The organism is Cupriavidus sp. L7L, assembly GCF_004353535.1.
GTDB classification, from domain to species: domain Bacteria; phylum Pseudomonadota; class Gammaproteobacteria; order Burkholderiales; family Burkholderiaceae; genus Cupriavidus; species Cupriavidus oxalaticus_A.
Map to the genome: position 1 here is coordinate 1 of NZ_SMNY01000017.1, position 111,258 is coordinate 111,258.

Annotated in this window: 106 protein-coding genes and 3 pseudogenes (1 of these 109 only partly in view); 61 read left to right on the plus strand and 48 right to left on the minus strand. The window is 66.7% G+C overall.

The window, feature by feature from the left end; genetic code table 11:
• Together E1J61_RS16535 and E1J61_RS16540 are read right to left on the minus strand one after the other, a co-directional pair.
• On the minus strand, positions 1-243 hold a 243-nt coding region (locus tag E1J61_RS16535; RefSeq protein ID WP_207951221.1), incomplete at its 3' end, for an acyl-CoA dehydrogenase family protein.
• Between the two features lie 46 nt (positions 244-289).
• Positions 290-2,014, minus strand: a complete 1,725-nt coding sequence (locus E1J61_RS16540; RefSeq protein WP_133095132.1) for an AMP-binding protein — start codon at positions 2,012-2,014, stop codon at positions 290-292.
• 288 nt (positions 2,015-2,302) lie between these two features.
• Here E1J61_RS16540 and E1J61_RS16545 point away from each other — a divergent pair, with 288 nt between their 5' ends.
• Positions 2,303-2,998, plus strand: coding sequence for a TetR/AcrR family transcriptional regulator (locus E1J61_RS16545; protein ID WP_133095133.1), 696 nt, complete (start codon positions 2,303-2,305; stop codon positions 2,996-2,998).
• A gap of 60 nt (positions 2,999-3,058) precedes the next feature.
• Here E1J61_RS16545 and E1J61_RS16550 read toward each other — a convergent pair whose 3' ends face one another.
• Positions 3,059-3,799, minus strand: a complete 741-nt coding sequence (locus tag E1J61_RS16550) for an SDR family oxidoreductase (protein WP_133095134.1) — start codon at positions 3,797-3,799, stop codon at positions 3,059-3,061.
• Between the two features lie 111 nt (positions 3,800-3,910).
• On the opposite strand from E1J61_RS16550, the gene E1J61_RS16555 reads away from it, so the two are divergent.
• From E1J61_RS16555 to E1J61_RS16585, 7 genes are all read left to right on the plus strand, one after another.
• Positions 3,911-4,849, plus strand: a complete 939-nt coding sequence (locus E1J61_RS16555; protein ID WP_133095135.1) for a LysR family transcriptional regulator — start codon at positions 3,911-3,913, stop codon at positions 4,847-4,849.
• 246 nt (positions 4,850-5,095) lie between these two features.
• Positions 5,096-6,502, plus strand: a complete 1,407-nt coding sequence (locus E1J61_RS16560) for a selenium-binding protein SBP56-related protein (RefSeq protein WP_133095136.1) — start codon at positions 5,096-5,098, stop codon at positions 6,500-6,502.
• The gene (locus E1J61_RS16565) at positions 6,499-7,179 is read left to right on the plus strand and encodes a hypothetical protein (protein WP_133095137.1); all 681 of its coding nucleotides are present in this window, start codon (positions 6,499-6,501) and stop codon (positions 7,177-7,179) included. The genes E1J61_RS16560 and E1J61_RS16565 overlap by 4 nt, the downstream gene beginning before the upstream one ends.
• Positions 7,180-7,772: 593 nt before the next feature.
• On the plus strand, positions 7,773-8,099 hold the full coding sequence (locus E1J61_RS37830; protein WP_195431629.1) for a hypothetical protein: 327 nt from the start codon (positions 7,773-7,775) through the stop codon (positions 8,097-8,099).
• 241 nt (positions 8,100-8,340) lie between these two features.
• Positions 8,341-8,796: a universal stress protein gene (locus E1J61_RS16575; RefSeq protein WP_133095138.1), complete on the plus strand. Its 456-nt coding sequence runs from the start codon at positions 8,341-8,343 to the stop codon at positions 8,794-8,796.
• A 34-nt stretch (positions 8,797-8,830) separates the two neighbouring features.
• Entirely contained in the window at positions 8,831-9,841 is a 1,011-nt protein-coding gene (locus E1J61_RS16580) for a zinc-dependent alcohol dehydrogenase family protein (RefSeq protein ID WP_133095139.1), read from the plus strand.
• 18 nt (positions 9,842-9,859) lie between these two features.
• Positions 9,860-11,182, plus strand: a complete 1,323-nt coding sequence (locus tag E1J61_RS16585) for a phosphoribosyltransferase family protein (RefSeq protein ID WP_133095140.1) — start codon at positions 9,860-9,862, stop codon at positions 11,180-11,182.
• A gap of 69 nt (positions 11,183-11,251) precedes the next feature.
• Here the strand turns inward: E1J61_RS16585 and garD are convergent, their stop codons facing one another.
• Complete coding sequence (gene garD, locus E1J61_RS16590; RefSeq protein ID WP_133095141.1) at positions 11,252-12,811, minus strand: galactarate dehydratase; 1,560 nt, start codon at positions 12,809-12,811, stop codon at positions 11,252-11,254.
• Between the two features lie 344 nt (positions 12,812-13,155).
• On the opposite strand from garD, the gene E1J61_RS16595 reads away from it, so the two are divergent.
• The 7 genes and pseudogenes from E1J61_RS16595 to E1J61_RS16625 all read left to right on the plus strand — a co-directional run bounded on the left by E1J61_RS16595 (position 13,156) and on the right by E1J61_RS16625 (position 20,420).
• Positions 13,156-13,980 (plus strand): IclR family transcriptional regulator, encoded by an 825-nt coding sequence (locus tag E1J61_RS16595; protein ID WP_133095142.1) that lies wholly within the window; start codon positions 13,156-13,158, stop codon positions 13,978-13,980.
• 1 nt (position 13,981) lies between these two features.
• Positions 13,982-15,037: a cyclase family protein gene (locus E1J61_RS16600; RefSeq protein ID WP_133095143.1), complete on the plus strand. Its 1,056-nt coding sequence runs from the start codon at positions 13,982-13,984 to the stop codon at positions 15,035-15,037.
• A gap of 36 nt (positions 15,038-15,073) precedes the next feature.
• Positions 15,074-16,315: an ABC transporter substrate-binding protein gene (locus tag E1J61_RS16605; RefSeq protein WP_133095144.1), complete on the plus strand. Its 1,242-nt coding sequence runs from the start codon at positions 15,074-15,076 to the stop codon at positions 16,313-16,315.
• Position 16,316: 1 nt separating this feature from the next.
• Entirely contained in the window at positions 16,317-17,459 is a 1,143-nt protein-coding gene (locus E1J61_RS16610; RefSeq protein ID WP_133095145.1) for a thiolase family protein, read from the plus strand.
• Complete coding sequence (locus E1J61_RS16615; protein WP_133095146.1) at positions 17,456-17,809, plus strand: Zn-ribbon domain-containing OB-fold protein; 354 nt, start codon at positions 17,456-17,458, stop codon at positions 17,807-17,809. The genes E1J61_RS16610 and E1J61_RS16615 overlap by 4 nt, the downstream gene beginning before the upstream one ends.
• Positions 17,810-17,877: 68 nt before the next feature.
• Positions 17,878-18,192: pseudogene (locus E1J61_RS16620) on the plus strand (Bug family tripartite tricarboxylate transporter substrate binding protein); the annotation flags it as partial.
• Positions 18,193-18,320: 128 nt separating this feature from the next.
• Positions 18,321-20,420, plus strand: coding sequence for an acetate--CoA ligase family protein (locus E1J61_RS16625; RefSeq protein WP_133095147.1), 2,100 nt, complete (start codon positions 18,321-18,323; stop codon positions 20,418-20,420).
• Between the two features lie 375 nt (positions 20,421-20,795).
• On the opposite strand, the gene E1J61_RS16630 is transcribed toward E1J61_RS16625, so the two are convergent.
• The gene (locus E1J61_RS16630; RefSeq protein WP_133095148.1) at positions 20,796-21,698 is read right to left on the minus strand and encodes a LysR family transcriptional regulator; all 903 of its coding nucleotides are present in this window, start codon (positions 21,696-21,698) and stop codon (positions 20,796-20,798) included.
• A gap of 247 nt (positions 21,699-21,945) precedes the next feature.
• Here E1J61_RS16630 and E1J61_RS16635 point away from each other — a divergent pair, with 247 nt between their 5' ends.
• Genes E1J61_RS16635 through E1J61_RS16655 form a run of 5 tightly spaced genes read left to right on the plus strand, consistent with a single transcriptional unit; the run spans position 21,946 to position 26,702 of the window.
• The gene (locus tag E1J61_RS16635; RefSeq protein WP_133095149.1) at positions 21,946-23,199 is read left to right on the plus strand and encodes an aromatic ring-hydroxylating dioxygenase subunit alpha; all 1,254 of its coding nucleotides are present in this window, start codon (positions 21,946-21,948) and stop codon (positions 23,197-23,199) included.
• Between the two features lie 4 nt (positions 23,200-23,203).
• Positions 23,204-23,674, plus strand: coding sequence for an aromatic-ring-hydroxylating dioxygenase subunit beta (locus tag E1J61_RS16640; protein ID WP_133095150.1), 471 nt, complete (start codon positions 23,204-23,206; stop codon positions 23,672-23,674).
• 12 nt (positions 23,675-23,686) lie between these two features.
• Positions 23,687-24,001, plus strand: coding sequence for a non-heme iron oxygenase ferredoxin subunit (locus tag E1J61_RS16645; RefSeq protein ID WP_133095151.1), 315 nt, complete (start codon positions 23,687-23,689; stop codon positions 23,999-24,001).
• 32 nt (positions 24,002-24,033) lie between these two features.
• Positions 24,034-25,299 carry an NAD(P)/FAD-dependent oxidoreductase gene (locus tag E1J61_RS16650; protein WP_133095152.1) on the plus strand — a complete coding sequence of 422 codons (1,266 nt, stop codon included), beginning with the start codon at positions 24,034-24,036 and terminating at the stop codon, positions 25,297-25,299.
• A 35-nt stretch (positions 25,300-25,334) separates the two neighbouring features.
• Positions 25,335-26,702 (plus strand): MFS transporter, encoded by a 1,368-nt coding sequence (locus E1J61_RS16655; RefSeq protein WP_133095153.1) that lies wholly within the window; start codon positions 25,335-25,337, stop codon positions 26,700-26,702.
• Here the strand turns inward: E1J61_RS16655 and E1J61_RS16660 are convergent.
• From E1J61_RS16660 to E1J61_RS16675, 4 genes are all read right to left on the minus strand, one after another.
• The gene (locus E1J61_RS16660) at positions 26,649-28,016 is read right to left on the minus strand and encodes a TolC family protein (protein WP_371704274.1); all 1,368 of its coding nucleotides are present in this window, start codon (positions 28,014-28,016) and stop codon (positions 26,649-26,651) included. The genes E1J61_RS16655 and E1J61_RS16660 overlap by 54 nt on opposite strands.
• A 75-nt stretch (positions 28,017-28,091) precedes the next feature.
• Entirely contained in the window at positions 28,092-29,270 is a 1,179-nt protein-coding gene (locus E1J61_RS16665) for an HlyD family secretion protein (RefSeq protein ID WP_133095155.1), read from the minus strand.
• A complete protein-coding gene (locus E1J61_RS16670) occupies positions 29,271-29,705 on the minus strand; it encodes a DUF3302 domain-containing protein (RefSeq protein ID WP_133095156.1) in 435 nt (144 codons plus the stop codon). It lies immediately after the preceding gene.
• Between the two features lie 53 nt (positions 29,706-29,758).
• Positions 29,759-30,088, minus strand: a complete 330-nt coding sequence (locus E1J61_RS16675; protein WP_133095157.1) for a hypothetical protein — start codon at positions 30,086-30,088, stop codon at positions 29,759-29,761.
• Positions 30,089-30,334: 246 nt separating this feature from the next.
• Between E1J61_RS16675 and E1J61_RS16680 the strand changes: the two genes are divergently transcribed.
• Positions 30,335-30,802 carry a hypothetical protein gene (locus E1J61_RS16680; protein WP_371704276.1) on the plus strand — a complete coding sequence of 156 codons (468 nt, stop codon included), beginning with the start codon at positions 30,335-30,337 and terminating at the stop codon, positions 30,800-30,802.
• A gap of 20 nt (positions 30,803-30,822) precedes the next feature.
• Here the strand turns inward: E1J61_RS16680 and E1J61_RS16685 are convergent, their stop codons facing one another.
• The 3 genes from E1J61_RS16685 to E1J61_RS16695 form a co-directional block, all read right to left on the minus strand.
• Positions 30,823-33,738, minus strand: coding sequence for an ATP-binding protein (locus E1J61_RS16685; RefSeq protein ID WP_133095158.1), 2,916 nt, complete (start codon positions 33,736-33,738; stop codon positions 30,823-30,825).
• Entirely contained in the window at positions 33,738-34,388 is a 651-nt protein-coding gene (locus E1J61_RS16690) for a response regulator transcription factor (RefSeq protein WP_133095159.1), read from the minus strand. Before E1J61_RS16690 ends, E1J61_RS16685 begins: the two co-directional genes overlap by 1 nt.
• Before the next feature lie 132 nt (positions 34,389-34,520).
• On the minus strand, positions 34,521-35,447 hold the full coding sequence (locus tag E1J61_RS16695; protein WP_133095160.1) for a LysR substrate-binding domain-containing protein: 927 nt from the start codon (positions 35,445-35,447) through the stop codon (positions 34,521-34,523).
• A 99-nt stretch (positions 35,448-35,546) separates the two neighbouring features.
• Here E1J61_RS16695 and E1J61_RS16700 point away from each other — a divergent pair, with 99 nt between their 5' ends.
• Together E1J61_RS16700 and E1J61_RS16705 are read left to right on the plus strand one after the other, a co-directional pair.
• Entirely contained in the window at positions 35,547-36,533 is a 987-nt protein-coding gene (locus E1J61_RS16700; RefSeq protein ID WP_133095161.1) for a tripartite tricarboxylate transporter substrate binding protein, read from the plus strand.
• A 2-nt stretch (positions 36,534-36,535) separates the two neighbouring features.
• Entirely contained in the window at positions 36,536-37,726 is a 1,191-nt protein-coding gene (locus E1J61_RS16705) for a M20 aminoacylase family protein (RefSeq protein ID WP_133095162.1), read from the plus strand.
• Positions 37,727-38,601: 875 nt separating this feature from the next.
• Here the strand turns inward: E1J61_RS16705 and E1J61_RS38300 are convergent.
• From E1J61_RS38300 to E1J61_RS16720, 3 genes and pseudogenes are all read right to left on the minus strand, one after another.
• A pseudogene (locus tag E1J61_RS38300) lies at positions 38,602-38,715 on the minus strand (cysteine hydrolase); the annotation flags it as partial.
• 20 nt (positions 38,716-38,735) lie between these two features.
• Positions 38,736-39,233, minus strand: coding sequence for a hypothetical protein (locus E1J61_RS16715; protein WP_133095163.1), 498 nt, complete (start codon positions 39,231-39,233; stop codon positions 38,736-38,738).
• 117 nt (positions 39,234-39,350) lie between these two features.
• Positions 39,351-40,313: an AraC family transcriptional regulator gene (locus E1J61_RS16720; protein ID WP_133095386.1), complete on the minus strand. Its 963-nt coding sequence runs from the start codon at positions 40,311-40,313 to the stop codon at positions 39,351-39,353.
• Between the two features lie 311 nt (positions 40,314-40,624).
• Between E1J61_RS16720 and E1J61_RS16725 the strand changes: the two genes are divergently transcribed.
• From E1J61_RS16725 to E1J61_RS16745, 5 genes are all read left to right on the plus strand, one after another.
• Positions 40,625-40,969: a hypothetical protein gene (locus E1J61_RS16725; RefSeq protein WP_133095387.1), complete on the plus strand. Its 345-nt coding sequence runs from the start codon at positions 40,625-40,627 to the stop codon at positions 40,967-40,969.
• On the plus strand, positions 40,959-41,618 hold the full coding sequence (locus tag E1J61_RS16730; protein WP_133095164.1) for a Dabb family protein: 660 nt from the start codon (positions 40,959-40,961) through the stop codon (positions 41,616-41,618). The genes E1J61_RS16725 and E1J61_RS16730 overlap by 11 nt, the downstream gene beginning before the upstream one ends.
• On the plus strand, positions 41,615-42,493 hold the full coding sequence (locus E1J61_RS16735) for an SDR family NAD(P)-dependent oxidoreductase (protein ID WP_133095165.1): 879 nt from the start codon (positions 41,615-41,617) through the stop codon (positions 42,491-42,493). Before E1J61_RS16730 ends, E1J61_RS16735 begins: the two co-directional genes overlap by 4 nt.
• A 15-nt stretch (positions 42,494-42,508) precedes the next feature.
• The gene (locus E1J61_RS16740; RefSeq protein WP_133095166.1) at positions 42,509-43,492 is read left to right on the plus strand and encodes an NADP-dependent oxidoreductase; all 984 of its coding nucleotides are present in this window, start codon (positions 42,509-42,511) and stop codon (positions 43,490-43,492) included.
• A gap of 78 nt (positions 43,493-43,570) precedes the next feature.
• The gene (locus E1J61_RS16745; RefSeq protein WP_133095388.1) at positions 43,571-44,953 is read left to right on the plus strand and encodes a DUF1329 domain-containing protein; all 1,383 of its coding nucleotides are present in this window, start codon (positions 43,571-43,573) and stop codon (positions 44,951-44,953) included.
• A 31-nt stretch (positions 44,954-44,984) separates the two neighbouring features.
• Here the strand turns inward: E1J61_RS16745 and E1J61_RS16750 are convergent, their stop codons facing one another.
• Complete coding sequence (locus E1J61_RS16750; protein ID WP_133095389.1) at positions 44,985-46,271, minus strand: MFS transporter; 1,287 nt, start codon at positions 46,269-46,271, stop codon at positions 44,985-44,987.
• A 481-nt stretch (positions 46,272-46,752) separates the two neighbouring features.
• Here E1J61_RS16750 and E1J61_RS16755 point away from each other — a divergent pair, with 481 nt between their 5' ends.
• Positions 46,753-47,193, plus strand: coding sequence for a GNAT family N-acetyltransferase (locus tag E1J61_RS16755; RefSeq protein WP_133095167.1), 441 nt, complete (start codon positions 46,753-46,755; stop codon positions 47,191-47,193).
• A gap of 301 nt (positions 47,194-47,494) precedes the next feature.
• Here the strand turns inward: E1J61_RS16755 and E1J61_RS16760 are convergent, their stop codons facing one another.
• Both E1J61_RS16760 and E1J61_RS16765 read right to left on the minus strand, forming a co-directional pair.
• Positions 47,495-48,688: an acyl-CoA dehydrogenase family protein gene (locus E1J61_RS16760; protein WP_133095168.1), complete on the minus strand. Its 1,194-nt coding sequence runs from the start codon at positions 48,686-48,688 to the stop codon at positions 47,495-47,497.
• Positions 48,689-48,701: 13 nt separating this feature from the next.
• On the minus strand, positions 48,702-49,454 hold the full coding sequence (locus E1J61_RS16765) for an SDR family NAD(P)-dependent oxidoreductase (RefSeq protein ID WP_133095169.1): 753 nt from the start codon (positions 49,452-49,454) through the stop codon (positions 48,702-48,704).
• Between the two features lie 92 nt (positions 49,455-49,546).
• Here E1J61_RS16765 and E1J61_RS16770 point away from each other — a divergent pair, with 92 nt between their 5' ends.
• Together E1J61_RS16770 and E1J61_RS16775 are read left to right on the plus strand one after the other, a co-directional pair.
• A complete protein-coding gene (locus E1J61_RS16770) occupies positions 49,547-50,233 on the plus strand; it encodes a GntR family transcriptional regulator (RefSeq protein ID WP_133095170.1) in 687 nt (228 codons plus the stop codon).
• A gap of 181 nt (positions 50,234-50,414) precedes the next feature.
• On the plus strand, positions 50,415-51,263 hold the full coding sequence (locus E1J61_RS16775) for a CHAD domain-containing protein (protein WP_133095171.1): 849 nt from the start codon (positions 50,415-50,417) through the stop codon (positions 51,261-51,263).
• A gap of 23 nt (positions 51,264-51,286) precedes the next feature.
• Here the strand turns inward: E1J61_RS16775 and E1J61_RS16780 are convergent, their stop codons facing one another.
• Together E1J61_RS16780 and E1J61_RS16785 are read right to left on the minus strand one after the other, a co-directional pair.
• Positions 51,287-51,517, minus strand: a complete 231-nt coding sequence (locus tag E1J61_RS16780; protein ID WP_133095172.1) for a hypothetical protein — start codon at positions 51,515-51,517, stop codon at positions 51,287-51,289.
• Positions 51,518-51,682: 165 nt separating this feature from the next.
• Complete coding sequence (locus E1J61_RS16785) at positions 51,683-51,940, minus strand: hypothetical protein (RefSeq protein WP_133095173.1); 258 nt, start codon at positions 51,938-51,940, stop codon at positions 51,683-51,685.
• A 506-nt stretch (positions 51,941-52,446) separates the two neighbouring features.
• On the opposite strand from E1J61_RS16785, the pseudogene E1J61_RS38840 reads away from it, so the two are divergent.
• A pseudogene (locus E1J61_RS38840) lies at positions 52,447-52,608 on the plus strand (DUF3562 domain-containing protein); the annotation flags it as partial.
• Positions 52,609-52,734: 126 nt separating this feature from the next.
• On the opposite strand, the gene E1J61_RS16795 reads toward E1J61_RS38840, so the two are convergent.
• The 5 genes from E1J61_RS16795 to E1J61_RS16815 form a co-directional block, all read right to left on the minus strand.
• On the minus strand, positions 52,735-53,499 hold the full coding sequence (locus E1J61_RS16795; protein ID WP_133095390.1) for a fumarylacetoacetate hydrolase family protein: 765 nt from the start codon (positions 53,497-53,499) through the stop codon (positions 52,735-52,737).
• Between the two features lie 94 nt (positions 53,500-53,593).
• Entirely contained in the window at positions 53,594-55,042 is a 1,449-nt protein-coding gene (locus tag E1J61_RS16800; RefSeq protein WP_133095175.1) for an MFS transporter, read from the minus strand.
• A gap of 114 nt (positions 55,043-55,156) precedes the next feature.
• Positions 55,157-56,683, minus strand: a complete 1,527-nt coding sequence (locus E1J61_RS16805; protein WP_133095176.1) for an amidase family protein — start codon at positions 56,681-56,683, stop codon at positions 55,157-55,159.
• Positions 56,684-56,776: 93 nt separating this feature from the next.
• Entirely contained in the window at positions 56,777-58,081 is a 1,305-nt protein-coding gene (locus tag E1J61_RS16810) for an MFS transporter (RefSeq protein WP_133095177.1), read from the minus strand.
• 121 nt (positions 58,082-58,202) lie between these two features.
• Positions 58,203-59,423 carry an alanine--glyoxylate aminotransferase family protein gene (locus tag E1J61_RS16815; protein ID WP_133095178.1) on the minus strand — a complete coding sequence of 407 codons (1,221 nt, stop codon included), beginning with the start codon at positions 59,421-59,423 and terminating at the stop codon, positions 58,203-58,205.
• A gap of 192 nt (positions 59,424-59,615) precedes the next feature.
• Between E1J61_RS16815 and E1J61_RS16820 the strand changes: the two genes are divergently transcribed.
• Complete coding sequence (locus tag E1J61_RS16820) at positions 59,616-60,335, plus strand: GntR family transcriptional regulator (RefSeq protein ID WP_133095179.1); 720 nt, start codon at positions 59,616-59,618, stop codon at positions 60,333-60,335.
• A gap of 110 nt (positions 60,336-60,445) precedes the next feature.
• Entirely contained in the window at positions 60,446-61,138 is a 693-nt protein-coding gene (locus E1J61_RS16825; protein ID WP_133095180.1) for an aspartate/glutamate racemase family protein, read from the plus strand.
• 6 nt (positions 61,139-61,144) lie between these two features.
• On the opposite strand, the gene E1J61_RS16830 is transcribed toward E1J61_RS16825, so the two are convergent.
• Positions 61,145-61,426, minus strand: a complete 282-nt coding sequence (locus tag E1J61_RS16830) for a hypothetical protein (protein WP_133095181.1) — start codon at positions 61,424-61,426, stop codon at positions 61,145-61,147.
• 290 nt (positions 61,427-61,716) lie between these two features.
• Between E1J61_RS16830 and E1J61_RS16835 the strand changes: the two genes are divergently transcribed.
• The 3 genes from E1J61_RS16835 to E1J61_RS16845 all read left to right on the plus strand — a co-directional run bounded on the left by E1J61_RS16835 (position 61,717) and on the right by E1J61_RS16845 (position 64,010).
• Positions 61,717-62,010, plus strand: a complete 294-nt coding sequence (locus E1J61_RS16835) for a hypothetical protein (RefSeq protein ID WP_133095182.1) — start codon at positions 61,717-61,719, stop codon at positions 62,008-62,010.
• A gap of 163 nt (positions 62,011-62,173) precedes the next feature.
• Positions 62,174-63,082, plus strand: coding sequence for a 2-hydroxy-3-oxopropionate reductase (locus E1J61_RS16840; RefSeq protein WP_133095183.1), 909 nt, complete (start codon positions 62,174-62,176; stop codon positions 63,080-63,082).
• A 43-nt stretch (positions 63,083-63,125) separates the two neighbouring features.
• Positions 63,126-64,010, plus strand: a complete 885-nt coding sequence (locus tag E1J61_RS16845) for a DMT family transporter (RefSeq protein WP_133095184.1) — start codon at positions 63,126-63,128, stop codon at positions 64,008-64,010.
• 6 nt (positions 64,011-64,016) lie between these two features.
• On the opposite strand, the gene E1J61_RS16850 is transcribed toward E1J61_RS16845, so the two are convergent.
• Positions 64,017-64,610, minus strand: coding sequence for a flavin reductase family protein (locus E1J61_RS16850; protein ID WP_133095185.1), 594 nt, complete (start codon positions 64,608-64,610; stop codon positions 64,017-64,019).
• Positions 64,607-65,785: an acyl-CoA dehydrogenase family protein gene (locus tag E1J61_RS16855; protein ID WP_133095186.1), complete on the minus strand. Its 1,179-nt coding sequence runs from the start codon at positions 65,783-65,785 to the stop codon at positions 64,607-64,609. Before E1J61_RS16855 ends, E1J61_RS16850 begins: the two co-directional genes overlap by 4 nt.
• Before the next feature lie 147 nt (positions 65,786-65,932).
• On the opposite strand from E1J61_RS16855, the gene E1J61_RS16860 reads away from it, so the two are divergent.
• Positions 65,933-66,937, plus strand: coding sequence for an AraC family transcriptional regulator (locus E1J61_RS16860; RefSeq protein WP_133095187.1), 1,005 nt, complete (start codon positions 65,933-65,935; stop codon positions 66,935-66,937).
• Positions 66,938-67,023: 86 nt separating this feature from the next.
• Here E1J61_RS16860 and E1J61_RS16865 read toward each other — a convergent pair whose 3' ends face one another.
• Complete coding sequence (locus E1J61_RS16865) at positions 67,024-67,167, minus strand: entericidin A/B family lipoprotein (protein WP_010809655.1); 144 nt, start codon at positions 67,165-67,167, stop codon at positions 67,024-67,026.
• Between the two features lie 262 nt (positions 67,168-67,429).
• Between E1J61_RS16865 and E1J61_RS16870 the strand changes: the two genes are divergently transcribed.
• From E1J61_RS16870 to E1J61_RS16885, 4 genes are all read left to right on the plus strand, one after another.
• Positions 67,430-67,720: a DUF2188 domain-containing protein gene (locus tag E1J61_RS16870; protein WP_133095188.1), complete on the plus strand. Its 291-nt coding sequence runs from the start codon at positions 67,430-67,432 to the stop codon at positions 67,718-67,720.
• Between the two features lie 185 nt (positions 67,721-67,905).
• Positions 67,906-68,103, plus strand: a complete 198-nt coding sequence (locus E1J61_RS16875; RefSeq protein WP_133095189.1) for a hypothetical protein — start codon at positions 67,906-67,908, stop codon at positions 68,101-68,103.
• 160 nt (positions 68,104-68,263) lie between these two features.
• Complete coding sequence (locus E1J61_RS16880) at positions 68,264-68,593, plus strand: hypothetical protein (RefSeq protein WP_371704286.1); 330 nt, start codon at positions 68,264-68,266, stop codon at positions 68,591-68,593.
• 387 nt (positions 68,594-68,980) lie between these two features.
• Entirely contained in the window at positions 68,981-71,212 is a 2,232-nt protein-coding gene (locus E1J61_RS16885; RefSeq protein ID WP_243736902.1) for a VTT domain-containing protein, read from the plus strand.
• A gap of 21 nt (positions 71,213-71,233) precedes the next feature.
• On the opposite strand, the gene E1J61_RS16890 is transcribed toward E1J61_RS16885, so the two are convergent.
• Positions 71,234-71,716, minus strand: a complete 483-nt coding sequence (locus E1J61_RS16890; RefSeq protein WP_133095191.1) for a DUF1579 domain-containing protein — start codon at positions 71,714-71,716, stop codon at positions 71,234-71,236.
• Positions 71,717-71,863: 147 nt separating this feature from the next.
• Complete coding sequence (locus E1J61_RS16895) at positions 71,864-72,238, minus strand: DUF2880 domain-containing protein (RefSeq protein WP_133095192.1); 375 nt, start codon at positions 72,236-72,238, stop codon at positions 71,864-71,866.
• Between the two features lie 160 nt (positions 72,239-72,398).
• Here E1J61_RS16895 and E1J61_RS16900 point away from each other — a divergent pair, with 160 nt between their 5' ends.
• The 3 genes from E1J61_RS16900 to E1J61_RS16910 all read left to right on the plus strand — a co-directional run bounded on the left by E1J61_RS16900 (position 72,399) and on the right by E1J61_RS16910 (position 74,219).
• Positions 72,399-72,890 (plus strand): flavodoxin family protein, encoded by a 492-nt coding sequence (locus E1J61_RS16900; protein ID WP_133095193.1) that lies wholly within the window; start codon positions 72,399-72,401, stop codon positions 72,888-72,890.
• Positions 72,891-72,984: 94 nt separating this feature from the next.
• Complete coding sequence (locus tag E1J61_RS16905; protein ID WP_063240779.1) at positions 72,985-73,257, plus strand: hypothetical protein; 273 nt, start codon at positions 72,985-72,987, stop codon at positions 73,255-73,257.
• An 86-nt stretch (positions 73,258-73,343) separates the two neighbouring features.
• A complete protein-coding gene (locus tag E1J61_RS16910) occupies positions 73,344-74,219 on the plus strand; it encodes an SDR family oxidoreductase (RefSeq protein WP_243736903.1) in 876 nt (291 codons plus the stop codon).
• A 69-nt stretch (positions 74,220-74,288) separates the two neighbouring features.
• Here the strand turns inward: E1J61_RS16910 and E1J61_RS16915 are convergent, their stop codons facing one another.
• Both E1J61_RS16915 and E1J61_RS16920 read right to left on the minus strand, forming a co-directional pair.
• Complete coding sequence (locus tag E1J61_RS16915) at positions 74,289-75,182, minus strand: BON domain-containing protein (RefSeq protein WP_133095194.1); 894 nt, start codon at positions 75,180-75,182, stop codon at positions 74,289-74,291.
• Positions 75,183-75,454: 272 nt separating this feature from the next.
• Positions 75,455-75,667 carry a hypothetical protein gene (locus E1J61_RS16920; protein ID WP_133095195.1) on the minus strand — a complete coding sequence of 71 codons (213 nt, stop codon included), beginning with the start codon at positions 75,665-75,667 and terminating at the stop codon, positions 75,455-75,457.
• Positions 75,668-75,865: 198 nt separating this feature from the next.
• Here E1J61_RS16920 and flhC point away from each other — a divergent pair, with 198 nt between their 5' ends.
• The 3 genes from flhC to E1J61_RS16935 all read left to right on the plus strand — a co-directional run bounded on the left by flhC (position 75,866) and on the right by E1J61_RS16935 (position 78,223).
• On the plus strand, positions 75,866-76,432 hold the full coding sequence (gene flhC / locus E1J61_RS16925; RefSeq protein WP_133095196.1) for a flagellar transcriptional regulator FlhC: 567 nt from the start codon (positions 75,866-75,868) through the stop codon (positions 76,430-76,432).
• Between the two features lie 133 nt (positions 76,433-76,565).
• Positions 76,566-76,979, plus strand: a complete 414-nt coding sequence (locus E1J61_RS16930) for a hypothetical protein (RefSeq protein WP_133095197.1) — start codon at positions 76,566-76,568, stop codon at positions 76,977-76,979.
• Between the two features lie 365 nt (positions 76,980-77,344).
• Positions 77,345-78,223: a lipid A biosynthesis lauroyl acyltransferase gene (locus E1J61_RS16935; RefSeq protein WP_133095198.1), complete on the plus strand. Its 879-nt coding sequence runs from the start codon at positions 77,345-77,347 to the stop codon at positions 78,221-78,223.
• A gap of 7 nt (positions 78,224-78,230) precedes the next feature.
• Here E1J61_RS16935 and E1J61_RS16940 read toward each other — a convergent pair whose 3' ends face one another.
• Positions 78,231-79,079, minus strand: coding sequence for an IclR family transcriptional regulator (locus E1J61_RS16940; RefSeq protein WP_133095199.1), 849 nt, complete (start codon positions 79,077-79,079; stop codon positions 78,231-78,233).
• Between the two features lie 113 nt (positions 79,080-79,192).
• On the opposite strand from E1J61_RS16940, the gene E1J61_RS16945 reads away from it, so the two are divergent.
• The 4 genes from E1J61_RS16945 (at position 79,193) to E1J61_RS16960 (ending at position 83,419) form a co-directional block, all read left to right on the plus strand.
• The gene (locus E1J61_RS16945) at positions 79,193-79,963 is read left to right on the plus strand and encodes an enoyl-CoA hydratase/isomerase family protein (RefSeq protein ID WP_133095200.1); all 771 of its coding nucleotides are present in this window, start codon (positions 79,193-79,195) and stop codon (positions 79,961-79,963) included.
• Positions 79,964-79,973: 10 nt separating this feature from the next.
• Complete coding sequence (locus tag E1J61_RS16950; RefSeq protein ID WP_133095201.1) at positions 79,974-81,188, plus strand: CaiB/BaiF CoA-transferase family protein; 1,215 nt, start codon at positions 79,974-79,976, stop codon at positions 81,186-81,188.
• Positions 81,189-81,201: 13 nt separating this feature from the next.
• A complete protein-coding gene (locus E1J61_RS16955) occupies positions 81,202-82,368 on the plus strand; it encodes an acyl-CoA dehydrogenase family protein (protein ID WP_133095202.1) in 1,167 nt (388 codons plus the stop codon).
• Positions 82,369-82,429: 61 nt separating this feature from the next.
• A complete protein-coding gene (locus E1J61_RS16960) occupies positions 82,430-83,419 on the plus strand; it encodes a tripartite tricarboxylate transporter substrate binding protein (RefSeq protein WP_133095203.1) in 990 nt (329 codons plus the stop codon).
• A gap of 12 nt (positions 83,420-83,431) precedes the next feature.
• Here E1J61_RS16960 and E1J61_RS16965 read toward each other — a convergent pair whose 3' ends face one another.
• A complete protein-coding gene (locus E1J61_RS16965) occupies positions 83,432-84,316 on the minus strand; it encodes a LysR family transcriptional regulator (RefSeq protein ID WP_133095204.1) in 885 nt (294 codons plus the stop codon).
• 119 nt (positions 84,317-84,435) lie between these two features.
• Between E1J61_RS16965 and E1J61_RS16970 the strand changes: the two genes are divergently transcribed.
• The 6 genes from E1J61_RS16970 to E1J61_RS16995 all read left to right on the plus strand — a co-directional run bounded on the left by E1J61_RS16970 (position 84,436) and on the right by E1J61_RS16995 (position 90,930).
• Entirely contained in the window at positions 84,436-85,989 is a 1,554-nt protein-coding gene (locus tag E1J61_RS16970) for an AMP-binding protein (protein ID WP_133095205.1), read from the plus strand.
• A gap of 17 nt (positions 85,990-86,006) precedes the next feature.
• On the plus strand, positions 86,007-87,212 hold the full coding sequence (locus tag E1J61_RS16975) for an acyl-CoA dehydrogenase family protein (protein WP_133095206.1): 1,206 nt from the start codon (positions 86,007-86,009) through the stop codon (positions 87,210-87,212).
• Between the two features lie 63 nt (positions 87,213-87,275).
• A complete protein-coding gene (locus E1J61_RS16980; RefSeq protein WP_133095207.1) occupies positions 87,276-88,265 on the plus strand; it encodes a tripartite tricarboxylate transporter substrate binding protein in 990 nt (329 codons plus the stop codon).
• Between the two features lie 28 nt (positions 88,266-88,293).
• The gene (locus E1J61_RS16985) at positions 88,294-89,409 is read left to right on the plus strand and encodes a CaiB/BaiF CoA-transferase family protein (protein ID WP_133095208.1); all 1,116 of its coding nucleotides are present in this window, start codon (positions 88,294-88,296) and stop codon (positions 89,407-89,409) included.
• A gap of 185 nt (positions 89,410-89,594) precedes the next feature.
• Positions 89,595-90,287 (plus strand): aspartate/glutamate racemase family protein, encoded by a 693-nt coding sequence (locus tag E1J61_RS16990; RefSeq protein WP_133095209.1) that lies wholly within the window; start codon positions 89,595-89,597, stop codon positions 90,285-90,287.
• 457 nt (positions 90,288-90,744) lie between these two features.
• Positions 90,745-90,930, plus strand: coding sequence for a hypothetical protein (locus E1J61_RS16995; protein ID WP_133095210.1), 186 nt, complete (start codon positions 90,745-90,747; stop codon positions 90,928-90,930).
• Between the two features lie 157 nt (positions 90,931-91,087).
• Here E1J61_RS16995 and E1J61_RS17000 read toward each other — a convergent pair whose 3' ends face one another.
• From E1J61_RS17000 to E1J61_RS17060, 13 genes are all read right to left on the minus strand, one after another.
• Entirely contained in the window at positions 91,088-92,587 is a 1,500-nt protein-coding gene (locus E1J61_RS17000; protein ID WP_133095211.1) for an aldehyde dehydrogenase, read from the minus strand.
• A complete protein-coding gene (locus E1J61_RS17005; RefSeq protein ID WP_133095212.1) occupies positions 92,584-93,498 on the minus strand; it encodes a DMT family transporter in 915 nt (304 codons plus the stop codon). The genes E1J61_RS17000 and E1J61_RS17005 overlap by 4 nt, the downstream gene beginning before the upstream one ends.
• Positions 93,495-94,742 carry a Zn-dependent hydrolase gene (locus E1J61_RS17010; RefSeq protein WP_133095213.1) on the minus strand — a complete coding sequence of 416 codons (1,248 nt, stop codon included), beginning with the start codon at positions 94,740-94,742 and terminating at the stop codon, positions 93,495-93,497. The genes E1J61_RS17005 and E1J61_RS17010 overlap by 4 nt, the downstream gene beginning before the upstream one ends.
• A 38-nt stretch (positions 94,743-94,780) precedes the next feature.
• A complete protein-coding gene (locus E1J61_RS17015) occupies positions 94,781-95,854 on the minus strand; it encodes a histone deacetylase family protein (protein WP_133095214.1) in 1,074 nt (357 codons plus the stop codon).
• A 32-nt stretch (positions 95,855-95,886) separates the two neighbouring features.
• Positions 95,887-97,599 carry a thiamine pyrophosphate-binding protein gene (locus E1J61_RS17020; RefSeq protein ID WP_133095215.1) on the minus strand — a complete coding sequence of 571 codons (1,713 nt, stop codon included), beginning with the start codon at positions 97,597-97,599 and terminating at the stop codon, positions 95,887-95,889.
• On the minus strand, positions 97,596-97,928 hold the full coding sequence (locus tag E1J61_RS17025) for a cupin domain-containing protein (protein WP_133095216.1): 333 nt from the start codon (positions 97,926-97,928) through the stop codon (positions 97,596-97,598). Before E1J61_RS17025 ends, E1J61_RS17020 begins: the two co-directional genes overlap by 4 nt.
• Positions 97,925-99,382: an NADP-dependent succinate-semialdehyde dehydrogenase gene (gene gabD, locus E1J61_RS17030; protein ID WP_133095217.1), complete on the minus strand. Its 1,458-nt coding sequence runs from the start codon at positions 99,380-99,382 to the stop codon at positions 97,925-97,927. Before gabD ends, E1J61_RS17025 begins: the two co-directional genes overlap by 4 nt.
• Before the next feature lie 35 nt (positions 99,383-99,417).
• Positions 99,418-100,680 carry a 4-aminobutyrate--2-oxoglutarate transaminase gene (gabT, locus tag E1J61_RS17035; protein ID WP_133095218.1) on the minus strand — a complete coding sequence of 421 codons (1,263 nt, stop codon included), beginning with the start codon at positions 100,678-100,680 and terminating at the stop codon, positions 99,418-99,420.
• Between the two features lie 51 nt (positions 100,681-100,731).
• Positions 100,732-102,369, minus strand: coding sequence for an ABC transporter ATP-binding protein (locus E1J61_RS17040; RefSeq protein ID WP_133095219.1), 1,638 nt, complete (start codon positions 102,367-102,369; stop codon positions 100,732-100,734).
• 31 nt (positions 102,370-102,400) lie between these two features.
• Positions 102,401-103,240 (minus strand): ABC transporter permease, encoded by an 840-nt coding sequence (locus E1J61_RS17045; RefSeq protein WP_116345782.1) that lies wholly within the window; start codon positions 103,238-103,240, stop codon positions 102,401-102,403.
• Positions 103,237-104,241 (minus strand): ABC transporter permease, encoded by a 1,005-nt coding sequence (locus tag E1J61_RS17050; RefSeq protein WP_133095220.1) that lies wholly within the window; start codon positions 104,239-104,241, stop codon positions 103,237-103,239. The genes E1J61_RS17045 and E1J61_RS17050 overlap by 4 nt, the downstream gene beginning before the upstream one ends.
• A 158-nt stretch (positions 104,242-104,399) precedes the next feature.
• Complete coding sequence (locus E1J61_RS17055; protein WP_371704301.1) at positions 104,400-106,004, minus strand: ABC transporter substrate-binding protein; 1,605 nt, start codon at positions 106,002-106,004, stop codon at positions 104,400-104,402.
• 78 nt (positions 106,005-106,082) lie between these two features.
• Positions 106,083-107,438, minus strand: coding sequence for an ArgE/DapE family deacylase (locus E1J61_RS17060; RefSeq protein WP_133095221.1), 1,356 nt, complete (start codon positions 107,436-107,438; stop codon positions 106,083-106,085).
• A gap of 160 nt (positions 107,439-107,598) precedes the next feature.
• On the opposite strand from E1J61_RS17060, the gene E1J61_RS17065 reads away from it, so the two are divergent.
• The 3 genes from E1J61_RS17065 to E1J61_RS17075 form a co-directional block, all read left to right on the plus strand.
• Positions 107,599-109,194, plus strand: coding sequence for a PLP-dependent aminotransferase family protein (locus E1J61_RS17065; protein WP_207951222.1), 1,596 nt, complete (start codon positions 107,599-107,601; stop codon positions 109,192-109,194).
• A 160-nt stretch (positions 109,195-109,354) separates the two neighbouring features.
• On the plus strand, positions 109,355-110,773 hold the full coding sequence (locus tag E1J61_RS17070) for an FAD-binding oxidoreductase (RefSeq protein ID WP_133095222.1): 1,419 nt from the start codon (positions 109,355-109,357) through the stop codon (positions 110,771-110,773).
• Positions 110,774-111,065: 292 nt separating this feature from the next.
• On the plus strand, positions 111,066-111,258 hold the start of the coding sequence (locus tag E1J61_RS17075; protein ID WP_133095395.1) for a DUF2252 family protein. The gene runs 1,043 nt beyond the window's last position; only the first 193 of its 1,236 coding nucleotides appear in the window; its start codon is at positions 111,066-111,068; its stop codon lies off the right edge, out of view.

The following is a 111,258-nucleotide window of genomic DNA, read 5'->3' on the forward strand; positions in this document are numbered from 1 at the left end:
CTCTTCCATCGCGATCATGTGCGCCAGGTAGCCCATGTTGGCGCCGCCGTATTCCTCGGCCACGGTGATGCCGAGCACGCCGAGGTCGCCCATCTTCTTCCAGGCGTCCATCGGGAACTGGTCGGTGCGGTCGATCTCCCCCGCGCGCGGGGCCAGCTCGGCCTGGGCCCAGGTACGCACGGAATCGCGCAGCATCTCGATGTCTTCGCCGAGGTCGAATTTCAGGCCGGGCAAGGTAGTCATGGCAGTGTTGTCTTGAAAGTTCTGGTAATCGATGTCGGCGTGGGGATCAGGCCGTTTTGGATTCGCTGAGGTTCAGGTCGCGCACCATCTGGTCGCGCATCACGAACTTCTGCACCTTGCCGGTCACCGTCAGGGGCATCTCGTTCACGAAGCGGATGTAGCGCGGGATCTTGTAGTGGGCGATCTGGTTGCGGCAGAACTCGCGGATCTCTTCCTCGGTGGCGCTTTCGCCCGGCTTGAGCACGATCCACGCGCACACTTCCTCGCCATACTTCTGGTCCGGCACGCCGAACACCTGCACGGCCTGGACCTTGGGATGGCGGAACAGGAATTCCTCGATCTCGCGCGGGTAGATGTTCTCGCCACCGCGGATCAGCATGTCCTTCACGCGGCCGACGATATTGCAGTAGCCCTCTTCGTCGATGGTGGCGAGATCGCCGGTATGCATCCAGCCATCGCGGATGGTTTCGGCGGTGCGGGCTTCGTCGTCCCAGTAGCCGAGCATCACCGAGTAGCCGCGCGTGCACAGCTCGCCCTTCTCGCCCACCGGCACCGTGGCGCCGGTGGCATCGACCACCTTGACTTCCAGGTGGGGCTGGATGCGGCCGACGGTGGTGGTGCGCTTGTCCAGCGGATCGGTGGTGCTGCTCTGGAACGAGACCGGGCTGGTCTCGGTCATGCCGTAGGCAATCGTCACCTCGGACATATGCATCTGCGATACCACGCGCTTCATGGTCTCGATCGGGCACGGCGAGCCGGCCATGATGCCGGTGCGCAGCGAAGAGAAGTCATAGTCGCCGAAGCGCGGATGGTCGAGCTGCGCGATAAACATGGTCGGCACGCCGTGCAGCGCGGTGCAGCGTTCCTCGCTGACGGCCTGCATGGTGGCTTCCGGCTCGAAGGCTTCGCCCGGGAACACCATCGCTGCGCCGGTCGAGACGCACGCCAGCACCGCGAGCACCATGCCGAAGCAGTGGTAGAACGGCACCGGGATGCACAGCTTGTCCTGCTCGGTAAAGCGCATCGCCATGGCGATAAAGCGCGCGTTGTTGACGATGTTCCGGTGCGTCAGCGTGGCGCCCTTGGGCGCGCCAGTGGTGCCGCTGGTGAACTGCACGTTGATCGGGTCGTTGCGGTCGAGCTGCGCGGTGATGGCGTCGAGCGATTCGCGGCCCACGCCGGCGCCACGCGCCACCACGTCGTCATAGCGGATCATGCCCGGGGTCTCGCCCGCGCCCATGCGGATCACCCAGCGCAGCGACGGCAGCCGCGCGGCCTGCAGCGCTCCCGGCTCGCTGGTAGCGAGTTCCGGCGCCAGCGCCTGCAGCATCTCCAGGTAGCGCGAGGTCTTGAACGCCTCGGCCGCGACGATGGCCTTGACGCCAACCTTGTTCAGCGCGTACTCCAGCTCGGACAGCCGGTAGGCCGGGTTGATATTGACCAGCACCAGCCCGAGCCGCGCGGTGGCAAACTGCGTCACCACCCATTCCACGCGGTTGGGCGACCAGATGCCGACGCGGTCGCCACGGACCAGGCCGAGCGCGTGCAGCCCCGCCGCCAGCGCATCGATGGCCTCGGCGAACTGCTGCCAGGTCCAGCGCACGCCCTGCTCGCGGAAGGCGACCGCGTAGCGCTGCGCAAAGCGGGCGACGGTCTGCGCCAGCAGCTCCGGCACCGTCTGCTCGGACAGCGGGATATTGGTTTCGCCTCGTACATGCGACAGCCCGCCCAGGGGCAGGATGGTGGATTGGGACTCGCCCTGCATCGTCATACTGGTCTCCAAAGCTCGGTGGCGTTCCGTGCGCCCGGCGTTTTGTGAGTATCACTCAATTCACGCCGTGGTCATTGTCTTTGATGGGCTGGCGGGACATCACATCAGGGAAATCCCTTAAATCCTTCGGCACCTGCCCTCGCCCGCCGGTGCGGCCTGTGGCGCCGACGAGTGAAAAGTACACGCTCGGGAGGCAGAACGCAATATTAATTTTGAGCTTTACTCAAGTTTTGGCGAGCGGCGCACTATAATCCTCGCCACGAGACCGACGTCCACACCCCCGACAACATGGAAGACACCAGTTCCCGGCGCCGCGTTCCCGCCGGAGCCAAGGCCGAGCAGCGCATCCGCGACATCCTGCGCGTGAGCCGCGACGTGTTCGCCGAGCTTGGCTACGAGCGCGCCACCACCACCGAGATCGCCCAGCGCCTGGGCGTCTCCGAGGGGACGGTCTTTACCTATTTCCACGGCAAGCGCGAGCTGTGCGTGCGCGTGATCGAAGACTGGTACGACGAGATCATCAGCACGCTGGAACAGGGCATGCCGCACGGCCAGCCCACCAAGGCGCAGCTGGAGTTCTACGTGAAGACGCACCTGCGCCTGTTCCTGATCCAGGGGACCGGGCTGTGCGCGCTGGTGCTGTCGGAAGGCCGGGCCAAGGGGCCCGGGCTGGGCGAGGTGTTCCTGCCGCTGCAGCGCCGCTATACGGCGCCGCTGATGGACCTGCTGGCGCGGGCGCGCAGCAATGGCGAGATCCGTGGCGACCTGCCGCTGAGCCTGCTGCGCTCGGCCATCCTGGGGCCGATGGAACACATCCTGTGGGATGCGATCGCGCGGCAGCGCGAGGTCGATATCGAGAAGACCGCGCGTGACATGGTGGCGCTGCTGTGGCCGGCGCTGCAGCCGGTGGACCTGGAGCTGGAGAAGCTGCGGGGCTTCTACGGCGAGGTCAGCGCGGCACTGCGCAAGGCGGCGAAAGACTGAGGCACGCCGGCGTGGGGCCGGCGTGCTGGCTGGCCAGCGTAAGGCCTGCTTGCCTGGCGCTCAGGCGCTGAAACCGCCGTCGATCATCAGGCTGGCGCCAGTGACAAAGCCCGCTTCAGGACCCGCGACATAAGCCACCATGCCGGCAATCTCCTCCGGCGTGGCATGCCGCTGCAACGCCATCAGGCTATGCAGCGCCGCGCCGAAATCCCCGGCTTCCGGGTTCATGTCGGTATTGGTCGGTCCCGGCTGGATGTTGTTCACGGTGATGCCGCGCGGCCCCAGGTCGCGTGCCATGCCCTGCACCAGCCCCAGCAGCGCGGACTTGCTCATCGCATACGCGCTGCCGCCGGGGAACGGCATGCGTTCGGCATTGGTGCTGCCGATGTTGATGATGCGGCCGCCCTCGCCCATGTGCGTCAGCGCCGCCCTGGCCGCCACGAACACCGCGCGCACATTGACGGCCAGGGTCTCGTCGAAGTCTTCCAGCGACAGGGTCTCGACCGATCCCAGCCGCAGCACGCCGGCGTTGTTGACCAGGATGTCAAGCTTGCCGAACTGGCGCGCAGCGTCGTCGATGGCGCGGGTCAGAGCGGCGGCGTCCGCGGCGTCGGCCTGAAACGCCAGCGCGCGTCCGCCGGCGGCTTCCACTTCCGCCGCCAGCGCGTTGGCGCCGGCCGCGGAGCTCTGGTAGGTGAAGGCGACGGCGGCGCCTTCGCGCGCCAGCCGGCGCACGATTGCCGCGCCGATGCCGCGGGCGCCGCCGGTAACGAATGCAGTTTTTCCTGTCAGGGTGGCCATGGAATGCTCCGGGAAATGGTTGGTTGGCAAACCCAGTATCGTTCGCGGATTGCCCCTTCGCTAGCCACAAGCCGGCATCAGCTTTTTCAACCGTTGGTATAAGCTGAGGCCATGGAAGCCCTGAACCTGCTCGAATCCTTTGTCCGGAGTGCCGAAGCCGGCAGCTTTTCGGCGGCGGCACGCCAGCTCGGCATGACGCCAGCGGCGGTCAGCAAGAACGTGGCGCGGCTGGAGTCGCACCTGGGCTTGCGGCTGTTCCAGCGCAGCACGCGCCAGCTGACGCTGACCGCCAGCGGCGAGCAGTTCCTGCGGCAGGTCTCGGACCCGTTCTCGACCTTGCGCGATGCCTTTGCCAGCGCCTCGCAGGACGCCGGCAAGCCAGCGGGCACGCTCAAGGTCAGCATGGCCCTCGCCTTCGGCCGCGAACACCTGGTGCCGCTGCTGGGCGAGTTCCTGCAGCGCTATCCGGCGATCGTGCCGGACTGGCATTTCGACAACCGCCCCGCGGAGCTGATCCAGGACGGTTTTGACGCGGCCATCGGCGGCGGCATCGAACTGACCGACGGCGTGGTGGCGCGCGAACTGGCGCGGACCTGCATCGTCGCGACCGCATCGCCCGCCTATATGGCGGGCAGGCCCATGCCGGGCCACCCCGGCGAGCTGGCCGCGCTGGACGGCATCGTGCGGCGCTCGGGCCCGACCGGCCGGCTGCGCACCTGGACGCTGCGCAGCGAGTCGGGCGAAGAAGCACCGGTCACGCAGCGCACGCGCATGATCTTCGACGACCCCGAGGCAATGGCGCACGCGGCCATGCTCGGCTACGGCGTGGCCCTGCTGCCGACGCCGCATGCGGCGCGATGGCTGGAAAGCGGTGCGCTGGTGCGCCTGCTGCCCGGATGGCATGCCGACAACGGGCCGATCTCGCTGTACTACCCGAACAAGACGCTGCTGCCGCCGAAGACGCGCGTGTTCATCGACTTCGTGGTAGCGGCGTTCCGCGACCACGGGCTGGCGGCGCGCTTTGATGCCGGCATCCGGCCGGTGCGTTAAGGCGCGCCAAGGCACGCTAAAGCGCGCCAAGTCGCATTGAGTCGCATGCGGCCGGCGCATGCCCACGCGCCACGCATCTCCAGCGTGACGAGAACGGCCCTGCGGCGGCGTGCCGGCCCGTTTGACTAGGGATAGAGAACGACCTAGGCTAAGTACGCTTGAAGTCCACTTCCGTGCGCGGACGCTGCCATGCCGGCCTGCGCGATCTCGCGGCATGTGACCGGCGTAGAACAAGGAGGGCTAACCATGAACATGCGGCCGGATCCCACGTTTTACCCGTCGCCCCAGCTCGCGATGAGCGCACCGCCGGAAGAATTCGCCTACACCCTGCTGCTGAGCCCCGACGGCTCGCGCCCCGACGCACTGGCCGTGATCGACGTCAAGCCCGGCTCGCCCACCTACAGCACGGTGGTGCATACCGTGCCGATGACCAACAAGGGCGACGAGCTGCACCACTTCGGCTGGAATGCCTGTTCCTCCGCGCTGTCGCCGCTGACCGGCCACGCGTTCCTGGAGCGGCGCTACCTGATCATTCCCGGCATGCGCTCGTCGCGCATCTATATCGTCGACACCAAGCCGCATCCCACGCAGGCGCGCATCCACAAGATCATCGAGCCGGACGAGATCATCGGCAAGACCGGCTACTCGCGGCCGCACACCGTGCATTGCGGCCCCGAAGGGATCTACGTCAGCACGCTCGGCGGCGCGGGGCAGGACGGCACCGACGGGTTCCCCGGCATCTTCATCATGGACTGCGAGACCTTCGAGGTGCTCGGCCGCTGGGAAATCGACCGCGGCGAGCAGGAGAAGCACTACGACTTCTGGTGGAACCTGCCGCGCGACTACATGGTGTCGAGCGAGTGGGCCTTGCCGCCGCAGTTCGAGAACGGCCTGGTGGCCGAAGACCTGCTCTCCAACAAGTACGGCCACAAGCTGCACTTCTGGGACCTGCGCGCGCGGCGCAATGTGCAGACCATCGACCTGGGCGCCAACCACCAGATGGCGCTGGAAGTCAGGCCCGCGCACGATCCGGTGCGGGAATACGGCTTTGTCGGCGTGGTGGTCGACACCACCAACCTGGAAGGCTCGATCTGGACCTGGTGGCGCGAAGGCGGCAAGTTCCACGCGGAAAAGACCGCGACCATCCCGCCCGAGCCGGCCTCGGCCGACCTGCTGCCGCCGTTGCTGCAGGGCTTCGGCGCGGTGCCGCCGCTGATCACCGACATCGACCTGTCGCTCGACGACAAATTCCTGTACGTGTCGTGCTGGGGCACCGGCGAGATGCGCCAGTACGACGTCACCGACCCGCGCAAGCCACGGTTGTCGGGCTCGGTCCATCTCGGCGGCATTGCACGGCGCACGCCGCATCCGAACGGCAAGACCTTCGCCGGCGGCCCGCAGATGGTCGAGATCAGCCGCGACGGCAAGCGCGTTTACTGGACCAACTCGCTCTACTCCACCTGGGACAACCAGTTCTATCCAGACGGCGTGCCCGGCGTGCAGGTGATGGGGCGCGCCGAGCCGGAGGGCGGATTGGCGCTGGCCGATGACTACTGGCTGGAATTCCCCGACGGCTACCGCGCGCACCAGGTGCGGCTGGAAGGCGGCGACTGCTCGACTGACTCGTTCTGCTATCCGTCGGTCCGGTCTTGACGGCGTTCTCCTGGGAGCATGCCGGCCTGTGGTCGGCGGTCCTGGCCAGCGGTATCTATCACGGCCTGAATCCCGCGATGGGATGGCCGCTGGCCGTGTCGAACGGGTTGCTGGCGCGGCAGGACCGCGCGGTGGTGTCGGCGCTCGGATGGCTGGCGCTGGGCCACCTGCTGGCGATGATCGCGGTCTTGCTGCCGTTCGGCGTGCTGGCCATGGTGGCCCGCTGGCAGGCGCCGCTGCAGTTTGCCGCGGGGCTGCTGGTGATCGGCTGGGGGCTGGCGCTGCTGGCCTGGCGCCGCCATCCGCGCTCGCTGGCGCGCATTCGGCCGGGGCGCCTGGCGCTATGGTCCTTCGCCGTGGCAATCGCGCATGGCGCCGGGCTGATGCTGGTGCCGATCTATCTCGGGCTGTGCCGCGCCGACGAGGATGCCGGCCACAAGGCCGCCGCCGCGCTGATGGGCGCCAATGTCTCGATGGCGCTGCTCGTGTCCGTCGTGCATGCCGCGGCCTTGATCGCCACCGGGGGCGTGGTGGCCTGGCTGGTCTATCGCTATGTCGGGCTTAAATTCGTGTCGCGCAGCTGGTTCAACCTCGACGTGGTGTGGGCGCTCAGCCTGGTGCTTGTCGGTGGGCTGGCGCTGGCATTCAGCGGCATCCAGCTGCCATCGCCGCATTAGCGCAGACGAGCCGAACCACCCGCCCGGCATTATCGCCGCCACCAGCACGGCATCGACCCGGAGTGGTTTGCCCTTTCCTTGCGAAGTGGATATGATGCCCTGAACCTCGTTTTCAATCTTCTTCAGAGGAACTGAGCGATGGACATCACGGCGCGCGCTTTCGATAATTTGTGCTCACGAAGCATGCATGCGCTGCCGTTTTCCCAAGTTGCGGCCAAACCCTCGCAAATGGGCGCTGCAATGACGATTCCGCGCCGGCTCGACAGCGAGCGGCCACTCCAAGGCGTAGGTCTCGCCTGCCTCTATTAGTCCGGAGCCGGCCAAGGGCGCACTAACGCGCCTGGCGGCTCCGGAAATCCCCTCGGATAGCGACTCATCCCCCCGTTGTTTGTCTCATCGGGATTGCGTACCCCTGCTTCTTGAAGCCATGGCGATGCTTGATCGTGGCCGGGGTGCATTCTCAAGTCGGGACAGGCACGGGTCGGGCTTCATATTTTTCGAGCGGGGCTCCAGCCGGTTCTGCCGGAGTGTCTCCACTCGGAGCGCCATACTGCGAACCGATGACTGTGGCGCTCACATGCGGGAGCGTGATCATGAATCGATTGCCCTTTGCCCAGCTTTCAGCGGCTCAGCAAGCCAATCTTGAAGTCCTCAGGGGTATGGCAGATGTACTGTGCTTTTCCGAAAAAGCATTTTCACAGTTCGAGACGCTGATGGAATGGAACCTTCAATGGTTCCATGGCGCCGTTCCCGGCACCCATGCATGCACCAGACAGTTCCTGGCAATGCAGAGGCCGCGTGACATCCTCGCAATGCAGGCCTTCGTCATGCAGTGGGCAAGCGGCAGGGCCCTCTTTCCGTCCCGGGATTCGGCATCGCCGCCGTCTGCGCCACCTGTGCCCCAGCGTCACCCGAGTTGAACAAGTGCCGCTCTTGTCACTGACAATGCATGGATTCTTGTCGGGTGCAGCAGGCGGCACCGCCCCAAGGCGCCGCCTCCAGGAATGGGAACTGGCAAGCGCTTGGCCGCTGCACCGGCCTGCTCACGATGCGGGGGGCCGCGCCTTGGTTTGACCAATATCAAGTTCCATCCAACACTGCCGCCTAGGCTGAATGCATCAGACCCAGGGACTATGCAGTCCGATCTCACAGGAGCATCGCATGTACCAGCGCCTCTTGCTCGCCGTGGACGGCAGCCACTCCTCCGACCTGGCGCTCAGCCAGGCCATCGCAATCGCCGCGGCCACCGGCGCCGAAGTCAAGGCGTTGTTTGTGGTCGATGACAGCGATGTGTACTTTGAGGCAGGCTATTTCGATCCCCGCGAACTGGCGAACCAGCAGATCTCGTACGGCCGCAAGGCACTGGACGCCGCGACGGCACGCCTCAGCCAGGCGGGAATCCGATGCCATGCGCAATTGGACGAAAAGCCGGTGGCTCCCGGGCGGATCTCCACGACCATCGCCACCGAAGCCGACAATTGGAATGCCGACATGATTGTCATGGGCACGCACGGGCGGCGCGGCGTCAGGCGGCTGCTGATGGGCAGCGTGGCGGAAGGCGTACTGGCCCAGACAACCAAGCCGGTCTTGCTGGTCCGCAGCGAAATCGAAGGCTGACGCCCCACGCCGGGGCACCGACAAGGACACCTGCATGCCCGAGACCATGCGAGCCATGCAATTTGCAGGCGCGGGGCAGCCTTTGGTCCTGGTACACGGGCCAGTCCCCGAGCCCGGGCCGGATGAGGTACGCATCGCTGTTTCTGCCTGCGGCGTATGCCGGACCGACCTGCATATCGTAGACGGCGACCTGCGCCATCCCAAACCGGCGCTCATCCCCGGACACGAGATCGTTGGACGGGTGGATGCTTGCGGAGCGGGTGTCACCGCCTTCGGGCCGGGCGACCGCGTGGGTGTGCCATGGCTTGGCCATACCTGCGGCCACTGTCGCTACTGCCAGCGTCATCACGAAAACCTCTGCGATGCACCGCTATTTACGGGCTATACGCGCGATGGCGGCTACGCTGAATATGTTGTCGCAGACAGCAGGTATTGCTTTCGGATTCCGCCTGCCTACGATGACGAACACGCTGCCCCGCTGCTCTGTGCCGGCCTGATCGGCTACCGGACGCTGCGCATGGCAGGGCCTGCCGCCGATACACGCCGCATCGGCATCTATGGCTTCGGCGCAGCCGCCCACCTGGTTTCGCAAATTGCCGTGGCACAAGGCCGGGAAGTCTACGCTTTCACCCGCACTGGCGACACGGGCGCCCAGCAACTGGCATACCAGACTGGAGCGTGCTGGGCCGGCTCGAGCGACCTCCCGCCTCCGGTGCCTCTGGACGCCGCGCTGATTTTCGCGCCGGTGGGCGCACTGGTGCCCAAAGCGCTACGCGCCGTCGATAAAGGTGGCACCGTTGTCTGCGGCGGCATCCACATGAGCGATATCCCAGGCATGCCTTACGAACTGCTTTGGGAAGAGAGGCGCCTGTGTTCCGTCGCCAACCTGACGCGCGCCGACGGGATTGCGCTGATGGAGATCGCCGCCCGCACCTTGCTGCATACACACACCACCGCGTATCCGCTTGAGCAGGCCAATGAGGCTTTGGCCGATCTGCGTGACGGCCGCCTTTCCGGCGCCGCGGTCTTGCAGATTCATCGTTGATTCTCCTTCAGTTCTAGAATGCGCCCATATCAAACACGTTTTCAGACCCGTGAACATGCCGGAACGGAACTGGCGCGGGCCTTGCATGCGTATCGGGGAACCGGCGCCCTGGTTCTGGCGATCCCTCGTGGCGGAGTGCCGGTCGGGCGCGTCGTCGCCGACGCGCTGGACGCCGAATTCGATCTCGTGATGGCGCGCCGCATCACCCCAGGGATGGCGCTGGACGACACAGGCATGACGTGGTGCACGGGCGAAGCGAATGCGCATGGCGACGCCAGCCGACAGCGTGACGCCCAGTTCGACCAGCTTCGCAGGCAGCGCGCGGTCTATAAGCCGGTTCGCAAGCAGGCGGATCCGGGCGGTCGCGTGGTGATTGTCGTGGATGACGGCCTGGTGAGCGGCGCGACGATGTATGCGGCCCTCTCGCGCCTGCGCAAGCGGCAGCCCGCTCGACTCATATGCGCGCTTCCGATCGCCTCAAGAGCGGGACTGGACAGGATCCGGGCGCTGGTGGATGAAGTCATCTGCCTGGATACCCCGGAGTCCATCGAAAATCTCGCGCATTTCTATCACGAGTTCAGTCTGGTCACCGACGATTTTGTCCGGCAGGTGACAGCCATGCTGCCAGTGCAATCCCCAGGCCATGCCCGGCCAGGGGTGGAGGCGCGCGTGCCGGCAATCAGCAGAGCGATGCTGGTTCCATATGGGACGACTTGCCTGCGAGTCATGTTCGAAACCGCCGCGAATCCCATCGGGGTCGCGGTGATGATTCATGCCGGTGGCGCGGAACGCCGCGACGTCCGCAGTCATTACCTGGCACGCAAGCTACGCGCGAAAGGATTCGCCACCGTGCTTGTGGACCTGCAGCCTGACAGCCGCTTCGACGACGCGCCCGAGTCGGATGTCGATGAGCTGGTGGCAAGGTTGAACCAGACGCTGGGCTTCCTGCACGGCGGAACACCCTGCGCAGACCTCCCTGTCGGCCTGCTTAGTACCGGCACCGCCTCAGCTGCGGCCCTGCGCTCGGCCGCGTACGGCGAGGCACAACTTCGCGCGGTGGCCTGTGTTGCAGGACGACCGGATCTCGCGGGTGCCGCCAGCCTGCAGCGCCTCGATATCCCTGCGCTGCTGATATGTGCAAGCGGCGACCCAAAGAACATTCAGATCAACAATCTTGCGTTTGAGCAAATGCATTGCCCGCGGCAGTTGAGGCTCATCCCGACGAATGGCCGAGGATTCGAAGACCGCAAGGCCCTGGAAGACGTCGCAACACTCACGATAGCCTGGTTCGAGAGGCACCTTGCGCCTCAATCGTGTTCCAGGCTGGGGTACGGTGGATGACATATGCTGGCCGGCTACACCCGGTGGCGAATAGCAGCCGCCGCCATCACAGACCCGACAGCCAATACCTCAAGTCACCGGCGCCGGATTGAACAGCACCAGCGCGTTCCTGATCTTCCAGTGTTCCGCCCATGACTTCTTGCCGCTGGCCACCGCCAGCAGCGTGTGGAACAGCTCCCAGCCCACCTCTTCGATGGTGGCTTCGCCGGTGGCGATGCGGCCGGCGTTGACGTCCATCAGGTCGTGCCAGCGGCGTGCCAGGTCATTGCGGGTCGAGACCTTGATCACCGGCACCTCGGCCAGCCCATACGGCGTGCCGCGGCCGGTAGTGAAAACGTGCAGGTTCATGCCGGCGGCCAGCTGCAGCGTGCCGCAGACAAAATCGCCCGCCGGCGTGGCGGCATAGATCAAACCCTTCTGCGTGACCTTCTCGCCCGGTCCGCTGACGCCATGGATCGGCCCGGTGCCGGACTTGACGATCGAGCCCATCGCCTTTTCCACGATATTGGACAGGCCGCCCTTCTTGTTGCCCGGCGTGGTGTTGGCGCTGCGGTCGACCTTGCCTTTCTCGAGGTAGGCGTCGTACCAGGCCATCTGCTTCATCAGCGCCTCGGCCACTTCGGGCGTGGCCGCGCGCGCGGTGAGCTGGTCGATGCCGTCGCGGACCTCGGTGACCTCGGAGAACATCACTGTGCCACCGGCGCGCACCAGCAGGTCGGTGGCAAAACCCACCGCGGGATTGGCGGTAACGCCCGAGAAGGCATCGCTGCCGCCGCACTGCACGCCCACCACCAGGTCGGACGCGGGACAGGTCTCGCGCCGGCGCGCGTCCAGGCGCTGCAGGTGCTTCTCGGCCGTCGCCATGATCGACTCGATCATCGAGGCAAAGCCGACGTGCTGCTCGTCCTGCAGGCAGACCACGTCGGGCTCGCCTTCCTTCTGGATCGGGATGGTGCCGGCGCTGACCAGCCGCGCGGGCTGCAGCTTTTCGCAGCCCAGGCTGACGATCATCACTTCCCCGCCGAAGTTGGGGTTCAGCGCGATATTGCGGATCGTGCGGATGGGGATGCCGGCATCCGGCGCATCGATCGCCACGCCACAGCCGTAGGTGTGCTCCAGGCCCACCACGTCGTCGACGTTGGGGTACTTCGGCAGCAGCTCTTCCTTGATGCGCCGCACGGCAAACTCGACCACGCCCTCCACGCACTGCACGGTGGTGGTGATGCCGAGGATATTGCGCGTGCCGACCGAGCCGTCCGCATTGCGGTAGCCCTCGAAGGTGTAGCCCTCCAGCGGCGGCAGCGGCCTGACGCGCGTGCCGACCGGCAGGTCGTGCAGCTCCGGCGCGGCCGGCATGCGGATCACGCGCTCGTTGATCCAGCTGCCGCGCGGCAGCTCCTTCAACGCGTAGCCGATCACGACGTTGTAGCGGATCACCTCGTCGCCTTCGCGCAAGTCCGTCAATGCGACCTTATGACCCTGCGGCACGCCTTCGACCAGCGTCAGGCCGCAGGGGAACGTGGCGCCGGCCGGCAGCCCGCCGTCGTTGGCGACGATGGCGACGTTGTCGTCGGGGTGCATCGTGATGTAGAGGGGGCGCGATGCCGGTGCTGGAGTCGCTTCGCTCATGATTGCAGGCTTTCTTCAGGGGACGGCAGTATGCCAGTCATGTGTTACGTTGTCTGACGACATTGTAGAGGCTATGGCGCAAGCTTGTGTCCGGTCTTACCCTGACTCGAGTAGCCTATGTATCATATCCTGCATTAAATTGCCGCATAGACGCGAATTTTTCGTTGACATCTGTTGATTTCCATCGATTGTTGTACGACAACCATGGTTTATCCAATCGCCGACAGCCATTGATTTCATCCGGCAAAACTTTTTGGCAACGCAGAATGACGGGCGGCGACGGATGGCTTATAACGGCTTCAACCGGTTTCACGTGACGAAAACCGGGCCAGGAGACCGCCGCCGTGACCACCCCGAGCACCTCGCTGCAGAAAGCCTGCCGCCTGCTGCGCGCGCTGACCGATGCCCGCAACAGCCGCCTGACCGATCTGGCGCTGGCCGCCGGCGTCGACAAGGCTTCGGCGCTGCGCCTGCTTGAAACGCTGGCGGCCGAGGGACTGGTTGAGCGCGATCCCGCCACCAAGGCCTTCACGCCGGGGCGCGAATGGCTGGCGCTGCATGCCGCCACGCTGGCGCGCACCGACCTGCGCCCGCTGGTACGCCCCGCGCTGATCCGGCTGGCCAATGCCTTCGAGGACAGCGCCATCCTGTCCGTGCCGAGCGGCTGCGAATCGGTCTGCATCGAATTGCGGCTGGGCACCTTCCCGATCCGCGCCAACTACCTGGACATCGGCAGCCGCCGGCCGCTGGGCATCGGCGCCGGCAGCCTGGCGCTGCTGGCCGCGCTGCCTGATGCCGAGGTCGACGCTGTGCTCGACGGCATCGCCCCGGCCATGCGGCGCTACCCGCGCTTCAGCCGCGACATGCTGCTGGGCCATGTGCAGGCCACGCGCGAGCGCGGCTACGCCGTATTGCTGGACGTCGTGGTCGAGCGCATGGGCGGCATCGCCATCGCCCTGCCCGGCCCCGACGGCTACCCGCTGGGCGCGATCAGCATTGCGGCGCTCAACGATCGCATCACCAGCCGCGAGGCCGCGATGGCGCGAGCACTGCGGCGCGAGGCCGACGCCATCTGCGAGCACTGGCGCTCGCACGCCGCCGTGAAGCCAGATATCAAACCCGACATCCAACGGCCGGCTACCCGGCCACGTACGCGAGAGGAGGCATGACATGCGCTGGAAGCAACGTCCGCAAGGCTCCAACTGGGGCGATTTCGGCCCCGACGACCAGCTCGGCCGCGTCAACCTGATCGGCCCCGAGCAGGTCGTCAAGGGCGCGCGCGAGGTGCGGGCCGGCATCAGCTTCTGCCTGTCGCTGCCGCTGGACTACCCGGGCGGCAACAAGCTCAACCCGCGCCGGCACCCGCCGCAGTTGCGCCCGACATTTCGCGACGACAGCCCCTACCTCAACTTCCCGCTCGCCAAGGTCGATCCCGCCGCCACCGACGTGATCAGCGACGACCAGGTGCTGATGTGCCTGCAGTACAGCACGCAGTGGGATGCGCTGGCGCACGTGGGCGCGCTGTTCGATGCCGACGGCGACGGGCGGCCCGAGCGCGTCTACTACAACGGCTTCCGCGCCAACGAGCATATCGTCGGTCCGGTGGATTACGCCGAAGACGACCACTTCGCCGCCCACCCTTGCGGCCACGACCACAGCGCCGCGCAGGCGCTTGGCATCGAGAACTTCGCGGTCAAGGGCATGCAGGGCCGCGGCGTGCTGGTGGACCTGGCGCACGTGTACGGCCAGGACTTCCGCAACATCGGCTATGACGAGCTGATGCGCGCCATGGACGCCGGCAAGGCCGAGGTCGAGCCCGGCGACATGCTGCTGCTGCGCACCGGCTTTGCCGAGGTGGTGCTGTCGATGCAGCGCGAGCCCGACGAAGCCGTGCTGCACCACAGCTGCTGTGCGCTAGACGGCCGCGACGACCGCCTGCTGCAGTGGATCACCGACGCCGGCATCGCCGCGCTGATCGCCGACAACTACGCGGTCGAGCGCTACCCGGCCCGCCCCGCGCCCGATGGCGACCGGCACCACCCGCTGCTGCCGCTGCACCACCACTGCCTGTTCAAGCTGGGCTTGCCGCTGGGCGAGCTGTGGTACCTGCGCGAGCTGGCCGACTGGCTGCGCGCCAATGGCCGCACCCGCTTCCAGCTGACCGCGCCGCCGCTGCGGCTGCCGGGGGCGGTGGGGTCGCCGGTGACGCCGATTGCTACCGTCTAGCCCAAACAAGAACCACAACACGCCAGAGGAGACACCATGAAGCTTCGCCATTCGATCCAGCGCCGGGCCGCCGGCGTCCTGGCCCTGGCCGCGGCGCTTGCCTGCGGCGCCGCGCACGCACAGCCCAAGACTGCGATCTCCGACGACGTGGTCAAGATCGGCATGCTGCTCGACATGAGCGGCCTGTACGCCGATGTCACCGGCCGCGGCAGCGCCACCGCGGCGCAGATGGCCATCGACGATTTCGGCGGCAAGGTGCTGGGCAGGAAGATCGAGCTGGTGGTGGTCGATCACCAGAACAAGGCCGATATCGCGGCCAACAAGGCGCGCGAGTGGTACGACACCGGCAATGTCGATGCCATCCTCGACGTGGCCGCCTCGGCGCCAGCGCTGGCCGTGCTGGAAGTGGCGAAGCAGAAGAATCGCATCGTGGTGTTCTCGGGGCCGGGCACCGAGCGCATCACCAACGACCTGTGCACGCCGGTGTCGGTGCACTACGCCTACGACACCTATGCGCTTGCCAATACCACCGCGCGCGCCACGGTGCAGCGCGGCGGCAAGACCTGGTTCTTCCTGACCGCCGACTACGCTTTCGGGCATACGCTGCAGGACTCCGCCACCGCGGTGATCAACGAAACCGGCGGCAAGGTGGTGGGCGCCGCGCGCCACCCGATCGGCGCCAGCGACTTTGCCTCGTACCTGCTGCAGGCGCAGGCCAGCAAGGCGCAAGTCGTGGGACTGGCCAATGCGGGCGGCGACACCATCAATGCGATCAAGGCGGCGTCGGAGTTCGGCCTCACGCGCAACGGCGCGCAGCGCATGGCGGGACTGCTGCTCTACATCAACGATATCCACGCCATCGGGCTGAAGACCGCGGGCGGCCTGGTGCTCACCGAAGCCTTCTACTGGGACATGAACGATGCCACGCGCGCGTGGTCGCGCCGCTATTTCGAGAAGCTGAAGAAGATGCCCAACATGAGCCAGGCCGGCGCGTATTCGTCGGTGATGCACTACCTGAAGGCGGTGCAGGCGGCGGGCACCGACGAGACCGCGGCGGTGATGAAGAAGATGAAGTCGCTGCCGATCAACGACTTCTTCGCAAGGAACGGCCGCATCCGCGAGGACGGCCGCATGATCCACGACATGTACCTGTTCGAGGTGAAGACGCCGGCCGAATCCCGGTATCCATGGGACTACTACAAGGTGGTGGCGACAGTACCGGGCGAGCAGGCCTTCATGCCGGCATCGAAGTCGCAATGCCCTCTGCTCAAGCACTGACATGCTCGCCACCTACCTGCGCGGCAGCGGCAACACCCGCTTCGGCCGCATCGAGGGCAGCACGCCGCTGGCGCTGATGGCACAGGCCGCCGATGCCGCGCTGGCCGATGCCGGGCTGGCGCGCGCCGGCATCGACGGCGTGCTGTGCGGCTATGCCACCACGCTGCCGCACCTGATGCTGGCCGACCGCTTCTGCGAATACGCCTCGCTCACGCCCGCCTACGCCCACGGCGTGGCCGCGGGCGGCGCCACCGGCGGCGTGATGGCCATGCTGGCGCATGAGCTGGTGCGCGCCGGCCGCTGCCGCCACGTGCTGGTGGTGGCGGGCGAGAACCGCCTCAGCGGCCAGAGCCGTGACCAGTCGATCCAGACGCTGGCGCAGGTGGGCGAGCCGCATGCCGAGGTGCCCAACGGCGCCTCGGTGCCGGCCTACTACGCGCTGCTGGCGTCGCGCTACCTGCATGAGACCGGCATGGATGCCGATGCGCTGTCCGGCTTTGCCGTGCTGATGCGCGAGCATGCCGCCGGCCATCCGGATGCGCACCTGCGCGAGCCGCTGTCGCTCGCGCAGGCGCGCGCCGCCCGCCCGATCGCCACGCCGCTGCGGCTGTCCGACTGCTGCCCGATTTCCGATGGCGCGGTGGCGGTGATCGTTTCCGCGGAACCCGGCGCGGGCACGCCGGTGCGCATCGCCGGCGCAGGGCAGGCACACCGGCACCAGCACCTGGGCGCCATCGACGACGTGATGCAGACCGGCGCCGCCGAGGCCGCGCAGTACGCCTTCGCCGAGGCGGGCGGCAGCGTGGACGGCATCGACTGCCTCGCGATCTACGACTCGTTCACCATCACGCTGGTCATGCTGCTGGAAGAACTCGGACTGGCGCCGCGCGGGCAAGCGCACGCGCGCCTGCAAGCCGGCGATTTCAGCCGCGCCGGCGCGCTGCCGCTCAACACGCATGGCGGGCTGCTTGCGTTCGGCCATTCCGGCGCGGCAGGCGGCCTGATGCATCTTGCCGAAGCCGCGCGCCAGCTCGCGGGCCGCGCCGGGGAACGTCAACTGAGCAAGCGCCGCCGCGCGCTGTTCCATGCCGACGGTGGCGTGCTGTCGTCGCATGTCAGCCTGGTGCTGGAGGCCGCGCCATGAGCCATCCCTATACCGACGGACTCGATGCCGGCGTGGTGCGCTACCAGTGTTGCGACGACTGCGGAGCCTGGCAGCCGCTGGAACGGCACGCCTGCCGCGCCTGCGGCAGCCTGCAGTTGCGCTGGCGCGATGCCGGCGGGCTGGCCACGGTGTATGCGGTCACCGAGATCAGCCGCGCCCCGGCCGAGGCCTTCCGCGCGCTGGCGCCCTACACGCTGGTGCTGGCCACGCTGGACGAAGGCCCGCGCGTGATGGGCCATGCCGAGCCCGGCGTGGCGATCGGCGAGCGCGTGCGCGCAGGCTTCCTGCGCTTCGGCGAAGGGACGCTGCTGCGTTTCCTGCGCGAATAGCGCCTTCCGGCGCCAGCCGGCGCGCGTCCGCCTCCATCCCAGCCGGCACCCACAACCGGAGAATCCCCTTGGCACCGAATCGATCCCGGCGGCACGCGCTCGCCCTGCTTTCCTGCCTCGCCTTGTCCGCGGCATTTATGCCGCCAGCGCTGGCGCAGTCCTTCCCCGTCAAGCCGATCCGGCTGGTGGTGCCCTACCCGCCCGGCGGCCCCACCGACATCGTTGCGCGCGTGGTCGGCCAGAAGCTCTCGGACAAGCTCGGCCAGCCGCTGGTGGTGGAGAACCGCCCCGGCGCCGGCGGCAATATCGGCGCCGAGGCAGCGGCCCGGGCCGCGCCCGACGGCTACACGCTGCTGGTGGCCACCACCGCGCATGCCATCAACCTCGCCACCGGCCACCGCGCGGTTCCTCGAACACGAAATCGACAAATGGGCCCGGGTCGTCAAGGCATCCGGCGCCACCATCGACTGATCCCCTACGCATAGCTCACGCATACCCCACGGCCCCTGTCATGACCGCTCCCCTCCAGTCACTGCTCGCTCCCCGCTCCATCGCCGTGATCGGCGCCTCCGACAATATCCACAAGATCGGCGGCCGCCCCATCCACTACATGAAGGCGCACGGCTACGCCGGCACGCTCTACCCGGTCAACCCGCAGCGCGACACCATCCAGGGCCTGCGCGCCTGTCCCACGCTGGACGCGCTGCCCGAAGTCCCCGAACTCGCCATCATCATCGTCGCCGGAGATGCCGCCGTGCAGGCCGTGCGGGACTGCGCGCGGCTGGGCGTGGCGGCGGCCATCGTGATCGCATCGGGCTTCGGCGAGGGCGGTGCCGAAGGCCGGCGCCAGCAGGACGAGATGGTGCGCGCCGCGCGCGCCAGCGGGCTGCGGCTGGTTGGTCCCAACAGCCAGGGGCTGGCCAATTTCGGCAGCGGCGCCATCGCCAGCTTTTCGACCATGTTCATCGAGGTGCCGCCGCAGGATGGCCCGGTCGCCGTGGTCAGCCAGAGCGGCGGCGTGGCGGCGATGGTCTATGGTCTGCTGCGCGGCCAGGGCATCGGCGTGCGCCACGTGCATGCCACCGGCAACCAGGCCGACATCACCGTCGGCGAGCTGGCACTGGCGGTGGCGCACGATCCTGGCGTGCGGCTGGTGCTGCTGTACCTGGAAAGCCTGACCGACCCCGAGATGCTGGCCGAGGCGGCGCGCGTGGCGCGGGCGCGCAACGTGCCGGTGGTGGCGGCCAAGGCCGGCCGCTCGCAGGACGGGCAGCGCGCCGCCGCGTCGCACACCGGCGCCATCGCCAACGAGGACCGCGCGGTCGATGCCTTCCTGCAGCGCCACGGCATCTGGCGCGTCGACGATGCGCATGCGCTGGCACGCTGCGCGCCGATGTACCTGCGCGGCTGGCAAGCCGGGGGAAGGCGGCTGGTGGTCGTCAGCAACTCCGGCGCGAGCTGCGTGATGGCCGCCGATGCAGCGCCGTCGTCCGGCCTGGCGCTGGCGCCGCTGTCCGATGCCACGCAGGCCGCGCTGGCGGAGCGCCTGCCAGGTTTCGCCGCCACCGCCAACCCGGTCGATGTCACCGCCGCACTGCTCACCAACAGCGCGCTGTTCGGCGAGGTGCTGCCGGTGGTGGCGCGCGATCCCGCCGCCGACCTGTTCCTGCTCGATATCCCCGTCTCCGGCATGGGCTACGACGTGCCGCGCTTTGCCCGCGACGCCGCCGCGTTTGCCGACACCGCGGGCAAGCCCATCGCGGTCGCCGTATGGCAAGCGCCGGTGGCCGATGCCTTCCGGCAGGCCAACGTGCCGACCTACGCCTGCGCGGCGCAAGCGCTGGCAGCGTTCTCGCAACTGGTCTCGCACCAGCAGCGGCTGCGGCAGATCGCGGCCGAGGGCGAGCCGCCGCTACCCGCTGCACCTGCCGTGCCGGCGTCACCGGTGAAAGGCACGACGCTGAGCGAAGCCGCCAGCCTGGCGCGTCTCGCCGCGGCAGGCGTGCCGGTGGTCGAACACTATCTTTGCCACGACGTCGACGCCGCCGTGGCCGCGTGGCAGCGCATCGGCGCGCCGGTTGCCGTCAAGGCGAGCTCGCCCCAGGTGCCGCACAAGAGCGAGCACGGGCTGGTCGCCCTGCACTGCAATGATCCGGAGGCAGTAGCGCGTGCGTTCAGCGCCCAGATGCGAACGCTGCAGGCCATGGACGCGCATTGCGAAGGCATCGTCATCGCGCGCATGTCGCGCGGCCAGCGCGAATGCATGATCGGCGCGCACTGGGATCCCGTATTCGGCGCGGTGCTGGTGGTCGGCGACGGCGGCAAGTATGTCGAGACCTTGCGCGACACCGCCGTGCTGCTGGCGCCGTGCAGCGAAGCCGATGTCGCCCGCGCTGTGGACAGCCTGCGCATCGCGCCGCTGCTGCGCGGCGTGCGCAACGAGCCGGCGGTCGACATCGCCGCGCTGTGCCGGCTGGCGGTGCAAGTCGGCCAACTGGTCCACGCGGCCGGCGGCACGATCCGCTCGGTCGATCTCAACCCGGTGATGGCGAGCGCCGACGGCGTGGTGGTGGTCGATGCGCTGATCGAGGTGGCAGGGGTGCCACGTTAGCGCAGCGTGGCGGCACCCCGCGCCCTTCCCGGCGAGGGCTGCAGCGCAATGCCGACGCATCAGTCGACATCTACTTCGGCGCGGAGCCGCGGTTCAGTCCGTCGGTTCGTTGCCGCACGGGATTCCGGGTTGGCCCGACGGGTTCGCTGAACTAGACTGGAGAGCACGTTGCGTCGGCTTCGCCACCGCACCGTTGTGCCTTTCGGACTGCCGCTCCCGAGATTCCAGGCACAAGCCTGCGCATACCAATCAACGACAATTTCCACGACTTCGGGAAGCGCTGTCCATTTTCTCGATTGCCCCGAAACTCAAGCGTAAGTGCCAGACATAGTACTAAATGCAGGATGCGAATCGTACTCGCTTTCAGCCGAGGCCCTATTCCGAAAACAATTCAATAAACTCGTTGCGCAGCCACTGATTCGCAGGGTCGCGATGATATCGGGCATGCCAGAACAGGTTGATCTGGATGGCCGGCAGCGCGAACGGATGATTGACATACCTGAGCCCGAAATACTTGGCACACCGTTCCGCAAACGTCCAGGTCACGGTGGCAACCAGGTCGGTGGTGGCAATGATGTCCGCCAGTGCCACGAAGTGCGGGACGCGCAGCCGGATGCTGCGCTTTACGCCGCCCTGGGCCAGCAGCTCGTCGACGCGCGCATGCCCCGTTCCCGCCGCCGTGACCACGACATGCTCGGCGGCTTCGAAGTCCCGCATGCTGACCTTCTTCTTGTCCATCGCGTGGCCGGGACGGAACAGGCAGACGTAGCGCTGGCGGAACAGGCGCCGCTGAAAAAATTCCGTACTGAGTTCAGGCAGGTGGCCGACAGCAAGGTCGATCTTGCCCTGGCTCATCTCGGCCGCCAGGTCGACCGCCGTATTGCGCACCGTGGTCACGGTCACGCCCGGCGCCCGTTGCCCGAGCGCACCCATCAGCGGCGGAATGAAGTGCACCTCGCCGATATCCGTCATGGCGATCCGGAATGCGCGCTCGCTGCGCAGAGGATCGAAAGTCATCTTGCGGCTGAGCGTTGCCTGCAGCGATTCCAGCGCATGGCCGACCGGCTCGGCCAGTTCCTGCGCAAGTGGTGTCGGCAGCATTCCCTTGCTGCTTCGTACAAAGAGCTGGTCGCCCAGCAGGGTCCGCAGGCGTGCCAACGCGTTGCTGACTGCCGGCTGGCTCAGGTTCATGGCCCTGGCCGTGCCGGAAACGGTCCCCTGCCGCAACAGCTGATCGAACACGACGAGCAGGTTCAGGTCGACGTCCTTCAGTTCCATCGCGCACCTTTATTGATTCCGTGAATATCAACTATAGCCGGGATTCTATTGGTTTATTGCGGTCGATGTCCGATGATCCTTCCCATACGAAAAGACATAGGCACATACGGAGACGCCCCATGAATCCCGCCCTTCCCTGGCGATAGCCCGCCCCGGGGAATCCCCCCTGAAGTCACCCCAAGCACACAGACGCCGCACAGGCCCACCGGGCCCGCGCGCGGACTCCGTTCGCTCTATGGAAACCGCCATGGCAACAGCCTCCCATGAAGACCGCCCAGTGTGGGCCGACGACAGCATCAGCCGCATCCCGTTCCGCGTCTATACCGACGCGCAGCTTTACCAGCGCGAGCTCGAACGCTGCTTCTACCAGGGTCACTGGAACTATGTCGGCCTGGAGGCCGAGATCCCGCATCCCGGCGACTTCAAGCGCACCACGCTTGGCGAGCGGTCCGTGATCCTGGTGCGCGACCAGGACGGCGACATCAACGTCATCGAGAACGTATGCGCCCATCGCGGCATGAAGTTCTGCCGCGAGCGCAGCGGGAACCGGAAGGATTTCCACTGCCCCTACCACCAGTGGAACTATGACCTGAAGGGCAACCTGCAAGGGGTGCCATTGCGTCGTGGCGTCAAGCAGGACGGCAAGGTCAACGGGGGCATGCCCGCCGACTTCAGGCCGCAGGAGCACGGGCTCACGCAGCTGAAGGTCGCCACGCGCGGCGGGGTGGTGTTCGCCTCGTTCGACCATGACGTCCCTTCGCTCGAGGACTACCTCGGGCCGGACATCCTCGGCTACTTCGACCGGCTGTTCAATGGCCGCAAGCTGAAGGTCCTCGGCTACAACAAGCAGCGCATTCCGGGCAACTGGAAGCTGATGCAGGAGAACATCAAGGACCCCTACCACCCCGGGCTGCTGCATACGTGGTTTGTCACGTTCGGGCTCTGGCGCGCGGACAACAAGGCCCGCCTGGTGATGGATGCCGAGTTCCGCCATGCCGCGATGGTGTCGACCCGCGGCCAGGGCGGCAAGAGCGACGTGACCTCCGGCGTGTCCAGCTTCAAGGACCAGATGGCCCTGCACGACGACCGCATCCTCGACATCGTCCACGAGCCGTGGTGGGGCGAGCCAACCGCGGTGATGATGACGGTCTTCCCGAGCGTGATCTTCCAGCAGCAGGTCAATTCGGTGTCCACGCGCCATATCCAGCCCAACGGCCCAGACTCCTTCGACTTCGTCTGGACGCACTTCGGCTTCGAGGACGACACCGAGGACATGACGCGGCGCCGGCTGCGCCAGGCCAATCTCTTCGGGCCCGCCGGCTTCGTGTCAGCCGACGACGGCGAAGCCATCGAATGCTCGCAGGAAGGCTTCTCCCAGAAGCCCTGGCATCGCGTGATTGCCGAACTGGGCGGCAAGACCGCCGAGAACACCGAACACATGGTCACCGAGACCCTGATCCGCGGCATGTACGCCTACTGGCGCAAGGTGATGGAGGTCTGAAGCCATGGACTTTACCGACTACTACGCGCTGCTCGCGCTGTACGCCGACTACACCAGCGCCGTGGACAACGGCGAATGGGACCGCTGGCCGGAGTTCTTCACCGACGACTGCCTCTACCGGGTCCAGCCGCGCGAGAACCACGAACGCGGGTTGCCGCTCGCCACGCTGTCGCTCGAGGGCAAGGGAATGCTGAAGGACCGCATCTACGGCATCCGGGAGACGCTGTTCCACGATCCCTACTACCAGCGCCACATCGTCGGGGCGCCCCTGATCCGGGAGGCCGGTGCCGACAGGATCGTGGCCGAGGCCAACTATGCCGTGCTGCGCACCAAGCCGGACCAGATGACCGATGTGTACAACGCCGGCCGCTACCTCGACACCATCGTGCGCACGCCCGAGGGCTGGCGCTTCGCGTCGCGCATCTGCGTGTTCGATAGCGAGATGATCCCCAACTCGCTGATCTACCCCATCTAGCAGGAGCCATTCATGACTGAAACCTGGATCGAGGCAGCGCTGCTGTCCAGCGTCCCGCAGGACGATGTGATCGCCGTGGCCGTGGAGGGCAAGGAAATCGCCCTGTATGGCGTCGACGGCGACGTCTATGCAACCGACAACATTTGCACGCATGGCCATGCGCGCCTGTGCGACGGCTTTCTTGAAGGACACGAGATCGAATGCCCGCTCCACCAGGGCAGGTTCGACATCCGCAACGGCGCGGCGATGTGCGCCCCGCTGACCGAAGGCATCCGCACCTATCCGGTCCGCATCGAAGGCGACAAGGTCTACCTCGACCTCGGCTGAGAAGTGCCGGCCAGCAACCACAAGGGACGCACATGACTTCCGAACGACCACCGGGCGCGACGGCCGTAGCGACGGCCATGGCGCCAGCCGCCACCATCGTCATCGTCGGCGCGGGACAGGCCGGCGGCTGGGCCGCCCAGACGCTGCGCAGCGAAGGTTTCGCCGGCCGGCTCGTGCTTATCGGCGACGAGGCCCATCCACCGTACGAGCGGCCACCGTTATCCAAGGCCGTGCTTGCCGGCGAAGCGGCGCCCGCCAGCACGTGGCTGCACAAGCCGGAGGCGTTCGAGGCGCTCAGGATGGAGTGGTGGGTGGACACGCGCGTGGCCCGCATAGACCGGGCCGCGAAGTGCCTGGAGATGTCCGATGGAGAGATGCTGTCCTATGACAAGCTGATCCTCTGTACCGGCGGCAAGGCGCGCGCGCTTGCCGTCCCGGGCGCGGATACGACCCCGAGCCATACGTTGCGCACGATTGGCGATGCCTTGTCGCTGGCGCCGGAGCTTCGGCCGGGCCGCAGCATCGTCGTCGTGGGCGGCGGCTGGATCGGGCTGGAAGTCGCCGCCACCGCGCGGCTGAAAGGCGCCGACGTTACCGTGGTCGAAGCGCAAGGACGGCTGTGCGAGCGTACCGTGCCGCCGGAGATCTCCGAACACCTGCACGGGCTGCATGGTGCGCACGGCACCCGCGTCATGCTCGGCGCCCGCATCGCCGGCATCGCGCCAGGCGCCGACGGCCAGGCCGTGGTGACGCTTGCCGATGGCAGCACGCTGACGTGCCACGCCATCGTCGCTGGTGTGGGTCTCGTGCCCAACGATGAGCTGGCGCGTGACGCCGGGCTGGCATGCGATGGCGGCGTGATCGTCGACCAGGGTTGCCGCACTTCCGACCCCGATATTTTCGCCGCGGGAGATGTGGCGGTGACACCGAATCCGTGGGCCGGACGGCGCTTGCGGCTGGAATCCTGGCAGAACGCGCAGGACCAGGGTATCGCCGCGGCGCGTGCGGCGCTCGGCCTCCCGGTCGACTATGCGCCCCTGCCGTGGTTCTGGTCGGACCAGTATGGAATGAACCTGCAGATCTACGGCATCCCCTTGCCGTCGCATCGCATGGTGGCACGGGGCACGCCTGGCGAGGACAGCTTCCTGCTGTGCTATCTCGACGGCGATGTCGTCCAGGCCGCGGCCGGTGCCAACGCGGCGCGCGACCTGCGCTTCGCACGCCGCCTGATCGAGCAGCGCAGGCAAGTCGATCCCACCCGCCTCGCCGACCCGAACGTTCCGATGGCAAAGCAGTAATCCACTAGATAAAAAAATACCGGAGACAAGCCCCCATGTCGCAAATCGACGTCCACAAGCTGGCCGACGAGGCCTCCTTCAATCGCTTCCATGCGCGCGTGCTGTTCTGGTGCGCGATCATCATCATCTTCGACGGATATGACCTGGCAGTCGTCGGCATCGCACTGCCGTCGATCATGAAGGACCTCGGCGTGGCACCGGCGCAGGCCGGTCTCATGGTCAGCTCCGCCCTGTTCGGCATGGTATTCGGCGCGATCTTCCTCGGCACCCTGGCCGACAGGATCGGCCGGCGCTGGGCCATCGCGATCTGCGTCATCCTGTTCAGCGTGTTCACCGCCGCGGCTGGCATGGTCAAGGATCCGCTGCTCTTCGGCATTGCGCGCTTCCTCGCCGGGCTGGGCATCGGCGGCGTCATGCCCAATGTCGTCGCGCAGATGACAGAGTACGCACCGAAGCGGATGCGGGCGACGCTGGTCACCCTGATGTTCAGCGGCTATGCCGTCGGCGGGATGCTCGCCGCCATCCTCGGCAAGGGCCTGATCGAAACCTATGGCTGGCAATCGGTCTTCCTCGCCGCCGGCCTTCCCGTTCTGCTTGTTCCCGCCATTCTCAGGTCGCTGCCGGAATCGATGCCCTTCCTGCTGGCAAGGGGCGACGACGAGGCATTGCGCCGCATCGTTGCCAGACTCGCACCAGGCCGCCGCTGGTCCGCAACCGACCGGTTCTCCGTGCCGGCCCAGGACAAGGCCGACAGCGCGCCGATCCGGCACCTGTTCCACGACGGCCGCGGCTTCAGCACCCTCATGTTCTGGATCGCGTTCTTCATGTGCCTGTTCATGGTGTACGCCCTGAGTTCATGGCTGACCAGGCTGATGGCAAGCGCGGGTTACAGCCTGGGCTCCGCGTTGACGTTCGTGCTGGTCCTCAACATCGGCGCCATGATCGGTGCCGTCGGCGGCGGATGGCTGGCCGATCGCTATCACATCAAGTACGTGCTTGCCGCGATGTATGCGCTGGCCGCGGTCTCGATCACGCTGCTCGGGTTCAGGCTGCCCGCGGAACTGCAGTATCTCGTGGTGGGCCTTGCCGGCGCTTCGACGATCGGCACGCAGATCGTAGCGAACGCCTACACCGGGCAGTTCTACCCGAGCGCGATCCGTTCCACCGGACTCGGCTGGGCGCTGGGTGTCGGCCGCAGTGGGGCCATCCTGGCGCCAATCGTCATTGGCGTACTCGTCGCCATGAACCTGCCGCTGCAGCAGAACTTCATTGCGATTGCGATTCCCGCCGTGATTGGCATGGTGGCGGTCCTGCTGATCGATCACAGGCGGTCGGCATCGGCAGACAAGTCAGCCGCCCGCGCCTGCCTCGTCCCTCCAGTCGCCACCCAGCGCCAGCAATAGCGCAATGCGCTGGTCGAGATGATCGGCCCGCACGTTGACTAGATCCATCTCGGCGGCCACGAGTGCCTGCCGCTGTTTTAGCAGGCTGCGCGTATCCGTGGCGCCGATGGCTGCGCGCGCCTCCGCTCGGCGCACCAGTTCACGGCTTTCATCCACCCGCTCCCGCAGTTGCGCGGTGCGCCCGGCATAGCCGGATTCGGCCCGCAGTCCTGCCTCCGCCTCGCCCAGTGCCTGCAGCGCGGTGTTGCCATAGGCGATCAGGGCGGCCTTCTCTTCGGCGCTGTAGTAGTCCGCCCTGGCCTTGAGCTCGCCGCCCGTGAAGAGCGGCGCAAAGAAGGAACCATTGAGCCCCTTGATCGGGGTGCCGGCCTGGTTGAGCAGGAACACGTCGCTGCGGATGCCGGTGATGGCTGCGCTGATGGAGACCCGCGGCAGGCGTGCCGCTTGCGCAGACTGCCGCATATCGAAGGCCGCCGCGACGCGGTGCGCCGACGCGGTCAGGTCAGGCCGACGCCCGAGCAGGTTCGCCGGCAAGCCCGCGGCCGGGGCCGGTGGCATGGCGGGCAGTTCCGGCGCCGTCGCGATTTCTCCGGCGGGATAGCGGCCCAGCAGCAGCTCCAGCGCCTGCGCGGCCTGGCCTCTGGCCAGTTCGGCCTTTCCGATTGCGTCGCGTTGCGCGCGGAGTGCATTGCGCGCATCCAGCAGCTCGGTGTCCGGCGCTACCCCGATCTCGACACGCTGGCCGGTAATCCGCACCAGCTCTTCCTGGATGGCGGCGGACTGCCGCAGCCGGTCCTCCAGCTGCGCGTTCCGGATCAGCGTGAACCATGCCCTGGCAGTGGTCGCTGCCACCACGCGCTGGGCCCAGAGATAGTCGTCCCTGGTGGCCGCGTACTGCGATTCCGCCGCGCGCGACTGGGCGCGGATGCGTCCCCAGAGGTCGATTTCCCAGCTTGCGCCGATCGACAGGATCTGCGTTTCCGAATTGCCTGCCCTGCCCTTCACGCCCGCGTCCGGCAGCAGGCCGCTGCGCTGGATGGCGACCAGCGCCTGCGCCTGCTGCACGCGCACCGCGGCCAGCCGGAGATCGCCATTGTGCGCAATGGCCTCGCGCACCAGCCGTTGCAGTTCGGCATCGTCGAAGATGGCAAGCCAGCCGTTGGCGGCGTCACCGGCTGTGGCCGCGTTCGCCCACGTGGCGTGTCCTTCGAGCGCGGGCACGGCCTGGCGCCGAAGGTCCGCGCCCTCGGGCGGTGCCTGCAGGGCGCAACCGCAAAGCATGGCGAGCGGAAACGCCAGCAGCAAGGTCTTCATTGGTTGAAACGACGACACGGACTTCCCTTTACCAAATTTCTATCGAAGCTCTGTCGAACCTCGGATCCAGTGAACCTAGTGAAGCTTGAACACCAGGTAGTTCAGCTTGGAACTGACGCGCAGGAAGACCATGCGGATGATGTGAAACACTTCCATATGCTTCGTATAGATCGCGCCCGCCCCGACTGCCCCGACCGGCAGCATCCGCCCGCGGGATTCGTCGCGCAGGTCGAACTTGACCGCGAAGCGGTTCGGCACCGCATCGGTGGCGCCGGTGTTGGGAATCATGCCGCCCTGCGCAATCTGGCCCTGCGATTGCGCCCACACGACCGAGTTGACTTTCGCCTTGATGATCTCGCCCGGATGCGTCGGCAGATAGAGCTCGGCGAGGTCGCCCGCCTTGACGTTGTAAAGCTCGTTCTGCCGGTAAAAGGCAACGACTTCCTGCTGATCCTCGACAAAGCTGAACGCGGGCGAGAACGGGAACGGCACGAGCATGGTGCCCACCCGTACCTGCAGGTTCACGACGGTGCCATCGGAGGGCGCCCGGTAGACGGTCTGCTCAAGTTCCCAGCGGGCGTTCTCCAGCATGACCTCGGTTTCCGCCCGCTTCGCGCGCGCCGTGGCAATGGCGGCAAATTCGCCCTGGCTCCTGGCCGACAACTTCTGCCGGGCCTCGTCCTCGGCGGCCTGCGCGCTGACCAGTTCGCCTTCCAGTTCACGCTGGCGGGCCAGCGCGTCTTCCCGGTCGAACTTTGAACCGGCGCCTGCCGCGAGCAGCGCCTCATGCTCCTTGACGCGCTGGCGGGCAAGCGACAGCCTGGCCTGCACGGTGCCGACCCGGCCGGCCGCGCCGCGAACCGATTCGCCGAGCTGGCGCCCCGAGGCCTCGGCTTCCGCCAGCGCGGCATCGTCGGCCCGCAGCCTGCCTTCGAGTTGCCTGACCGCGGCCTGATAGGGAGTCGGATCGATCCGCAGCAGGATATCGCCCTTGCTGTAGCGCCGGTTGCCTTCGGCCGGCAGCTCGACGATGCGGCCGCGAACCTGCGGCACAACCTGCAGGACCTTGCCGACCACGCGTACGTCATGGGTGGACGGCGCCACCACATTGAGCGTCAGGATCAGCAGCAGCAGCGCAACCACGGGAATCGTGAATACGATGACCATCGACGTCGTGTTCCACGGCAGCCACTTGAACTTGAAGAAGATCAGCCAGACGGCCAGCGCGTAGACACCAAGCAGCAGTGCATCCATTCAGATCCGCTCCTGTCCGGCGCGCATGCTGCTGGCGATTTCCATCGTCGCGGCTGGCTGCCGGGTGCCATGGGCGGGCGCGTCATCGTCCTCCGGGGCCTTGTCGGTGCCGTACGCGGCGCGGTAGAACACGGGCTTCGTGTGGGCCCAGAGCCAGGCCAGGGGCCACAGCAAGCCGCCGAAGAAAAGCGACAGCAGGCATAGCGAGTGGATGGCTTCCTTTTGCGGATGGCGCTTGCGCTGCGCGATCTTCTCGGGCCAGATATGGAGCATCCAGAACAGGTAGCCCCCTGCCACCGGCACGAAGATCAGGACCACCCAGGAAATGGCGTTGGCCGCGGTCTCAAGGGCCTTGCCGCTCAGTAGGGATGCGAAGGCAGGTTCGCTCGATGCCAGCAGGCCGATGCCCGCCAGCAGATAGGGGCGCAGTTTCATCGAATTGTCTTGAGATGGAGCGTTGGCGCTCGGTTACACAATGCACTATCCGGTCAGGAGCCGGTGGGGTCGCTGCGCGAGCCGCCCCGGTAGGCTTCCGCGCGCGCGCGTCCTGCGGACCGGCGGGACGTTGCTTTGTCCTCGCGTTCGTCCGCTGCCGCACCCTCGACGTACAGAAGGTTGTATTTACTGTTGGCAGTATCGCTGGCAGCGCGGCAGCCGGCGGGCTTCGCGGCAAGTCCGGCTCCGGCGCACGCATCCGGCTGATCTCGCGTCGTTTGCGATTCCAGTCCCCGTGAGTGCTGCGCATAAGCCTGGCCAGCGCCCGCGATCAGCAGCGCAGCGCCAAGGGCCCGGACGGCCGAGCGACGGTTGTTTGTCATGTCTGCAGGTTCCTTCGAATGGATTCGGATGTCGTCGACGTGCGTTGGCACTGCCGCCACATCCCGATGGAGCGCACACGTTATGGCAATGCGTCAGTCGCGGCTATCAAAGAACTTAGAAAGTGCGGGAACGCGGCACCGATCCGCTCCCGGTACGGCGGCGCTTTTCGAATTCCATTGATAGCCCTGACGGCGTGAGCGGCCTAACCTGTCCGCCGTCGTATATCGCTCGGGTGTAGTCCAGACTTGCCCGGCCTGCAGAACCCTATGAATATTGTTTTTCCGATCCCCGCGAGCCTGGCTGCCGTTGCCGCCGCAAGCGCCCTGTCCGGGTGTGCAATCCCGACCGCCGAATTCATCAGCCCATTCCAGGAACCGTGGCCATGGACGAAGATCGTCGCTGTCAATCGCACCGATCACGACGTGCTGGCGGTGCGCGCGGGCAATTGCGAAACCGGGAGCGCGTTGCGGCAATCGCGATCCACTCCGGCATACTGCTTCCTCGGCACCAGGCCCGAGGGGCCAATCCCGATCACCTGGAGCGATGCAAGCGTCGGCGGGGAACACGCCGCCATGGTGCCGCCGCCGCCGCTATGGCACGAAGACCCCCGCCCCGAGGACATGACGGGTGGCTACCTGTGCGTGCTGTTGCGCAATGATGCGCGAGCGAGCCTGACCGTCGTCGCCACCGCGGAAGCCTGCGCTGTGCTATAGCGTTTCGCGGCGGCAGGGCGTCAGGACGCCACGGACAGGCGCCCGCACAACTGCCTGAGACTCCGCGCGATATACGCCGACTGGGTTTCGATCTCGTCGTCCCAGCCATCCGCATCCGCGGCGTACTCGCGCAGGTCTTCGCACAGCTCGGCCAGTTCCGACGGCCCGACGACCGCGAGGCTGCCCGCGATGCGGTGCAGCAACCGCGCCAGCCAGGTCACGTCCCGTCCGGACCGGATCGCGTCGTATTCATCGAGATCCGCCCCGGCCTGGGCAAGGAAGGCTTCGGCATACGCGGCAGGGATCCGCGGCAGTTCGGGGAGATCATCGTCACCGCACGACGCGACTGACTGCTCATCCTCATGGCCCATGCCATCGTCGCTGCGTGCTAGTACCGACGCCAGTTCGGCGAGAGATACCGGCTTGGTCAGATAGCCCGTGAACCCCCTCGCCCGTCCCTCGGCGACGTCCTCGGGCCGCGCGCTGGCGCTCACGGCATAGACGGGGATGTCGATGCCGGCGTGCCTCATTTCCCGGAGCAGGCCGAAGCCGTTCATGACGGGCATGTCGATATCGGTCAGCACCGCGTTCACGCGCTGCTCCGCCAGCGCCGCCATGGCCTCGCTGCCATTGCCCGCGACGATGACGCCCGCGCCCAGCGCCCGCAGCTGGTCGCGCAGCAGGTTCCGGTTCAGCAAGTTGTCTTCCGCGATCAGCACGGCATGGCCCGCAAGCGGCGATGCGGGCCGCCCGGCAGGGCCTGCCTCGCTCCGCTTTGGCGACTGTGCCCCGGTGATGACCGCCAGCGCTGCCGCATGGATGCCGGCAAGGCTGTAGCTGGAAACCTCGCGACCGCCATCCGGCCGGATAGTCGCGACCAGCGGCCCCAGCTGCTTCAGCCAGACCACCGAGGCCGGCTTTGGCCACCAGGCCAGGACGCGCGCAGGATCAAATGCCTCGGTCACCAGCAGGCAGTCATGGCCGTCCCCATCCACGGGCTCGTCCAGGTCTGAGCGCGCCGAAGGCGGGCACGCGCCCCAGTCGAAATGGTTCAGCACTCCCTCGATGCACTCGGGATCGCGGGACAGCACCACCGTCCGGTTCCGCGGCAAGCGCGGGCGCACCGGCGGCGGCGCGTCGGAAACGCCCAGCGGCAGACGAACCGTGACGCGCGTTCCCACGTCCAGGGTGCTGTCCAGCATGATGCTGCCGCCCATCCGTTCCACCAGCCGCATGCAGATCGACAGGCCAAGGCCGGTGCCACCCGCCTGGGCGATCCGCTTGTCGGCGACCTGCGAGAACGGCTGGAAGAGCCGGTCCCGGTACGCATCCGGTATGCCGATGCCGGTATCGGCAATGACGATCTCCAGGTTCCCTTCCAGCCATCGCGCGCGCAGCACGATCTTGCCCGCCGGCGTGAACTTGAACGCATTGCCAAGCAGGTTGTTGACGATCTGGGTCAGGCGCGCCGGATCAAGCTCGAGCTGCGAGGGAATATTGCTGCCGTACACCGCGTGGAAGCTCAGGCTGCGCTGCGCGGCAAGCGGCGCATGGGCGATCGCGATGCGGCCGAGCAGCTCCGTGACGGATACGGGCTGCACCTCGATGCGCAATGCGCCCACATCGATCCTGGAGAAGTCGAGCACTTCATTGACGATCTGCAGCAGCCCTCCGGCCGACACCTGCATCGCATCCACCCTCCTCCGCTGCTCCGGCTCCAGCGGCCCCATCGCCACGAGCTCCATGTTCCCCAGCAGCGAGGCAAGCGGCGTGCGTATCTCGTGGCTCATAGACGCGAAGAACGCCACCCGGGCCCTGGCGGCCGCTTCGGTCGCGAGCCGGGCTTCGTGCAGCAGCCGCTGCGCACGCGCCGCTTCCGCATAGGTGCCGGTCAGGAAGCGATAGTTCCAGTAGCGGTACATCGCGAACAGCAAAGCAAGCAGCACCGCGGTGATGGCGCCGATGACAACCAGGTCCTCCATCATCGCCCGCCCCTGATGGCCGATCGGCAGCGCGAAAATCAGGTGCCCGAAATCCGCCACGAGTGGCGGGCGGCGCAGTGCCCAGCCATAGTCCGGGACCCAATGGAACATCCCGTCCTGCCGCGCTTCCAGCCTGGCATCCAGGCGTTGCGCGTTGGACCGTGCGCCGGCCGCGAGCAGCGGCGTGCCGAGCCTGTCGAACACGATCGGTTCGGGGATCGACAGGTTTGGCCCGGCAGGCCGCAGCAGATCGTATAGCGGGATGCGCGTCAGCACCACCGCGTAGAGCGTGTCGCCCTTTGCCACCAGCGATGCGCCAACCATCTCCGGACCGGCGCCTGCGGCGCTGCCCGGGACGCCGAGCCATTCGACGCGTTTCTCCCTCGCGGCCTGCAGGACGTCGATATCGCGACTTCGGAAGCGCTCCAGGATCATGCTGGTGATGAGCGTCGGCGGCATTGGCGGCGGCAGCGGCCGCGCCCCCGATCCCGACGCATCGGGCGATTCATAGCGATACGTCGCACCGCTGGCGATCGAGATCATTTCGATCGACGGCCGCTGGCTGGCGGCAATCAGCGTGCGGACCGACTGGTCGCAACTCTGGTGCAGAACGTCGTCGGCGGGCGCGGACGGAAACACCTGCGTGCAGAGGCCGCCCCTACGGTCCGGTGAGAGCGGAAGCGTGCCATTGGCACGCAACTCCAGGAGCAGGTTGCTGGCGGCCAGGGTGCTCCGGCGTTCGAGGACGGCATCGACGACACCCTGCTCATACAGGCGGGCCACCTGCTCCTGGGCGCGCAGCGAGCCATTGAGCCGGACCCACGCGCCCGTGGCGGCGATCGCGACGGCGACCAGCCCCAGCAACGCAATCACCATCGAGAAAACCCGGCGTTCCCGCTTCAGGTTCCGTTCAACGGTGCGCAGGTCGGGCGACGGCTCGAACGTGCCCGCCATCAGGTCAGGCCGTTGTCGCGCGCGTACGCGACAAGATCCGCGTTGCTGGTGATGTTCAGCTTGCGCATGGCCGAGCGCTTCTGTGTCGCCACGGTTGCCAGCGTGCGGCGCAGGTATCCGGCGATTTCGGTGACGGTGCTGCCCGCGGCGAACATCCGCACGACTTCGATCTCTTTCGGAGACAGCGCGCTCGCGCTTGCGCCGGCCAGCGCGCCGGCGCTCGACATCCTGGCCGATACTCCCGGCGACAGGCGCAGGCCCTGACCGGAGACCGCATCCATGCAGATCTGCCGCAGGATGCGTGGATCCTCGTTCTTCCCCACGATGCCGGCGATACCTGTCTCCTGGATACGCGTGAGCAGGCCGCCGTTGGTCAGCATCGTGAAGACGACGATCGGCGTACAGGGGCTGGCCTGCCTGAGTCGCTGGAGCAGGCGAAGGCCGTCATCGCTCTCTTCGGAATGTCCCATTGTGAAATCCGTAACAATGAGATCCGGCCGGTGCGCCTCCAGCGCAGCGAAAAGCTCCCGTCCGGAAGAACACATTGCGGATACGTGGACATTCGGGATCTCGCTCAGGGTGGTCTTGACGGCGAGTTGAATCACCGGGTGATCGTCCGCGATCACGGCGGAGAGGGTACGTGGTGGCATGCGAGACCGGGCTGCATAGGGCTCGCGATTGTACCAACCGGCCCTCACGTCCGTTTTGCAGATCGGGACAGTTGCTTGGCTGATCGTCCCACGGCCCGCACGGGGCAAACAACCAACGAAGGCGCCGCGTCGTCAGCGCCGCTGCCCCGGTACGACGGCGTCAGCCGGCTCGATGCGATGCGCCTCGGCCAGGATCCAGTCCAGAAATTCGTTCTGTGCCGCGCTGCGCGGCCGCTGTGCGTCCACGCAGATGAAATAGCCGCGCCCGGTGTCTACCGGCATGTCAAAAGGTTTCACCAGTTCACCGGCTGCCAGTTCGCGCTCGATCAGGCAGAATTGCGTCAGCGCGATACCCAGTCCGGCCTTGGCCGCGAAGATCAGGTTGATGCTCAGGTCATAGCCAGGGCCCAGCTTCGGCGCGGCCCTGAGTCCGGCCGCCTTGGCCCAGAGCGCCCAGTTCTCCGGGAAGTTCGTATGGTGCAGCAGCACCTCTTTGAGCAAGTCGCCGGGGCGTTTCAGGTGCGGCAGCAGCGATGGCGCGCAGGCGGGAACGAGCTCGCGGCCGAGCAGGTATTGCACCTGCATCCTGGCCGGCCAACGTCGCTTGGGTCGCTTCACCTCGATCCAGATGTCTACGTCGTCGCGGCTGAAGTCCTCGTCATGGCGAAACTGCCGCATCTCGACGTCCACTTCAGGATGCGCCGTCCTGAAGCGCGCGAGGCGTGGAAGCAGCCATTGGGTACCAAGCGTAGGAATCACACTCAGCCGTAGTTTCCCGTCGGCGCGCGGCCCCTGCAGCCGGTTCGCGGCCGCCTCCAGTGCCAGCACATGGCGCTCCGTCAACTTGCGCAACTGGCGGCCTTGCTCGGTCAGTGCCACGCCTTGCGAGGACCGTTCGAACAACAGGCAATCGCCCAGGTGCTGCTCGAGGCGTTGCACCGCCCGGCTGACAGCAGCCTGGGTGACGCAGAGTTCCTCGGCCGCCAGGCGGAAGCTGCGCAGCCGACAAACCGCCAGGAAGGCGTGCAGTTCCACCAGTGAAGGAGAGCGAATCTTCATGCGCAATTACATTTTGTTATCGTGATCAATGGTTTTGTCGTTTGCCTGCGGGTCTGCGTCTGCTTAACCTTGGGACATACTCTAACTCGCACGCCGGCAATGACCATCAATCGTCGCACCTTTCTCAAAGCAGCCGCCCTCAGCAGCCTGAGCGGCCTGGAGCTGCCCGCCTTCGCCGCTGACAAGTATCCTGGCCGTCCAATCTCGCTGGTGGTGCCGTTTCCCCCGGGCGGCTCGGTTGACGTGTCCGGCCGCCTGATCGCCGAGAGGTTGGGCAAGGCGCTTGGCCAGCCCGTGGTGGTCGACAACCGGCCCGGCGCCGGAGGCGCTATCGGCTCGACATACGTATCGAAAGCACAGCCCGACGGCTACACCCTCATTGTCACCTCGCAGAGCACGCATGTCGTGAATCCCGCGATGAACCCCAAGCTGCCCTATGACGCGGTGAAGGGCTTCTCGAATATCACGCTCATCAGCCGGCTGTCAAACGTGCTGCTGTGCAATGCATCGCTGCCGGTTCGCAACTTCGCCGAGCTGGTCAGATATGCGCGCGCCCATCCGACCGCCCTGAATTATGCAAGTGCCGGAACGGGTTCGGTGTCACACGTCAGCATGGAACTTCTCAAGAACCAGGCGGGTATCCCGATGACGCATGTTCCCTATCGGGGCGCCGGGGCGGCGCTGACCGACCTGCTGGGCGGACAGGTGCACCTGACCTGGAATAACCTGTCCTCCAACCTGGACCACATCCTCCAGGGCAAGCTGCGTGCGCTGGCGGTAGCCGCACCCGCGCGCGTGCCGCAACTGCCGGATGTGCCGACCTTTGCCGAACTCAAGCTGCCTGACCTGAATGAGACTTCATGGAACGGCCTCGCCGCCCCGGCCGGGACACCGCATGCGATCGTGCAGCAACTCTATCTGGCGGTACGCAAGATTCTCGCGGAACCTGCGACCCGCTCGACCTGGGTCGCGAAGGGCATGATCGTGCCGGAAGACATTACGCCAGAGGCCTATACCAGGGAAACGGAGCAGCGTATCAGGTTCTACCAGCGCATCGCCAAAGACAATCGCATTACCCTGGACTGACGATGACCATCGATTCCAAGGCTGGTACAGCGCTTCCCGACCTGCTCCCGCTACACGACGAACTTGCTGCCCTGCGGCAGCATATCCACCGGCACCCGGAACTGGCTTTCGAGGAGCACGACACCGCGGATCTGGTTGCCGGCAAGTTGCAGGAATGGGGCTACCAGGTGACCCGCGGCATCGGAAAGACGGGGCTGGTCGGCCAGTTGCGCGTAGGAGAGGGGGACAAGCGGCTTGGCCTGCGCGCCGACATGGATGCCCTGCCCATCCAGGAAGAGACCGGGCTTCCATACGCCAGCAGCCGGCCCGGCCTCATGCATGCCTGCGGGCACGACGGCCATACTGCCATGCTCCTTGGCGCGGCAAAGCACCTCGCGGCCACGCGCAACTTCTCCGGCACGCTGAACCTGGTTTTTCAGCCAGCGGAGGAGCGCGGGTTCGACAGCGGCGCCAAGTCCATGGTGGCGGACGGCCTGTTCGAGCGCTTTCCTTGCGACATGGTATTTGCCATGCACAACCATCCCGGTGCCCCCCAGGGCCGGTTCCTGATGCGTCCGGGACCGTTTCTCGCCGCGGGCGACCGGGTGTTTATCAAGGTCGTGGGCCTGGGCGGCCACGCCGCGCGCCCTCACCTGGCGGTTGACCCGCTTGTGGCAGCGGCTGCCATCGTGATGGCGCTGCAGACCGTGGTCTCGCGCAACGTCCCCCCCAACGAGTCGGCAGTGCTCACTGTTGGCCGGCTACGGTCTGGGGACGCACTGAACGTCATTCCGGCCGATGCCGAAATCGGCATCAGCGTGCGCTCGTTCAGTCCGGAAGTGCGCGCACTACTGAAGGACCGCATCACAACGCTGGTCCACATGACCGCCGAATCGTACGGCGCGAAAGCGGAAATCCGCTATGTGGAGGGCTACCCGGTCGTCGATAACGCCGCCGACGCGGTAGCCCTGGCGGCCGAAGTTGCCACGGAGCTTGTTGGCCAGGAGGACGTAGACCGCGACTATCCCAGGATGATGGGCAGCGAAGACTTCGCGTACATGCTGCAGGAATGCCCGGGCGCCCTCGTCCGTATCGGCAACGGCCCGTCGGACGGTGGGCGTGGCTTGCATAACCCCCGCTACGACTTCGATGACAGGAACCTGGCCTTGGGAGCAGCGTTCTGGTGCCGGCTGGCGGAGACATTCCTGGTCTGATGCCTGCGCGCGAGGGATCGCGTTGCGGCGATGCCATCGCGTAAGAAGGGCCATTCAGAATTGGAGCATGCGCCGTTCTCGTCAGTGGACGATGCGGGGAGACGTTTTGGTATTTCTGAACTGATGTCTCACAGCACGAAAACGGCAAGCGCCCATCCAACCAAGGCCATTCCGGCAAGGCAAGCGGCAAGCGCCACGGGATCTAAAGCCGGATGGTAGTGCATGTAAAGGAGCCTCTTCAATTGATCTGGTAATCATCAGCAAGGCGCCGCATCTTTATTCCATGCCTGAAGCGCGTCCCTGATGTCGATTTTCGTTCGGATTGACGTCGCGAACTCATAATCAAGGTAGGCCACCGGAGGCTGGCACGCTTTGCCTGGTCTGCCGACGGCTTTGCAGTTCATGCCATGTGCGAGGGGAGTCCTCTGCTGGATGTCGCTGCGGCCCCTAACCATCAGGCCTTGATCGGCGCGTACCATAGTCGTTCGCTTCGGCCCGCGCGGGCGTCACATCGCTGGTTGGCGGCGTATAGTGCCTACCGGAAGCCCCGCTTGCGCCGGGCTATGCCCAGACCTGCCATGGAGCGCCTTGCAATATGCGCCTCAGATCCGTGCAAGTACTCGCCGCCCTGGTCCTGCTGGGCGCCTGCGCCGCGAACGACGGCAGCCAGCCCGGCAAGACGGCCGCGGGCGAGCGGCCTGGCATGCCAGCCGGCCCCCCGCGCGACTGCCAGGCAGAGGCCGACGCGCTTCTCGGGGCCGCGCCTCTGTCCGTTGTGCGGGCCGCGTTCTATTCCTGCATGACGCAAAGCCAGGGGAGCGAGCCGGGAAAGTGAGGCCGTGGCGTATTCGTCCCCTGAAGAACGTCGCCAATGTACTCGCTCTCGCGGGTTGGTCGGTACCAGAGAACACGCTGGCGCGATGCGCGATGATGAGCGGTTCAGTGGCCTGCTGCCCAAGCTCCGGCGAGATCTTGTCGTCGACGAAAAGGGTCTCTATCGCGTGCGACGTCAGCGGATCTTGCAAAAGCCATCAGCCGCCCAGCGGGCGGCGCTATCCCGCGTCAGGCGAAAATCTGGCGGCACCTTGACGGTCGCGATCACGTCCCCGAAGGGATCCACTGCCGTAAGCGTGCCGAAAGGCTCGAACTCATCCGGCGTAACAACGAGCTTGACGGTCACGGTTCCGGATTCGGTCTCGAAGCTGGTCTGCTTGTTGAGTTGAGCGTGCAGTTGCTGCTCATGCCGCCGAATGACTTCGGCGGCGGTCTTGACCAGCGTCTGGTGAGCCGTGGCATCGAGCGGCTTCGGATCGACCTTGTTGCGCCCCATGGTCCAGGGACCGACAAGCGCCGGCTCTGCGCTGCCATCCCGGATCATTTCGACGGCCCAGCCGTCGCCATCCTCGTTCTTGATCACTCGGGCAGTCCAGCCCTTGTCTCGCCACAGTCGGGGTTCGTGGATGGCTGCCGGTTCTTGCTCCGAAAGTGATTCGTCGGTGCGGTGCATATTCTCTTGTACTGATCGCAAAACCAACATTCTATGCCTCGGGGGCCATGCACTGAGGCCTCGGGCACCGGGGCCGGATTTTTGCGGCGCCTTCCGGAGCGCTGTCCCCCCAGCGCCTCACCTTCTCCCCTCGCGCCTGAACCACGTCGGCGCATGCCCGGTCCAGCGCTGAAACGCCCGGCGAAACGCTTCCTCGCTGGCAAAGCCAAGCTGCTCCGCGATCCTGCCGATCGGCCAGTTGGTCGTGCACAGGCATTGTTCGGCGTACTCCTGCAGGTTGTGCTCGCGCAGTATCCGGTAACTGCTGCCGTCGGCTGCGAGGCGGCGGCGCAGCGTCGGCTCGCTCACATCGAAGCGCACGGCAAGTTCAGCGAGCGTGGGCAGTCGCGCGCCATGTACCAGCGCTGCATGCAGGATGCCACGCACCTGCTGGCTCAGTGATACGACCTCGACCGGCGCACCGATCAGCCGGTAAGGAAAGTCTTCCAGGAAGGCATCGAGCTCCGCTGCCTGGCGCACGACCGGCCGGTCGAGCAAGGCTTCATCGAACTCGAATCCGTAGGTCTGGGCGCCTGAGGTCACAGCGGCATGGAACAGGCCAAGGAACGGCATGGCGTCCTCACGCCGGGGATGCGCCAGGTAAACGTGGGTCGGACGTATCGGCTGGCCGATCAGCCAGCCGAACAGGAGCATGTAGAAGAAGAGCCCGGTCAGGTCCACCAGGCAAGCCGCAGAGCTTTTTGCGCGCCGCAGTGAATCCATGCGGAACACCGCCTGGCCCGCGCTTTGCCCGAGGCTGAGTGAACCGGCGCGCGGGTACAGCATCACGCAGAAGTCGGCCGCGCAGCGGATCGCTTCCCTTAGCGTCTGGCTGCTCAACACGCAACGGCACAGCAAGTCCACTTCCTGCTTGCGCATCGGAGGGTGGCCGTTGCCTTTGGCGACCAGGGCTTCCAGCTGCTCGATCGCGGCGCGATAGAGCGCGGTGAACTGCGCGGGCGGCGCATGCGCCGATGCGCCGGCGGCAGGCGGCACCTCGACGCCCTGCCGCTTCAACTCGTCCAGCAAGCGCAGCACCATGCCATCCGGAACAGGTACGGGATTCCCCGGTATGTAGGCATTCATGGTTGCTTGTCCTGATTGCTTCGGTAGCGGTTGTTGATCGTCCGGGTAGGGATCCCGTGCGGCGGGGCCTTCCATAATCATCCCGGCACTTCCACCCGCGCGACAGGTTGCGCACGGCCATGGGCCATGGAGGTTGCCACGCCATGAACGCCATGCCCATACGGGACAACCCACGGGAAACCCATGACCGCGCATTCCGCCCGCAAGTCACCGGCGCCGACATCGCAGCCTTGCTGCACCCTGCCTGCGCCGCGCGAGACATAACCATGATCCACATACTCGATGAAATCGTGCTCGCGCCCCGGCACCTGGCCACTGTGCTGAGCCTGCTGGAGAGCCAGTACCTGCCCGGCAGCGCCGCCAGGGGCCTGGCGCTGCTGCAGCGCTGGGTTTCGCCACCGGTGGCGCTGGAAGATGCACCCAATACGTTGTGGCTGCTGTGGCAAGTGGCTGATGCGCCAGCCTATTACGCCATGCGCGCCAGCATCGACGCTCCGGCCCTCGCCTTCTGGTCAACAGTCAGCACGCTGTGCGATACCCGCCGCCGCCATGTGATGGCCGATGCGGCATGTGGCCTGCCTCAGCGCAAGGAGCCATGCGATGCGGCATGAGACAGCGCAGATAAGAATTCACCCCGGCATCTGCACCGGGGCGAGTACACAGGAGCAGGCACTGCTTGCCAGGATCGAAACCCTGCCAGGCCTGCGCCAGGTTGCGATTGGCCGGAACCTGGCGGGAAGCTGGGGCGCTGGCGACTACACGCTCGACCTGCAGTTCGACCCGGTGGCGTCCTGCCCGCCCGGCCACGACCCCGGCCTGGCTGCCGCGCTGGACGGCCTGGCAGAGGTGGATCGCGTGGCCTACAGCCCGATCTCGGACGGACTGCGGGCGCCCCTGTTGCGCCAGGGGATCTGGCGCACGCTGATGTTCCGGGTCAGGCCCGAAGCACCTGACTGGCAGGTCCGCGGTCTTGAGCAGGACCTGCTGCGCATGCCTGGGTACATGCCCGGCATCCTCAACTGGCGGCTTGCCCGCGTCCTGTCGCCCGGCACATGGACCCACGTCTGGCAGCAGGAGTTCGCCAGCGCAGAGGACCTCCTGGGCGAATACCTGATGCACCCCTTCCATTGGGGCCGCGTCGACCGGTGGTTCGACCCCGAGTTTCCCGAATGGACAGTCCAGGCGATTTCCCATGCCTTCTGCCCACTCGAAACCAGCCTGATTGCCAACCACAACCGCACAGAGGAATACGCGCCATGACCGGACACGGGAAACTGACAGGAAAGATTGCGCTGGTGACCGGCGCCAGCCGCGGCATCGGCCGCGCCATCGCGCAGCGCTTCGCGGCCGAGGGCGCGCTGGTGGTTGCCACGGCCCGCCGCGCAGGCCAGTCAGAGGACGAAACCGATACGCTGGCCGAGACAGTTGGCCGGATCAGGCAGCAAGGGGGCCGTGCCATGGCACTGGCGGCAGATCTGGAGGACCCCGAGCAGCGCGACAACCTCGTGGCACGAGCAGCAAGCGCGGCGGGCGGCCTCGATATCCTGGTCAACAATGCTGGCATGGCGGAATACAGCCGCGTCGAAGCTATGCCGCTGGAAGTATTCGACAAGACGGTTGAGCACTACCTGCGCATTCCCTTCATGCTCAGCCGTGCAGCGATCCCGCTGATGCGCACGCGCGGCGCCGGTTGGATCCTCAACCTCGGCTCGGTCACCGCCCTGTCGCCCTCACGCCCGTATTCAGACTTTGACCGCGCAGGCGGCGTAACGGTGTACGCCGCGGTCAAGGCCGCCATCAACCGGTTCACCGAGGGCCTTGCCGCGGAACTGGAGGGCGAGAATATCGCCGTCAACGCCGTAGCCCCAAGCACGGCGATCCGCACGCCTGGCAGCGCGCGCTATATCCCGGACGGCTATCCAACCGAGCCGGTGGAGTACCTGGCGGAAACAGCGCTTGCACTCTGCAGCGTTCCAGCCCGCCTGCGCACCGGCCACATCGCCCATAGCCTGCACTTTCCCCTGGCGCACGGGTTGAACGTTCGCACGCTTGATGGCCAGGGCACGCTGCCACCGCCCGTGATCCCGCCGTGGGCACACCCTGGTTTGAACCACGAAGACCTGTCCGCAAGATAAGCGATGGAGAAAAGCATGCGCGCTGTCGTCATTGACCGTACCGGCGGACCCGACGTACTCAGGTTTGCAGACGTCCCGAGGCCGGAACCCGCTGCCGGCGAAATCCTGATCCGCGTCGCTTGCGCCGGCGTGAATCCAGCCGACTGGAAATGCCGTGAAGGCTATCTGGGCCGCTTCATGCCATACCGCTTCCCGTTCGTGCTCGGCTTCGATGCCAGCGGCGTCGTGGCGGCCGTGGGAACAGGCGTCAAGGATTTCGTCCCGGGCCAGCGCGTGTTCGCGCAAACGGAGGTTGGCGCAGGCAAATGGGGCTCCTATGCAGAGTACGTTTCGGTCTCTCGGGATTGCGTGGTTCCGATCCCCGACAACCTGGGATTTGCCGAAGCCGCCGCCGTCCCGACACCCGCGCTGGCGGCCTGGACGGGACTCTTCGACGAAGGCGGACTCAAGCCAGGCCAGACGGTGCTGGTGCATGGCGGTGCCGGTGCGGTCGGCACGTTTGCCGTGCAACTGGCAACCGCAGCCGGTGCCGCTGCCGCTGCCACCTGCAGGGCGGCTCGCCGCGACGAACTGAGAGCGCTCGGCTGCGACCTGGCGATCGACTATCGCGGCGACATCGCTGCCGCCATGCAGGCATGGGCGCCCGCTGGTGTCGACCTGGTTCTGGACACCGTTGGCTGCGGCACCCTGCCGAACGGCATGGACTTGCTCAGGCCCGGCGGCATCCTTGTCGCCATCCTGACACTGGTCAATGGCGACAACGGCCCGGACCCGGCCGACGCCGCTCGGCGCGGCATGCGCACCGCAGTGGCCTACAGCAAGATGCCAAGCGGCGCGCGGCTGCGCGAGATCGCGTCGCTGATCTCAAGCGAGCGCTTGCGGCCGCCTCGCATCGCATGCCTGCCGCTGGAACAGGCGGGACGCGCACTCGACCTGGTCCAGTCGGGCAAGGCGCCAGGCAAGCTGGTGCTGCGTATCGCCGAGCTGAGCAATGCCTGATCGCAGGCCGTCCCGCGCCAGCCCGTCAGCCCGATGCCGGCGCACGACCATCACGCCATTGAAATCGGAGGAGAGACAATGAAAAGCAAGACCTTAGTGCTATGCACGATAGCCGGTGCGGTGCTAGCGGCCTCACAGTTGAACGCACCTTCCCTTGCCGCGATGACGCCCGACGAAGTCAGGCGCCTGGACGGCCCGCTCACGCCGATGGGTGCCGAACGGTCCGCCAACAAGGACGGCAGCATCCCCGCGTGGAGCGGAAAATGGCAGGCCGCGCCCGCGGGCCTGACTTTCCGGCCGGGCGACACCTACCCTGACCCCTACGCGTCGGAACAACCGCTGGCGGTGATCACGGCCCAGAACGTGGAGCAATACCGTGCTCACCTGAGCGACGGGCAGCTCGCCATGTTCAGGCTGTACCCGACGACATTCAGGATGGCGATCTACCCCAGCCATCGTGACTTCCGCTATGGCGATGCCGTCTACAAGGCGATCCAGCACCACGCCGCCAGGACGCAGCTGACGACGGACGCGAACGGCCTCAAGGACTATCCGCCCACCGCGCCGTTTCCTGTGCCCAAGAGCGGGCTGGAACTGATGTGGAATCTCCGCTTCTCTTCCGCCATTGCCGAAGAATCAGCCGTCTACGACCAGGCAGTGGTGTATCGCGACGGCAAGATCGCATGGGGCAAGTGGAAATATGACATCTGGTCACCCGTCAACGGCGCCGCGTTTGAAAAAGGCTCGCCGCTGATCAACCGGACCTTCGCCCGCGTGGAAACCGAACTGCCTTTGCGCGAGCGCGGCAATATCATCGTCTCCCACAACTTCTGGGATCGCGAAGGCTCGGATACGGCCAGGACCTGGCAATACAATCCCGGCACGCGCCGGGTGCGGCAGGCACCCGAGTTCGGCTTTGACCAGCCGCTGGGGCCGGGCGGCTTCCGTACGGTGGACGACGATCGCCTGTTCAACGGCTCCGGCGAGCGCTATGAGTGGAAGATTATCGGCAAGCGGGAAATCTATATTCCGTACCACAACTACAAGCTGGTCGATCCTGGCGTCAGGTACGCCGAACTGCTGGGCCCCAACCATGCGACCCCGGAACTGGTCCGCTACGAACTGCACCGTGTCTGGGTGCTCGAAGCCAGACTGAAGCCAGGCTTCCGGCATCAGTATGCAAAGCGTGTGCTGTACCTGGATGAAGACACCTGGATGGCAGTGCTTGCCGACAACTACGATGCCCGCGGCCAGCTGTGGCGAACCAATATGCAATCGTCGCTTTACGCCTACGATGCGCGGCGCTACTACCCGGCGGTGGCGTTCTACCATGACCTTGCGGCCGGCTCCTATCTGGCGGATCGGCTGACCAATGAAGGGAAGCCGGTACGCCTGAACAGCAGCCCGCAGTTTGGCGAAGCGTATTTTTCCCCGGATTCGATCCGGGGGGCGGGACACTGACGCCCCGGTCAGAAAGCCCTGCCGGTTGCGGCTAGCCATTGGCGTCGGCCGCAGCCTCCGGATTGGCTTCGCCGTCCCGGGTAGCGATCAATGCCTTCGGCGCCAGCGGGATCAAGGGGAGGATCAGTGCGTACACGACCGTAGTTGCGATCACGCACCACGTAAAGCCGTGCGCTGCGCCGGTGTTATAGATCCATGAGCCCAACAGGTCGCCGGCGCGCGCCGAGAGCGCGAGAACACCATCGACCAGCATCATCAGGGTCCCTTGCAGGCCCGGTGGACACGACCGCATCGCAAGATCGAAGTATGCCGCCGTGGCTAGCCCGCCCATCAGCCCTATTGGTGCCGCCAATACCAGCGCGAGATCGGCTGACCGAATAAATGCCAGCGGAATCATCTGCGGCACCGCGACGATCGTCCCCCACCACAGCAGCTTGTTCAGCGATACCTTCTTGCATAGCACGCCATACAGCAGGAATGTCGGGATAAACGCGGCAGCGAAGATCCCGTTGTAGTACGAGTAGACGGAATCCGATGCATGCAGTTCATTGGCCAGGTAGAACTGCAGCGGTGTGGCCGCCCCTGGCGCGAAGTTCCACAGAAAGCAGATAAGCAGCGCCGGATAGACGGCCTTATGCTTCACCAGCCGCCTGACATTCCCGACGAAATCCGCGCGCCTGGCTTGCGGCTTGTCGTACGTATTACCGAAGACGGTGGCGGGATTCCAGAGCCCGAACACCGCAATCAGCAAAGTGACCATCGCCACCAGCAAGAAGGCCTCTTGCGGCGCAAGATGATCGGACACGTACCCGGAAGCGAACGCACCCGCCACGACGGGAACGGAGCTGACCACGTTCGACAGCGCACTCAGGCGCCCGGACATGAGCTTTTCCTGGCCCACCAGCGCGATCAACCCCTGGTAGGCGGCGGCGGTAAACCGGGACGACAGCATTGCCAGCAGCATCCCGACGAGCAGTCCAGTGTATGAGATGCCCGCAAACGCCATCCAGACGAATGTCGCCGCGGTGATGGGAGCGAAAATCAGGAAGAAGCCACGGTCGCGCAAACCCAGCGGATTCCAGTGATCGCGCGCGAGGCCAAAGGCAAATGCGATGTACACGGGGATTCCGGTAACCAGCCGGAATGTCGAGATCTCCGTCGCCGTCGCGTGCAACTCATTCTTGAGCAGATACGACGCCTGGATATCAATCAGGTAGCCGGCCGGCGTTGCCAGATGGACAATCAACGTCAGCCAGCCGAAGTACAGCAGGGTTCGGCTATTGTCCTCGGGGCCATCGTGATCGGAAGCGGCCGGCATCATCGGAGCGCAGCGAAAGACTGGAAATTCGATCCTTGCCGGATTGCCGGCGAGAACTGCTCGCAAAGCCACATCTTCAGTCCGGCGTCGGGCGGGTCCTCGCCATCAGCGTGGACAACAGCTCCCGGCCAATAGCTCCCGGATCTGGGGTGGCATCGTCCTTGCAAGGATAGTGCGCTAGCCAGGCCCGGACGCCCGACGCTGCGCGACCTAATCGCCACCGAGCGCGGCCTTCCGCACACCACGGCCGATGGTGTGCGTATTTCGCCTCCAAAGTCGGAGGTGCCACGGGCTTGCCAACAAGGCTTCGAGAGGCGAACAAATCGCCTTCAATGTATCCCTTTTAGGGAATTACCCTCGCTTTTTTTGTTTGCGAATTTCGGACACGTAGGCAAAACAGCTACGCGACGGTATTGTGGAACCGATGTCTATTAAGTAAGCGCATTACGAAGAAAACGCTTCGACGGGCGCTGGTGCAGCAATGATTAGAGCCTTACAGATCCGATCCGCCACCACTGCGGACCTGCCTGGAATTACCACGGTGCTAGGCAAATGTGGATTGACGCAGAACGCATCGTGGTCTCCGGATATGTTCCACATTGCGTTAATGGACGGGCGCATTGTCGCCTGCGCCGGAGCGGAGCGGCACGCGAAAGTCATAGTCGTCTGTTCAGTTGCGGTACTGCCCGGATATAGGGATCGCGGTATTGCCAAGCACCTGGTGTCTGCCGTTCTGGTGCGGGCACGTGCAGAGGGCTGCGAACGCGCAGTCCTTGCTACCGCAAAGTGCCCCGGCTTCTTTTCTCGTTACGGCTTTTCCCTCGTCGCTACGACCTCCCTGCCCGTCCGTGTACGGAATTCGCATACCCTGACGTCGCCGGGGATGCCAGCGGGAGTCTGCATGCAATGCGAATTGAAATAGACTTGCGCGCAGGCAGATCAATTGTCCCGGCCCTGCTCCGGATTTCCAGGGTCGCGGTTCGCGACAGGCCGGCGAACATAATCGGCGACACTCCCCGCCTGGCCGCCTCAGGTTGCTGCGTTGGCCAAACGAATGGCACATTTCTCGCTCTCTTTCGCAGCATCCCACTGCGGGAAAAAGGTGATGGCACCTCATTGAAGGATTTTTTCGGCTCGGCCGGCGCGCTACGGGATATCGCGCTACCAGGGCGTCGATTGCCCGGGTCGACGGCTACCGCGTCGCGCGCCGCCGGCGTAACCGGTCAGCCAGCTTGCGACGCATCCAGGGTTTCGCGTTTGATCTTCCTGGCCAGCGACCATTTGTGGACTTCGGTCGGGCCGTCGTAGATCCGGAACCCTCGTACTTCCCGGAAGATCTGCTCGACGATAGTGTCGCGTGACACGCCCATCCCCCCCAGGATCTGCACGCAACGGTCCGCCACACGGAAGAGCGCTTCCGAGACGGCCACCTTGGCCATCGAGCTTTCCGCGGTCCCCGACGAACCGCCGTCGAGCACGCCCGCGCACCAGTCGATCATCAGGGCGGCCTGCTGCAGGTCGATCAGGTTATCGGCCAGCATGAAGCCGACGCCTTCATGGTCGATCAGCAGCTTGCCGAAAGCCTTGCGTGTGGTCGCGTACGCGCGTGCGATCTCGTCCGCCCGCGCGACGCCGCCGAACCAGCGCATGCAATGCGAAAGCCGCGCCGGCGACAGGCGAACCTGCGCATAGCGGAAGCCCTCGTTCGCCTCGCCCAGCACCTGGCTGTGCGGCACGCGCAGGTCATCGATCACGACCAGCGCATGTCCGCCGGGCATGGAACTATCGATGGTGTCGATCAGGCGCTCGATGCGGATGGCCGGGTGTGGCAGATCGACCAGGAACATCGTGGCCTGCGCACGCTCGCCATCTCCCGTACGCGCCATCACGATGCCCACGGCTGCGCCTTCGGCACCGGTGATGAATTTCTTGCGGCCGCGAATCACCCATTCGTCGCCATCCCTCACCGCCGTGGTCTGCAGCATCGACGGGTCCGAGCCGGCGCCGCCGTCCTCCGCGGGCTCGGTCATGAAGAACGCGGAACGCGCCTCGCCGCTGACCAGCGGCGCCAGGAATCGTTGCTGCTGCGCCGGGGTGGCCACCTTTCCCAGCAAGAACATGTTGCCTTCGTCGGGCGCCATCGTATTGACGGCAACCGGCCCGAGCGGCGACAAGCCCGAGCGCATGAGCACCGCGGCGGTCTCCCGCTGGCTCAGGTGCGAGCCGTCGGGGAGGATATGCGGCGTCATGACGCCGGCGGCGCGCGCCTTGTCACGCAGTTCGGCAACCAGTTCCGGCGATGGGCCATGGGATTCACAACGCGGGTCACGCTCGTAGGGCACGACCACATCGCGGACAAAGCGCTCGACGCGCTCGCCGATGCTGCGGCTTCTTTCGGTGGGATAGTCGGTGAACAAGATGTCGGTCTCCTTACAGCGTATTGACCAGATGGCCGCCGTCGACGGCGATCACGGTGCCCGTCATGTACCGGGACGCATCCGAGGCCAGCAGCAGCAACGGCCCGTCGAGGTCCTCCTGTTGCCCGAGCCGGCGCTGCGGGATGCGCAGGATCAGCGCCTTGCCGGCATCGGTCTGCCAGAAGTCCCGGTTGATGTCGGTGTCGATATAGCCGGGGGCCAGGGCATTCACGCGGATGCCGTAGCGCGCCCATTCCAGCGCAAGCGTCTTGGTGAGCTGCACCACGCCGGCCTTGGAGACTGCATAGGACACTACGCCGCCCGCCTGTCGCAGCCCCAGGATCGAGGCGATATTGACGATGCTGCCACCGCCGCGTTCGCGCATGCCGGGGACCAGCGCCTGCGCGAGAAAGAACATCCCCTTGAGATTGGTGTCCATCACCACATCCCAATCGTCCTCGGCGTGCCCGAGCGCCGCGCCCTCGCGCACCAGGCCAGCATTGTTGATCAGGATGTCAACGGGCTCGATATCGCGCACGAGTGCCGCGCGCGAAGCGCCGTCGGTGACGTCGAGCGCCACGCACTGCAGGCGCGCATCCGTTCCGATCTTTTCCGCGACGGCTTTCAGCGCGTCAGTACGGCGCGCGGCAAGTACCACCTCGGCACCGCGCGATGCCAGGACCTGCGCACAATGCGCGCCCAATCCGCCCGACGCGCCTGTCACCAGCGCGCGCTTGCCCCGAAGATCCAGCAATGTGTCCTGCACGGTTGTCTCCCGATCCATTGGATATGAGGATCAGATTGTAGGATGATTTCATCCCATGTCAACGTCCGACAGCTTGCTGTTAGAATGCCCGCGTGACGCCTGCGACATCTTTCCCTCCTTCTTCCCCGCCTGCCGACACCGGCGAGCCTGACCGGAGCGCCTCCGCCACCGTCTTTTTCGGGATCATTGGCGGGCTGGAGCTCGGCAGCTTCGTGCCCGGCCAACGGCTGGTCGAAACCGATCTGGTGACGCAATTCGGCGTTGGCCGCAATTCCGTGCGGGAAGCCTTGCAGCGGCTTGCCGCCGAGGGCATCGTGGAATTGCCCCGCCATCGCGGCGCGGTCATCCGGCGGCTGACCATGCAGGACACCCTGGATGTTCTCGACGTGGCGGAGCGCATGATGGGACTGCTGGCACGCGCGGCAACCCGCGGTTGTGCCGATCGCAACCATGCCCAGGCCCTGCGCGCCACGGTTCAGCAGTTGGGTGCCGCGGAAAAAGCGCACGCTACCGCGGCATTTGCGGGCGCGAGGCGGCAGTTCTACCGGACGCTGCTGGAAATGGGCGGCAACCGCGAGCTGATTCGCCTGTTTCCCACCATCCAGATGCCGATCGTCCACGCCCAGCATCGGCTCGCGTCGCTCCAGCAGATGCGGCTGGCGGACTACCGGCGCATCGCGACGGCCGTGCTGGCAGGCGAGCCGGACGAGGCCGAAGCCACCGGGGTGGCGCATGTCAGGAACGTGCGGCAGGCGATACTGGCCGAACTTTCTGCGTAACCGGCATCCGCCAATCGCCGCCGGATTCCCGCTTACCTGCCGTAGTTCGTCCTGGTTCGCTGCGAAGCGCCGCGTGCCGCCTGACGGCACGATTTTTGCGCCGACCAACTGATCACAGTACGGCCACGAGGCCAAGGGAACCGGCATTTCGCGGACAGGAACGCGCAGATCGGGCAATCCGATGCAGATACTGCAGAGCTGCCTGGACCAGGTACATGCCAATGCCCCGTTGGTAGCCACGGGACATTCACCCGAAGGCGTGCATCAGATGCGGGTGGGACTGCGCCGCTTCCGTTCCGCGCTCGACATGTTCGACGATGTGATCACGCTGCCGGCAGCGCTCGCCGATGAAGTGAAGTGGATTGCCGACGAACTCGGCGAATCCCGGGATTGGTATGTGCTGGCGCATTCGACGCTGCCGCAGGTTGACGCAGGCAAGGACAAGCGCGAGCAGATGGCGGAAACCAAAGCGGCGGCGGCCGAGATCGCGAAGGCCCGCCATGCCAAGGCGACAGCCGCGGTACAGTCGCCGCGCTACGCACGGGTCGCCCTTGCGCTCGATCACTGGATCACGGCGACCCCATGGCGCGATGCGTCCGACGACACACGCAAACAGCTTGGCAGGCCGGCTGCCGTGCTCGCCGATCGCGTCCTGCGCAAGCGTCATCGCAAGCTCGTGCGCCGGGGTCGAGGCCTTCACAAGCTCGATGCCCATCGCCGCCACCGCGCGAGGATCGCGGCAAAAAAGCTGCGCTACGCTGCCGAATTCTTCGCCGACCTCTTCAGGCAAAAGCGCCTGAAACCGTATCGGCGCGTGCTGGCGAAGCTGCAGGATGACCTGGGATGGGGCAACGATATGGCGGTGGCAGATGGCCTGTTAGGCCATCTGCAGCAGCACCATCGCAAGGCCTCCGCCGGCGCGAGCTACGCGCGCGGTTTCCTGGCGGCACGCGTGGCCGACGATCGGGACAATCAGCGAAAGCTGTGGAAGCGCTTCCGGAGCACAGGCCGACCAGTCGGACGACATTGACGGTTTCACGGCCGGCATTCCGCCTACGCGAGTTTTTCCGAACTCTCAAACTTGGCGAACACACGGGCCTGGACTGCGTCCATGACGGCCAGGACCTGCGGATCGGCAGGGCCACTGGCCGTGACGCCCGTGGCCTTCTTGGGCTTCGCGCCCAGTGGATAAAAGACGAAAACCGTGTCGAACCTGCCTGCCGACTCCTTTTTCAGGCGCCGGTTGAGCGCTTTCAGATACCGCTTCTTGATGGTCTTGGACATAGGCTTCACGGCTCCCTGTCATTTGTCCTGGCTTACGACAGCTCTATTCACATTCATCCGGGAACGTCGCATCAGGCAAGAATTTGTGCCGGGCGTGTACCTCGTTGCACTGGCTCCTTGCGCAATTTGTGCATTGCACCGCGAAGCGCTCGATGGCTGCGTTCGTCAGCCAGGTGGAACCAGCGTTGCTTTTGGCAGCCGGCCACTGCCGATCAGGACGATAAGATCGTCCACGCGGGCTTCGGCCAGGGCAAAGGCATCCGCTTCCGCCATCGACGGCCGTCCCGCACGAAAGACTGACTGCTGCATTCCCACCATCGTGTGTTGACGGACAAGCACGAATCCCTGGTGCTTGCCGTTGCTTAGTGGCTGGGTATAAGCCTTGAACTCATAGTAGCCAGCGCGCCTGTGGCTTTCCATCATGACTTGTCCTGCTGGCGCAAATAGAGTCCGCCAGCACGCGGGGCGGACTCCGGCTCAGCATTGATTCCTTGAACGGATCGATAACCTGGGGGAGCCGCCCGAACAGGCATGCGCGACCAGAGCGGTCGCTGCCCGTTGCCCCCTGCGGCTATCGTATGGTTTAACGTTAGCATATTGTGGCCTGGCGGGAGCCACTCCCGAAGAAGTAAGGAGCGGCGCGGCGCGTGCTCGTACAACTGTTCGCGCAAGTTGCCTGGCCCAGGGACGAATGTCAGGTGGACAGTCGTTCTGGCCGAACCTAATATTTCGTCCAGGCAAGTCGGGTCCCCAATGCTGCCTTGCCAGAAGGGTGTCATCGGCCTCGGGCCGCCCGCTCACTGTTGTTGGAACGGTGCTGCACTGCAACGACCGGGTAGAGTCACGAGGCGCTCCGCCAGGCGGACGCCCACACGGGCCGGGTCAAGCGCTGGCCGCGTGAGCAAGTGTCACGAGGCTGAGGGGGCACTATGAAGGCAGAGGACGACGATCAGGTTGTCGCGAGCATTTCACTCAAGACGGGCTTCCCTGTTGAAGTTGTGAAGAAGTGCTACCTCGCGGCACTGCTGGAACTCAGGGCGGATGCGCGAGTTCATATCTACCTGTCGCTATTTGCGGCAAAGCGCGCAGTTGCTTTGCTTCGTCAGGCAGATTCCGAGCGGGAGAGCCAAGGCTCGCCCGAGCGAGAGCCTGCCCGCATGCAGAGGCCGCCAGGCAGTCTGTTGCCGCCCGGAGGCGCATTCCACAGCCAGTCCTCTTCAGAGTCGGACCGAAGCGTATCCGATGCCCTCGAACTCGGCGGTCACGAGGTCGCCCTCGGACGCCGGAAGGATGCCGACCCACGTGCCGGTGGTGACAACCGTACCAGCCTCCACGCGCCGCCCCTCTCGCGTGGCATGGCGCAGCCACGCCAGCAGTCCGTAAGCCGGATCGCCCATTGAATGGGTGCCGCGGCGCTCGATCGCTTGGGCGCCGATGTTTACCCGGCAACGCTGCGTTGCCCAGTCCCGGTCTGCATAGGCTTGCCACTCCCCGAGCACGAGTGCGCCATGGGACTGCAAGTCGGCAAGCTTCAGCAGGGCCGGCGCCGCGAGGCCTTGCTGCCAGCGCGAATCGACCACCTCGATGGACACCGCCATTGCGTCAACCAGCGCCGCCGCGCCGGCGTAGTCAAGACCGGCAGCTTGCGCCGCGTCGACACTGGCCCCGAGCCGCAGCGCGATTTCGGCCTCGATGCCGCGCCATGTGAATGGCCAGTCGCCGGACTGCGCGGGACTGGCCCAGACGCCGGCTGGCGGGAGCCGCGCATGCGTCAGCGTGGCGTCACGCGAGGCGCCTCCGGATTTCCAGTACGCGGTGCCGGCGTCCTCCCAGGCCAGCGTTCGCGCCACGATCGCCTGAACGGCATAGGCCTGGTCCGCATTTTCAAGCGCGGTGGCGATAAGCTCCGCGTCGGCGCAACGGCCCTCGCGTCGCGCGGAGAGCAGCGCCTGCGCAACCCGGTCAATGTTGGATGAATTCATGCCTTTTAGGGTCTCATTGAGAATGATAAACATCGGACGAGGAGCCGCTCGCCCCAGCGTGCCCACAGCGCACGCTGGGGGGAACGGACCGCCCTTACAACCTGCTTGCACTGGCTGCGCTCTCGCCGACTGCCGTGCCGGTTTCATCATCGGCGGCCGTCTCGCCCATCGCACGCCCGAAAGTCTCAGGCGCGAATTGCACGCTCAGCGCGAACACCGCATACATCGCAGCGAGCATGCTGAACATGCCGCCAACGCCGTAGCTTTCAAACACGCGGCCGCTGATCAGCGGCGTCAGCGCTCCCGCCAGCGTGCCGAGGGCCAGGATCAGTGAAGTGCCGAATGCACGCACGTGGGTCGGATACTGCTCCGGCGCAAAAATCCAGATCGAGGTATTCAGCAACACCACGCAGAACGTAAAGGCAGCACCGAACAGCAGCACCAGCGCTACGTTATACGTCAGGAAGCCGAAGCACAGCCCCGCCGCGCAGGCCAGCCCTGCGCCGAACGTCAGCACACGCTTGCGCGGAAAATGGTAGCCACAGTATGACGCCGCCAGCGCCCCGAACAGGCTGCCGCTCTGCATCACCATCGTAAAGAGAAAGCTCTTCGAGATGGTGTAGCCCTGCGACATCAGGATGGTCGGCATCAGCGTCAGCACCGAGATCTGCGCGCCATAGGTCATCGATACCGCGATGCCCAGTGCGATCGTGCGGCGCCCCAGCCGGCCCTTGAAGATATCGCTCAGGCCCACCCTGGTGCGCGGGGCGTCATCGTGCACCGCAGCCTTGATATAGGATGTCGGCTCGCCGCGCAGCTTGCCCAGGCGGCCGGATGCGAGGACGGAGAGCACCCGGTTAGCTTCGTCCACGCGCCCCTTGGACAGCAGGAAGCGTGGCGTTTCCGGGATAAAACGCCGGTAGAACACGACGAAGAACGCCGGCAGCACCAGGCAGGCAAACAGCCAGCGCCAGCTGTCCGGCCCCGGGAACATGGCGAATACGGCCAGGCCGAACGCCGGTGCGAGCATATTGCCCAGCCCGCCGCTGCCAACGCTGACCATGCCCACCGCGGTGCCGCGGAATCGCGTCGAGCACAGTTCGGCCAGCATGGTCACGGCAATGGATATCTCGCCGCCCAGGCCGATGCCGACAATAAAGCGGCCCGCTGCCAGCACGCCATAGTTCGGTGCCAGCGCGCAGATGATGGCGCCCAGCGTGAACAGAAGCAGGTTGGCGCTGAGCATGGTGCGCCTGCCGTAGCGGTCCGCGATATAGCCGGAGCCGATGCGTCCGAGCGCGGCAGCACTGAAGGTCAGGGTATTCAGGAAGCCGATTTCGGCGACCGATATGCCCCACTGCTCTCGCAACATGGGCCCGATCAGGCCGACGGCGTTCTGTTCAAACACGTCGAACATCACCCCCAGCATGATCAGGAAAATGATCTTCTTGTGCGACGCCGTTACGCCGATGCCGTCCATGGCCCGGTCGAGTTCGTGCTGCTGTGGGGAATTCGGCGATTGAACTACGGTTTCTGCGCCCATCTTTGTCTCCTCCTCGTATCGAGGTAGTCGTCGCGGTGTGTCCGCGACCTGGTCGACGCCATGTCTGGCCGGCGTTTGCAGAGCAGCGATAAAACTTCGTTCCGACGCGTGCCGCTATTCCAGGGCGGGTGTCGATTGCGGCGGCCGGCGGGCGCGCAAGGCCTGCTCCGCGGCATAGGCGAGCCGTATCAGCACGGGTTCCGTGTAGGGGCGGCCAAAGAATTCCAGCCCGACCGGCACCCCCTGGGGTGCATTGCCGTCCGGCGGCGAATACCCGGCCGGAATGACAATGGCCGGAAATCCGGTGGCCGACGCGAGCACGCCATTGCGCTCTGCCTGGGTCTCGCCAACCGGCACGACCAGGCGGCGCTGGTGCGGAAACACCAGCGCGTCAAGCCGATGACGCGCCATCAGGTCCAGCAGACTCTCCCGCAATGCCTGCTGGCGCTGCAGGCGCTCGCGGTACTCCCCTTCCCGCCCGCTTAGCGCGGCAGCGGTATCCAGCGTGCCCGCCACGCTCGGATGGACATTGCCCGCGGCGATAATGTCCTTCATGGAACGAACCGGCACTCTTGATGAAATGCGCTGCAGGTAAGCGTCGAGATCGCGCTCCATTTCGTAGTGGTGCACCAGCGTGGTGGCCAGCAACTCGTCCGGGCTGATGGCGTCTTCGATTGCGACCAGCCCGGCCCCCTGGGCAGCGATAACGGCAAGCGCCGCCTGCATGACTGCGTTGACAGGACGGTGCACCGCCTGGTCGCCAAAGAAGTGGCGCAATACGCCGATCCGCGCGCCTTTGAGTCCGTCGCGGTCAAGGCTGGCGGCATAGCTCGCCGGAATGTGGGGCGCGCCGGCACTGGTGACAGGGTCGGCCGGGTCATGGCCGGCAATGACATCGAGCAGCCGCGCCGTGTCGGCGACGGTGCGGGTGATCGGGCCAATGGTGTCCTGCGTCAACCCGCACGGGACCAGCCCCGCCCTGCTGATCAGTCCCATGGTCGGACGCAGGCCGACAAGGCCATTTGCCGACGCCGGCGAGCGGATCGAGTTGACGCCGTCGGTGCCGATGCCGAGCAAGCCGAAGCTGGCGGCAATGCCGGCGGCGGTGCCTCCGCTGGAGCCGCCGGGCGTGCGTGTCAGGTCATAGGGGTTCAGGGTCTGGCCGGACAAGGTGCTGACGGTCTCGCCACCGGACGCCAACTCGTGCAGGTTGGTCTTGGCCAGTACGATCGCGCCCGCTTCGCGCAGGCGGCGGATGACAAAGGCATCGTCGGTGGAGAAATTGTCGCGCAGGCAGGCGGCACCGGCAGTGGTTGCCATGCCGGCACACTCGATGTTGTCCTTCACCAGCACCGGGATGCCGTGCAGCGGCGCCAGCGCCTGCGCCGGATTGCGCCCGGCCTGGGCGTCGATCCGTCCGGCCTCGTCCAGCGCGTGCGGATTGCATTGCAGGATGCTGCGCAGGGCGGGACCGTGCTGGTCATAGGCCGCGATGCGGTCCAGGCATGCGCTGGCCAGCTGGCGCGCCGTCAGCCTGCCGTCGCGCATCGCGGCATGCGCATCGGCAACGGTGGCTTCCACCACGCTGAACGGCGCGTGCTGGCCCGGCCCGTCCGGCACCGGTTCATATGAATTTGTCATGAGGGGATCCATGCGCCGGCAAGGGCGCGAAAGGTTGGCGAAGTGAGCGAGAGGCGGGGCTGCGGCACGGTGCCGGCGCCCCGCTTTGCCTGGCTATCGGTTGACCAGCCGGGCGGGTATTGTCCAGATGCAGAAGGCGCCCAGCAGCAGCATCCCGGCGATCATGTAGTACGCGCTGTTGCCGCTCTGGGTCACGTCGCGCAGGTAGCCGATCATGTAGCCGCTGGTAAAGCCGGCGAGGTTGCCGATCGAGTTGCTCATGGCGATGGCCGTGGCTGCCGCCGCGCCGCTGAGGAAGGCCGTCGGCAGCGACCAGAACAGCGGCGTGCAGGTCAGGATGCCGGCTGCCGCGATCGACAGGAACACCAGCGACAGCGCGGTGTTGTGCATCACCCAGGGCAAGGCCAGGAAGCCGATCGCACCCATCATGCACGGGATGATCAGGTGCCAGCGGCGCTCGCGATGCTTGTCGGCACTGCGCCCGAAGAAATACATCGAGACAATCGCCGCCATGTAAGGAATCGCGCTCAGCAAGCCGATATGGAACGGGTCGCTGACCCCGGTGGACTTGATGAAGGTGGGCAACCAGAGCGTGATGCCATACTGCCCCGTGACATAGCAGAAGCAGATCAGGCTGATCAGCCAGACGCGCGGATCGGTGAAGACCTTGCCGACGCGTGCCTGCGGGTCCGCCGCCTTGACATCCTCGGTCTTGGCCAGCTCGAGGACCTGCTTCTCCTCGCCGGTCAGCCACTTGGCCTTGGCAATGGAATTGTCCAGGTAGTAGAAGCAGAAGCATCCCAGCAACACCGCCGGCACCGCCTCGATAAAGAACATCCATTGCCAGCCGCCCCAGCCGGCCACGCCGGCCATGCTTCCCATCAGGTAGCCGGAGAGCGGGTTGCCGATGATGCCTGACAGCGGCGATCCCATGCAGTAGATGGCCATGATCTTGGCGCGCCGGTGCGACGGGTACCAGCAGGACAGGTAGTACACGATGCCTGGCGTGAAGCCCGCTTCGGCCAACCCCAGCAGGAATCGCAGCGTGTAGAACTGGGCTGGCGTCTGCACGAAGGCGAAACACGCGGAAAGGATCCCCCACGTGATCATGATCCGGCCGATCCAAACCTTGGCGCCGAACTTGTGCAGGGCCAGGTTGCTGGGCACCTCGAACAGGAAGTAGCCGATAAAGAAGATACCGGCGCCCAGCCCGTAGATGGTTTCGCTGAAGCCCAGCTGCTGCGACATCTGGAGCTTGGCAAAACCTACGTTGACACGATCGAGATAAGCGATCAGGAAGCAGACCATCAGGAATGGCACCAGCCGCCAGCTCACCTTGCGATAGGTCGCGTCCTCGAACGACCTGATCCTTTCTCCTGCCTGCAGGGTTGTATCCACAGCGTCTCCTCTCTTTTTTTGTCAGGTACGGCAGTGCTGCGCTGATCCGTTGCGATCAGCCTGGCGGGGGGGCGCTGCGCATGCGCTGCGCCCGCCCCCGCCCCGGATGGAGGTGGCTGCGTCAGGCAGCAGCCTGGAGCGACAGCGGCGTGGTGTGCGCGGCGAGATAGTCCATGGCGGCAGCCGTGCCGCTAGCGACAACCGGCACACCAGAGATCTTCAGGCCCATTTCGCAGCCGGCCAGTGTCGCCATCAGCGTCAGGTCGTTGCAGTCGCCCAGATGGCCGATGCGGAACATGCGGCCCTTGACCTTGCCCAGGCCGGCGCCGAGCGACATGTTGAAGCGCTCGTAGATGTTCCTGCGCACCACGTCGGCATCGATGCCGTCGGGCATCATCACGCCGGTCAGCACCGGGCTGTAGACGGCGGGGTCCGCGCACTGGATCTGCAGGCCCCAAGCCTTGACTGCGCGGCGGCAGGCTTCGCCCAGGCGCTGATGGCGGGCAAAGACGTTGTCCAGCCCCTCTTCCAGGATCATGTCGAGGGCTTCGGACAGGCCATAGAGCAGGTTCGTGCTGGGCGTATAGGGCCAGTAGCCGGTGCGGTTCATCTCGATGATCTCGTCCCAGCCCCAGAAGCTGCGCGGCAGCCGGGCCGTGCGAGACGCTTCGATGGCCTTGGGCGACACCGCATTGAAGCTGATGCCCGGCGGCAGCATCAGGCCCTTCTGCGAGCCCGATACGGTCACGTCCACGCCCCACTCGTCATGGCGGTAGTCGGCCGACGCGAGCCCCGAGATGGTGTCGACCAGCAGCAGCGCGGGATGTCCGGCAGCGTCGATGGCGCGGCGCACGGCGGCGATATCCGACGTCACGCCGGTCGAGGTTTCGTTGTGCACCACGCACACGGCCTTGATCGCATGCACGCTATCGGCGCGCAGCCGGGCTTCGATCATGTCGGCCTGCACCCCATGGCGCCAGCCCTCCACGCCTGGCAAGCCAAGGAACTCGGGCCGGATGCCGAGGTTCTCGGCCATCTTCTTCCACAGCGTGGCGAAATGGCCGGTCTCGAACATCAACACGGTGTCGCCGGGGCTCAGGGTGTTAGACAACGCCGCTTCCCAGGCCCCGGTGCCCGAAGCCGGATAGATCACCACCGGATGTTCGGTCTTGAAGATCTTCTTGATGCCATCCAGCACCTTCAGGCCTAGCGCGCCGAATTCCGGCCCACGATGATCGATGGTCGGGTAGCTGATGGCGCGCAGGATGCGATCGGGCACCGGGCTCGGCCCAGGGATCTGCAGGAAGTGGCGGCCAGCGGGATGGAAGTTGAGATTGAGCATTTGACTCCTCCGATTGAGTTTTGAATGCAAAATACTTTAGCAGAGGAAATCGTGAGAAATCGGCCTGTCCGAGCTAGCGTTTACCCGCCATAAACCCGGTAGTACAAGGGTTTACGCGGGAATTACGCGGATTTTTGAGTTTCCGTGATGTGTCTGCTAGAATCGCATGCAAACGCGCGTAAGGAATTTTGAATGCCAAAAGAAGACGCCCGCGGCCTGGATTCGCCAGCCCCGGTCCTGCCCAAGCTCGAACGCCAGCGCCTTCATGACATGGTGGTGGCGCACCTGCGGACATTTATCGTCGAGGGGGTGCTGGAGCCAGGCCGCAAGCTCAATGAACGGGAATTGTGCGAGACCCTCGGCATCTCGCGCACGCCGCTCAGAGAGGCACTGAAGGTGCTCGCCGCCGAAGGGCTGATCGATATCTCTCCCAATCGCGGCGCGACAGTATCCCGGCTGTCGACGGACGAAATACTGGATACCTTCGAGCTGATGAGCGGGTTGGAAGCCTTGTCGGGCGAGCTTGCCTGCGCGCGCATCACCGCTGTCGAACTGGCGGAAATCAAGGCGCTTCACTACGCGATGCTGGCGTGCAGGGCAAACGAAGACCTGCCCGGCTACTACAACCTGAATCACCAGATCCACGACCGCATCAACCTTGCGGCACGCAATATGGCACTGCGCCAGACCTATCTGTCAGTGAACCGGAAGCTGCAGGCACTGCGCTTCCGTTCAAACTACCAGAAGCCGAAATGGGACAGCGCCATCCATGACCACGAAGAGATGCTGGTGGCCCTGGAAGCCCGCGATGGCAAGCGGCTTGCCGCAATCCTGCGCCAGCACCTGCTAGACAAGCGCGATGCCGTGCTGCTGATCCAGGCGGGCGCGGCCAGCGGCATGCCGCAGGCCTAGTACCAAGGCGAAGATCAGGCGCCGTCGTTTGGCGGCTCGCCTCCTCTCCCACGAGACACAGCATTGAACTTGCCGGCATCATCGACGGCTACTGAAACAAGTCCAGGCCCATGCGTATCGCCCTCCTGAATCCCAATTCCAGCCAGCACATCACCGACCGCATGCTTGCAGAAGCCAGGCGGGCCACCGGCGACGCGTGCGAGATTTTCGGCCTGACCAACGCCGCAGGTCCCGCGGTTATCCGGTCGCGCGTGGACAATGCCGCTGCAATCGATGGCTTGCTGAAAATGGCCCGGACGCTGGATGCCAATGTCGAGGCCGTGATTCTGGGGGTTTCGATGGACACTGCCCTTCATGCATTGCGGCAGATGCTTGAGGTCCCTGTTGTCGGAACGACCGAAGCGGCCCTGGCAACGGCAAGCATGATGGGCGGCAGGATCGGACTATTGACCGTCGGCCGCGCCTTGACGCCGTTGTACGGAGAACTTGCGGCCTCATACGGCTATGCCGGGCGCGTGGCCGGTATCCGCGGCATCGAAACGGCAGCGCCATACGGCGCCGGACTTGCGCAAGAAGTCGGCGCAATGATGCGCGATGCCATCACTTCGCTCAGCCGGGACGACGGCGCGGACGTGGTCGTCACCGTGGCTGCCGCATTGTGCGGCTATGTCCCGGCGGTTGCCGCGCAGGCAGACGTGCCGCTCCTGGACGGCATCGCTTGTGCCGCCGTGCAGGCAGAGGCGCTCGCAAAATTAAGGCCACGCAAGGCCACCTACGGCAGTTTTGCCGCGCCCGGCCACTGAATCAAATCAGGATGCCGCCGTCTGCACAAGCTCGTCGACGCCAGGCTGTTCTTTCGTCCGGCTCTGACTGGTCTTGTTGACGCTGCCCTCCGGAGCGCACTCGCTCGGCATAACGCCTTGGTTGCGAAGGTGGGCGGCGACCGTCTCGCACCAATTGAGCAACTGGTGCTTGTCGAGATCCGCGACTACGTCTTCACCGAAGAGATTCGAAAGCTCAAGCGCGACGCCTGAAAATTCGGCGCCGTCGTCCCGAATGGTCAATACCCCGTCGCCATCCTGGTCGCACATCTCTATCCTTGTGGCAGACATATCCGATACCTCCTGGAGCTTCGTAACCGTCACTTGACTGGTGGCCGCTACTTCAGGCAGTTGCTCGCCTGGCCGGCGTATCAATGCTAGAGGATCGGCTTCCCTGCGACCAAGGGGAGTAACGGGCCTCGCGGTATTCCGCATGCCCGGGGTGGCTTGGCCGCAAGGATCGCCGGCGCGGCGCTAAATCGACGCAGACTTTTCTTGCATCCGTCCGGATACTGTATATATTTACAGTAACTGTATGGATGAACAGTAGGAGTCTGGCCATGGAACACCTGATCCGCGTGCAAAACGACTACGACCGCCAGGTGCTCGCCTGGCTGCGCGGGCGCATCGGCGATGCCGCGCTGCAGACCGTGGCGCTGCGCCTGGGCCGCGAGCGCAAGCCCTACCTGTCGACGGTCTGCCGCAGCCTGGGCATCCGCCCGCCCGGCCGGCGCCAGTTCGCCGCCGAGGCCGCGCGCATGCACCGGACCGTTGGCGACCAGTACCTGGCCCGCATCCGCGAGATCCTGGGCCAGCGTCCGGGCGATTCGGCCAGGGATGCCGCTTGCCGCTAAGTCTCGCCGGCGCGCGACCAGCCCCGCTGCCAATGTGGCGCGGGGCTTATTCTTTTGGTCCGGCCAGCGCACTATCCGCAGCCTTGCCGGCGTGCGACTGACTATGATCAGAGTTATGCGACCGCCCTTGCGCGGCGCTCCGACACAACCACCGGACACTGTCATGAGCAAGATCGGCTTTATCGGGCTTGGCGTGATGGGCAAGCCCATGGCGCAGCACATCGTCGACGGCGGGCATACCGTGTTCGCCCATACCCGCAGCGGCGTGCCGCAGGACCTGCTGGATGCTGGCGTGCAGGCCTGCAGCAGCGCCGAGGAGCTGGCGCGGCAATCGGACACCATCATCCTGATGCTGCCCGACACGCCGGATGTGGAGCAGGTGCTGTTCGGCAAGGAAGGCGTGGCCGACGGCCTTGCCGAGACCGCGGGCGGCGTCACGGTGATCGACATGAGCTCGATCTCGCCGATCGCCACGCGCGAGTTCGCGCGCTGCATCGAGGCGCTGGGCGTTGACTATGTCGATGCGCCGGTGTCCGGCGGCGAGGTCGGCGCCAAGGCCGGCACGCTGTCGATCATGGCCGGCGGCAAGCAGGAAGTGTTCGACCGCGTGCTGCCGCTGCTGCAGCTGATGGGCAAGAACATCGTGCGCGTAGGCGAAGTCGGCGCGGGCCAGGTGGCCAAGGTGGCCAACCAGGTGATCGTGGCCCTGACCATCGAGGCCGTCGGCGAGGCGCTGGTGCTGGCCGCGCGCGCCGGCGCCGATCCCGCGCGCGTGCGCGAGGCACTGATGGGTGGCTTTGCCAGTTCGCGCATCCTCGAGGTCCATGGCGAACGCATGATCAAGCGGACCTTCGACCCGGGCTTCCGCATCGCCTTGCACCAGAAGGACCTGGAACTGGCGCTGTCCACCGCACGCCAGCTGGGCGTGGGACTGCCGAACACTGCCTCGTGCCAGCAGCTGTTCAATGTCTGCGGCGGCCTGGGCGGTAGCGGCTGGGACCATTCCGCGCTAGTGCGGGCGATCGAGCACCTGTCGTCGTTCGCCATCGGCGACACGCCGCCCGCGGCCTAAGCCCAAGCCGCTCTGTCTAGCGTGCATACACCCCCTGGCGCGCATGCCGAGTGCGAACACCATCCTGCTGACCACCCTGGCCATGCTGGCCTTCGCCGGCAATTCCCTGCTATGCCGGGTGGCGCTGGAAGGCACCACCATCGACGCGGCCAGCTTTACGCTGGCGCGCGTCGCCGCAGCGGCAGCGGTGCTGTGGGTCATCGTGGTGGTGCAGCACCGCGTGCTGCGAGCGGACACGGCAGCAAGGTTTCCGCCGCTGGCCGGCAACTGGGTCTCGGCGCTGGCGCTGTTCTGCTACGCCGCGGCGTTTTCGTTTGCCTACCTGCGCCTGGGCGCCGGCACCGGCGCGCTGCTGCTGTTCGCTGCCGTGCAGGCCACCATGACGGGCTACGGGCTGGCGGCCGGCGAGCCGCTGCGCATGCAGCAATGGATCGGCCTGGCGCTCGCGCTTGCCGGGCTGGTATGGCTGCTGCTGCCGGGACTGGCCACGCCGCCGCTGTTGTCGTCGCTGCAGATGATCCTGGCTGGCGTCGCGTGGGGCATCTATTCGCTGCACGGCAGGCGCAATGCCGATCCGGTAACGACCACGGCCGGCAATTTCCTGCGCGCGGTACCGCTGGCGCTGGCGCTGTCCGCGGTGATGCAGGCGCAGCGTTCGCTGGATCGTGCGGGCCTGGTGTACGCGCTGCTGTCCGGCGCAGTAACGTCCGGGCTTGGCTACGTGGTCTGGTATGCGGTGGTGCCGCGCCTGCGCGCGGCCACCGCCGCAACGGTGCAGCTGAGCGTGCCGGTCATCGCCGCGGCGGGCGGCATCGTGCTGCTGGGTGAAAGGCTGACGCTGCGGCTCGCCGTCAGCGCGGTAGCCGTGCTCGGCGGCATTGCGCTGGTGATCGCCGGCAAGGCCCGCGGAGCACGGGTGCTGCGCTAGGCCGCGCTAGGCCGCGCCGGCGTCGATGCGCGCCACCCCTTCGCCGAAACCGCCGCCATGGAACACCAGCGGCGCACCTGGCGCTGTGCCATAGGCCACCACCTCGACCACGAACACCACGTGGTCGCCGAGCGAGCGTACCGAGCGGTGCCGGCAGATGAACGTCGCCAGCGCGCCGGCGAGCAGTACCGTGCCGCACGGCCCGGGGCGGCAGTCGACGCCGGCAAAGCGGTCGACATCACGGTCCGCAAAGCGCCGGCACAAGGCCAGTTGCCCGCTGCCGAGCACGTTGATCGCATGGCAGGGCGCGGCGCGCAGCGCCGGCAGGCTGCCGGAAGCGCGCGCCAGGCACCACAGCAGCAGCGGCGGCGCGAGCGATACGGAAGTGAAGGCGTTGATCGTCACGCCCACCGGCAGGCCCTGCGCATCCGCGGCGGTCACCACCGTCACGCCGGTGGCGAACTGCCCGAGCGCGTCGCGCAGCGCGCGCCGTGCCCGGACGTCGTGGCCCATGCCGCCGGAGGCCCCGCCCAGGTCATCGCAGCCGCTGTCGTTGCAGGCCTCGGTGGCAAACGGCAGCGGGGCTGGTGCGGGCATCATTGCGCGGCCTGCCGCACCTCGCCGGGAGGCGCATCGATATCCAGGCCCAGCGCCAGGCGCCCCGCATACTCCTGCTGGGCACCGGCCTGCAACGGATGGAAGCGCGCGCCCTGCGCATCGCGGAAGCGGCGCTCCAGCCCGGCGTCGCGATAGAAGCCGGCACCGCCGGCAAGGTCCATGGCCGCTTCCACTGTCGCCAGCACCGCGCGCGCCGCCAGCGTACGCCCGCACATGATGCGGTTGGTGGTCACCGCACCCGGCGCCTGGCCCGCCGCGGCGTCGAACATCGTATCCAGCGCCATGCGCGCGGCTTCCGCTTCGTTGAAAAGGCGGCCGGCCGCTTCCACCGCATGCGCGTTCAGGCGCCGCTGCCGCGCCAGTTGCAGCGCAATGTCGCGCGCCGCCTCGGCAATGCCGACGTAGACCGCATAGATCAGCGGCAACGCGATCATCGAGACCGTATGCATCATCGGATGCCAAACACCTTGCGGGCGACGCGCGGCGATGGCGGTGTCGGGCACCAGCACGCCTTCGAGCATCACATCGTGCGAGCCGGTGCCGCGCATGCCGAGCGTGTGCCAGTTCGACATCACGCTCACACCGGGGCTCTTCATGGGCAATGCGAAATGCAGCACCGTTGGGCCGGATTCGGGATCGTCATACACCGCGCAGGTCATGAACAGGTCAGCTACCGGCGCGCCGCTGGCGAAGATCTTGCGCCCGTCCACGCGGAAGCCGCCATCGACGCGCGTGGCCTTGCCGCTGCCCTGCAGCCAGTCCGAGCCACCGCTGCCCAGCAGCACCATCTGCTCGCCCGCCACGCGCTTGAGCAGCCCTTCCACCGGCGCCTTCTGGTTGCGCCAGCGCCATGCCGCGGTGGCTACCGGGTGCGTGTGCATGGCAAAGGCCAGCGCGGTCGATCCGCAGTACTTGCCCAGCTCGCGCAGCACGCTGCCCAGCTCCTGGTGCGACAGGCCGGCACCGCCCAGCTCCTGCGGCACGGCGGCGGCAAAGAACCGGTGCGCGCGCAGGTCGTCGTAGTTCGCGCTGACGAACTGCCCGCTCGCGTCGATCTCGGGGGCGCGGGTGTCGAAGGTGCGGCCCAGCGCCGCGGCAAGTGCGAGCCAGTCGGCCTGCGCACCTGCGCTGGCATCGGGGGCGGTAACTGTTTCCATGGTGTTGTCTCCGGCTTGTCTGATCCGTGCCCGGCTGCCGTTGTCCGGCCCGTAGCACGGTGCTAGTATCGGAGCCCGGTCCCCTTGCCCGTATGATCGGGCGTCCGGCTTTCTTGCGCGAAACACCGGATCTGGAGGAAAGTGACCATGGATGCCTTGTCCGACCTGCTGCGCGCCGTGCAACTGAGCGGCGCGGTCTTCCTCAACGGCGAATTCAAGTCGCCGTGGTGCCTGGTGTCTGAAGCGGATGCTGAATTGCGCGCCGCCTTCCTGCCCGGCACCGATCGCGTCGTCTCCTACCACCTGATTACCGAAGGCGTCTGCTGGGCCCGTCTGGTCGGAAGCACGGGGCCGGGCGTGCGCGTCGAGAGCGGCGAACTGCTGGTGGTGCCGCAGGGCGAGCCGCACGTGCTGGGCAGCGACCTGCACCTGCAGCCGGTGCAGTCCGCGCCGCTGGTCGCGGACATGCTGCGCAACAGCCCGGGCGAAGTCATGCGCGTGTCGTACGGCGGCGGTGGCGAGACCACGCGCATGGTGTGCGGCTTCCTCGGGTTCGACGACACCATGGGCAACCCGCTGCTGACCTCGCTGCCGCGCCTGTTCAAAGTGGGGCTCGACAACGGCATCGAATCGGCATGGCTTGCCACCGCGCTGGCCTTCGCCACCTCGGAAGCCGCCGAGCCGCGAGCGGGCACCGCCACGGTGCTGGCCAAGCTGTCGGAACTGCTGTTCGTGCAAGCGGTACGGCGCTGCATCGACACGCTGCCGGACAACGAAAGCGGCTGGCTCGCCGCGCTGCGCGACCGCTACGTGGGGCGTGCGCTGTCGCGCATGCATGCGCGCCCGGCCTACCCGTGGACAGTGGACGAACTGGCCGGCAACGTCGGCCTGTCTCGCTCGGCGCTGGCGCAGCGCTTTACCGACCTGCTCGGACAGCCGCCGATGCAGTACCTGGCGCACTGGCGCCTGCGCACCGCGGCGGCGGAACTGCGCAGCGGCAACCGCTCGATCGGCGAGATCGCCGGCGCGGTCGGCTATGACTCCGAGGCGGCTTTCAGCCGCGCCTTCAAGCGCGAGTTCGGCCTGCCGCCGGCAAGCTGGCGCCGCAGCCGCACCGACGAAGAACGCGTGGCGGTCACGGCCGCGCACTAGATCCGCGCTCGGAAATTCCCGCGAACGAAAACGGCCCGTGCCTGGAGCACGGGCCGTTGTCCTCTGCGCCTGCGATCGGCAGGCGATTACATTTTCTGCTTGGTGCTTTCCGCCGCGCCTTGCACCTTCTCGCCGCCGCGTTCGATATCCTTGCCTGCACCGGCCATGGTGTTGCAGCCCGTAACCAGCATCACGCCAGCGAGGGCAAACAGTGCGAACAGCTTTCTCATGACGATCTCCTTGCTTCGTGTGGAAGCGGCATGCGCCGCCAGGATGGAATAGCTCGGGATGGCTTGACCGGGCAGCTTCATGCCCAACCGGCAATTGGATCGTAGCAACCGCCAACCGCGCGAAAAGTCGGCTTTCGTCCTACCCCGATGTCAGCCGACGGCGCGACATGTCCACGCGGTGTAGGACAGCGACCGATACCGGCGCGCCGCGGCTTCGCTTAGAAATGTAGGTCCACACCTGTCCACTTCCCGGGAGACCGCCATGACGTCACGCAGCATCCACGTGCTTCCTGCCGCAACCGAGAATGACAATGCCGCCCGCGACGGCGAATGGGCCCTGACCATTGAAGGCATGGATGGCATGGATGGCATGGGCGCTGACGAGGAAGCCACGGCGCTGCATTTTCCGACCCAGGAAGCCGCCATCGCCGCGGGCTGGATGCGGGCGCGCCAGGAGGGCGTGTCGCTGTGCATCCATGGGCGCGACGGCCTGGTGCGCGAGCGCAAGATCTACTGCCGCGACCCCAGGGCCATCTCCCGCCTGGGGCATTGAATCCGGTACGGTGGGGCTGGAAACGCCCAGCCCGCGCCCGGCATTCGCTCCCGGCATTTCTCGCTATCGCCGGCAATAGTTCATTGCGCGGTCAACATTGAATTAGATCAACGGCGCAGAAATTGCAGCATGCAATTGACGGGTTCAGTGCCAATACTAAGACCAGGCACTTACAGAGACCCGTCATGTCCCGAATCCTCAGGTTCCGCCCGCTCGACATCTATCCCGACCCGCTCGAGGCCAGGATCGCCGAATTACACGAAATGGCTACCGATGTGCATGCCAGGCAGGCCCGCCGATGGCGCCGCCAGAACGCGGCCGCCGGGGTGGCCGGCGGCGCGGAACACCGGCTTCCGTATGGCAATCCGCAAACCCGGCACTGAAGGCCTCCCCATGCTTTGAAAGCCTTCCCTGGACACGCCACAGAATGTGAACAAGTGTCATATCGGGTTGGCAAAGCTATGACCCTTGCGAAAGAATGGATTCCCGCATCCTTCTGGCCCCAACGGGTCAGGCGGATGCCCAATCCTCTGACGCAGCGACATGGATCGAACCACCCGGGAATGCGTGCTGGCGCTGATGAACAGCCTGCGTGCCAAGGGGCCCATGCCCCGGCACCGGCTTGCCGCCGCCAGCCGCCTGAGTGCCGCGGAACTGACCCGCGCCCTGAAATCGGCCCGCCAGATGGGCGTCGTCGCTTATGCGGGGGAGCCGGACATGGCCGCGCAGGCCGACAGCTTGCTGGTACTGACCGGCAGGCCGCTGCCGCCGCCGCGCAAGGTCACGCCGGCCGCACGCGACAACTCGCCGCACTTCCAGCCGCTGCTTGACGCCTGGGGCATTGCCCGCCCGGGGCGCCGCCAGGCACCGTAAGAATTGCCTGCGCCACATGCGCCGGCAGTGCGCTTCTTACAAAAGCAGGTAAAGCGGACACCTGCGACCAAGCGTTGAACAATCGGCGCACACATGTCGCGGATGCATCGTCCACGCAGCGCGCCCGCCTCACCGTCATTCCCGTAGCGGTGTGCGCCGTTTTCCATCGCGGCAACGCTCCCCGGTCCCCCGGCCCACCCTCCGGTATGGAACTTGCGCGACGCTTGAGGCTTATCCCCCTGAGCGTTCGAAATGTCGCCACCGAATCCGCCTGGCACGGCCACGCAGCCACCGCCGGACACTTCGCATGCATTGCAGGAACCACCCCCGTTCACGCTGGAACCGGGACGCAACTGCTGGTGCGTCGAACCTTGCCGGCGCTTTGCCATGCTCGTCGACGGGGATGCCTATTTCCGCGCGCTGCGCGAAGCGTTGCCGCGCGCCGAGCACACCATCTTCATCCTCGGCTGGGACATCGACAGCCGCATGGAACTCGTGCCCGAAGGCGCGCAGGACGGCCTGCCCGACGGGCTGCGCGACTTCCTCTGCGCGCTGGCCGACCGCCGTCCCGAACTGCGCATCTACATCCTGAGCTGGGACTACGCCATGGTGATGGCGATGGAGCGCGAATGGCTGCCGTCGGCCAGCGCGCACTGGCAGGCGCACCGGCACCTGTCGTTCCGCCTCGACGGCAACCATCCCCCGGGCGCGTCGCACCACCAGAAGGTAGTGGTGATCGACAGCAAGGTCGCCTTCGTCGGCGGGCTGGACCTGACGCTGCGCCGCTGGGACGACAACAGCCACGCGCCAGGCGCGCCGCTGCGCGTTGCCGAAGGCAAGCCCTATCCGCCCTTCCACGACGTCCAGTGCGCGCTCGATGGCCAGGCCGCCGCCGCGCTCGCCACGCTGTGCGCGGCGCGCTGGCTGCGCGCGACGGGCCGCAGGCCGCGCCCGCCGGCGGCAACCTCCTCGGACCCCTGGCCGCCCAGCCTGGCGCCGGAACTGACCGATGTGCGCGTCGGCATCGCCCGCACCATGCCGGTGTGCGAGGACGAGCCAGGCGTGAGCGAGATCCGCATGCTGATGCGCGATGCCATCGCCTCGGCCCGGCACAGCATCTACATGGAGAACCAGTACTTCAGCTCTGGCGAGATCGCCAAGGCGCTGGCCGGACGGCTGGGGCGCGAGGACGGCCCGGATATCGTGCTGGTGTCGCGGCGCAACGAAAGCGGCTGGCTGGAGGCGCACAGCATGGGCGTGCTGCGCGCGCGCCTGTACCGGCGCCTGCGCGCGGCGGACAGCTGGGACCGCTTCCACCTGTACTGCCCGACGATCCCCGGGCTGCTGCCGGAATGCGTCAACATCCACAGCAAGGTCACGGTGATCGACGATGATTTCCTGACCATCGGCTCGTCCAACCTCAGCAACCGTTCGCTGGGACTGGACACCGAGTGCAATGTGGTGGTGACCTCGGGCGGCGACCCGCGCGTGCGCAAGGCCATCGCGGCGATGCGGGCGCGGCTGCTGGGCGAGCACCTGGACGTCACGCCCGAGGCATTCCAGGCCAAGGTGGCCGAAACGCGCAGCCTGCTGGCGGCCATCCGCACGCTGCAGCAAAAAGATGGCCGCACGCTCGAGGACTATGCGCCGCCGCTGCCGGACGACCTCGATGCCGCCTCGCCGGCCGACCACCTGCTCGACCCGATCGAGCCCATCGACAGCGACCAGGTGCTGGCGGAGTTCGTCAGCCACGAAGCGCGCCCGCGCGTGATGGGCCGGGTCGGCGTGATGGTGGCGCTGGCGCTGGTGCTGGCGGGACTCGCCTTCGCCTGGCGCTATACGCCGCTGCGCGAATGGGCGGATTTCCGCGCGCTGCTGGCCGTGGTCGAGCGCCTGGACGATATGCCCATGGCGCCGCTGGCGATGATGGGGATATACGTCGCCGGTGCCGTGACCATGCTGCCGGTGACGCTGCTGATCCTCGTGACCGTGGTGGTGTTCGGGCCGCTCTACGGCGCCGCGCTGGCGCTGGGCGGCACCATGCTGAGCACCGGCGCGGGCTACCTGGCGGGCCGCCTGCTCGGCCGCAATACCGTGCGGCGCTTCGGCGGCCGGCGGCTGAACCGGGTCAGCCACCAGTTGGGCAGGCATGGCGTGCTGGCGATGGTGGTGCTGCGGCTGGTGCCGATCGCACCGTTCTCGCTGGTCAACCTGGTGGTCGGCGCCTCGCGCATCGGCCTGCGCGACTGCCTGGTGGGCACGGCGCTGGGGATGCTGCCGGGCATCGCGATCTCGGCCTTCCTGGTCGACCGCGTTGCCGCCGCGGCGCGCAACCCGGGGCTGGCGACTTTTGCCCTGCTGGCGCTGGTGCTGTTGCTGCCGGCATCGCTGCTGCTGGTGCTGCGGCGCCGGCGGCGGCGCAATGCCGAACGCAACAAGGCGGAACGGCACCGGCCAGTGAATCAGCAGGACAGCCAACCGGGCAACCAACCGGGCAACCAGCAGAACAGCCAGCAGGACGGCGATCAGGACAGCCAGCATGACGACCAGCATCGCGGGCCAGGCGGTCCCGGGCGCCGGATGGCGCGCGTCGCCCACGCCGCGGGCGAGCGCACCTGAGCGTCAGGAGCGGGCGCCGCGCTAGCGCTTGCGACGGTAAGTGGCCTTCATGATCTCGGTCCACTCGCCGTTCTCGCCCTGCATGAACGACGTCAGCGTCCGTTCGTTGTCATCCTTGAAGGCAATTACATCGCGGTACTGGACCGTGCGGCCATTGCCCGAGCAGTCCGGTCCCTCGGCACGCAGCGTCAGTTGCTGGCCGCCCGCATCGAGGTCGCCCTCGTAGACCCAAAGGTGGGTCATCATCGAGCCGATAAAGGTGCCGAAGAAATGCTTGCGGGCCGGATCGTAGCCCAGCGTCATCACGGTAGTGGCGGGGCCGCAGCCCGGCATGTCGCCCTGCGCCGTGCCCTGCACCCAAAGCTCGCCGATACCGGTCACGCTCTCGGGGATCTGCCACTTCTGCGCAGGCTGGTCCGGTTCCATCACGGCCTCGCCTTCGGCCATCCATTCGCCCGCCAGCCGTTGCAGCCAGCGGTGTTCCTTCTGTGCTTCGGTCTTCATTCAGGGTCTCCTAGCGTTTGCGGCCACCATCCCCGGCACGGGCATTTGTGGATGCCGTACACATAGACTAGCAAAGGAAATGGACAGCATCCACATTTCTTTGCGGCACACCGCGAAAGGCGGCACTGCCTGGGCTGTCGGCCGGATTTACTGCGGCAGCCGCACCTTGGGCACCACAAACTGGTTGCCCGGCGCGCGCATGACGTCGCACTGGACCTTGGCCTTGCGCACCGCGCCGTCCTGCGCGAGGTACTCGACGTCGCCCACTACGCTGTACGCGTCTTCCGCGACCTTGCGGGTCTTGGCGCCGACCCACTTGAAGCTGCCGGGGTTGGGCAGCGCGGCCTTGACGGCCTTCATGCAGGCGATCGGGGCTTCGGGGGCCTCGTCGCGCCCGCGCGGCTTTGGCGCTTCATCCCCAGCCTGCGCGGCCTGCACGGTTGCCGCGCAGCCAAGCGACAGCACCAGCACGAGCGCGGCGGACAGGGAACGCGGGGAAAGCGACGAGCGCGGCGAAAGCATCTTGGAGACTCCTGGACCGGGGGGCAAAAACTGCACGGGCGCCACATTTTAACGCCGGCACCCATGCCGGTCAGTCCGCCGGCGCGTTGTAAAAGTTCCCAGGTCGCCACTGGTGCCCGGCGTGCTACAGTGATCCGCGCACCCCGACCTGCCCGCAAGCATGAAAACGCTGTTGATCGTCTATCACACCATGACCGGCGGCACCCGCCAGATGGCCGAGGCCGCCGCCGCGGCCGCGCGCACGCAGGAAGGCGTCTCCGTGGTGCTCAAGCGTGCGGCCGAAGCCGGCCCGGACGATGTGCTGGCCGCCGACGGCTACCTGTTCGCCACGCCGGAAAACCTCGCCGCCATCGCGGGGATGATGAAGGACTTCTTCGACCGCTGTTATTACCCCGCGCTGGACCGCATCAACGGCCGCCCCTACGCCACCATGATCTGCGCCGGCAGCGATGGCCAGAACGCACTGCGCCAGGTCGAGCGCATTGCCACCGGCTGGCGCCTCAACGCCGTGGCGCCGGGCCTGATCGTCTGCACGCACGCGCAGACGCCGGAGCGCATCCTGGCCCCCAAGCAGATCGAAGCGGACGACCTGGCGCGCTGCGCGGCGCTGGGCGAGGGCCTGGCGGCAGGGGTGGCGCTGGGCGTGTTCTGACCGGCCTGGAGCCTGGGCCAGCGTGACTCCCGTCCGGGAACGGGATTTGCACCGCCATGTCATCCGCCCCCTGGGCGCACCTGCGCGCAGCGCCATGGAAGATCCCGAAGTCACTGCGGCCGAAGCCCGCCGCGATCCCCTGGACAGCACCGCCCGCGGCCCCATGCGCGTGGTCGAGGCGCTGACGCAGACCGCCCTGGTATTGATGGCCGCCACGCTCGCCTGGGTGCTGTGGCGGCGTACCGATGCCTTTGCCTGGTTCGGCTCGCTCGCCCCGGCGGCATGCGCGGCGCTGGCGCTGCTGGCGACGATCGTGGCACTGCTGGGCGTCTGGTTCGGCATACATGCCTGGCGGCGCGTGGGCTGAGGCAACTGCGGGCTGGCGCCACGTGTGGCTAAACCTTACAACGCGGCGGTAAGAATGCCCTGCGCTGCCCGTCCCCGGAGGCCATCGTGGCTGATACTCCCTCTAATTCCCCATCCCCGGCCCGCGCCGGCCTGCTTGCCGTGGTCACCGGTGCCTCGTCAGGCATCGGCTACGAACTGGCGCGCTGCTGCGTGCAGCACGGCTATGACCTCGTCATCGCCGCCGATGAGCCGCAAATCGAAGTGGCCGCCGCGCAACTGCGCGACGAGGGTGCCCAGGTGGAGGCGCTGGTGGCGGACCTCTCCACGCCGGCGGGCGTGGAGCAGCTGTGCGCGGCCGTCGATAACCGCCGGGTCGACGTGCTCTGCGCCAATGCCGGCCGCGGCCTCGGCCACGCGTTCCTGGACCAGGACTTTGCCGACATCCAGCGCGTGCTGGAAACCAATGTGACGGGCACAGTCCACCTGTTGCACCGCATGGGCCAGCGCATGCGCGAGCAGCGCAGCGGACGCATCCTGATCACGGGATCGATCGCCGGCTTCACGCCCGGCACCTACCAGGCGGTGTACAACGCCACCAAGGCGTTCCTGGATTCGTTTTCATACGCGCTGCGGCACGAATTGCAGGGTAGCGGCGTAACCGTGACCTGCCTGATGCCCGGCGCGACCGAGACCGAGTTCTTCGAGCGGGCCGACCTGCTCGACACCAGGATCGCCCAGCAGAAGAAGGCCGACCCGGCCGATGTGGCACGCAGCGGCTTCGATGCGATGATGCGCGGCGAAGGCGAGGTCATCACCGGGTGGCAGAACAAGCTGCGTGCGGCGATTGCCATGGTCACGCCGGCCGACGTGCTCGCCGAGCGGCATCGCCGCATGGCGCAGCCGCGCAGCGAGGCAGACGAACGCTTGCCGCCGGAGGAACCACTTAAAGGAGCAGCAGGAGGAGCGCGCCGCGACGCTTGAGCCAGACGGCTTAGGGGCCGCGCCAGCGGCGCGCCCCTTCTCATCGCATATCGCAGATAACGTGGCAGATCAGATGCGCGTCGTGCCGCCGGTGCTGTCCCGGCCGGCACCCGGGCCGCCGCTGCCCGCCTCCATGCCGCCGCCATAGCTGCTGGCGCTCGACCCGGTCGCGCTGCCCGAACTGCTGACGCCGCTGACATGGCCGCGCCCGCCTGCGGCGGACCCGGTGCGGCGAATATCCCCTGCAGCCTCCCTGACACCCTCGGAAATCCCCGAGACGCCGAACGGCCCGGCCGCGCCCATCCGGATCCCGTTATGGACCTCGCGCACGCCGAATACGTCGTCGGCGATGTCTTCGATGCAGTATTTCTGGTGGCGATCGCGGACATTCCCGCTCAACCGCACCACGCCGCCCTCCACGTCGACCTCGACGTCCTGCACGTCGACATGGCGCGCATGGGCCAGCCGTTCGCAGATTTCTTCGCGAATACGCTCGTCGCTGCGCTGGTAGCCCTTCGGGCCGACGCGGTCGCGCCCACGCAACGGCTGGCCAAATCTGCCTTCGCCCCGGTCATACTCGCTTCGGTACGAGGGCATGCCGCCCTGGCGCCCGGTCATGGCCTGGCCGCCGCGGCGGCTTTCGCCCCACTCGTCGCGCACGTTTCCGCCCTGGTCCGGGCCGCTGGCGCGCCACGCTTCATCTTCGTCCCACGGCGCGCGCTGGCCGGAACGCTGCCAGTCTTCGCGGCCACCCTGGCGGCTGCCGTAATAGCCCTGCCCACGCACATCGTCGCCATGGCGCTGGCGGCCTTCGTAGCGCCCTTCGCCATAGTCGCGGGCCGGCCCGCCAGACTGCCCGTAGCGGCCTTCGCCATAGCCGCGCGGGTCGTCCGCGCCTTCGCGGTGCGGCGCCTCTTCGTCGCGCCACCAAGAGCTGCTGCCTTGATTCCGGAATGGATGCATGGTTGGTCTCCTGCCGATCGGAACTGCGGAATGGAAACTGCGGCGCCGGCATGCAGCGGCGCCGCACCGCTTGCCTGAGGGCGCAAGTTCCGTTCCACTGCGGCAGGCATGTCGCGCGGCCGCGCGCGGCTTGCAGTTCACGCCGGCGCAAGCCAACGCAAAGGCGGGCGCCCTGTAAAAAGCGCCCGCCTTTGTAAGGCATCCTTGCGATGCCGGAGAAACCCCGGATGTTCCTGCATGGGACCCGGCCTGGATCCCGATGATGCATCGCCTCAGGCGGCGAGTGACTCCGCAAAGTCCAGCGCGGATTCGCTGCCGTCCTGGTCTTCCTGCATGATCAGCCCGACGCCACGCCGCTTTGCCGCGGCTTTGCCGATATTGACGGCGACTTCCCGATCCTCGCAATGAACCAGGCCCTTGCGTGCACTTTCGACCGTCAGTTCCCAGCCTTGGGGCGTCTGCCTGATGAGGAAGTTCGCAGCCATGGGTCGCTCCCGAGTCGTTTACGTGTTCTTGAAGGGTAGCGCATGGGTGCCACGGCAAAATAGGCGTCCGTCCTATAGCGTGTGGGCACTCCTCCTACACGCCCGGCATGAAAGCGCCTCTTGATTCATATCAGAGTCATAACTAAACGGAGGTCCATAAAATCCATCGCAATTCAGCGAAAACAAACCCGGGAGAGGATGGATTTGCGCACTGCCACAACCCCGCCGTCCGCCGCCAGGAGCGTGCTGCATGACGTGGAGCAGACCCAGCTGGCCATCGAACTGATCGGGCTGGGCGCGCGCCTGCAGGTGCTGGAATCGGCGCTGTCGTTGCCGCGCGGGCGGCTGGTCCGGTTGTACAGGGAATTGCGCGGGACATCGCCGCCAAAGGGCATGCTGCCCTTTTCGACCGACTGGTTCGTGACGTGGCGGCCCAATGCGCATGCGTCGATGCTGCTCAATGCCTACCGCTTCATGCGCGACGCCGGCGGGCTGGCGGGTATCCGCGCGCTACTGTCGGGCTACCGCGTCTACCGGGAGCAGCTCTCCGTCACCGGGGAAACCGCGGAACTCAGCTTCACGCGCGCCTGGACGCTGGTGCGCTTCCACGAGAACGGCATGCTGCAGCTGGCACGCTGCCGGCGCTGCGCAGGCGACTACGTCGTCCAGGCGAATGGCCCGCGCCGGCACTACGTTTGCGGCATGTGCATGCCGCCCGCGCGGGCCGGCAAGGGCCGCAAGGCGGCCGCGAGCACGGTGGCCTGAGCGCGCCGGTGGCAGGCATTGTCTCCTGCCGCACTGTCAGCGCCGCCGCGCCCTCCCAAGATAGGCAAGCCAGCCAGACCGGCCAGCCGCGCGCATGCACGCGGTCTTCACGATTGCCTCGGGAGCCCCGCCGATGTTCAGGATCAACCTGCTGTCCCGCATACTCGGCGCCGCTGCGCCCTCCCAGGCCGCCAACGATGCCCACAACCTGGCGCCAGCGCATGCCGTGCCGCCCGCGCCTGCCGTGCCGCCCGCGCCTGCCGTCACCGCGCCCGCGGCGCCGGCCAACCCGGACCTGCTGGCCACCAACCTCAAGACCCAGGGCGATGCCATGGTGCAGTATGGCGCGCGCCTGCTGGTGATACGGGAACTGCTCGCCGCCCTGGCCGCCGGGCTGCCGCCGGCAGCCCAGGCCGGGGTGGAACGGCGCTTCCGCGTGCGCGTCGACCAGTTGCTGGCGCTGACCGACGACCGGGGCCTGCCGGCGGAATTCCACGACACCCTGCTGGCTGAAATCAACTACTACCTGGGCGAACTGAAGCACTGAGGGCGCAGCGCTTCAGCGGTGCGACAACGCAGCCGCCAAGACTATGCCCCGCCACCGGTGCGTGGCGGACACTTTGTCGACGTTGTAACACCTCGGTACAAGCCAGCTTGGCGCAACGTGCTACAGTGCGCCCTTCGCACCGGGCCAGCGCAACTGTGCGCCTTTGTCCCCGTTCCGACGTTTCCGGCGCGCACACCGTGCGCGCCAGGCGTTGCCCAATCGACGTGCCGGGCCGCCAGCCATTCGCTCTTGCCGACCGCGCGCGCCCCGCCCGCCCTCGTCCGCCACCTGCCGTGGCGCCCAATCATCGCTGTGCAGCCGCGCGCCGGAACGCCGCGCTGCCGCCATCGCTCCACAGGATCCTCATGACCCATCGGCTCCGGGCCGCACTTGTCGTCGCTGTCTTCAAATTCTTTGCCGCGCTGCCTTACGGCGTGACCGCGCGCCTGGGAGACGGCATCGGCAAGCTGCTGTACCAGATCCCCAGCCGCCGGCGCCGGATCGTGCTGACCAACCTGGCGCTGTGTTTCCCGGACATGGATGAAGCCGCCCGGCATCGGCTGGCACGGCGTCATTTCGGCCATGTCATGCGCAGCTACCTGGAGCGCGGCGTGCAATGGTTCGGCGATGCGCAGCAGCTGGACAAGCTGATCGAACTGGACAGCCGCATCGACCTGGCCACCTGCACCGGGCAACCGACCATCTTCCTGGGTTTCCACTTCGTCGGCATCGAAGCCGGCTGCATGTTCTATTCGATCCGCCACCCGGTCGCATCGCTGTACACCAGGATGTCGAGCCCGATGCTGGAGGAGATCGCGCGCGCGCAGCGCGGGCGCTTTGGCGCCGAGATGATTCCGCGCAGCGGCAGCGGCAAGCAGGTGGTGCGCACGCTGCGTGCCGGCTGCCCGGTGATGCTGGCGGCTGACATGGACTTCGGCCTGACCGATTCGGTGTTCGTACCGTTCTTTGGCGTGCCGGCCTGCACGCTGACGTCGGCCTCGCGGCTGGCCAGCATGACGGGCGCGCGCGTGGTCCCGTTCACTACCGAAGTGCTGCCCGACTACCGCGGCTATCGCCTGCGCGTGTTCGACCCGCTGGAGGGCTTTCCGTCCGGCTCCGTGGAGGAGGATTCGCGCCGCATGAATGCCTTCCTGGAAAAGCAGATCGCGACCATGCCCGAGCAGTACTACTGGGTCCACCGCCGTTTCAAGAACCGGCCCGCCGGCATGGCGCCGGTGTACTGAGCCGGCGCTAGCCGCCGCCGGCGCGCTGCCACGCGGACTGGATATCGTCCATCAGCCGCGCCAGCTTTGCCGCATAGCGGGCGTTGTCGCGCCTGCGCTCGCTGGCTGAATACGGGAAGCTGATGTTCAGGCCATAGAGCTGCTGGTCGGGGCCGCGGAACGCCGCGCCCACCGCCAGCAAATGCCCCTGCTGGTAGGCGGCGGTGCAAAAGCCGCGTTGCTGCGACTGCCCGATCGCCCGCAGCACGCGCGCCCGCATGGCCGGCCAGGCCTCGCCCTGCCGCGCCGCGATGCCTTCAAGCATGTCCTCGCGCACGCCGTCCGGCTGTGCCCCCAGCCATGCCAGCCCGATCGATGTCAGCTCCATCGGCACGCGCGTGCCCGGCACCACGCGCCGCGTGCGCGAAACGCTGTCCAGGCTATGCCGGATCGAGGCCAGGTACACCATGTCGAGCTTGTCGCCCACCGCCAGTCCCACGTTGACCTTGTCGGCCTCGGCCACCTTGCGCATCAGCGGCAGCGCGATTTCCGCGGCGCGGTTCGCATGGCGGAAGGCATCGGCCAGGCTCAGCACCACCGGCGCGAGCCGGTAGGCGCGTTCGTTGACGTCGTAGCGCAGGAAGCTGGCGTCCACCAGCGAGCGCGTCAGCCGGCTGACGGTCGGCCGCGGCAGGCCGGTGCGCGCCGCCAGTTCCGCATTGGTCAGGCTGGTGGTCCCGACGCGGAAAGCGCGCAGCAGCACCAGCCCCCGTTCCAGTGACTGGCTGCCGGCGGTATCGCGGGTAAAGCGGCCGGTCTGGTGGGTCACGCGGCGCGTCGACACCGCTTCGGGGGCTTCGGGTGCTGTCCGGGCCATCTCCGCATAATTTCAGTAAGCGAAATCCGAGTATAGCGGCGACGCGCCGCAGCGCGAATACTGTGGGCTCCGCCGGCTCTTGCACCGGCCCACAACACAGAGGAGCGCCCCGCATGTCATCCGCCGCCGATATCCAGCTCAGCCGCGACGGCCACGTCGCCCGCATCGTTCTGTCCCGTCCGCCGCACAATTTTGTCGATGCCGACGTGATGCGCCGGCTCGCGGACACGCTGCTGGCACTGGACGACGACGCCAGTTGCCGCGCCATCGTGCTGGCCTCCGGCGTCAGCGCCTTCTGCGCGGGCGCCGACTTCAGCGGCGCCGGCCAGGGCGAGATCGCCAACGACCCGGCCGGCTTCTATGTACAAGCGATGAAGCTCTACCGCAACCGCAAGCCCATCGTCGCCGCGGTGGAAGGCGCTGCCGTCGGCGCCGGCCTGGGCCTGGCACTGGTGGCCGACTTCCGCGTAACTTGCGCCGAGGCACGCTTCAGCGCCAACTTCAACCGGCTGGGCTTCCATCCCGGCTTCGGCCTCAGCGTGACGCTGCCGCGGCTGGTCGGCGAGCAGCAGGCCGCGCTGCTGTTCTACACCGGCCGCCGCATCTCCGGCACCGACGCCGTCGCCATCGGCCTGGCCGACGAACTGGTGGCCAAGGCCGAAGTCAACGACCGCGCCATGGCGCTGGCGCAGGAAATCGCCGCCTCGGCGCCGCTGGCTGTGGAAACCACGCGCGCCACGCTGCGCGAGGGCCTGGCCGACCGCATCGCCGAGGTCAACCAGCGCGAACTGGCCGTCCAGCGCGGGCAGTTCCGCAGCGAGGATTTCCGCGAAGGCGTGGCCGCGATGGCCGAGCGCCGCACGCCGGTGTTCCACCGCCGCTAAGGAGCCAACCGTGCCTGGACAACACACCCCTGCCACGCCCGCCGGCCCGCTCGACGGCATCCGCGTGCTGGACCTGACCGCGGTCGTGCTCGGTCCGCTGGCCACGCAGGTGCTGGCCGACTTTGGCGCCGACGTGATCAAGATCGAAGGGCCGGAAGGCGACCTGATGCGCGCCAACGGCGTGTCGCAGCACGCCGGCATGAGCTCGATCTACCTGGCGCTGAACCGCAACAAGCGCTCGGTCGTGCTCGACCTGAAGACCCCCGAGGGAGCCGAAGCGCTGCGCGCGCTGATCGCCGGTGCCGACGTGCTGGTGCACAACATGCGCGTGGCGGCGATCGAGCGGCTGGGCTTTGGCTACGAGGCAGTCGCCCGCATCAACCCGCGCATCGTGTACTGCGTCGCAACCGGCTTCGGCCAGGACGGCCCGCACCGCGACAAGCCCGCCTTCGACGACATCATCCAGGCCGGCTGCGGACTCGTGGCGCTGGGCGCGGGCAATGGCGAGCGTCCGGAATACGTGCCCAGCCTGATCGCCGACAAGACCACCGGGCTGGCGCTGGCCAATGCCGTGCTGGCCGCGCTGCTGCACCGCGAGCGCCATGGCGTGGGCCAGTCGGTCGAAGTGCCGATGCTGGAGACCATGGCCGCCTTCGTGATGACCGAGCACCTGGGCGGCCTGACCTTCGAGCCCGCTCCCGCCGGCGCGGGCTATGCGCGGCTGCTGCAAGGCGGCCGCCGCCCCGCGCCGACGCGCGACGGCTGGATCTGCGCGCTGCCCTATACCGAACGCCACTGGCAAGCCTTCTTCCGTGCGGTCGGCCGCGACGATCTTGCCGACCGCTACGAAGTCGGCGACCGCGCGCAGCGCAATGCCAATATCCGCGCGCTGTACGGCCACCTGGCCGAACTGACGCCCGAGCGCAGCACCGACGAATGGATGGCGCTGTTCGAGTCGCTCGACATCCCCGCCACGCCGATCTACGGGCTCGATGCGCTGGTCGACCATCCGCACCTGCAAGCCGTGGGCCTGTTCCAGGCCACGCAGCACCCAACCGAAGGCGCGTTGCGCGAAGTGCGCCCGGCCGCGCGCTTCTCGGCCACGCCGCTGTCGTTGCGCCGGCATGCGCCGGCACTGGGCGAACACACCGCCGAGGTCTTGCAGGAAGCCGGCATCACCCTGCCCGCCGCGCATGCCGGCACACCCGCCGGCGCTCGGGAATAACAAGGAGACACGCATGAATTTCCAGCTCGACGAAGAACACCGCATGCTCAAGGACCTGGTCGCGCGCTTTGTGCGCGAGCAGCTAATCCCGCTGGAGCCGGCGGTGCTGGCCCGCGAGGCCGGGGGCGGGCAGCACGCTCTGCTGCCGGAAGAACAGGCGCGGCTCGATGGCCTGTCGCGCGAGCTGGGCCTGTGGGGACTGGACGCGCCCGCCGAGATGGGCGGCGCCGACCTGCCCGTGGTAGCGATGGTCGGCGTCAACGAGGAACTCGGCAAGACCATCACGCCCTATGACCTGCCGCCGGATTCGCCCAACCTGCGCATGCTGATGCTGACCGCGAACGACGCCCAGCGCGAGCGCTACCTGGACCCGTATGCGCGCGGCGAAACGGTATCGGCCATCGCCATTTCCGAGCCCGGCGCCGGCGGCGACCCGGCCATGATGACCACACGCGCCGAACGCGACGGCGACCACTGGGTGCTGAACGGCCGCAAGATCTGGATCAGCCGCGCGGCGCGCGCCGACTGGACCATCGTGATGGCCGTGACCGACAAGGCCTCGGGCGCGCGCGGCGGCATTTCGGCCTTCATCGTCGAGCGCGGCACGCCCGGCCTGCGCGTGGAGCGCCGCATCCCGATGATCGGCGGCCATTCCACCTATGAAGTCGTTCTGGAAGACTGCCGCGTCCCCGCCACGCAGCTGCTTGGCACCGAAGGCCAGGGCTTTGCGCCGATGCAGGCACGCCTGTCCACGCGCCGCGTGCAGATGGCCGCATGGTGCATCGGCCGGGCGCAGCGCGCCCTCGACATGATCTGCGAATACGCGCCGCAGCGGCAGACGTTCGGCGCGCCGCTGGCACAGCGCCAGGCGATCCAGTGGTGGGTGGCGGAGGCCGCCACGCGCATCCACGCCTGCCGCCTGATGACCTACGAAGCCGCCAGCCGCATCGACGCCGGCGAAGAGGCGCGCACGCAGGTCTCGATGATCAAGGTCTTCGCCACCGAAATGGCGTGGGAAGTGATCGACCAGGCGATGCAGACCTTTGGCGCGATGGGCATGACCAAGGAGCTGCCGCTGCAGCAGATGGCCAACGAGACCCGGCTGATGCGGATCTACGAAGGGCCCAGCGAAGTGCACCGCTGGGTGATCGCGCGCGACCTGCTCGGCCTGCGCCGCTGATCTACTGACCACTTTGCACCGGCGGGAACACGCCGGGCTTTTTCGACCGAAAGGAGACACCATGCAACAGCCTTACCGTTCGCGCCGCCGCTTCCTGGGCCTCGTCGCCGCAGCGCTGGCAGGCATCGCACCGCTGCCGGCGTTTGCTGCCGACGATGCCTTTCCCTCGCGCCCGATGCGCTTTATCGTGCCGTTCCCGGCGGGCAGCGGCACCGACACCACCGCGCGCATGTTCGCCAGGAAGATCGGCGAGCTGACCGGACAGGGCGTGGTGGTCGAGAACAAGCCCGGCGGCAACGGCTTTATCGGCGTGCAGACCGCGCTGAACGCGCCGGCGGACGGCTACACGGTGTTCATCGGCAGCAATTCCACGCTGTCGACCAATGCCGCCACGTTCCGCAAGCTGCCGTATGACCCGCTGACGGATTTCGCGCCGATCACGCTGCTGTCGCGCGGGCCGTGCGTGGTCATCGTGCCGGCCGGTTCCCCCTACCGCACGCTGGCGGAACTGCTGGAAGACGCGCGCAAGCGGCCCGGCGCGCTCAACTACGGCACGGGCTCGATCTCGTACACGCTGTACAGCGAATGGCTCAACGAGCTGGCCAGGATCAAGACCACGCCGGTGCCGTACAAGGGCGCTGGCGATGCGATCAACGGCGTGATGGCGGCCAACGTGGACTTTGCCGTGGTCGATGCCACCGGCGCGATCGAACTGGTGCGCGGCGGCAAGATCCGGGCGCTGGCCTATACCGCGCCGCAGCGCTCGCCGCTGTTGCCGGACGTGCCGTCGATCGTCGAGGCCGGCCTGCCGGATTTTTTGGCCTACAACTGGGTGGCCGCCGCGATTTCCGCCAAAACCCCGCCGGCGGTGGTGAAGCGCCTGCAGGACCTGTTCACGCAGGCCGGCAACGCGCCCGACGTGCGCGAGTACTACACGCGCCAGTCGACCAGGCTGATCCTGTCGTCGCCGGCGGAAATGCTGCAGTACCAGAAGGACGAGATCGTGCGCTGGAAGCGGCTGGCGACGGTGGCCAAGATTCCGCTGCAATAACCTTCAGGGCGCTCAGCAGCTGTGCTCGCGCAGCAGCGTCGTCAGGCGCTGCGCCAGCGGCGACAGGTACGCGCCGGCGCGGGTCAGCACGCCGATTTGCCGGCGCAGGTCCAGCTCTTCGACTTCCAGCGGCAGCGCGCGCAGGCCGTGCTGCATGGCATCCCCGCCGGCATTGGCGATGCTCAGCATCTGCGTGCCCTGCATCAGCGCGAACAGCGAGGGGCTGCCGAAATCGATCTCGACACGCGGCTGCGGCGCCGGCAGGCCGCGCTGGCGGAAGGCGGCGTCGACCTGCTGCCGCAGCGTGATATGCCCCTCCGGCAGCAGCCATTCCTGGTCGGCCAGGTCCGCCAGCCGCAGCTTGCGCCGGCGCAACAACGCGTGGCCCTGGTCCGCTACCACTACCAGCCGGTCGTCGAACAGCGGCTCCACCGCAAAGTCCGTTGACGCCTGCACCGGCGCCACCGCGAGATCGAGCTCGCCCGCGGCCAGCAGGTCCAGCACGTCCCGCGCCAGTCGGCGCCGCAAGCGCAGCCGCGCGACCGGGCGCTCGCGCATCAGCTGCTGGCACGCGCCCAGGATCACGCCGCCCGGAATCGACGGCGAATAGCCCACCCGCAGCACGCCCTGCTCGCCGGTGCGGATGCCGAGCATTTCCTTGATGCCGTCCTCGTATTCCAGCCGGATGCGCTGCGCCCGCTCCAGGAAACGCGCGCCGGCGTAAGTGGCGGTCATGCCGTTGGCGGTCCGCTCGAACAGTGGCAGCCCGGCCTGCGCCTCCACCCGCTGCACCGCCTTGGTCAGGGCCGGCTGGCTGATCCCGAGGGCCTCCGCCGCCCTGCCGATGCCGCCGTGCGTGGCCACGGCGAGGATGTATTCCAGGTCCCGCGTCTCCATTGCCTCACATTCCTGATGGTTATGGCTTTATATCCAGCGCCGCATTGTGGTGATGGGCGTCATCTTACAGACTTAGGCGCAGAGCCGTAGCACAACACCATTCGCATCACGGAGACAGCATGAGTTTCGCGTACTTCCTGCGCCGCGCCGCGCGCTATTGGGGCGACCAGCCCGCCATCCTCTACCAGGATCAGGTGGTGACCTACCGCCAGCTGGAAGAGCGCTCCAGCCGCCTGGCCAACGCGCTGCTGGCGCTCGGGCTGCAGCGCGGCGACCGCGTCGCGGTGCAGGCGCGCAACCGGCCCGAGCTGGTGGAACTGGAGTGCGCGCTGTACAAAGCCGGCCTGGTCAAGGCGGCGCTGAATCCGCGCTTTACCGCCACGGAAGCCAGTGATGTGGTCGAAAACTGCACGCCGCGCGTGCTGATCGCCGGCCCCGGCTACACCGGCTACTCGCGCGCCACGCCGGGTTTTGGCAGCGTGGAAACGTTTATCGCCATCGGTGAAGCACCAGCAGGCTATGTCGGCTACGAATCACTGCTGGCCAACGCCGGCACCACGCCGCCGGACATCGCGCCCGCTGCCAGCGATCTCGCGGTGCTGCACTTCTCGTCCGGCTCCACCGGCAAAATCAAGGCGGCGATGCAGACCTACGGCAACCGCATGGCGGCGCTACGCAAGATGGTGGCCGGCATGGACCGCCCCGCTCGCCCCGGCGACCGGCTGGCGCTGATCGGCCCGGTCACGCACGCCTCCGGCATGCTGATGCAGCCCTACCTGTACCTGGGCGCGACGCTGGTGCTGTTCGACAAGTTCGAGCCCGCGCACTTCCTGGCAGAAGTGGCGCGGCTGCGCATCACGCACGTGTTCATGGTGCCGGCGATGATCAACATGCTGATGGCCGAGCCCTCGCTGGCGCAGGCCGACCTGTCCAGCCTGAAGACGCTGGCCTACGGCGCCGCGCCCATGGCGCCGGCGCGTATCCGCGAGGCGTGGGAGCGCATTGGACCGGTCCTGTCGCAAGGCTATGGCGCCAGCGAATCGACCTCCGGCGTCACGCGCCTGTCGACCGCCGACCACGCCGACGCGATCGCGAACCACCCCGAGCGTCTGGCCTCGTGTGGCCGCGCGCTGGGCGAGACCGAAGTACGCGTGGTCGACGAACATGGCCGCGAGGTCGCGGCCGGCGAGATCGGCGAACTGGTGATCCGCGGCGAAGACGTGTTCCAGGGCTACTGGGGCGAGCCCGCGCTGACCGCCGAGACCATCGTCGACGGCTGGCTGCACACCGGCGACATGGCACGCGTGGACGACGCCGGCTACCTGTACCTGGTCGACCGCAAGAAGGACATGATCATCTCCGGCGGCTTCAATGTGTACCCGACCGAGGTCGAAGCCACGCTGTACCAGCACCCCGACGTGCTTGAAGCCTGCGTCATCAGCGTGCCCGACGACACCTGGGGCGAGAGCGTCAAGGCCGTAGTCACGCTGCGCCCGGGCCGCGAGGCCAGCGCGCAGCAGCTGATCGCGCACTGCCGCGAGCGCATCGCCGACTACAAATCGCCGCGTTCGGTCGACTTTGTCGCCGAACTGCCCAAGAACGCCAGCGGCAAGCTGGCCCGCAAGATCGTGCGCGAACGCTACTGGCAAGGCGTGGCGCGCCGCGTCAACTGACTAGCAGAGGACCCGCCATGTTCGATCACCTGACCAACCCCGTGCTGGTGGAAACCCGCGCCGGCATCCGCCGCTTTATCGACGAGGAACTGCGCCCGCTGGAGCACGAGCTGGGGCTCGGCTCCGAAGACCCGTGGCCGCGCGAAGTGCTGCGCAAGGTCTGGCGCCGCTCGTACGAACTGGGTTTCTATGCCGCCTGCCTGCCGGAATCGCTCGGCGGCAAAGGGCTGAATATCCAGGAGCAATGCGCGCTCAAGGCCGATCTTGCCGCCAGCGGCTCGACGCTGGCCGCGCATGTGCTGGGCGACCTGGGCGGCCCGCCGCGCGTGGGCAACATGCTCAAGTACGCCACGCCGGCGCAGCTGAAGCAGTACTTCGAGCCGGTCATCCGCGGAGAGAAGTCGACCTGCTTCGCGCTGACGGAAACGCATTCCGGCTCCGACGCGCAAAGCATCAAGACCACCGCGGCCGCCGACGGCGACGAGCTGGTGATCAACGGCGGCAAGCACTACATCAGCGGCGCGCCGTTCGCGGACTTCGCCATCGTCATGTGCGTGACGGATGCCACCACGACGCCGCCGGCGATCAGCGCGGTCCTGGTCGACCTGAACCTGCCGGGCGTGACCGTGACCAACGAGTACGTGCCGATGTCGGGCCAGCATATCGACGGCGATATCCGCTTCGACAACGTGCGCGTGCCGCGCGCCAATATCTTTGGCGGCGAGGGCAACGGCTTCAAGCTCGGCATGTCGCGCATCAACGTGAACCGCTTGCTGCACTGCCCGTCGATGCTGGGGCTGGCCATGCGAGCCTATGAGTCGTCGGTGGAATACGCCGGCAAGCGGCGCCAGTTCGGCGGCCCGATCGCGCGCTTCCAGGCAATCCAGCACATGCTCGCCGATATGGCCGCGGCGCTGTGGGCCTGCGAAAGCATGATCGCGCACACCGCGGCACTGGCAGACGCCGGCGCCGATCTGCGCATGAAAGCCGCGGCGTGCAAGCTCTTTGTCTCGGAACGCTGTTTCGAAGTGGCCGACAAGGCGGTACAGATCCACGGCAACGTGGGCGTCACGCGCGGGCATCCGGTCGAGCAGACCTTCCGCAAGCTGCGCATGTTCCGCATCTTCACCGGCACGAGCGAGATCCAGCGCAACACCGTCGCGCGCGCGATACTGGAGCCGCTGCAGCAGCAGGCGCAGCCGCCGAAACAGCAACAGGCATGACCGTGCCGGCGGCACGGTCGCCGCCGGCATCAGGACACTACAACAAGACCACGGAGACCTAGCATGAACCGCCGAGAATGGCTCGCCACCGCTGGCGCCGCCGCACTGGGAAGCGTCTTTCTGCCCGCCCGCGCCGCGGCCCCTGCCAACTATCCCAACCGGCCGATCCGGCTGATCGTCCCGTTCATCGCCGGCAGCACGCCGGACAATACTGCCCGCACGCTGTCGGCGGAGCTTGGCCAGAAGCTCGGCCAGCCGCTGGTGGTCGAGAACATGCCCGGCGCCGGCGGCATCATCGGCGCCACCGCGCTGCGGCGTGCCGTGCCCGACGGCTACACGCTGGGCATCCTCGCCAACACGCACGTGATCAACGTGCATATGTACCGCAAGATGCCGTACGACCCGGCGCGCGATTTCACGCCGATCACCGCGCTTTCCGGCGGGCCGACCGCGCTCGTCGTGCCCACATCGTCGCCGTACAAGACCGCGGCCGAGCTGGTCGCCGCCATGAAGAAAGCGCCGGGCAAGTTCAACTATGGCTCCGGCGGCAAGGGCAGCATCGCGCATCTGGCGGTGGAAACCATGCTCCACCAAGCCGGCTGCGACGCAGTGCACATCCCGTACAAGGGCGCGCCGGAAATCATCACCGCCATGCTGACCGGGCAGACCCAGTTCGGCATGCCGGTGCTTGGCACGGCGACCCAGTATGTGCGCAACCAGCAGGTGCGCGTGCTGGCCGTCACCGCCGCCGCGCGCTCGCCGTTCTTCCCGGACGTGCCGACCATGGCCGAAGCGCTGCCGCCCGGCTTTGTCATCGACAACTGGAGCGGGCTGTTTGCACCAGCCAACTTCCCGGCCGAGCTAACCCAGAAGCTCCATGCCGCCGTCGCCGCGCTGCAGAATGCCGGCGTGTTCGACGCGCAGCTCAAGGCCAACGCGGGCGAACTGCGCCGCAGCGCAACCCCGGCCCAGTTCGGCACGGTCGTGGCCGCGGACAACTCGCGCTATGGCGAGCTGATGAAGTCGATCGGCATGGTCGGCGACCTGGGCTGAGCGCCCTGCTTTCAAACCGGGATTGCAAATGAAACCAGAATGGTCCTGCCTGAAGGACGTCACCATCATCGACGCCAGCCAGCTGCTGCCCGGCCCGCATGCCTGCAGCCTGCTGCGGCAACTCGGGGCCGATGTGATCAAGGTGGAGCAGCCCGGCAGCGGCGACTCCATCCGCCAGCTCGGTCCTGCGGCTTATGCGCAGTTCAATCGCGGCAAGAAGTCCATCGCGCTGGACCTGAAAACCGACGCCGGCCGCGAGGCCTTCCTCGAACTGGCGCGCAATGCCGACGCCGTGGTGGAAGGCTTCCGCCCCGGCGTCATGAAGCGGCTGGGACTCGACTATGCGGCATTGGCCGCCGTCAATCCGGCCATCGTGCTGTGCTCGGTGTCGGGCTTCGGCCAGACCGGACCGTACGCCAGCCACGCGGGGCATGACCTCAACTACCTGGCGCTGGCCGGCTACTGGGCGACGCCGGTGCAGGTGCACGACAAGGTCTCGCGCCCGCGCGTGCGCGTGTCGGACTATGCCGCGTCAGGTTATGCCGCGCTGTCGCTGGCCGTGGCCATCATCAGCGCGCGGCAGCACGGACGCGGGCAGCATCTGGACGTATCGATCCACGACGCCATCCTGTCATGGACCGCCCACGGCGCCTGGGCAGCGCGCGGCCATGAGGCGGCGCCGCAGGAATCGCCGACTGTGATGCCGGAGAACGACCTGTTCGAGACGCGCGACGGCAGGCATCTGGCGATGGGGATTCTGGAGAACAAGTTCTGGGTCAACCTGGGCGAGGCGCTTGGGGAGGAATTTCCTGCGCTGCGCGATCCGCGATATGCCACGCGGGCCGGGCGCTATGGGCACAAGCTGGCGGTCAATGACCTGCTTGCGGCGGTGTTCCGGACGCGCGACCTTGACGATTGGGAGGCTTTCTTCGGACCGCTGGATATACCGTTCTCGCCGGTGCTGGGGGCGGGGGAATTGTTTGAGGATGCGCACATACGGGCGCGAGGGGTGGTAAGGCGGGTTCCGACCGAGGCCGGGATTGCCGTGAATTTTCCGGTCAGGTTCTCATTGGGACTGCCGGAAAGCGACGACTTCGTGGCGAAGGTTGGAGAACACAGCATCGCCTCAGGTGATGCAAATTAGCCAGAATTATTCGATGGCGATAATTATTGGAATCCAATAATTTCCAATAAATGCACCATAAGTCACCCATCAGCCCACCACCAGTACTGGCAAGGTCGGAACTGAGAGAACTGTCCATGGCAACCATGCCCCTGCATCGTTAGATTCCTCAATGGGGTAGACGCTACGACCACAGGAATCCAAGCATGAAGACCATCGGACTGATCGGCGGCATGAGCTGGGAGTCATCCGCCGAGTACTACCGGCTCATCAACCAGGACATGAAGGCGCGGCTGGGCGGGCACAACAATGGCCGCAGCCTCATGGCCACCGTCTGCTTCGAGGAAATCAAGGCACTGCAGCACGCGGAGCAATGGGACGAGCTTGGCCGGCTCATGCAGCAGGCCGCGCGGCAGGTCGAGGCCGGTGGCGCGGACTTCGTGCTGTTGTGTACCAACACCATGCATCGCGTGGCGCCGGCGATCGAATCCGTGCTCAGCGTGCCCTTTATCCATATCGTTGATCCCACGGCGCAAGCATTGCGTCAGGGCGGCATCCGGCGCGTCGGGTTGCTCGGAACCCGCTTCACCATGGAGCAGGATTTCTACCGCGGGCGGATGCGCGAGTTGCATGGCATCGACGTGGTAGTGCCGGAGCAGGCGGACCGCGAACGGGTGCACGATGTCATCTATGAAGAGTTATGCCACGGCATCGTGCGTGATGCTGCGAGGGCCGAATACCAACGCATCGTCGCCGCGCTCGCGGCGCAGGGCGCCGAAGGCGTTATCCTCGGCTGCACGGAAATCACGCTGCTGCTCGGGCAGGATGATGTGGCGCTGCCGGTGTTCGATACCACGGCGCTGCATGCGCAGGCTGCGGTGACGCTGGCGCTCGGCTAAGCGGCCCTGCCTTATCTTGAGCGATTTCTGAGGTGCTGGCCGGCGTGATCCCAGCACGCCTGCTGCGCCAAGTATCGCCTTTCTGCCCTTCTCCATCGCCTGCACCGGTTTCAGGACTCAGCGATTTCCTAGCGAGCCGCGTTCCTGCAAGCTTCGCTTTCCCAATGGGAATGCGACATCTCTTATCGCCTTCGTGGCGCATCCACGAAATACTGGTTGCGTCATCGGATTGCCGGTGACCGGGCGTGGAAACCCGAGCAATTGACGCGAACAGACGTTGCCGCACCAATGGGCAACGTCTGTGTACTCGCACGGACCGATTGGTTCCATGGCGGGTCGAGCGGGGCAGCCGCAAGGCTGGGCCGGTTTTTCGCGTTCTTCCGGTATTTCCACCCTCGCTTTTGACCCGCCGCCCTCACTGACTTGGGTGGCGCAACCACTTAGTGAGGTGTCATCCATGACGATCGAACCAGTCGAAACCAGTGTTTCCCTGCATCAAATCCGAGCCGGCATTGAAGGCGTGCTCGCGCTTTTGGAACAGTTGAGCGTACGTTCAGAGGAGTGCTTCAGTGCGCTGTGCCTCCTAGGCATGGTGCAGGCGAAGCTCACCGCGTTGATGGACGCGGATCCTGTCGCCGCGTAGCAGCCCATGCGTTGGCGGCGCTTCGGCATCCGCCAACGCCAGCTTCGTGCCAGGGATATGCTCATCAAGGCTGCGCTCCCAACTCGTCCACAAGATTTGCCAGACAGTGTCTGCCAAATGTGCGCACGACGAAGCACAAACCAAATCTGAGCTAGGCTTACCCCAGATTGATCCACGTAGTCTTCAAATCGGTGTACTTGTCCAGCGCATGCAGCGACTTGTCCCGCCCCGACCCGGATTGCTTGACCCCGCCGAACGGCACAGTGATATCCCCATCCATATAGCAGTTGACCCACACCAGCCCAGCCCGCAACCGCCGCGACACGCGGTGCGCGCGCGACAGGTTGGCGGTCCACAGCCCTGAGCCCAGCCCATAAGGCGAATCGTTGGCCATGCGCACGACTTCATCCTCGGTATCGAACACAGTCACTGCCAGCACCGGCCCGAAGATCTCTTCGCGCACGATGCTGAGCGACTGGCTCGGGCATTCGAAGATGGTGGGCTGCAGGAAGTAGCCGCCGGTGTCCGTGCGGACGCGTTCGCCGCCCAGGCGCAGCCGCGCACCTTCGCGTTGGCCGCCGTCCACGTAGGACATCACGCGGTCGAGTTGGCGCGCATCGACGATGGCACCCATGGAGGATGCCGGGTCGAGTGGATCGCCTGGCTGCATTGCTCGGGCATACGCCTCCAGCTTCTCCATGAACGGCTCATAGATGGCGCGCTGGACATAGAGCCGCGAGCCGGCAATGCAGATTTCACCCTGGTTGTTGAAGATGCCGATGGCGGCCGCCTGCGTGGCACGGTCGAGGTCGGGGCAGTCGTCAAACACAATGTGCGGCGACTTGCCGCCGCATTCGAGCCAGACACGCTTCAGGTTGGACTGGCCGGAATATTCCATGAAGCGCTTGCCGGTGGCCGTGGAGCCGGTGAAGGCGATGCAATCCACGTCCGGATGCAGGCCGAGCGCCTGCCCGGCCTGTGCGCCCAGTCCGGGCACGACGTTGAAGACACCGGGGGGAATGCCAGCTTCCGCGGCCAGCTCGGCGAGCCGCAGCGCGGTAAGTGGCGACTGTTCGGCAGGCTTGAGGATGACGCTGTTACCCGCAGCCAGCGCAGGCGCGACCTTCCAGCTCCCCATCAGCAACGGATAGTTCCACGGCACCACGGCCGCCACCACGCCGAGCGGCTCGCGCGTGATGGTGGCGAGCACGTTGCCGCCGGTGGGGGCGATCTCATCGTAAATCTTGTCGATGGCTTCGGCGTACCACGCGAAGGTGCGCGCCGCTTCCGGAATGTCGTAGGCCAGCGTATCGCCGATGGGCTTGCCCATGTCCAGCGTTTCCAGCAGGGCCAGTTCCTCGTGGTGGGTTTCGATCAGCGCGGCCAGCCGCAGCAGCACGGCCTTGCGCTCGCGCGGTGACAGTCCGGACCAGACGCCTTGTTCGAAGGCCTGGCGCGCCGCCGCGACGGCACGGTCGACGTCGGCCGCGCCGCATGCCGCCACCTTGGCCAGCACCGCGCCGGTGGCGGGGTTGATGGTGTCGAAGGTGGCACCGTCGGCGGCATCGGTCCATGCGCCGCCGATGCAGGCACGGCTTTGCGGGCGCAGTGCGGCTGCCCGGGCCTGCCAGTAAGACTGGTCGCGTGTTTCGCTCATGGGGTTCCTCGTTTGGTTGACAGGGCTGCGGGCGACGGCAGCGTCTGCGTCAGGCCAGCGACCACGATCAGGGCGATGCCGGCCAGCGCCAGCGCGTCGGGCCAACGGCCGAACCACAGCGCGCTGTAGACCAGCGCCAGCAGCAGGTGGAAATAGTTCAGCGGCGCCAGCCGCGATGCCGGGGCGCGCTGCAGCGCCAGGATCAGCAGCACCTGCGCCGCCGCGCTCATCAGCCCCATGGCCAGGATCGCAAGCCAGTCGGCCAGGTCAGGCCACGCCGGCGGCGGGAAGAACGGCGCCGGCACGCCGGTGGCGACCATGCAGATCAGCGCGGCAAAACCGTACTGCACGCGCGCATCGACCTGCCCCGCCATGCGCCGGGTCAGCAGTTGCAGCATGGCGTAGGCCAGCGTGGCGGCCAGCATCAGCACGGTGCCAAGCCACGACACCGCGCCGCCGGGGCGTACGATCAGCAGCATCCCGCAGAAGCCTGCGCCTACCGCCAGCCACTGGCGCGGGCCGACCTTCTCGCCCAGCATCCACGGCGACAGGCCCACCACCATCAGCGGCGCCATGAAATAGATGGCGGTGGCTTCGGCCAGCGGCATCCACAGCAGCGCGGTCATGAAGCAGGTGCCGACCACCGCGAGCATCAGCCCACGCAGCACCAGCAGGCCGCGGTGCGGGGTGCGCCAGAAGCGGATCTGTCCGCGCAGTTGGCCGGACATAGCGAGCATGGCCACTGCTACCGCCAGCGTGGCACCGTAGCGCACGGCGTTGAGAAACGGCGCGGGATAGCGGCCGACCAGGTGCTTGGCGGTTGCGTCCACGGTAGCGAACAGCGTCACCACGCACAGGAACAGCAGCCCGCCACGCCACCAGTCGGGGCTGCCCCGCGCCGCGGCGGTCATGCGCCCGCCTGCGCGACCATTGCCCCGAGCAGCACGTTGGCGCCGGCTTCCAGGTGCTCGGGCCGGGCATCTTCCACTTCGTTGTGGCTGATGCCGTCCTTGCAGGGCACGAAGATCATCGCGGTCGGGGTGACGCTGGCCATGTACACCGCATCATGACCAGCACCGGTGACGATGTTCTGCTGGCTGTAGCCGCGCGCCACGGCCTCGCGGCGCACATGGTCGACCAGTTCCGGCGCGAACGGCGTCGGCGGGAAGTACTGCACGTCTTCGACCTTCACGTCGAACGTGGCACCAGTGGTCTGGCCCTGCGCCAGCGCCTCGCATGCGGCGCGGAAGCGGGCGTCCATCTCGGCCAGCTTGCCGGCGTCTTCATGGCGCAGGTCGACCGTGAATTTGACCGCGCCGGGGATCACGTTGCGCGAGCCGGGGTGGAGATCGACCACGCCCACCGTACCGCGGCCGTGCGGCGCGAAGTCATGCGCGATGCGAACCACTTCCTGCATCACGTGGGTGGCGCCATAGAGCGCGTCGCGGCGCAGCGGCATCGGCGTGGGGCCGGCGTGCGCTTCCATGCCGGTTACGGTCACGTCGTACCAGCGCAGCCCCAGCGATCCCGTGACCACGCCGATTACGTTGTCCGCCGCTTCCAGCACCGGGCCCTGTTCGATATGCGCCTCGAAATACGCCCCCACCGGCCGCCCGCCCACCTCGTCAGGACCGGCGTAGCCGATCGCCTGCAGTTCGTCCGCCACGCGCTTGCCTTCGGTATCGGTGGCGTCCAGCGCGGTCTGCAGCGGGAAAATCCCGGCGAACACGCCCGAGCCCATCATCACCGGCACGAAGCGCGTGCCTTCCTCATTGGTCCAGATGGCCAGTTCGAGCGGCGCTTCGGTGGTCACGCCATAGTCATTGAGCGTGCGCATGACTTCCAGCCCGGCCAGCACGCCGAAGCAGCCGTCGAACTTGCCGCCGGTCGGCTGCGTATCGATATGGCTGCCGGTCATCACCGGCGGCAGCGCATCGTTGCGCCCGGCGCGGCGCCCGAAGATATTACCGATGCGGTCCACCGTCACGGTCAGCCCCGCGTCGCGCATCCAGCCGCACACCAGGTCGCGGCCCTGGCCGTCGAGCACTGTCAGCGCCAGGCGCGCGTTGCCGCCCTTCGGCGTGGCGCCGATCTGCGCCAGGTCCATCAGCGATTGCCACAGGCGCTGGCCGTTGATGGCGATCTTGCTAGTCATTGCAGTTCTCCTGGTATTGGTGATTGCGCCATTCAGCCTTATGCGGTCGCAGGTGCGAAACCCGCCAGGAATGCGTCCAGCCCGCGGCCGATCGCCTCGACCTCGTAGCCGCCCTCCTGCACCACCACCGTGGGCAGGCCCAGCGCATGGATGCGCTCGCCGATGCCGCGGTAGCCATCCATGCTGACCTTCAGGACGCTGATGGGATCGTTCTCGTAGGTATCGAAGCCCAGCGCCAGCACCACCGCCTGCGGGCGATAGTCGCGCAGTGCGTCCAGTGCGCCGTCCAGTGCCGACAGGAACTCGGCGTCGCCGCTGCCGTGCGCCAGCGGGAAGTTGAGGTTGTAGCCATAGCCCGCGCCATAGCCGCGCTCGTTCGCGTAGCCGGTGTAGAACGGGTAGTAATCGGCCGGATCGGCATGCAGCGAGATCGTCATCACATCTGAGCGGTGATAGAAGATCTGCTGGGTGCCGTCACCGTGATGCGCATCGACGTCGAGCACCGCCACCTTGCCGAACCGGGCCAGCAGCGTCTGCGCCGCGATGGCCGAGTTGTTGACATAGCAGAAGCCGGCCGCGCGGTCGCTGTGGGCGTGGTGGCCGGAGGGGCGGCACAGCGCATAGGCCATGCCGGCGCCGTCCTGCCGCTCGCACACATGGCGGGCCGCCGCGACCGCGCTGTGCGCGCCGCGCAGGATCGCGCGCCAGCTGTCCGGCCCGAGCGGGCAGCTGAGGTCACCCAGGTAGTAGCCGGCCTGGGCGATCACCGAATCGTTGGGACACACGGGACGGCGCGGCTCGCCGACCTTGCCGTTGTGATACGGCGATAGATTGGGCAGGACTTCGATGCCGGGCTCGAAGCCGGGTCGCGCCAGTTCCTGCCAGCGCGCCCAGGCGCTGGCGAGGAAGTCGAGATAGGCCGGACTGTGCACCGCTTCCAGCGGCGCGCGCCCGCAATCGGGTGGCGCCGCCAGTTCGATGCCGCGCGCGGCGAGCGCGCGCTGCAGTGCCGCCGCGCGGGCCGGCACGTCGGTCGGCGCGCACAACCGCCCCGCGCGCATGAACTGGCGGGGCTCGTGCAGCAACTGATCATCCGAGAAGAAGGCACGCATGGTGTTGAGTGGTTGTAAAAGGAAGCGCCGGCTCAGCCTGCCGCCTGGCGCGCCAGCGCCGCCGCGCGGATGCCGGACAGGGTCATGCCGGGGGCGATGCCGTCGGGGTCGTAGCGCAGCTCCAGCAGCGCCGGCATGCTGTGCGTACTGGCAAAGTCGAGCGCGCGATCCAGCGCGGGGCCGAATTCGGCGTCGCTCGACACCACCTCACCGTAGCCGCGGTAGGCGCGCGCCAGTTCGGCGAACTCCGGGTTCTCGAAGCCCAGCGCGATGGTCCGGCCGGGGAATTCGCGTTCCTGGTGGGCGCGGATCGTGCCCCAGATGCCGTTGTTGAACACCAGCACCACGATGCCGAGGCGGTACTGCATGGCCACGCCCAGCTCCTGCAGGTTCATCTGGAAGCAGCCGTCGCCCGCATAGCAGACCACGGTGCGTTCCGGATGCTCCAGCTTGGCCGAGATGGCCGCCGGCAGGCCGTAGCCCATCGAGCCCACCGTGGGCGCAAGGCTGGTGCCGACGCCCTTGTAGCGGTAATAGGTGTGCGGAAAGACCGCGTAGTTGCCGGCGCCCACGGTGATGCAGGCATCCTCGGGCAGACGTTCGCGCACAAGGCACGCAGCCTGGTTCAGGTTCAGCGGCCCTGGCGCGGGCAGCGCCTTCTGGCTGTCGAGGTAGTCGCGCCGCGCGCGCTCCACCAATGCCGCGCGGTTGTGCTCCCGCGCCGGGCGCAGGCTGTCCACCGCGGCCGCGAAAGAGACGACGTCAGCGATGATGGGCACCTCCGCGCGGAACACGCGGCCCAGTTCCTCCGGATCGGGATACACATGCACCAGACGCTGGCGCGGCAGCGGGCTTTCCACCACGGTATAGCCCTCGGTGGTGGCCTCGCCCATGCGGGTGCCGACGGCGATCAGCAGGTCCGACCCGCGGATGCGCGCGCGCAGTGCCTCGCCCATGCCCCAGCCGACATGGCCGGCATAGTTGGGATGGTGGTTGTCGAAGCACTCCAGCCGGCGCCACGCCAGCCCCACCGGCAGGCCGAAGCGTTCGGCAAAGCCTTCCATCTGCCGCATCGCCTCGGGGGTCCAGCCGGAGCCGCCGATCATCAGGAAGGGGCGCTCGGCCTGTTCCAGCATCGCGGCCAGCGACGCCAGCGCGTGCGGCGCCGGGGCGGCGTGGCTGCGCACGTAGCGCGGCATGTCGGCCACGGTGGCCTTGCCCCACAGCGTGTCCTCGGGCAGCGCCAGCACCACCGGTCCGGGCCGGCCGCTGGTCGCTACCGCGAAGGCACGTGCGATGAACTCGGGAATGCGGTCGGTGCGGTCGATCTGCGCGACCCACTTGGACATCTGGCCGAACATGCGGCGGTAGTCGATTTCCTGGAAGGCTTCGCGCTCGTAGAAATCGTTGCCCACCTGCCCCACGAACAGGATCATCGGCGTGGAGTCCTGGAACGCGGTATGCACGGCGATGCTGGCGTTGGTGGCGCCGGGGCCGCGCGTGACGAAGCAGACGCCGGGCTCTCCCGTCAGCTTGCCGTGGGCTTCGGCCATGTAACCGGCACCGCTTTCCTGGCGGCAGACGATCGGCGTGATCGCGTCCTGATGGTCGTACAGCGCATCGATGCACGGCAGGTAGCTTTCGCCCGGCACCAGGAACACGCGCCGCACGCCCTGGATGCGCAACTGCTCGACAAGGATCTGCCCGCCATTGCGCTCGCGCAGGTTGTGGTTGGCTTGGCTCATTGGCAACCTCCTCCGCCCGCGGCGCCGGCCGCCGGCTTGATCTCGATTTCCACGAACACGCATTCGCCTTCGTGGGCATTGATGACGTTGTGCTCGACCCCGGCTGGGCGGTAATAGGCCTGGCCGGCAACGAGCTGGCGGGTGGCCTCGCCAGCCGGCGTCTGCAGGCGCAGCGCCCCGGTGGTCATCGGCACCACCACGTAGTCGTAGCCATGGCGATGCTGCCCGGTCTCGGCGCCGGGCGCGAAGCGCCACTCCGTCACGATCACGCGTTCATTGTCGACCTGCACGGTGCCGACGGCCTTGGGCCGGTCTTGCGGCGCGCTCACCGGTCCACCCCGCCCATGCACAGGTACTTAGTCTCCAGGTATTCGTCGAGGCCGTACTTCGAGCCCTCGCGGCCCAGGCCCGACTGCTTGACGCCGCCGAACGGCGCCACCTCGTTGGAGATCAGGCCGGTGTTGATGCCGACCATGCCGTACTCCAGCGCCTCGGCCACGCGCCAGACGCGGCCGATATCGCGGCTGAAGAAATAGGAGGCCAGGCCGAATTCGGTATCGTTGGCCATCGCGATCGCTTCCTCGTCGGTGGAGAAGCGGAACAGCGGCGCCAGCGGGCCAAAAGTTTCTTCCCGGGCCACGCGCATGGCGGGGGTCACGTCGGCCAGCACCGTCGGTTCGAAGAATGTGCCGCCCAGCGCATGGCGCTTGCCGCCGGTCAGCAGGCGCGCGCCCTTGCCGAGCGCGTCGGCGATATGCGACTCAACCTTGGCCACTGCGTCCTCGTTGATCAGCGGGCCTTGTAGCACGCCCGGCTCAACCCCGTGACCGACCTTCAGCTTTGCCACCGCCGCCACCAACTTCTCAGCGAACGCGTCATAGACCTTGTCGTGCACATAGAGCCGGTTGGCGCAGACGCAGGTCTGGCCGGCGTTGCGGTACTTGGACGCAATGGCACCCTCCACCGCCGCGTCCAGATCGGCATCGTCGAACACGATGAACGGTGCGTTGCCGCCGAGTTCCAGCGAGAGCTTCTTGATGGTGTCGGCGGACTGTCGCATCAGGATGCGGCCCACCTCGGTCGAGCCGGTAAAGCTGAGCTTGCGCACCACGGGGTTGGCAGTGAGCTCGGCGCCGATTGCGATGGCGTCGCCCGTGATTACGCTGAACAGGCCCGCCGGCAGCCCCGCGCGCTCGGCCAGCACGGCCAGCGCCAGCGCCGACAACGGCGTGTCTTCAGCCGGCTTCAGCACCATGGCGCAGCCCGCGGCCAGCGCCGGGCCGGCCTTGCGCGTAATCATCGCGAGCGGGAAATTCCACGGCGTGATCGCCGCGCACACGCCAACCGGCTCCTTGACCACGACCAGCCGCTTGTCGTTGGCGGGCGTGGCCAGCACGTCGCCGCTGACGCGCTTGGCTTCCTCTGCGAACCATTCGAGGAAGGAAGCGGCATAGATGACTTCGCCCTTCGCTTCCGCCAGCGGCTTGCCTTGCTCGGTGGTCATCAGCAGCGCGAGGTCGTCGGCATTGGCCAGCATCAGTTCGTACCAGGCGCGCAGCACCGCGGCACGCTCGCGCGCGGTCTTGCGGCGCCAGCCGGCCTGTGCCGCCTGCGCGGCGTCGATGGCGCGGCGGGTTTCGGCCGCGCCCATGCCGGGCACGGTGCCGATCAGGGCGCCGCTGGCGGGATCCGTGACGGTGAAGGTCGCGCCGCTGTCGGCGTCCTGCCAGTTGCCGGCGATATAGGCCTGCGCGCGCAGCAGGCCGGTGTCCTTGAGTTGCATGGGTAATCTCTGTGGAATCAATGGAAGGGGACAGGTCAGCGCGTCAGTGCCTCGGCCAGGATGTCCAGGCCCTCGTTCATCACTGCGTCCTGGATCGTCAGCGGGAACAGGAAGCGGATCACGTTGCCGTACACGCCGCACGACAGCAGCAGCAGGCCCTTTTCCAGCGCGCGGTTCTGCACCGTGCGCGTAAAGTCGGGATCGGGGCTGCCGTCGGCCTGGCGGAATTCCACCGCCACCATTGCGCCGACGCCGCGCACTTCGGCGATCTGCGGCACGCGCGGACGCAGGCTTTCCAGGCGCGTCATCAAACGCTGGCCCAGCTCGGCGCCGCGTTCGATCAGCTTTTCGCTTTCGAGCACGTCAAGCACCGCCAGCGCCGACGCCACCGCCAGCGGGTTCCCGGCATACGTGCCGCCCAGCCCGCCGGGCGCCGGCGCGTCCATCACCTCGGCGCGGCCGCACACTGCCGACAGCGGCATGCCGCCGGCCAGGCTCTTGGCCATGGTAGTCAGGTCCGGCGCCACGTCGTAGTGCTCCATCGCGAACAGCTTGCCGGTGCGGCCGAAGCCGGTCTGCACTTCATCGGCGACGAGCAGGATGCCGTGCTCGTCGCAGACCGCGCGCAGCGCTCGCACGAAATCAGTCGGCGCGACGTTGAAGCCGCCCTCGCCCTGCACGGGTTCGAAGATGATGGCCGCCACGCGCTTGGGATCGATGTCCGCCTTGAACAGGTGCTGCAGCGCCTTGAGCGAGTCGCCGGTGCTGACGCCGTGCAGCGCGCACGGATACGGCGCGTGGTAGACCTCGCCCGGGAACGGCCCGAAGCCGATCTTGTACGGCGCGACCTTGCCGGTCAGCGCCATGCCCATCATGGTGCGGCCGTGGAAGCCGCCGGAGAACGCGATCACGCCGGGCCGGCCGGTGGCGGCGCGGGCGATCTTGATGGCGTTCTCCACCGCCTCGGCGCCGGTGGTGAAGAAGGCGGTCTTCTTGGCCGAGCGGCCCGGCGCACGGCGATTGATCTTCTCGGCCAGTTCGATATAGCTGGCGTATGGCACGATCTGGTAAGCGGTGTGGGTGAAGCGCCCCAGCTGCTTCTCGACGGCCTCGACCAGGCGCGGATGGCGGTGGCCCGTGTTGAGCACGGCGATACCTGCCGCGAAGTCGATATAGCGCTTGCCCTCGACATCCCAGATCTCCGAATTCAGCGCGCGCTCGGCGTAGAAATTGCACATCACGCCCACGCCGCGCGGGGTGGCGGCGTCCTTGCGGCGAACCAGTTCGGCGTTCTTCATACTTCTCTCCAGTTATCTTTGTAGTTGCGACGTGGGTGGTACCCGCGCCGCTCAGGCGGCGGCGCGGATTAGTGTCGGGTCCCATGCCTTGCCGGGAATCGCGCCGATCAGGCGCTGGGTATAGGCGTGCTGCGGGGCGTCGAAGATCTGCCCCGGCGGGCCGGACTCGACCACGCGGCCCTTGTGCATCACGATCACGTGGTGGCAGATCTGCGCGGCCACGCGCAGGTCATGGGTAATGAAGATCAGGCCGATGTTCAGGCGCTTCTGCAGGTCGGCCAGCAGCTCCAGCACCTGCGCCTGCACCGAGACATCGAGCGCGGAGACCGATTCGTCGGCCACCAGCAGCTTGGGTTCCAGCGCCAGTGCCCGCGCGATGCCGATGCGCTGGCGCTGGCCGCCGGAGAACTGGTTGGGATAGCGGTCGAACGCGGACGCCTCCAGCCCCACCAGCTGCAGCAGTTCACGGGCGCGCGCCTGTGCGGCCGCCAGCGGCACGCCATTGGCGACCGGGCCATCGGTGATGATGCGACCCACCGTGTGGCGGGGATTGAGCGAGGCAAACGGATCCTGGAAGATCATCTGCACGTCGCGGCGCAGCGGGCGGAACTGGCGCTCGGACAGCCGGGCGATGTCCTGGCCATCGAACATCAGCGCGCCGCCATCGATATCCGTCAGGCGCAGCAGGCATTTGCCGATGGTCGACTTGCCCGAGCCCGACTCGCCGACGATGCCCAGCGTCTCGCCGCGGCGCACCGTGAAGCTGACGCCATCCACCGCATGCACCACGCGCTTCCTCGTGAAGAGACCACCGCCGGTCACGTAGGTCTTGCGCAGGTCCCGCACTTCCAGCACGGTCTCGCTCTCGTTGCGCCCGCGCTCTCCGGCACGGCCATGCGGCACCGCGCCGATCAGGCGCTTGGTATAGGCATGTTGCGGGCGGTTCAACACCTGGTCGGCGCTGCCCATCTCCACCAGCACGCCCTTCTCCATCACCGCCACGCGATCCGCGATCTCGGCCACTACGCCGAAGTCATGGGTGACGAACATCACGCCCATGCCCTTCTCGGCCTGGATGCGGCGGATCAGGTCCAGGATCTGCGCCTGCGTGGTGACATCGAGCGCGGTGGTCGGCTCGTCGGCGATCAGCAGCGCCGGTTCGAGCGCCAGCGCCATCGCAATCACCACACGCTGGCGCTGGCCGCCAGACAGGCGGAACGGATAGGCATGCATCAGCGTGGCCGGATCGGGCAGGCCGACGAACTCCAGCAGTTCGAGCACGCGGCGCGCACGCGCCTCGCCCGGGTAGGCGTTGTGCACGCGCATGACCTCGCCGATCTGGTCGCCCACGGTCATCACGGGGTTCAGCGCAGACAGCGGCTCCTGGAACACCATGGCCATGTCCTTGCCACGCATGCCGAGCAGCGTGGCTTCGTCCTGAGTCAGCAGGTCGCGGCCCTTGAACAGGATCCGGCCCTGCTCCGGCTTCAGGTAAGCAGGTAGCAGGCCCATGATGGCGTTGGCGCTCATCGACTTGCCGGAGCCCGATTCGCCGACGATGCAGAGGATCTCGCCGGCATGCAGGTCATAGGAGATATCGCGCACCGCGTAGGGCCGGTCGCCGCCCGCGGGCAGCGCGATCGAAAGATCGCGGATCGACAGCAGGGGCGCTTGGTCGCTGGTCTTCATCACTTTGTCCTTTGCTAGTCCAGGCGGGCGCTCACTCGCCGCGGCGGCGCAGCTGCGGGTTCATGGCGTCGTTCAGGCCCTCGCCGATCAGGTTGATCGACAGCACCGTCAGCAGGATCGCCACGCCGGGCCACACGCTCATCCACCACGCTTCGCGGATCATGGTGCGGGCCGCGCCGATCATGAAGCCCCAGCTCATCATGTTGCGGTCGCCCAGGCCCAGGAAGGCCAGCGCCGATTCGGTCAGGATCGCGGTGGCAACCATGAACGAGGCCGACACGATGATCGGCGACATGGCATTGGGCAGGATCTGCGTGGCGATGATGCGCACCGGCTTCTGCCCGATCACCACCGCGGCCTGCACGAACTCGCGCTGCTTGAGCGACAGGAACTCGCCGCGCACCAGGCGCGCCACCGGCGGCCACGACACCACCGAGATGGCGGCAACGATGGAATAGATCGACGGATTGAAGATGGCGACGATCACGACAGCCATCGCCAGCTGCGGAATGGTCTGGAAGAACTCGGTGATGCGCATCAGCGCATCGTCGACACGGCCGCCGCAATAGCCCGCGACCGCGCCCACGGCGATGCCGACGGCGAGCGCCACCGCGGTGGAGATCACGCCGACCAGCAGCGAGACCCGCGCGCCGTACAGCATGCCGGCGGTGATGTCGCGGCCCAGCATGTCGGTGCCGAACGGCAGCGCCGGGTCGGTGAACGGCTGCACCAGCGGCTCGGCCACCATCAGCCACGGCGACTCTTCGTAGAACACGGGCGCGAGCAGCGCCAGCGCCAGCACTGACAGCAGCACCAGCAGGCCGATCACCGCGCCATAGTTGCGGCAATAACGTTGCAGGAAGGCTTTCATGCGGTGGCTCCCTTGCCGCCCGCGGCGATGCGCGGGTCGATAAAGCGGTAGATCACGTCGGTCACCAGGTTGAAGAACACCACCAGCGCCGAGGTCACGAAGAAGATGCCGAGCAGCAGCTGGTAATCGCGCTGCAGCAGCGCATCGAACATCAGCCGGCCGATGCCCGGCCACGAGAACACGGTTTCGGTCAGCACCGCGCCGCCGGCCATCTGGCCCAGCTGGATGCCTGCAAACGTGATCACCGGCAGCAGCGCGTTGCGCAGCACATGCACGCGGATCACGCGGCCGGCCGGGACGCCCTTGGCGCGCGCGGTCTTCACATAGTCCATGCCCATCACCTCCAGCATGGAAGCGCGCGTCAGGCGCACGTACACGGCCATGAAAAAGCAGCCCAGCGACACCGTCGGCAGGATCATGTGCAGCGCCACGTCCTTGACGCGGGCCAGGCCGGTGTAGCCGGCGCCGATGGTCTCCATGCCGAAGGCCGGCAGCCAGCCCAGCACCACCGAGAACAGGATGATGGCCATCAGCGACAGCCAGAACAGCGGCGTCGCATACAGCAGCAGCGCGCCCGACATCACCGCGCTGTCGATCCAGCGGCGGCGGTTTTCGTAGCGGGTGCGCGCCGCGATCACGCCGAGCAGCACGCCCAGCACGATGGAAAAGAGAAACGCCCCGCTCATCAGCAGGAAGGTCGCGGGCAGCCGGTCGAGGATCAGGTCCAGCACCGGCAGGTGGTTGCGGTAGGAGTAGCCCAGGTCGAGCTGCGCCACGCCCTTCAGATAGATGCCGAGCTGGGTCAGCACCGGCTTGTCCAGCCCGAACTGCTCGCGCAGCTGGTTGACGAAGGCGGCGTCGCCGGCACCGGCTTCGCCCGCCATCACGGTGGCCGGGTCGCCCGGCGCCATCCGGATCAGGAAGAAGTTGATGACGACCACGCCAAGGACGACCACGACGGCCTTTCCGAGACGGGCGCCAAGAAAGGATAGAAGGTTCACGGCTTGCTCCACGCTGGCGGCCGGGCTGGCCACCGCGGCACTGGGATGCAGCTGGCCCTCGCCGTTCCCAATGCGGGGCGCGGCGATGGCAGCGGATTTCAGGCTTCAGGTCTGGCTGCCCGCGCCGGCTCAGGCGCGGGCAGTGGCTCCGGTCTCGCTCAGTTCTTCTCGATCGAGACGTTGTCGAAGGACTCGTTCAGGCCGATGGCGGTGGTCACGAGGTTCTTGACGTGCTTGCGGTACAGCGTGGGGAACTCCAGCTCGAACAGGTTGGCGTTGGCCACGTCGGTCACCAGGATCTTCTGCAGCTCGCTGTACAGCTTCTGGCGCTCCGCGGTGTCCATGGTCGAACCGGCCCTGGCCCACAGCTCATCCGCCTTCGGATTGCTGTAGCCCTGCACGTTGGCGAACGGCGTGCCCTTGACGATATTGCGCGTCACGTAGAGCCGCTCCACACCGAGCGCGGGGTCGCCATACTGGTAGGTGTAGGTGGTGGTCAGGTCAAACTCCCAGTTGCTGACGCGCGCCGACCAGGTGCCGGCATCGGCCGACTCGATGCTGACCTTGAAGCCGAGCTGCTCGAGCATCTGCTTGACGTACTCGTCCAGGCGGTCCCAGTTGGCGCCATACGAGGTCGACAGGATCTTGACCGGGTACTTGCCCACGTCCACGCCCGACGCCTTGACCAGCTCGCGCGCCTTCTTCAGGTTGAAGTCGTACTCGGGCATGTTCTTGTCGAAGAACAGCGTGGTCGACGAGAACGGGCTGACCGCCGGCTTGCCCATGCCGAAGAAGATGTTGTTGACGATCATCTTGCGGTTGAGCACGTGCATCACTGCCTGGCGCACCTTCACGTTGTCGAACGGCGGCTTGCGCTCGTTGAGCAGCATGCTGGCCATCGGCGAGAACATTTCCCAGCCCTTGGTGGTGTACTCCACGTTGGGCAGTGCGCGCAGGCGCTTGACGTCGACGTTGTCGATATCGCCGCCGCGCAGCACCTGCACGTCGCCCTTCTCGAAGGCCACGGCGCGCGAGGCGGAATCCGGGATCACGTAGAACACCAGCTCATCCAGGTAAGGCTTGCCCGCCTTCCAGTAGTTGGGGTTCTTCGCCAGCTTGATATAGGCGCCCTTCTTCCACTCCTTGAACATGAAGGGGCCGGTGCCGACCGGCTTCTGGTTGGCCGGGTTGTTGCGGTAGTCGGTGCCGTCGTAGATGTGCTTCGGCATCATCGGCATGGTGCCGGTCTCGAACATCGAGATAAACGGCGGGAACGGCTCCTTGAGCTTGATCTCGACGGTGCTGTCGTTCACCGCGCGGATCGAGGCCATGTACTTGTTGATGACCGCGCGCGTGCGCACGTGCACGTCGCGCAGCATCTTGTCGATCGAGAACACCACGTCGGCCGAGGTGAAGGGCTTGCCGTCATGCCACTTCACGCCCTTCTGCAGCTCGAAGGTGTAGGTCAGGCCGTCCGGCGAGATGGTCCACGACTTCGCCAGTTCCGGCTGCGGCTTCAGGTCGGGGCTGTAGGTCAGCAGGCCCTGGTAGATCTTGCCGGCGACGTACTGGGTCGGCGCCTGCGAGTTCATCGCGCTCACCAGGATCGGCGGCTCGGGCTGGACGATACCGGACAGCGTGCCGCCCTTGGTCTGGGCGATGGCATGGCCCGCAGGCAATGCCAGCGGCAGCAGCGAGAGGCCGGCGGCGGCAAAGGCCATCGACAGCACGCTCTTGGTCAGTCGCATCGTGAATCGGTTCATCGGGCAGTTCCTCAGTTTGGCTCGTTTTTGGTGATGGCTTCGGGATGGCAGCGCCGGTTGTGCTTGCGCGCGGCTTCTTCAGGCCGCGTCGCCGGCCGGTTCCACGCCGCACCAGTCCACCAGGAACTGGGCCAGCGTCGTGGTCACTCGCACCATGCTTTCCAGCGACACCGATTCGTCGATGCCGTGGATATTGCGGGCCTCGGGCCCGTAGCAGGTCACCGGCGTTTCCAGGCCGATGCGGAAATGCCGGGCATCGGTGGTCGCCGTGGTCGCCTCGCGGCGGATCGGCGTGCCGTTGACCTTGCGGTGCGCTTCGCCCAGCGCCTGCATGCTGGGCACGTCAAGATCGAATTCGCAGCCGGGGGCGTGGAAGCCTTCATAGCGGATGCGCAGCTCGAGATTGCTGGCCAGGCGTTCCACCGTGGCGCGGATGCGCGCTGCCACCGTGGCCTTGGCCTCGTCGATATTCATATTCGGGAAGAAGCCGATGCGCACGCCCAGGGTGCAGGTGCACGGCACCGAAGAGTTCCACTCGCCGCCCTGGATCTGGCCGAGATTGAAGTTGATCGGGTGGGCGTGGTCGCGATATGCGGCCGGCCGGTGTTCCGGGCGGTTCCACTCCGCCTCCAGCTGGCGCAGGTCTTCCATCACCGCGATGCCGGCCTCGACCGGGTTCACGCCACTGGTCATATAGGCCGCGTGCGCCGGCTTGCCGGTCAGCTCGATGAACATCCAGAACACGCCGACCTGCGCGCTCATCAGGCTTTCGCCCAGCGGCTCGGGAATGATCACGGTGTCGAAGGACGCCAGCTTGCCGGCACCGACCGCGCTGCGCAGCGCCGCCACCGTGGCCAGCGCGCCGTTGCCGGTGTTCTCTTCTTCCAGCACGGCATTGAAGCCGACCGCGCCGGCCGGCTGCAGGCCCAGCCTGGCAAGCGCCTTGAACGCGGCCAGCGCGCACACGATGCCGCCCTTCATGTCGCCGGCGCCGCGGCCGTAGAGCCAGCCGTCCTTCACCACCGGCGCGAACGGCGACTGGCTCCACATCGATTCCGGACCGGTCGGCACCACGTCAAGATGGCCGTTGAACAGCACCGAGCGCCCACCCCTGCGGCTGGGCCGGTGCGTCGCCAGCAGGTTGTAGCGGCCGCCATCCGGGCAGCAAGCGGGCGAATACATCGGCAGGTGGCGGATGTCCTCGGTGCGCAGCGCGATGCGCTCGGAAGCCAGGCCCAGTTCGGCCAGCGCACCTTCGATGAAGTCCGCCGCGGGCTGCTCTTCGCCAGACGGGCTTTTGGCCGCCACGAAGCCGGACAGCGTCTCGACCATATAGGGCAGGAGTTCGCGCACGGCCTGCGAGAGTTCAGCGGTGGTGGGTACCGCGGCCGGTACGGAGGCCGGACTGACCGTGAGGGAATCGGGACCTGACATGAAAACTCTCCTGGCGAGGGGGACGCATGAAGGGGACGCAATGCCAACGCATCGGGCGCCACTGACAAAAACTTCGCGATGACGCCGACCACGGATGGAAAATTAAACGATCGTTGGTACCATAGGTAGGTCCATATTCACGATATTTGCTGGAGCCACTTTGAAGGAAACGATTCTGTCCGAGTTGTTGCTGCAGCGGCTGGAACGTCCGGCAGGGACGCAGGCGGAGCGCAACGGGACGCATATGAACCGCCAGCTGTATGAGCTGATTCGTCAGGAAATCCTTGCTGGCTCTATCTCCGCGGGCAGCAAGCTGCCCGCGTCGCGGCTGCTGGCGGCTGAGATTGGGGTTTCCCGCAATACCGTTTTGTACGCGTATGAGCAGTTGCTGGCGGAAGGCTATGTCACCGCATCGACCGGACGTGGCACCTTTGTCTCGCAGACTTTTCCCGACCATAGTGCATTGCACAAGGCCGGTGCCGGGATTGGCACCACGACTGTGCCTGCAGTGCAGCAAAACTCGAACCGCTTCGATCTGTCGCGGCGCGGGATGCATCTCGTGTCCAATGCCGGTGCGTCGGACCGGCAATGGGGCGCCTTCATGGCGGGCGTGCCCGATGTTTCGCTGTTTCCGCATGCGACCTGGGCCCGGCTGCTGAACAAGCACTGGCGCAATCCGCGTCCGGAATTGCTGACTTACGCCCACCACGGCGGCTATATGCCGCTGCGGCGCGTGCTGGCCGAGCACCTGCGGCTGGCGCGCGCGGTGCGCTGCGAGCCCGAGCAGATTATCCTGACCACCGGCATCCACCAGGCCATCGACCTGATCGCGCGCCTGCTGGCGGATCCGGGCGACAAGGCGTGGATGGAGGACCCGGGCTACTGGGGCACGCGCAGCCTGCTGACCAACGCGGGCGTCGACGTGATTCCCGTGCCGGTGGATGACGAGGGCATCGCGCCCGACGCCGCCACGCTGCAGGATCCGCCGCGCTTTATCTTTGCGACGCCCTCGCACCAGTACCCGCTCGGCACCGTGATGAGCCTGACCCGGCGGCGCATGCTGCTGGAATACGCGCGGCAGCGCGGCGCGTGGATCGTCGAGGACGACTATGACAGCGAGTTCCGCTTCGAGGGGCGGCCGCTGGCTTCGCTGCAGGGCCTGGACGAGCACGACCGGGTGATCTACATGGGCACCTTCTCCAAGACACTCTTTCCCGGGCTGCGCATGGGCTTCATGGTGCTGCCCAAGCCGCTGGCACCGCATTTCGCCACCGGCCTGTCGGAACTGTTCCGCGAGGGGCAGCTGATGCAGCAGGCGGTGCTCGCCGACTTTATCGAGGAAGGCCATTACGCCACGCACCTGCGCCGCATGCGCCAGCGCTATGCGCAGCGCCAGGGCCTGCTGCGCGAGGCCATCGCCAAGCGCTTCGGCCAGGACTGGCCTACTTCCACGCACGAGGCCGGGCTGCACCTGGTGATGCACCTGCCGCCGGGCGCCGACGATCTCGGCATCAGCATGGCGGCGCGCACGCAGGGCCTGTCGGCACGTCCGCTGTCGCGCTACTACAGCGACGAGCAGCGGGCACGGCAGGGGCTGCTGCTGGGCTACGCCTGCGTGCCGGAGGGTGACATCGGCCCCGCCTTCCACAAGCTTGCCGAAGTCATCGAGCCTGCCCTGGAGCACCTGGCCCGCACGCGCCAGCCGCCGCGCGAGTTCAGCGCGCGCATCAACAACGAAGCATGGAGCGGTGCATAAGATAAGCACGTGAAGCCGGGGCGCGAGGCGTGGTGCCACCGTGCCGGCGCCGATTGGCTCTTATCATCGTGCGCGGCCTTGCCCTAGCATTCTCCGCTGCCCCTGAGCCCTCTTCCCCGCTCTCGCAACTCTACCGACTCCCTTAACCGGAAAGACCCCGATGGCACCCGTGCAAGACCCCTCCGCCCTGCTGGCCGAACTGGCCGGCGTCCTCGATCCCGCCGGCCTGCAAATTGGCGATGCCATCGAAACCCGCTTCCGCAAGGACTGGTACGCGCCGCTGGACCCGCAGCCGCCGCTCGCGGTGGCGCGGCCGCGCAGCACGGCCGAGGTGTCGGCGGTGCTGGCCATCTGCAACCGCCACCGGCAGCCGGTGGTGCCGCAAGGTGGGCTGACCGGCCTGGCGGGCGCCGCCACGCCTGCCGGCGGCGAACTGGTGCTGTCGCTCGAGCGCATGCGCGGCGTGGAAGAGATCGATGCGCAGGCCGGCACCATGACCGTGCTGGCCGGCACCACGCTGCAGGCCGCGCAGGATGCCGCGCGCGCGGCGGACTGGCTCTTTCCGGTGGACCTGGGCGCGCGCGGCAGCTGCCAGATCGGCGGCAATATCGCCACCAATGCGGGCGGCAACCGCGTGATCCGCTACGGCATGATGCGCGAGCAGGTGCTCGGGCTGGAGGCTGTGCTAGCCGACGGCACCGTGGTCAGCTCGCTCAACAAGATGCAGAAGAACAACGCCGGCTACGACCTGCGCCAGTTATTTGTCGGCAGTGAAGGCACGCTTGGCGTGATTACGCGCGCCGTGCTGCGCCTGGCACCACTACCGAACTGCACGCAGACCGCCGTGTGCGCGCTGCGCAGCTACGAAGACGTGGTGGCGCTGCTGCGCCATGCGCAACGCCGCCTGTCCGGCCGCGTCTCGGCATTCGAGGCGATGTGGGCCGATTTCTATGAACTGGTGACGACACGCGTGCCCGGCGTGCGCGCGCCGCTGCCGGCAGGCTCGCCGTTCTATGTGCTCGTGGACCTGCAGGGCAACGATGCCGAACAGGATGGCGCGGCCTTCGAATCCATGCTGGAAACGGCGATGGAAGCCGGCCTGATCAGCGACGCCGCGGTGGCCTCCAGCGAGAAGGAAGCCGAGAGCTTCTGGAAGCTGCGCGACGCGGTCGCCGAGTTCCCGGTGATGTGGGCGCCCAATGCCGCCTACGACGTGAGCCTGCCGATCGGCCAGATCGGCCGCTTCGCCGAGAGCCTGCGCGGGGCTGTGCTGGCGCGCTGGCCGCACGCCGAACTGGTCAACTTCGGCCATGTGGGCGACAGCAACCTGCATGTCAGCGTTTATCTTCCCGGCGCGACGGCCGAGGACTTTCCCGAGCATGAGATCAGCGAGGTGCTCTACCCCACGGTGCGCGAGTTCGACGGCAGCATTTCCGCCGAGCATGGCATCGGCACGCACAAGAAGCCATTCCTCGGGCATTCGCGCACACCTGAGGCGCTTGGGTTGATGCGGCTGCTCAAGCGGTCGCTGGATCCGAACCTGATCCTGTGCCCGGGGCGGGTGATTGACGTGGGCTGACACCGAATCAGGCTTGCCACGCACCAGCGTTTCCTGCCGCCATGGCTAAGAGTTCCGGGGAGCTGGGCAGGCGAGACGCGTGGCGCCTTTTCGCTGAGCGAGGCGCCGACGCGAAGGTGAGAGGTTGTCCGACAGACAGATCACCCACGCTCGCCTAGAACACATTTAGGCATCAGGAGATGCCACCATTCATAGTCAGCGTTGTCCGGTGGTCTGCCCGTTGGCGACGATGGTCTCAGAGGACGAAAGCAACGAAGGCAAATTGGGGCCGCGACCGACCGCTCATATATTCATGGGGGCTAAATTGCCAACTTTCGTCCCGCCCAAGACGGCTCGGAGAAGGACAGCCCTTCTCACTTCGAGGCGTCACCGTAAGATGGCCGCCTCAGCGCACGCCTATGTCCGTGGCAGCACCGCACGCTTCTATGAATGGGTGAATGAAACCGCTGCCTCAAACCTGCCCGAGGGCCCTTCTGTCTGGATTT

What these genes read in the sequence shown, in the direction of transcription:
- E1J61_RS16540 (WP_133095132.1), bottom strand. Translation starts at nt 2,014, where the DNA reads ATGACGATGCAGGGCGAGTCCCAATCCACCATCCTGCCCCTGGGCGGG.
- E1J61_RS16545 (WP_133095133.1), top strand. Translation starts at nt 2,303, where the DNA reads ATGGAAGACACCAGTTCCCGGCGCCGCGTTCCCGCCGGAGCCAAGGCC.
- E1J61_RS16550 (WP_133095134.1), bottom strand. Translation starts at nt 3,799, where the DNA reads ATGGCCACCCTGACAGGAAAAACTGCATTCGTTACCGGCGGCGCCCGC.
- E1J61_RS16555 (WP_133095135.1), top strand. Translation starts at nt 3,911, where the DNA reads ATGGAAGCCCTGAACCTGCTCGAATCCTTTGTCCGGAGTGCCGAAGCC.
- E1J61_RS16560 (WP_133095136.1), top strand. Translation starts at nt 5,096, where the DNA reads ATGAACATGCGGCCGGATCCCACGTTTTACCCGTCGCCCCAGCTCGCG.
- E1J61_RS37830 (WP_195431629.1), top strand. Translation starts at nt 7,773, where the DNA reads ATGAATCGATTGCCCTTTGCCCAGCTTTCAGCGGCTCAGCAAGCCAAT.
- E1J61_RS16575 (WP_133095138.1), top strand. Translation starts at nt 8,341, where the DNA reads ATGTACCAGCGCCTCTTGCTCGCCGTGGACGGCAGCCACTCCTCCGAC.
- E1J61_RS16580 (WP_133095139.1), top strand. Translation starts at nt 8,831, where the DNA reads ATGCCCGAGACCATGCGAGCCATGCAATTTGCAGGCGCGGGGCAGCCT.
- E1J61_RS16585 (WP_133095140.1), top strand. Translation starts at nt 9,860, where the DNA reads ATGCGCCCATATCAAACACGTTTTCAGACCCGTGAACATGCCGGAACG.
- garD (WP_133095141.1), bottom strand. Translation starts at nt 12,811, where the DNA reads ATGAGCGAAGCGACTCCAGCACCGGCATCGCGCCCCCTCTACATCACG.
- E1J61_RS16600 (WP_133095143.1), top strand. Translation starts at nt 13,982, where the DNA reads ATGCGCTGGAAGCAACGTCCGCAAGGCTCCAACTGGGGCGATTTCGGC.
- E1J61_RS16605 (WP_133095144.1), top strand. Translation starts at nt 15,074, where the DNA reads ATGAAGCTTCGCCATTCGATCCAGCGCCGGGCCGCCGGCGTCCTGGCC.
- E1J61_RS16610 (WP_133095145.1), top strand. Translation starts at nt 16,317, where the DNA reads ATGCTCGCCACCTACCTGCGCGGCAGCGGCAACACCCGCTTCGGCCGC.
- E1J61_RS16615 (WP_133095146.1), top strand. Translation starts at nt 17,456, where the DNA reads ATGAGCCATCCCTATACCGACGGACTCGATGCCGGCGTGGTGCGCTAC.
- E1J61_RS16625 (WP_133095147.1), top strand. Translation starts at nt 18,321, where the DNA reads ATGACCGCTCCCCTCCAGTCACTGCTCGCTCCCCGCTCCATCGCCGTG.
- E1J61_RS16630 (WP_133095148.1), bottom strand. Translation starts at nt 21,698, where the DNA reads ATGGAACTGAAGGACGTCGACCTGAACCTGCTCGTCGTGTTCGATCAG.
- E1J61_RS16635 (WP_133095149.1), top strand. Translation starts at nt 21,946, where the DNA reads ATGGCAACAGCCTCCCATGAAGACCGCCCAGTGTGGGCCGACGACAGC.
- E1J61_RS16640 (WP_133095150.1), top strand. Translation starts at nt 23,204, where the DNA reads ATGGACTTTACCGACTACTACGCGCTGCTCGCGCTGTACGCCGACTAC.
- E1J61_RS16645 (WP_133095151.1), top strand. Translation starts at nt 23,687, where the DNA reads ATGACTGAAACCTGGATCGAGGCAGCGCTGCTGTCCAGCGTCCCGCAG.
- E1J61_RS16650 (WP_133095152.1), top strand. Translation starts at nt 24,034, where the DNA reads ATGACTTCCGAACGACCACCGGGCGCGACGGCCGTAGCGACGGCCATG.
- E1J61_RS16655 (WP_133095153.1), top strand. Translation starts at nt 25,335, where the DNA reads ATGTCGCAAATCGACGTCCACAAGCTGGCCGACGAGGCCTCCTTCAAT.
- E1J61_RS16660 (WP_371704274.1), bottom strand. Translation starts at nt 28,016, where the DNA reads ATGAAGACCTTGCTGCTGGCGTTTCCGCTCGCCATGCTTTGCGGTTGC.
- E1J61_RS16665 (WP_133095155.1), bottom strand. Translation starts at nt 29,270, where the DNA reads ATGGATGCACTGCTGCTTGGTGTCTACGCGCTGGCCGTCTGGCTGATC.
- E1J61_RS16670 (WP_133095156.1), bottom strand. Translation starts at nt 29,705, where the DNA reads ATGAAACTGCGCCCCTATCTGCTGGCGGGCATCGGCCTGCTGGCATCG.
- E1J61_RS16675 (WP_133095157.1), bottom strand. Translation starts at nt 30,088, where the DNA reads ATGACAAACAACCGTCGCTCGGCCGTCCGGGCCCTTGGCGCTGCGCTG.
- E1J61_RS16685 (WP_133095158.1), bottom strand. Translation starts at nt 33,738, where the DNA reads ATGGCGGGCACGTTCGAGCCGTCGCCCGACCTGCGCACCGTTGAACGG.
- E1J61_RS16690 (WP_133095159.1), bottom strand. Translation starts at nt 34,388, where the DNA reads ATGCCACCACGTACCCTCTCCGCCGTGATCGCGGACGATCACCCGGTG.
- E1J61_RS16695 (WP_133095160.1), bottom strand. Translation starts at nt 35,447, where the DNA reads ATGAAGATTCGCTCTCCTTCACTGGTGGAACTGCACGCCTTCCTGGCG.
- E1J61_RS16700 (WP_133095161.1), top strand. Translation starts at nt 35,547, where the DNA reads ATGACCATCAATCGTCGCACCTTTCTCAAAGCAGCCGCCCTCAGCAGC.
- E1J61_RS16705 (WP_133095162.1), top strand. Translation starts at nt 36,536, where the DNA reads ATGACCATCGATTCCAAGGCTGGTACAGCGCTTCCCGACCTGCTCCCG.
- E1J61_RS16715 (WP_133095163.1), bottom strand. Translation starts at nt 39,233, where the DNA reads ATGCACCGCACCGACGAATCACTTTCGGAGCAAGAACCGGCAGCCATC.
- E1J61_RS16720 (WP_133095386.1), bottom strand. Translation starts at nt 40,313, where the DNA reads ATGGTGCTGCGCTTGCTGGACGAGTTGAAGCGGCAGGGCGTCGAGGTG.
- E1J61_RS16725 (WP_133095387.1), top strand. Translation starts at nt 40,625, where the DNA reads ATGATCCACATACTCGATGAAATCGTGCTCGCGCCCCGGCACCTGGCC.
- E1J61_RS16730 (WP_133095164.1), top strand. Translation starts at nt 40,959, where the DNA reads ATGCGGCATGAGACAGCGCAGATAAGAATTCACCCCGGCATCTGCACC.
- E1J61_RS16735 (WP_133095165.1), top strand. Translation starts at nt 41,615, where the DNA reads ATGACCGGACACGGGAAACTGACAGGAAAGATTGCGCTGGTGACCGGC.
- E1J61_RS16740 (WP_133095166.1), top strand. Translation starts at nt 42,509, where the DNA reads ATGCGCGCTGTCGTCATTGACCGTACCGGCGGACCCGACGTACTCAGG.
- E1J61_RS16745 (WP_133095388.1), top strand. Translation starts at nt 43,571, where the DNA reads ATGAAAAGCAAGACCTTAGTGCTATGCACGATAGCCGGTGCGGTGCTA.
- E1J61_RS16750 (WP_133095389.1), bottom strand. Translation starts at nt 46,271, where the DNA reads ATGCCGGCCGCTTCCGATCACGATGGCCCCGAGGACAATAGCCGAACC.
- E1J61_RS16755 (WP_133095167.1), top strand. Translation starts at nt 46,753, where the DNA reads ATGATTAGAGCCTTACAGATCCGATCCGCCACCACTGCGGACCTGCCT.
- E1J61_RS16775 (WP_133095171.1), top strand. Translation starts at nt 50,415, where the DNA reads ATGCAGATACTGCAGAGCTGCCTGGACCAGGTACATGCCAATGCCCCG.
- E1J61_RS16780 (WP_133095172.1), bottom strand. Translation starts at nt 51,517, where the DNA reads ATGTCCAAGACCATCAAGAAGCGGTATCTGAAAGCGCTCAACCGGCGC.
- E1J61_RS16785 (WP_133095173.1), bottom strand. Translation starts at nt 51,940, where the DNA reads ATGATGGAAAGCCACAGGCGCGCTGGCTACTATGAGTTCAAGGCTTAT.
- E1J61_RS16795 (WP_133095390.1), bottom strand. Translation starts at nt 53,499, where the DNA reads ATGAATTCATCCAACATTGACCGGGTTGCGCAGGCGCTGCTCTCCGCG.
- E1J61_RS16800 (WP_133095175.1), bottom strand. Translation starts at nt 55,042, where the DNA reads ATGGGCGCAGAAACCGTAGTTCAATCGCCGAATTCCCCACAGCAGCAC.
- E1J61_RS16805 (WP_133095176.1), bottom strand. Translation starts at nt 56,683, where the DNA reads ATGACAAATTCATATGAACCGGTGCCGGACGGGCCGGGCCAGCACGCG.
- E1J61_RS16815 (WP_133095178.1), bottom strand. Translation starts at nt 59,423, where the DNA reads ATGCTCAATCTCAACTTCCATCCCGCTGGCCGCCACTTCCTGCAGATC.
- E1J61_RS16820 (WP_133095179.1), top strand. Translation starts at nt 59,616, where the DNA reads ATGCCAAAAGAAGACGCCCGCGGCCTGGATTCGCCAGCCCCGGTCCTG.
- E1J61_RS16825 (WP_133095180.1), top strand. Translation starts at nt 60,446, where the DNA reads ATGCGTATCGCCCTCCTGAATCCCAATTCCAGCCAGCACATCACCGAC.
- E1J61_RS16830 (WP_133095181.1), bottom strand. Translation starts at nt 61,426, where the DNA reads ATGTGCGACCAGGATGGCGACGGGGTATTGACCATTCGGGACGACGGC.
- E1J61_RS16835 (WP_133095182.1), top strand. Translation starts at nt 61,717, where the DNA reads ATGGAACACCTGATCCGCGTGCAAAACGACTACGACCGCCAGGTGCTC.
- E1J61_RS16840 (WP_133095183.1), top strand. Translation starts at nt 62,174, where the DNA reads ATGAGCAAGATCGGCTTTATCGGGCTTGGCGTGATGGGCAAGCCCATG.
- E1J61_RS16845 (WP_133095184.1), top strand. Translation starts at nt 63,126, where the DNA reads ATGCCGAGTGCGAACACCATCCTGCTGACCACCCTGGCCATGCTGGCC.
- E1J61_RS16850 (WP_133095185.1), bottom strand. Translation starts at nt 64,610, where the DNA reads ATGATGCCCGCACCAGCCCCGCTGCCGTTTGCCACCGAGGCCTGCAAC.
- E1J61_RS16855 (WP_133095186.1), bottom strand. Translation starts at nt 65,785, where the DNA reads ATGGAAACAGTTACCGCCCCCGATGCCAGCGCAGGTGCGCAGGCCGAC.
- E1J61_RS16860 (WP_133095187.1), top strand. Translation starts at nt 65,933, where the DNA reads ATGGATGCCTTGTCCGACCTGCTGCGCGCCGTGCAACTGAGCGGCGCG.
- E1J61_RS16865 (WP_010809655.1), bottom strand. Translation starts at nt 67,167, where the DNA reads ATGAGAAAGCTGTTCGCACTGTTTGCCCTCGCTGGCGTGATGCTGGTT.
- E1J61_RS16870 (WP_133095188.1), top strand. Translation starts at nt 67,430, where the DNA reads ATGACGTCACGCAGCATCCACGTGCTTCCTGCCGCAACCGAGAATGAC.
- E1J61_RS16875 (WP_133095189.1), top strand. Translation starts at nt 67,906, where the DNA reads ATGTCCCGAATCCTCAGGTTCCGCCCGCTCGACATCTATCCCGACCCG.
- E1J61_RS16880 (WP_371704286.1), top strand. Translation starts at nt 68,264, where the DNA reads ATGGATCGAACCACCCGGGAATGCGTGCTGGCGCTGATGAACAGCCTG.
- E1J61_RS16885 (WP_243736902.1), top strand. Translation starts at nt 68,981, where the DNA reads ATGCTCGTCGACGGGGATGCCTATTTCCGCGCGCTGCGCGAAGCGTTG.
- E1J61_RS16890 (WP_133095191.1), bottom strand. Translation starts at nt 71,716, where the DNA reads ATGAAGACCGAAGCACAGAAGGAACACCGCTGGCTGCAACGGCTGGCG.
- E1J61_RS16895 (WP_133095192.1), bottom strand. Translation starts at nt 72,238, where the DNA reads ATGCTTTCGCCGCGCTCGTCGCTTTCCCCGCGTTCCCTGTCCGCCGCG.
- E1J61_RS16900 (WP_133095193.1), top strand. Translation starts at nt 72,399, where the DNA reads ATGAAAACGCTGTTGATCGTCTATCACACCATGACCGGCGGCACCCGC.
- E1J61_RS16905 (WP_063240779.1), top strand. Translation starts at nt 72,985, where the DNA reads ATGGAAGATCCCGAAGTCACTGCGGCCGAAGCCCGCCGCGATCCCCTG.
- E1J61_RS16915 (WP_133095194.1), bottom strand. Translation starts at nt 75,182, where the DNA reads ATGCATCCATTCCGGAATCAAGGCAGCAGCTCTTGGTGGCGCGACGAA.
- E1J61_RS16920 (WP_133095195.1), bottom strand. Translation starts at nt 75,667, where the DNA reads ATGGCTGCGAACTTCCTCATCAGGCAGACGCCCCAAGGCTGGGAACTG.
- flhC (WP_133095196.1), top strand. Translation starts at nt 75,866, where the DNA reads ATGGATTTGCGCACTGCCACAACCCCGCCGTCCGCCGCCAGGAGCGTG.
- E1J61_RS16930 (WP_133095197.1), top strand. Translation starts at nt 76,566, where the DNA reads ATGTTCAGGATCAACCTGCTGTCCCGCATACTCGGCGCCGCTGCGCCC.
- E1J61_RS16935 (WP_133095198.1), top strand. Translation starts at nt 77,345, where the DNA reads ATGACCCATCGGCTCCGGGCCGCACTTGTCGTCGCTGTCTTCAAATTC.
- E1J61_RS16940 (WP_133095199.1), bottom strand. Translation starts at nt 79,079, where the DNA reads ATGGCCCGGACAGCACCCGAAGCCCCCGAAGCGGTGTCGACGCGCCGC.
- E1J61_RS16945 (WP_133095200.1), top strand. Translation starts at nt 79,193, where the DNA reads ATGTCATCCGCCGCCGATATCCAGCTCAGCCGCGACGGCCACGTCGCC.
- E1J61_RS16955 (WP_133095202.1), top strand. Translation starts at nt 81,202, where the DNA reads ATGAATTTCCAGCTCGACGAAGAACACCGCATGCTCAAGGACCTGGTC.
- E1J61_RS16960 (WP_133095203.1), top strand. Translation starts at nt 82,430, where the DNA reads ATGCAACAGCCTTACCGTTCGCGCCGCCGCTTCCTGGGCCTCGTCGCC.
- E1J61_RS16965 (WP_133095204.1), bottom strand. Translation starts at nt 84,316, where the DNA reads ATGGAGACGCGGGACCTGGAATACATCCTCGCCGTGGCCACGCACGGC.
- E1J61_RS16970 (WP_133095205.1), top strand. Translation starts at nt 84,436, where the DNA reads ATGAGTTTCGCGTACTTCCTGCGCCGCGCCGCGCGCTATTGGGGCGAC.
- E1J61_RS16975 (WP_133095206.1), top strand. Translation starts at nt 86,007, where the DNA reads ATGTTCGATCACCTGACCAACCCCGTGCTGGTGGAAACCCGCGCCGGC.
- E1J61_RS16980 (WP_133095207.1), top strand. Translation starts at nt 87,276, where the DNA reads ATGAACCGCCGAGAATGGCTCGCCACCGCTGGCGCCGCCGCACTGGGA.
- E1J61_RS16985 (WP_133095208.1), top strand. Translation starts at nt 88,294, where the DNA reads ATGAAACCAGAATGGTCCTGCCTGAAGGACGTCACCATCATCGACGCC.
- E1J61_RS16990 (WP_133095209.1), top strand. Translation starts at nt 89,595, where the DNA reads ATGAAGACCATCGGACTGATCGGCGGCATGAGCTGGGAGTCATCCGCC.
- E1J61_RS16995 (WP_133095210.1), top strand. Translation starts at nt 90,745, where the DNA reads ATGACGATCGAACCAGTCGAAACCAGTGTTTCCCTGCATCAAATCCGA.
- E1J61_RS17000 (WP_133095211.1), bottom strand. Translation starts at nt 92,587, where the DNA reads ATGAGCGAAACACGCGACCAGTCTTACTGGCAGGCCCGGGCAGCCGCA.
- E1J61_RS17005 (WP_133095212.1), bottom strand. Translation starts at nt 93,498, where the DNA reads ATGACCGCCGCGGCGCGGGGCAGCCCCGACTGGTGGCGTGGCGGGCTG.
- E1J61_RS17010 (WP_133095213.1), bottom strand. Translation starts at nt 94,742, where the DNA reads ATGACTAGCAAGATCGCCATCAACGGCCAGCGCCTGTGGCAATCGCTG.
- E1J61_RS17015 (WP_133095214.1), bottom strand. Translation starts at nt 95,854, where the DNA reads ATGCGTGCCTTCTTCTCGGATGATCAGTTGCTGCACGAGCCCCGCCAG.
- E1J61_RS17020 (WP_133095215.1), bottom strand. Translation starts at nt 97,599, where the DNA reads ATGAGCCAAGCCAACCACAACCTGCGCGAGCGCAATGGCGGGCAGATC.
- gabD (WP_133095217.1), bottom strand. Translation starts at nt 99,382, where the DNA reads ATGCAACTCAAGGACACCGGCCTGCTGCGCGCGCAGGCCTATATCGCC.
- gabT (WP_133095218.1), bottom strand. Translation starts at nt 100,680, where the DNA reads ATGAAGAACGCCGAACTGGTTCGCCGCAAGGACGCCGCCACCCCGCGC.
- E1J61_RS17040 (WP_133095219.1), bottom strand. Translation starts at nt 102,369, where the DNA reads ATGAAGACCAGCGACCAAGCGCCCCTGCTGTCGATCCGCGATCTTTCG.
- E1J61_RS17045 (WP_116345782.1), bottom strand. Translation starts at nt 103,240, where the DNA reads ATGAAAGCCTTCCTGCAACGTTATTGCCGCAACTATGGCGCGGTGATC.
- E1J61_RS17055 (WP_371704301.1), bottom strand. Translation starts at nt 106,004, where the DNA reads ATGAACCGATTCACGATGCGACTGACCAAGAGCGTGCTGTCGATGGCC.
- E1J61_RS17060 (WP_133095221.1), bottom strand. Translation starts at nt 107,438, where the DNA reads ATGTCAGGTCCCGATTCCCTCACGGTCAGTCCGGCCTCCGTACCGGCC.
- E1J61_RS17070 (WP_133095222.1), top strand. Translation starts at nt 109,355, where the DNA reads ATGGCACCCGTGCAAGACCCCTCCGCCCTGCTGGCCGAACTGGCCGGC.